Annotated in this window: 99 protein-coding genes, 1 other RNA gene and 4 pseudogenes (1 of these 104 cut by a window edge); 71 read left to right on the top strand and 33 right to left on the bottom strand. The window is 68.0% G+C overall.

Annotated elements, in window-relative coordinates:
* Positions 1-5: 5 nt before the first annotated feature.
* The 6 genes and pseudogenes from E6J58_19590 to E6J58_19565 all read left to right on the top strand — a co-directional run bounded on the left by E6J58_19590 (position 6) and on the right by E6J58_19565 (position 6,827).
* Entirely contained in the window at positions 6-743 is a 738-nt protein-coding gene (locus tag E6J58_19590; GenBank protein TMB34051.1) for a hypothetical protein, read from the top strand.
* A gap of 21 nt (positions 744-764) precedes the next feature.
* The gene (locus tag E6J58_19585) at positions 765-1,538 is read left to right on the top strand and encodes a Stp1/IreP family PP2C-type Ser/Thr phosphatase (GenBank protein TMB34050.1); all 774 of its coding nucleotides are present in this window, start codon (positions 765-767) and stop codon (positions 1,536-1,538) included.
* Positions 1,539-1,771: 233 nt separating this feature from the next.
* Positions 1,772-2,698, top strand: coding sequence for a M23 family metallopeptidase (locus E6J58_19580; protein ID TMB34063.1), 927 nt, complete (start codon positions 1,772-1,774; stop codon positions 2,696-2,698).
* Between the two features lie 51 nt (positions 2,699-2,749).
* Positions 2,750-3,025, top strand: coding sequence for a hypothetical protein (locus E6J58_19575; protein ID TMB34049.1), 276 nt, complete (start codon positions 2,750-2,752; stop codon positions 3,023-3,025).
* Positions 3,026-3,091: 66 nt separating this feature from the next.
* Entirely contained in the window at positions 3,092-6,034 is a 2,943-nt protein-coding gene (gene secA / locus E6J58_19570; protein ID TMB34048.1) for a preprotein translocase subunit SecA, read from the top strand.
* A 3-nt stretch (positions 6,035-6,037) separates the two neighbouring features.
* Positions 6,038-6,827 (top strand): annotated as a pseudogene (locus tag E6J58_19565) (polyphosphate kinase 2 family protein).
* Here E6J58_19565 and E6J58_19560 read toward each other — a convergent pair.
* Positions 6,821-8,758 (bottom strand): DUF2339 domain-containing protein, encoded by a 1,938-nt coding sequence (locus E6J58_19560; protein TMB34047.1) that lies wholly within the window; start codon positions 8,756-8,758, stop codon positions 6,821-6,823. The pseudogene E6J58_19565 and the gene E6J58_19560 overlap by 7 nt on opposite strands.
* Positions 8,759-8,783: 25 nt before the next feature.
* Positions 8,784-9,173: a hypothetical protein gene (locus E6J58_19555; GenBank protein ID TMB34046.1), complete on the bottom strand. Its 390-nt coding sequence runs from the start codon at positions 9,171-9,173 to the stop codon at positions 8,784-8,786.
* A 101-nt stretch (positions 9,174-9,274) separates the two neighbouring features.
* On the opposite strand from E6J58_19555, the pseudogene E6J58_19550 reads away from it, so the two are divergent.
* The 4 genes and pseudogenes from E6J58_19550 (at position 9,275) to hemF (ending at position 12,785) form a co-directional block, all read left to right on the top strand.
* A pseudogene (locus E6J58_19550) lies at positions 9,275-10,108 on the top strand (SDR family oxidoreductase).
* A 232-nt stretch (positions 10,109-10,340) separates the two neighbouring features.
* Positions 10,341-11,239: pseudogene (gene rpsB / locus E6J58_19545) on the top strand (30S ribosomal protein S2).
* A gap of 6 nt (positions 11,240-11,245) precedes the next feature.
* A complete protein-coding gene (gene tsf / locus E6J58_19540) occupies positions 11,246-11,911 on the top strand; it encodes a translation elongation factor Ts (GenBank protein ID TMB34045.1) in 666 nt (221 codons plus the stop codon).
* Positions 11,912-11,951: 40 nt separating this feature from the next.
* Positions 11,952-12,785, top strand: coding sequence for an oxygen-dependent coproporphyrinogen oxidase (hemF, locus tag E6J58_19535; protein ID TMB34044.1), 834 nt, complete (start codon positions 11,952-11,954; stop codon positions 12,783-12,785).
* Here the strand turns inward: hemF and E6J58_19530 are convergent.
* Complete coding sequence (locus E6J58_19530; protein ID TMB34043.1) at positions 12,754-13,779, bottom strand: hypothetical protein; 1,026 nt, start codon at positions 13,777-13,779, stop codon at positions 12,754-12,756. The genes hemF and E6J58_19530 overlap by 32 nt on opposite strands.
* Positions 13,780-13,808: 29 nt before the next feature.
* Between E6J58_19530 and deoC the strand changes: the two genes are divergently transcribed.
* The 3 genes from deoC to E6J58_19515 are packed head-to-tail and all read left to right on the top strand — an operon-like array spanning position 13,809 to position 16,129.
* Entirely contained in the window at positions 13,809-14,483 is a 675-nt protein-coding gene (gene deoC / locus E6J58_19525) for a deoxyribose-phosphate aldolase (GenBank protein TMB34042.1), read from the top strand.
* Complete coding sequence (locus E6J58_19520) at positions 14,484-15,650, top strand: phosphopentomutase (protein ID TMB34041.1); 1,167 nt, start codon at positions 14,484-14,486, stop codon at positions 15,648-15,650.
* Positions 15,647-16,129, top strand: coding sequence for an acyl-CoA thioesterase (locus E6J58_19515; GenBank protein TMB34040.1), 483 nt, complete (start codon positions 15,647-15,649; stop codon positions 16,127-16,129). The genes E6J58_19520 and E6J58_19515 overlap by 4 nt, the downstream gene beginning before the upstream one ends.
* Here the strand turns inward: E6J58_19515 and E6J58_19510 are convergent.
* From E6J58_19510 to E6J58_19475, 8 genes are all read right to left on the bottom strand, one after another.
* Positions 16,120-17,001 (bottom strand): ABC transporter permease, encoded by an 882-nt coding sequence (locus E6J58_19510; GenBank protein TMB34039.1) that lies wholly within the window; start codon positions 16,999-17,001, stop codon positions 16,120-16,122. The two genes, E6J58_19515 and E6J58_19510, sit on opposite strands and share 10 nt — an antisense overlap.
* Complete coding sequence (locus E6J58_19505; protein ID TMB34062.1) at positions 16,998-18,041, bottom strand: ABC transporter permease; 1,044 nt, start codon at positions 18,039-18,041, stop codon at positions 16,998-17,000. The genes E6J58_19510 and E6J58_19505 overlap by 4 nt, the downstream gene beginning before the upstream one ends.
* Before the next feature lie 49 nt (positions 18,042-18,090).
* Entirely contained in the window at positions 18,091-19,542 is a 1,452-nt protein-coding gene (locus E6J58_19500) for an ABC transporter ATP-binding protein (GenBank protein ID TMB34061.1), read from the bottom strand.
* Positions 19,543-19,613: 71 nt separating this feature from the next.
* Positions 19,614-20,726, bottom strand: coding sequence for a BMP family ABC transporter substrate-binding protein (locus E6J58_19495; protein TMB34038.1), 1,113 nt, complete (start codon positions 20,724-20,726; stop codon positions 19,614-19,616).
* A 14-nt stretch (positions 20,727-20,740) separates the two neighbouring features.
* The gene (locus E6J58_19490; protein TMB34037.1) at positions 20,741-23,230 is read right to left on the bottom strand and encodes a hypothetical protein; all 2,490 of its coding nucleotides are present in this window, start codon (positions 23,228-23,230) and stop codon (positions 20,741-20,743) included.
* 61 nt (positions 23,231-23,291) lie between these two features.
* Positions 23,292-23,915: a hypothetical protein gene (locus E6J58_19485; protein TMB34036.1), complete on the bottom strand. Its 624-nt coding sequence runs from the start codon at positions 23,913-23,915 to the stop codon at positions 23,292-23,294.
* 81 nt (positions 23,916-23,996) lie between these two features.
* Positions 23,997-25,061, bottom strand: coding sequence for an NADH:flavin oxidoreductase/NADH oxidase (locus E6J58_19480; protein ID TMB34035.1), 1,065 nt, complete (start codon positions 25,059-25,061; stop codon positions 23,997-23,999).
* A gap of 5 nt (positions 25,062-25,066) precedes the next feature.
* Positions 25,067-27,205 carry a thioredoxin domain-containing protein gene (locus tag E6J58_19475; GenBank protein TMB34060.1) on the bottom strand — a complete coding sequence of 713 codons (2,139 nt, stop codon included), beginning with the start codon at positions 27,203-27,205 and terminating at the stop codon, positions 25,067-25,069.
* A gap of 152 nt (positions 27,206-27,357) precedes the next feature.
* Between E6J58_19475 and E6J58_19470 the strand changes: the two genes are divergently transcribed.
* Together E6J58_19470 and E6J58_19465 are read left to right on the top strand one after the other, a co-directional pair.
* Positions 27,358-28,662 (top strand): thymidine phosphorylase, encoded by a 1,305-nt coding sequence (locus E6J58_19470; protein ID TMB34034.1) that lies wholly within the window; start codon positions 27,358-27,360, stop codon positions 28,660-28,662.
* 3 nt (positions 28,663-28,665) lie between these two features.
* Positions 28,666-29,763 (top strand): teichoic acid biosynthesis protein, encoded by a 1,098-nt coding sequence (locus E6J58_19465; protein TMB34033.1) that lies wholly within the window; start codon positions 28,666-28,668, stop codon positions 29,761-29,763.
* Here E6J58_19465 and E6J58_19460 read toward each other — a convergent pair whose 3' ends face one another.
* Both E6J58_19460 and E6J58_19455 read right to left on the bottom strand, forming a co-directional pair.
* Positions 29,764-30,219, bottom strand: a complete 456-nt coding sequence (locus E6J58_19460; protein TMB34032.1) for a biopolymer transporter ExbD — start codon at positions 30,217-30,219, stop codon at positions 29,764-29,766.
* Positions 30,220-30,930: a MotA/TolQ/ExbB proton channel family protein gene (locus tag E6J58_19455; protein ID TMB34031.1), complete on the bottom strand. Its 711-nt coding sequence runs from the start codon at positions 30,928-30,930 to the stop codon at positions 30,220-30,222.
* 62 nt (positions 30,931-30,992) lie between these two features.
* Here E6J58_19455 and E6J58_19450 point away from each other — a divergent pair, with 62 nt between their 5' ends.
* The 8 genes from E6J58_19450 to E6J58_19415 all read left to right on the top strand — a co-directional run bounded on the left by E6J58_19450 (position 30,993) and on the right by E6J58_19415 (position 40,612).
* The gene (locus E6J58_19450) at positions 30,993-31,856 is read left to right on the top strand and encodes a purine-nucleoside phosphorylase (protein TMB34030.1); all 864 of its coding nucleotides are present in this window, start codon (positions 30,993-30,995) and stop codon (positions 31,854-31,856) included.
* Between the two features lie 26 nt (positions 31,857-31,882).
* A complete protein-coding gene (locus E6J58_19445; protein TMB34029.1) occupies positions 31,883-32,329 on the top strand; it encodes a cytidine deaminase in 447 nt (148 codons plus the stop codon).
* Positions 32,330-32,346: 17 nt separating this feature from the next.
* A complete protein-coding gene (ribF, locus tag E6J58_19440; protein ID TMB34059.1) occupies positions 32,347-33,294 on the top strand; it encodes a riboflavin biosynthesis protein RibF in 948 nt (315 codons plus the stop codon).
* A 111-nt stretch (positions 33,295-33,405) separates the two neighbouring features.
* Positions 33,406-35,115, top strand: coding sequence for a type IV-A pilus assembly ATPase PilB (gene pilB, locus E6J58_19435; protein ID TMB34028.1), 1,710 nt, complete (start codon positions 33,406-33,408; stop codon positions 35,113-35,115).
* Between the two features lie 17 nt (positions 35,116-35,132).
* Entirely contained in the window at positions 35,133-36,233 is a 1,101-nt protein-coding gene (locus tag E6J58_19430; protein TMB34027.1) for a PilT/PilU family type 4a pilus ATPase, read from the top strand.
* A 12-nt stretch (positions 36,234-36,245) separates the two neighbouring features.
* Entirely contained in the window at positions 36,246-37,511 is a 1,266-nt protein-coding gene (locus E6J58_19425; protein TMB34026.1) for a type II secretion system F family protein, read from the top strand.
* 5 nt (positions 37,512-37,516) lie between these two features.
* Positions 37,517-39,190, top strand: coding sequence for a PAS domain S-box protein (locus E6J58_19420; GenBank protein TMB34025.1), 1,674 nt, complete (start codon positions 37,517-37,519; stop codon positions 39,188-39,190).
* Between the two features lie 3 nt (positions 39,191-39,193).
* Positions 39,194-40,612 (top strand): sigma-54-dependent Fis family transcriptional regulator, encoded by a 1,419-nt coding sequence (locus E6J58_19415; GenBank protein TMB34024.1) that lies wholly within the window; start codon positions 39,194-39,196, stop codon positions 40,610-40,612.
* Positions 40,613-40,615: 3 nt separating this feature from the next.
* On the opposite strand, the gene E6J58_19410 is transcribed toward E6J58_19415, so the two are convergent.
* The 4 genes from E6J58_19410 to E6J58_19395 all read right to left on the bottom strand — a co-directional run bounded on the left by E6J58_19410 (position 40,616) and on the right by E6J58_19395 (position 46,257).
* Entirely contained in the window at positions 40,616-41,638 is a 1,023-nt protein-coding gene (locus tag E6J58_19410) for an ABC transporter permease (protein TMB34023.1), read from the bottom strand.
* A gap of 715 nt (positions 41,639-42,353) precedes the next feature.
* Positions 42,354-42,950 (bottom strand): prepilin-type N-terminal cleavage/methylation domain-containing protein, encoded by a 597-nt coding sequence (locus E6J58_19405; GenBank protein ID TMB34022.1) that lies wholly within the window; start codon positions 42,948-42,950, stop codon positions 42,354-42,356.
* Between the two features lie 64 nt (positions 42,951-43,014).
* Entirely contained in the window at positions 43,015-43,725 is a 711-nt protein-coding gene (locus tag E6J58_19400; GenBank protein TMB34021.1) for a hypothetical protein, read from the bottom strand.
* Between the two features lie 141 nt (positions 43,726-43,866).
* The gene (locus E6J58_19395; protein ID TMB34020.1) at positions 43,867-46,257 is read right to left on the bottom strand and encodes a hypothetical protein; all 2,391 of its coding nucleotides are present in this window, start codon (positions 46,255-46,257) and stop codon (positions 43,867-43,869) included.
* 77 nt (positions 46,258-46,334) lie between these two features.
* On the opposite strand from E6J58_19395, the gene E6J58_19390 reads away from it, so the two are divergent.
* Genes E6J58_19390 through E6J58_19380 form a run of 3 tightly spaced genes read left to right on the top strand, consistent with a single transcriptional unit; the run spans position 46,335 to position 49,450 of the window.
* A complete protein-coding gene (locus tag E6J58_19390) occupies positions 46,335-47,276 on the top strand; it encodes an ABC transporter ATP-binding protein (GenBank protein ID TMB34019.1) in 942 nt (313 codons plus the stop codon).
* Positions 47,277-48,134 carry a prepilin peptidase gene (locus tag E6J58_19385; protein TMB34018.1) on the top strand — a complete coding sequence of 286 codons (858 nt, stop codon included), beginning with the start codon at positions 47,277-47,279 and terminating at the stop codon, positions 48,132-48,134.
* On the top strand, positions 48,131-49,450 hold the full coding sequence (locus E6J58_19380) for a two-component sensor histidine kinase (GenBank protein ID TMB34017.1): 1,320 nt from the start codon (positions 48,131-48,133) through the stop codon (positions 49,448-49,450). Before E6J58_19385 ends, E6J58_19380 begins: the two co-directional genes overlap by 4 nt.
* Here E6J58_19380 and E6J58_19375 read toward each other — a convergent pair.
* Positions 49,422-50,969: a hypothetical protein gene (locus E6J58_19375; GenBank protein ID TMB34016.1), complete on the bottom strand. Its 1,548-nt coding sequence runs from the start codon at positions 50,967-50,969 to the stop codon at positions 49,422-49,424. The genes E6J58_19380 and E6J58_19375 overlap by 29 nt on opposite strands.
* A gap of 56 nt (positions 50,970-51,025) precedes the next feature.
* On the opposite strand from E6J58_19375, the gene E6J58_19370 reads away from it, so the two are divergent.
* From E6J58_19370 to E6J58_19360, 3 genes are read left to right on the top strand one after another with little or no spacing between them, the layout of a single operon-like run.
* Positions 51,026-52,207, top strand: a complete 1,182-nt coding sequence (locus E6J58_19370) for a glycosyltransferase family 2 protein (protein ID TMB34015.1) — start codon at positions 51,026-51,028, stop codon at positions 52,205-52,207.
* Positions 52,198-53,865: a hypothetical protein gene (locus tag E6J58_19365; GenBank protein ID TMB34014.1), complete on the top strand. Its 1,668-nt coding sequence runs from the start codon at positions 52,198-52,200 to the stop codon at positions 53,863-53,865. Before E6J58_19370 ends, E6J58_19365 begins: the two co-directional genes overlap by 10 nt.
* 33 nt (positions 53,866-53,898) lie before the next feature.
* Positions 53,899-54,636 (top strand): macrocin O-methyltransferase, encoded by a 738-nt coding sequence (locus E6J58_19360; protein TMB34013.1) that lies wholly within the window; start codon positions 53,899-53,901, stop codon positions 54,634-54,636.
* Here the strand turns inward: E6J58_19360 and E6J58_19355 are convergent.
* Genes E6J58_19355 through E6J58_19345 form a run of 3 tightly spaced genes read right to left on the bottom strand, consistent with a single transcriptional unit; the run spans position 54,626 to position 57,941 of the window.
* Positions 54,626-55,402, bottom strand: a complete 777-nt coding sequence (locus E6J58_19355) for a class I SAM-dependent methyltransferase (GenBank protein TMB34012.1) — start codon at positions 55,400-55,402, stop codon at positions 54,626-54,628. The two genes, E6J58_19360 and E6J58_19355, sit on opposite strands and share 11 nt — an antisense overlap.
* Positions 55,321-56,442, bottom strand: a complete 1,122-nt coding sequence (locus tag E6J58_19350) for a glycosyltransferase family 4 protein (GenBank protein ID TMB34011.1) — start codon at positions 56,440-56,442, stop codon at positions 55,321-55,323. The genes E6J58_19355 and E6J58_19350 overlap by 82 nt, the downstream gene beginning before the upstream one ends.
* A 2-nt stretch (positions 56,443-56,444) precedes the next feature.
* Positions 56,445-57,941 (bottom strand): NAD(P)/FAD-dependent oxidoreductase, encoded by a 1,497-nt coding sequence (locus E6J58_19345; GenBank protein ID TMB34010.1) that lies wholly within the window; start codon positions 57,939-57,941, stop codon positions 56,445-56,447.
* A 94-nt stretch (positions 57,942-58,035) separates the two neighbouring features.
* On the opposite strand from E6J58_19345, the gene E6J58_19340 reads away from it, so the two are divergent.
* The 15 genes from E6J58_19340 (at position 58,036) to E6J58_19270 (ending at position 72,228) form a co-directional block, all read left to right on the top strand.
* Entirely contained in the window at positions 58,036-59,394 is a 1,359-nt protein-coding gene (locus E6J58_19340) for a sigma-54-dependent Fis family transcriptional regulator (GenBank protein TMB34009.1), read from the top strand.
* A gap of 178 nt (positions 59,395-59,572) precedes the next feature.
* Complete coding sequence (locus E6J58_19335; protein TMB34008.1) at positions 59,573-59,851, top strand: helix-turn-helix transcriptional regulator; 279 nt, start codon at positions 59,573-59,575, stop codon at positions 59,849-59,851.
* Positions 59,852-59,928: 77 nt separating this feature from the next.
* Positions 59,929-60,999, top strand: a complete 1,071-nt coding sequence (pilM, locus tag E6J58_19330; GenBank protein ID TMB34007.1) for a type IV pilus assembly protein PilM — start codon at positions 59,929-59,931, stop codon at positions 60,997-60,999.
* A 14-nt stretch (positions 61,000-61,013) separates the two neighbouring features.
* Positions 61,014-61,550: a fimbrial protein gene (locus tag E6J58_19325; protein TMB34006.1), complete on the top strand. Its 537-nt coding sequence runs from the start codon at positions 61,014-61,016 to the stop codon at positions 61,548-61,550.
* Positions 61,551-61,560: 10 nt separating this feature from the next.
* Entirely contained in the window at positions 61,561-62,166 is a 606-nt protein-coding gene (locus E6J58_19320; protein ID TMB34005.1) for a pilus assembly protein PilO, read from the top strand.
* Entirely contained in the window at positions 62,163-62,741 is a 579-nt protein-coding gene (locus tag E6J58_19315; protein TMB34004.1) for a pilus assembly protein PilP, read from the top strand. Before E6J58_19320 ends, E6J58_19315 begins: the two co-directional genes overlap by 4 nt.
* A complete protein-coding gene (gene pilQ / locus E6J58_19310) occupies positions 62,741-65,023 on the top strand; it encodes a type IV pilus secretin PilQ (protein TMB34003.1) in 2,283 nt (760 codons plus the stop codon). The genes E6J58_19315 and pilQ overlap by 1 nt, the downstream gene beginning before the upstream one ends.
* 11 nt (positions 65,024-65,034) lie before the next feature.
* Entirely contained in the window at positions 65,035-65,583 is a 549-nt protein-coding gene (locus E6J58_19305; GenBank protein ID TMB34002.1) for a hypothetical protein, read from the top strand.
* Between the two features lie 38 nt (positions 65,584-65,621).
* Entirely contained in the window at positions 65,622-65,816 is a 195-nt protein-coding gene (locus tag E6J58_19300) for a hypothetical protein (GenBank protein ID TMB34001.1), read from the top strand.
* 3 nt (positions 65,817-65,819) lie between these two features.
* The gene (locus tag E6J58_19295) at positions 65,820-66,182 is read left to right on the top strand and encodes a hypothetical protein (protein TMB34000.1); all 363 of its coding nucleotides are present in this window, start codon (positions 65,820-65,822) and stop codon (positions 66,180-66,182) included.
* A 74-nt stretch (positions 66,183-66,256) separates the two neighbouring features.
* Complete coding sequence (efp, locus tag E6J58_19290) at positions 66,257-66,826, top strand: elongation factor P (protein ID TMB33999.1); 570 nt, start codon at positions 66,257-66,259, stop codon at positions 66,824-66,826.
* Entirely contained in the window at positions 66,805-67,338 is a 534-nt protein-coding gene (gene accB / locus E6J58_19285; GenBank protein TMB34058.1) for an acetyl-CoA carboxylase biotin carboxyl carrier protein, read from the top strand. Before efp ends, accB begins: the two co-directional genes overlap by 22 nt.
* Positions 67,338-68,687 (top strand): acetyl-CoA carboxylase biotin carboxylase subunit, encoded by a 1,350-nt coding sequence (gene accC / locus E6J58_19280; GenBank protein TMB33998.1) that lies wholly within the window; start codon positions 67,338-67,340, stop codon positions 68,685-68,687. The genes accB and accC overlap by 1 nt, the downstream gene beginning before the upstream one ends.
* 140 nt (positions 68,688-68,827) lie before the next feature.
* Positions 68,828-71,287 (top strand): tetratricopeptide repeat protein, encoded by a 2,460-nt coding sequence (locus E6J58_19275; GenBank protein ID TMB33997.1) that lies wholly within the window; start codon positions 68,828-68,830, stop codon positions 71,285-71,287.
* A complete protein-coding gene (locus E6J58_19270) occupies positions 71,284-72,228 on the top strand; it encodes an AAA family ATPase (protein ID TMB33996.1) in 945 nt (314 codons plus the stop codon). The genes E6J58_19275 and E6J58_19270 overlap by 4 nt, the downstream gene beginning before the upstream one ends.
* Before the next feature lie 7 nt (positions 72,229-72,235).
* Here E6J58_19270 and E6J58_19265 read toward each other — a convergent pair whose 3' ends face one another.
* On the bottom strand, positions 72,236-74,029 hold the full coding sequence (locus tag E6J58_19265) for a hypothetical protein (protein TMB33995.1): 1,794 nt from the start codon (positions 74,027-74,029) through the stop codon (positions 72,236-72,238).
* Positions 74,030-74,582: 553 nt separating this feature from the next.
* On the opposite strand from E6J58_19265, the gene E6J58_19260 reads away from it, so the two are divergent.
* Together E6J58_19260 and E6J58_19255 are read left to right on the top strand one after the other, a co-directional pair.
* Positions 74,583-76,106 (top strand): hypothetical protein, encoded by a 1,524-nt coding sequence (locus tag E6J58_19260; GenBank protein ID TMB33994.1) that lies wholly within the window; start codon positions 74,583-74,585, stop codon positions 76,104-76,106.
* Entirely contained in the window at positions 76,107-79,214 is a 3,108-nt protein-coding gene (locus tag E6J58_19255) for a hypothetical protein (GenBank protein TMB33993.1), read from the top strand.
* Here the strand turns inward: E6J58_19255 and E6J58_19250 are convergent.
* Genes E6J58_19250 through tolQ form a run of 5 tightly spaced genes read right to left on the bottom strand, consistent with a single transcriptional unit; the run spans position 79,211 to position 83,562 of the window.
* Complete coding sequence (locus tag E6J58_19250; GenBank protein TMB33992.1) at positions 79,211-80,314, bottom strand: hypothetical protein; 1,104 nt, start codon at positions 80,312-80,314, stop codon at positions 79,211-79,213. The two genes, E6J58_19255 and E6J58_19250, sit on opposite strands and share 4 nt — an antisense overlap.
* Position 80,315: 1 nt before the next feature.
* The gene (gene tolB / locus E6J58_19245; protein ID TMB33991.1) at positions 80,316-81,557 is read right to left on the bottom strand and encodes a Tol-Pal system beta propeller repeat protein TolB; all 1,242 of its coding nucleotides are present in this window, start codon (positions 81,555-81,557) and stop codon (positions 80,316-80,318) included.
* A 33-nt stretch (positions 81,558-81,590) separates the two neighbouring features.
* Positions 81,591-82,310, bottom strand: coding sequence for a TonB C-terminal domain-containing protein (locus E6J58_19240; protein ID TMB33990.1), 720 nt, complete (start codon positions 82,308-82,310; stop codon positions 81,591-81,593).
* On the bottom strand, positions 82,307-82,735 hold the full coding sequence (gene tolR / locus E6J58_19235; GenBank protein TMB33989.1) for a protein TolR: 429 nt from the start codon (positions 82,733-82,735) through the stop codon (positions 82,307-82,309). Before tolR ends, E6J58_19240 begins: the two co-directional genes overlap by 4 nt.
* Entirely contained in the window at positions 82,735-83,562 is an 828-nt protein-coding gene (tolQ, locus tag E6J58_19230; GenBank protein ID TMB33988.1) for a protein TolQ, read from the bottom strand. Before tolQ ends, tolR begins: the two co-directional genes overlap by 1 nt.
* 16 nt (positions 83,563-83,578) lie before the next feature.
* Between tolQ and E6J58_19225 the strand changes: the two genes are divergently transcribed.
* The 10 genes from E6J58_19225 to E6J58_19180 all read left to right on the top strand — a co-directional run bounded on the left by E6J58_19225 (position 83,579) and on the right by E6J58_19180 (position 93,280).
* Positions 83,579-84,247, top strand: coding sequence for a hypothetical protein (locus E6J58_19225; protein TMB33987.1), 669 nt, complete (start codon positions 83,579-83,581; stop codon positions 84,245-84,247).
* Positions 84,248-84,261: 14 nt separating this feature from the next.
* Positions 84,262-85,071: a glutamate racemase gene (locus E6J58_19220; protein TMB33986.1), complete on the top strand. Its 810-nt coding sequence runs from the start codon at positions 84,262-84,264 to the stop codon at positions 85,069-85,071.
* 80 nt (positions 85,072-85,151) lie between these two features.
* A complete protein-coding gene (locus E6J58_19215; GenBank protein TMB33985.1) occupies positions 85,152-85,943 on the top strand; it encodes a hypothetical protein in 792 nt (263 codons plus the stop codon).
* A gap of 5 nt (positions 85,944-85,948) precedes the next feature.
* Positions 85,949-86,422: a hypothetical protein gene (locus tag E6J58_19210; protein ID TMB33984.1), complete on the top strand. Its 474-nt coding sequence runs from the start codon at positions 85,949-85,951 to the stop codon at positions 86,420-86,422.
* Positions 86,419-87,078, top strand: coding sequence for a cell division ATP-binding protein FtsE (ftsE, locus tag E6J58_19205; protein TMB33983.1), 660 nt, complete (start codon positions 86,419-86,421; stop codon positions 87,076-87,078). Before E6J58_19210 ends, ftsE begins: the two co-directional genes overlap by 4 nt.
* Positions 87,075-87,965: an FtsX-like permease family protein gene (locus E6J58_19200; GenBank protein TMB33982.1), complete on the top strand. Its 891-nt coding sequence runs from the start codon at positions 87,075-87,077 to the stop codon at positions 87,963-87,965. The genes ftsE and E6J58_19200 overlap by 4 nt, the downstream gene beginning before the upstream one ends.
* Positions 87,962-89,122 (top strand): hypothetical protein, encoded by a 1,161-nt coding sequence (locus E6J58_19195; protein TMB33981.1) that lies wholly within the window; start codon positions 87,962-87,964, stop codon positions 89,120-89,122. The genes E6J58_19200 and E6J58_19195 overlap by 4 nt, the downstream gene beginning before the upstream one ends.
* On the top strand, positions 89,119-90,429 hold the full coding sequence (locus E6J58_19190) for a S41 family peptidase (protein TMB33980.1): 1,311 nt from the start codon (positions 89,119-89,121) through the stop codon (positions 90,427-90,429). The genes E6J58_19195 and E6J58_19190 overlap by 4 nt, the downstream gene beginning before the upstream one ends.
* A gap of 252 nt (positions 90,430-90,681) precedes the next feature.
* The gene (locus E6J58_19185; GenBank protein ID TMB33979.1) at positions 90,682-92,193 is read left to right on the top strand and encodes a glycosyltransferase; all 1,512 of its coding nucleotides are present in this window, start codon (positions 90,682-90,684) and stop codon (positions 92,191-92,193) included.
* Positions 92,194-92,257: 64 nt separating this feature from the next.
* Positions 92,258-93,280, top strand: coding sequence for an NDP-sugar synthase (locus E6J58_19180; GenBank protein TMB33978.1), 1,023 nt, complete (start codon positions 92,258-92,260; stop codon positions 93,278-93,280).
* 1 nt (position 93,281) lies between these two features.
* Here the strand turns inward: E6J58_19180 and E6J58_19175 are convergent, their stop codons facing one another.
* Complete coding sequence (locus E6J58_19175; GenBank protein ID TMB33977.1) at positions 93,282-93,626, bottom strand: DUF192 domain-containing protein; 345 nt, start codon at positions 93,624-93,626, stop codon at positions 93,282-93,284.
* Positions 93,623-94,546 carry a hypothetical protein gene (locus E6J58_19170; protein TMB33976.1) on the bottom strand — a complete coding sequence of 308 codons (924 nt, stop codon included), beginning with the start codon at positions 94,544-94,546 and terminating at the stop codon, positions 93,623-93,625. The genes E6J58_19175 and E6J58_19170 overlap by 4 nt, the downstream gene beginning before the upstream one ends.
* On the opposite strand from E6J58_19170, the gene E6J58_19165 reads away from it, so the two are divergent.
* The 5 genes from E6J58_19165 to rsmA are packed head-to-tail and all read left to right on the top strand — an operon-like array spanning position 94,545 to position 100,598.
* The gene (locus E6J58_19165) at positions 94,545-95,114 is read left to right on the top strand and encodes a tRNA (cytidine(34)-2'-O)-methyltransferase (protein ID TMB34057.1); all 570 of its coding nucleotides are present in this window, start codon (positions 94,545-94,547) and stop codon (positions 95,112-95,114) included. The genes E6J58_19170 and E6J58_19165 overlap by 2 nt on opposite strands.
* Positions 95,115-95,123: 9 nt before the next feature.
* Positions 95,124-96,953: a DUF4388 domain-containing protein gene (locus E6J58_19160; GenBank protein ID TMB33975.1), complete on the top strand. Its 1,830-nt coding sequence runs from the start codon at positions 95,124-95,126 to the stop codon at positions 96,951-96,953.
* Positions 96,953-98,770: a response regulator gene (locus tag E6J58_19155; GenBank protein TMB33974.1), complete on the top strand. Its 1,818-nt coding sequence runs from the start codon at positions 96,953-96,955 to the stop codon at positions 98,768-98,770. The genes E6J58_19160 and E6J58_19155 overlap by 1 nt, the downstream gene beginning before the upstream one ends.
* A gap of 17 nt (positions 98,771-98,787) precedes the next feature.
* Entirely contained in the window at positions 98,788-99,804 is a 1,017-nt protein-coding gene (gene tsaD / locus E6J58_19150) for a tRNA (adenosine(37)-N6)-threonylcarbamoyltransferase complex transferase subunit TsaD (protein TMB33973.1), read from the top strand.
* Complete coding sequence (gene rsmA / locus E6J58_19145) at positions 99,792-100,598, top strand: ribosomal RNA small subunit methyltransferase A (protein ID TMB33972.1); 807 nt, start codon at positions 99,792-99,794, stop codon at positions 100,596-100,598. The genes tsaD and rsmA overlap by 13 nt, the downstream gene beginning before the upstream one ends.
* Positions 100,599-100,602: 4 nt before the next feature.
* Here rsmA and E6J58_19140 read toward each other — a convergent pair whose 3' ends face one another.
* Positions 100,603-100,986 carry a tautomerase family protein gene (locus tag E6J58_19140; protein ID TMB33971.1) on the bottom strand — a complete coding sequence of 128 codons (384 nt, stop codon included), beginning with the start codon at positions 100,984-100,986 and terminating at the stop codon, positions 100,603-100,605.
* 31 nt (positions 100,987-101,017) lie between these two features.
* Positions 101,018-102,409, bottom strand: coding sequence for an aldehyde dehydrogenase family protein (locus tag E6J58_19135; GenBank protein TMB33970.1), 1,392 nt, complete (start codon positions 102,407-102,409; stop codon positions 101,018-101,020).
* Between the two features lie 109 nt (positions 102,410-102,518).
* Between E6J58_19135 and E6J58_19130 the strand changes: the two genes are divergently transcribed.
* The 5 genes from E6J58_19130 to E6J58_19110 all read left to right on the top strand — a co-directional run bounded on the left by E6J58_19130 (position 102,519) and on the right by E6J58_19110 (position 106,358).
* The gene (locus tag E6J58_19130) at positions 102,519-103,160 is read left to right on the top strand and encodes a deoxynucleoside kinase (GenBank protein TMB34056.1); all 642 of its coding nucleotides are present in this window, start codon (positions 102,519-102,521) and stop codon (positions 103,158-103,160) included.
* 189 nt (positions 103,161-103,349) lie between these two features.
* The gene (panB, locus tag E6J58_19125; protein TMB34055.1) at positions 103,350-104,159 is read left to right on the top strand and encodes a 3-methyl-2-oxobutanoate hydroxymethyltransferase; all 810 of its coding nucleotides are present in this window, start codon (positions 103,350-103,352) and stop codon (positions 104,157-104,159) included.
* Positions 104,156-105,019 (top strand): pantoate--beta-alanine ligase, encoded by an 864-nt coding sequence (locus E6J58_19120; protein ID TMB33969.1) that lies wholly within the window; start codon positions 104,156-104,158, stop codon positions 105,017-105,019. The genes panB and E6J58_19120 overlap by 4 nt, the downstream gene beginning before the upstream one ends.
* A gap of 29 nt (positions 105,020-105,048) precedes the next feature.
* Positions 105,049-105,513 carry an SsrA-binding protein SmpB gene (smpB, locus tag E6J58_19115; GenBank protein TMB33968.1) on the top strand — a complete coding sequence of 155 codons (465 nt, stop codon included), beginning with the start codon at positions 105,049-105,051 and terminating at the stop codon, positions 105,511-105,513.
* Positions 105,510-106,358, top strand: a complete 849-nt coding sequence (locus E6J58_19110) for an SDR family NAD(P)-dependent oxidoreductase (GenBank protein ID TMB33967.1) — start codon at positions 105,510-105,512, stop codon at positions 106,356-106,358. The genes smpB and E6J58_19110 overlap by 4 nt, the downstream gene beginning before the upstream one ends.
* Positions 106,359-106,690: 332 nt before the next feature.
* Here E6J58_19110 and E6J58_19105 read toward each other — a convergent pair whose 3' ends face one another.
* A complete protein-coding gene (locus tag E6J58_19105; GenBank protein TMB33966.1) occupies positions 106,691-107,512 on the bottom strand; it encodes a hypothetical protein in 822 nt (273 codons plus the stop codon).
* A gap of 117 nt (positions 107,513-107,629) precedes the next feature.
* Between E6J58_19105 and ssrA the strand changes: the two genes are divergently transcribed.
* Positions 107,630-107,995: a transfer-messenger RNA gene (ssrA, locus tag E6J58_19100) on the top strand.
* A 223-nt stretch (positions 107,996-108,218) separates the two neighbouring features.
* On the opposite strand, the gene E6J58_19095 is transcribed toward ssrA, so the two are convergent.
* The gene (locus E6J58_19095; GenBank protein ID TMB33965.1) at positions 108,219-108,761 is read right to left on the bottom strand and encodes a hypothetical protein; all 543 of its coding nucleotides are present in this window, start codon (positions 108,759-108,761) and stop codon (positions 108,219-108,221) included.
* Positions 108,762-110,369: 1,608 nt separating this feature from the next.
* Between E6J58_19095 and E6J58_19090 the strand changes: the two genes are divergently transcribed.
* From E6J58_19090 to E6J58_19075, 4 genes and pseudogenes are all read left to right on the top strand, one after another.
* Positions 110,370-110,726, top strand: a complete 357-nt coding sequence (locus tag E6J58_19090; GenBank protein TMB33964.1) for a hypothetical protein — start codon at positions 110,370-110,372, stop codon at positions 110,724-110,726.
* A 65-nt stretch (positions 110,727-110,791) separates the two neighbouring features.
* Positions 110,792-111,076 carry a hypothetical protein gene (locus tag E6J58_19085; GenBank protein ID TMB33963.1) on the top strand — a complete coding sequence of 95 codons (285 nt, stop codon included), beginning with the start codon at positions 110,792-110,794 and terminating at the stop codon, positions 111,074-111,076.
* A 232-nt stretch (positions 111,077-111,308) separates the two neighbouring features.
* On the top strand, positions 111,309-111,839 hold the full coding sequence (locus E6J58_19080; protein ID TMB33962.1) for a hypothetical protein: 531 nt from the start codon (positions 111,309-111,311) through the stop codon (positions 111,837-111,839).
* A gap of 268 nt (positions 111,840-112,107) precedes the next feature.
* Positions 112,108-112,716, top strand: a pseudogene (locus E6J58_19075) (hypothetical protein) (it continues 1,380 nt past the right edge of the window).

Here is a 112,716-nt window from a genome sequence, read left to right as displayed (position 1 = left end):
AGACGATGAACGCCGAGCTGCAATCGCTCGAGCATCACGACGAATCCTTGGCGGCCGCCCAGGAGCGCGTGCGCGACCTCGGGGAGCGCGCCCTGCAGCTCGGCCGCGCATTGTCCGAGAAGCGGCGCGCGGCTGCGGCCGGATTCTCCCGGGCGGTGGCGGCCGAGCTGTCGGCCCTCGGCATGGCGCGCACGGAGATCTCCGTCCGGTTCGGGCCGGCCGGCGAAGGAGGCATTCCGGTGGGCGGGGAAGTCCTCGGACCCCGTGGGCTCGAGTCGGCCGAGCTGCTTCTCTCGCCCAATCCCGGCGAAGAGCTGCGCCCGCTGGCGCGCATCGCCTCGGGAGGCGAGTTGTCGCGCGTGCTCCTGGCCGTGAAGCGCGTGCTCGCCGACGCCGACGATGTGGACACCTATCTGTTCGACGAGGTCGATGCCGGGATCGGCGGCGCGACGGCGGACGCGGTCGGCCGCGCGCTCGCCGCGGTCGCCAAGGGCCGGCAGGTGATCTGCATCACACACCTGCCGCAGATCGCGGTGTTCGCCGAGCGGCACCAGGTCGCCGAAAAGGAAGTGCGCCGGGGCCGCACGCACAGCCGCGTGGCGGCGGTGGAGGGGGAGGCGCGGGTGCAGGAGCTTGCGCGGCTCCTCTCCGGCCAGCCGACGCAGGTCGCCCTGCAACATGCGCGCGAGTTGTTGGAGCGGGCACGGACACGACGCGCGGCGCCCGACCGGAGAGCGGGGTGAGGTGTAGACTCGTCCACTGCAATGGAAGCCCGTGCTGACGCGTTTCGCAGTGCCGCCCGGACCGATACCGGGATGAAGCGCGAGCACAACGAGGACAGCTGGCTGGTCAACGAGGACCTCGGGCTCTACGTCGTCTGCGACGGGATGGGCGGCCACGCGGGCGGCGAAACCGCAAGCCGCCTCGCGGTGCAGACTATCGAGAAGGAGCTGATGTCCGCGAAGCTGCGCGTCGACGATCCGTTCTCCGCGCAGACGGCGCTGCCCGAATCGCCGCTGGCCGGCGCCCTCCGCGAAGCGGTGGAGGGCGCGTGCGCGGCGGTGTTCCGGATCAGCCGCGCCAATCCTGACCTCGCCGGGATGGGCACCACCTGCATCTCACTGCTCGTTCATGGCGATCACGCCATCGTCGGACACGTCGGCGACAGCCGCGCGTACCTGGTCCGCGACGCCCAGGTCTGGCAGCTCTCCGAAGACCACTCGCTCGTCAACGAGCAGGTGCGCGCGGGGCTTTTGACCGAGGAGGAGGCAAAGCACAGCCGCCTCAAGAACATCATCACCCGCTCGGTCGGATTCGAGGAGGACGTGCTCGTGGACGTGGTCGGCGTGGAGACGCGCTCCGGCGACAAATTTCTGCTCTGCTCGGACGGCTTGTCGAACCTGATCGACACCGATGAGATCCGCGACGCGGTGGTTCGCACCGACGTTGCGCAAGTGCCGGACCTCTTGATCCAGCTCGCGAATTCTCGCGGTGGCGACGACAACATCACCGTCGTCGCCGTGCAGCGCATCGAGTAGTACGAGGTGGGTGCGCATTCCTTGACGCACCCGTTAGCCATCCGATACTGAACGACGCTCCCCCGCTAGGCGCGCTGGCCTGCCGTTTGTATTTTGCCGGGGAAGCGACCGCGTGGGCGGTCGGTTGGGAAAATCGGTTCCCGCCGCACGGAGGTTCGTTGGACAAGTCGTACACGATCCTGCTGGTGCCGGATCGCGACGCCAAGGTGAAGAAGATTCGCCTCGAGCACCGCATGCTCGTGCGCGTGGGCCTGGCGTTCGGCGTGGTGGTGCTGGCCCTGATCGGCGCGCTCGCCCACTACTTCCAGGTGGTCGGCAAGGTGGCCGAAAACGAGCTGATCCGCGCCGAGAATCTCGAGTTGCAGAACCGCTGGCGCGAGGCGGAGCAGAAGTTTTCCCACATCAACGACGAGTTGGACCGCGTCAAGCGCCTCAATGCGAACCTCCGCCACATCACTTCGCTCAACGACCCCGACCGCAAGCTGTCCATGGCGCAGCCGGACATGGGGCAGATGGCGCCGGAGTTCGTTGGCGGCGGGATCGCCACGGAGCCTGCACAGGCCGGAATCGGCGCCGTCGGAACCGGCAGGCCGCCTGCGGCTGGCGGCGAGGGCCGGATGATCGCTGACGGCGACGCCAGGCCGGGAACCGGCGACGACTCCGACCTGCTCAAGCAGCTCGACAGCCTGGACAAGAAGGTCAAGGCGCAGGAACAGGAAGCGCGCGCGCTCAAGAGCTATTTCGAGGACCAGCAGGCTTTGCTCGCATCGGCGCCGTCGATCTGGCCCGTCCGCGGCTGGGTGACCTCCGACTTCTCCGTCCGCCTCGACCCGTACACCGGCGAGCGCGTGATGCACGAAGGAATCGACATCGCAACCGGCATGGGGACGCCGGTGCGCGCTCCTGCCGACGGGACCGTGGTCTTCGCCGGCCAGGAAGGCGGCTACGGGCACGTCCTCGTACTCGACCATGGCTATGGGCTGAAGACGCGCTACGGCCACCTCCAGAGCATCAACGTGAAGTTGGGCGAGAAGGTGAAGCGGGGACAGTTCGTGGCGGCGGTCGGGAACACTGGCCGCAGCACCGGGCCGCACGTCCACTACGAGGTCCGGGTGAACGGCGTCGCGGACAACCCGCGCAAGTTCATTCTTGAAGAGTGATCCCCTTCGCTGAAGGTTGACAAGCGCGCGGGGAACCTTAGGCTTCCTCGAATGCGCGGCAGAGTGGCGGCGGCGTGCGCGGCAGTGCTGGTGGGGCTCGCTCCCGCCGGTGCGCTGCCGATCTCGTCCTTCGCGGCCGCCGCGGCGGTCTCCGCCGACTCGGTAGCCCAGCACGTCGAAAGCTATGGCGGCCGCGTGGCGCACAACCCCGCCGCAAAGGGGCTGTGCGTCGAGCGCGGCGTCCAGCGGGCAGATACCGTCCGCGCACCGTCGATCTTCCGCTCGCCCTCCGGCCCCGCGCCCAGCCAGGCCCCGCCCGCCGCCTGAGCCACGCCGCTTCTCCGGGTTCGCTTTGCGCGCTTTGCGCGCACCCCCTTTTCCGCAGGGCAGACCATGTTCAACTACGTTCTTCGCAAGATCGTCGGCACCAAGAACCAGCGCGAGCTGAAGCGCATGCAGCCGCTCGTCGCGCGCATGAACGAGCGCGAGAGCTGGGCGAAGTCGCTTTCGGACGAGCAAATGCGCGAGCAGGTGCGCGCCTGGCGCAAGGAGGTGGCCGACACGCCGGAGTTGCAGAAGTCCGCGGCGCTCGACCGCATCCTTCCCGACTGCTTCACGCTGACCCGCGAGGCCAGCGTGCGGGCGCTGGGGATGCGTCACTTCGACGTGCAGCTCATCGGCGGCGTCGGTCTGCACCGCGGAATGATCGCGGAGATGAAGACCGGTGAGGGCAAGACGCTGGTCGCGACGTTGCCTTGCGTGCTGAACGCCCTCGAAGGCAAGGGCGTGCACGTGGTCACCGTCAACGACTACCTGGCGAAGCGCGACGCCGAGTGGATGGGCCGCCTGTACCGGCACCTGGGCCTGAGCGTGGGGTGCGTGGTGCACGGCCTGACCGACCGGCAGCGGCAGAAGGAGTACGGCGCGGACATCACCTACGGACAGAACAACGAGTTCGGTTTCGACTACCTGCGCGACAACATGAAGTTCCGCCTCGCCGACTACGTCCAGCGCGAGCTGCACTACGCCATCGTCGACGAGGTCGACTCCATCCTCATCGACGAGGCACGCACGCCGCTGATCATCAGCGGGCCCTCCGAGGAATCGACCGACAAGTACTACAAGATCAACAAGGTGATCCCCGGCCTGGTCCGCGATCGCGACTTCACCGTCGACGAGAAAGCGCGCTCGGTGGTGCTCACCGACGAGGGCGTGGAGAAGGTCGAGGGGAAGCTCGGCGTCCCCAATCTCTACGACCCCGAACAGATCGAGACGCTGCACCACGTCGAGCAGGCCCTGCGGGCGCACACGCTGTACCGCAAGGACCACGAGTACGTGGTGAAGGACGGCGAAGTGATCATCGTCGACGACTTCACCGGGCGCCTGATGCCGGGGCGGCGCTGGAGCGACGGCCTGCACCAGGCAGTGGAGGCCAAGGAGAACGTCAAGATCGAGAACGAGAACCAGACGCTCGCCACGGTCTCGTTCCAGAACTACTTCCGCCTCTACACCAAGCTCGCGGGAATGACGGGGACGGCCGATACCGAGGCCTCCGAGTTCGCGCAGATCTACAAGCTGGAAGTGCTGGTCATCCCCACCAACCGCGTCAACATCCGCAAGGATCTTCAGGACACCGTCTACAAGACCGAGCGCGAGAAGTTCAAGGCGGTGTGCGACGACGTCGAGGAGCGCTGGAAGAAGGGGCAGCCAGTGCTGGTCGGCACGGTCAGCATCGCCAAGAGCGAGGTGCTCTCCGGCCTTTTGAAGAAGCGCGGAGTTTCGCACGACGTGCTGAACGCGAAGCAGCACGAGCGGGAAGCGGAGATCGTCGCCCAGGCCGGACGCAAGGGTCGAATCACCATCTCCACCAACATGGCCGGCCGCGGCACCGACATCCTTCTCGGCGGCAACCCGGAGTTTCTCGCCAAGCGCGAGGTCGGCGCGGAGCCGAATCCGCTGGAGATCGAGGGGCGGCTGGTCCAGGCCCGCGTCGAGAAGGCCAAGGCGGAAGGCGACGGGAAATTCGCGCCGGTGACCGCCGCGGAAGTGGAGCAGGTCTACCGCGCCGAGTACGCCGCCTGGAAGGAGCGCCACGACGGCGCCGTCGCCAAGTACAGGGACCAGTGCACGAAGGAGCACGACGAGGTGGTGTCGCTCGGCGGCCTGCACATCCTCGGCACCGAGCGGCACGAATCGCGCCGCATCGACAACCAGCTCCGCGGGCGTTCCGGCCGGCAGGGGGATCCCGGGTCCTCCAAGTTCTATCTCTCGCTGGAAGACGACCTGATGCGCATCTTCGCCAGCGACCGCATCGCCAAGCTGATGGATACGTTCGGGGTCCAGGAGAACGAGCCCATCGAGCACCCCTGGCTGACCAAGGCCATCGAGGGCGCGCAGACGCGCGTCGAGGGGCAGAACTTCGACATCCGCAAGAACCTGCTCGAGTACGACGACGTGATGAACCAGCAGCGCAAGACGATCTACGGCATGCGCAAGGAAGTGCTCGCTGCCGCCGCCGGCGTTCCGCTCGTCTGGTTCACCGAGGACCCGAAGACCAAGAAGAAGACCCGCCACGAGAGGGTGGTGGGCTGGAAGGACCAGGAGGAGCACCTCTACGATCTCCTCGAAGACCTGATCATCGAGATCGTCGACGAGGCGGTCCCGCGCGGAAAGAGCGACGAGTTCGACACCAAGGCCCTCCAGGTCCGCGCGCGCGAGCAGTTCAACGTCGACATGGGGTTCGAGGGCGCCGCTCCTGACAAGGAGAAGCTCCAGCTCGACATCTTCAACGTCGTCGAAAAGAAACTGAAGACGAAGTTCGAGGCGCTCGGCGACGACTTCCGCCTGTACACGCAATGGCTCTACCTGAACACCATCGACCAGCTCTGGAAGGACCACCTGTTGCAGATGGACCATCTGCGCCAGGGCATCCACCTGCGCGGGTACGGACAGAAGGACCCGAAGATCGAATACAAGAAGGAAGGTTTCGAGCTCTTCCAGATCATGAAGGGCCGCATCGCCGCGAGCACCATCGCGATGGTGATGCGCGTCGAGCCGGTGCAGCAGCAAGCGGCCACTCCGCAGCCGGCGCAGGGCCGCACTTCTGCCTCGCTGCCGCCGCTGCCGCAGCGCCGGCAACAGCAAACGATCGAGACCCACGGCGAGTCGCCGACGGCGTCGGGTGGCCAGGGCGGCACGGCGGTGCAGAACCAGACGGCGCCCATCGTTCGCGCCGGGCCGCGCGTCGGCCGCAACGATCCTTGCCCGTGCGGGTCGGGGAAGAAGTACAAGAAGTGCCACCTTCCGCTCGAGGAAGGCGGCGCACCCGCCGAGTAGGCGATGAAGCTCCAGAGGTTCGACGCGCCGGCGAAGCTCAAGCTGGACGACATTCCCACCGATCCTCCCGACTCGATGAAGAAGGGGGAGGCGCGGGATCGGTTCGACAAGCTGAGCAGCGAGCTGTTCGAGCTACAAGACCTGATGTGGGGCTCCCGCACGCATTCGGTCCTGATGGTGCTGCAGGGGCGCGATGCGCGGGATCATGGTGACGAGCTTCGGCGTGCCGACGACCGAGGAGGGGCAGCACGACTTCCTCTGGCGCGTGCACAAGCGCGCACCCCGCGCGGGCGAGGTCGGGATCTTCAACCGCTCGCACTACGAAGACGTGCTGGTCGCGCGAGTGAAGAAGCTCGTCGCGCCGGCAATCTGGAAGGAGCGGTACGACTTGATCAACGGGCTCGAGCGCACTCTCGCGAAGGACGGGTGCATCGTCCTCAAGTTCTTCCTCCACATCACGAAGGAGGAGCAGAGGGAGCGGCTGCTCGAGCGCGAGAAGGACCCGAACGACGCCTGGAAGTTGAGCGTCGAGGACTGGAAGGACCGCGAACGCTGGGACGACTACACCGAGGCTTACGAGGACGCGATCGGTAAATGCGCGTCGAAGGACGCGCCGTGGATCGTCGTCCCGGCGAACGCGAAGTGGTACCGCAATCTGCTCGTCGCCGAAGCAGTCGCCGCAGCGATGCGGCCGCACCGCACGGCGTGGCGACAGGTGCTCGATGAGCAGGGAAAGCTCGTGCGCCGCGACCTGAGGGCGTGGCGCGCCGAACACCCCGAATCGAGTCAGTGAACGGTCTGAGGCATGGCCTCTTCGTCAGGCTGCCGGTACCACCAGGCGATCCCGAGCAGGAAGACGCTGACCAGCAGATACGCCGCGATCCGCGTGCCGGCGGAGGGCAATTGCCACGCGCCCCGCAAAGCGAGGAAGGCGGCGATCAGGCCGAGGCCCAGGCCGATGCGCCGGAGACGCGCCGAATGCCGCGCCCGTCCCCAGCCGACGAACCCGACGCTGGTGACGGCATAGTAGCCGATCAGGAGCAAGGACGACGCGTTCGGCGAGATGGCGTGGACCAGCTCGTGATGGCCCCAGAGGAAGAGAAACGCCCCGAGACCTGCGCGCGCGCTGAATCGCGAAAATTCGTCGTCGTCCTTCCGCGCCGCATGGGCCGCAGCGGCCCAGGCCAGCGCGACCGCGAAGGCGGAGGCCGACTCGACGGACGCCAGCGGAATGAGCTCGTACTGCGGCCGCACCGCGAAGAGCGCCAGCGCCCAGAGGCCGACGGCGGTCAGCGAGAGACGCGAGGTCCACATCCAGGTCGCGCTCGGCACCCAGAGAAGTCCGAGCCAGACGAGGACGATCGACGCCCAGGCCAGCGACGATACGGCGAGCGTCGGGACTGTTCCGGTGGTCAGCCACGTCGCAGTCATCGCCGCGGCCCAGGTGCTCGCCGCGAGCGCATCGCGCACCGCCTCCGACCGCCGCGCGGCGGACGCAAGCAGAACGATTGCCGCGACGCCGAAGGCAGGCGCCGCATCTCGACCGAGAACGATGCCCAGAGCGGCGAGGAACAGTCCCGGAAGGACCGCGCCGTCGATCCACGCTGCCGGGCCTTCCTCGGACTCGCCCAGACCGTCGAGCAGCCTGCCCGCAGGTTCTCCGTCGGAGAGCTCGAGGAGGACAAGCCAGGCGCACCCGGCGATCCCAACGGCAATGGCCGCTCCGGAGGCTCCCATCCATTGCAGCGGTGCAATGGCGAGACGAACCGATGCGACCGCCGCGAGAAGCCCCATGGTCCGCAAGCGCGGACGCAGCACTTCGCCGCGCGCGAATGGGAGAACCGCGAAGCCGGCGACCACCAGAGGCAGCCCGACGGCGAATAGCGGCGCGTTCTGCGCCGCCGGCATTGCGAGAAGCGCGACGACGAACAGCGTCGTTCCAGCGGCGAAGATGCGGCCGGCCACGAACCAGCGCCGCGATGCCAATCCCGACCCGCCGGCCACCAGAACCGCGGTGGCGTACGCCGCGAGCATGGGCGCCGTCCCCTGGCCCGTGCTGGTGACGAACGGCGCGACGCACGCGCCGCCAAACCCGACGCACCAGAGCGGCTCGTCTGCTTCGAGGAGTGCGAATGCGCCGAGCGCGACGGACGACAGAGCGGAGAACGCGAGGGCCAGCGGCGCCGGGACGAGTCCCAGCGACGGCCCCGCCGCCCAGGCGCAGACGTGGACAGCGGCGAGCGCCAGCGCGAGGAGGCTATCGCCGAACGAGCGCGAGCGCGAACGCAGCTTCAGGCCAGCGGCGGCGATCGCTGCGGCAGCGACGAGGCCCACCGCCACGCGCGTCGTCGGCCCGAGCAGCCCGCGGGCGACGGCCCAGCTCACGAACGTCCCGATCGCGGCGAGCGCCAGCAGCGTTGCGAGCCCGAGCATGCCGTAGCGACCGACCAGCGTCTCGAGGTCGAGCGGCGATGCCCGCGATGCAGAACGTGCCTCGACCGCTGGTCGCGACGACGACGCCGTCGAGCGTGCAGGAGCGGACGTATCGAAGCGGGCCTCGACCGCGGCGGCGGCGAGTGGCGGCGGCGCGCCGGACGGACGACTGCCCGCGCCCTGCGTCCGGATCAGCTCGCCCCGGAGCTGCCGGACTTCCCATTCGAGTGCCGCAACGCGACCTTCCAGCGAACGCGGATTCCCGTCTTCGGACATAGATGCCTCCAGCATCCGCGGCTTCCCTCGACGGTCAAGTTCACGGCCCCGCTTTCGCCGGGAATGGTTGGGCGGCGTCCTTCGAAAGCTTCTCGAGCTCGCGTTCGCAGTAGCTCACCGCCCAGAAGCCATAGAGCGAAGAAGCCGCAGCGATCATGGCGGGGATGTACGCGGGGACATTGCTCCCGCATGGCCGGGTGTTCTCGGATGTCTCGCAAAAGGCGTGGCGAACCCCGTTCACCATACCGCCGCCGAGGGCCAGGCCCAGCGTCGCGAACACGTCGAGGTCGGGGGCGACCATCGTGCCACAGACGACCGCGCCCGACCCGGTCGAGACCGTCGGCGTCGGCCTGACGAAGACGAAGGAACAACCCGCCGCCGACATCGCGGCGAGAGCAAGGGCCAGCAGGTGGCTCTGCTTTCGGGCCATTGGAACTCCCCCGAAATCGACGGCCAGCTCTCCGAATCGGCCACGCCGGCCCCGCGCCCGCGAGCGATGCCGCCGTTCACCGTCATGCGCAGCTTCCGCGCATGGCAAACCCCAAGCAGAAGGGACCGACTCCGCCCTTTCCACCCCAGGAGCAACAGCCGCCCGGCAGCGAGCAGGCGATGGAGCCGCGCCCCGATTACGGCGAGAGCTCGTACAAGGGATTCGGCCGCCTGAAGGACAAGGTGGCGCTGATCACCGGCGGCGACAGCGGGATCGGTCGCGCCGTCGCACTCGCGTTCGCGCGCGAAGGGGCGGACATCGTGATCGCGTACTGGAACGAGCACGAGGACGCGCGCGAGACCCAGCGCGTGGTCGAGGCCTCGGGCCGGCGCGTAGTCCTGGTCGCGGGCGACCTCGCCGAAGAGCCGCAGTGCGCCCGCGTGGTCGAGGCCGCCGCCCGCGAATTCGGGCGCATCGACATTCTCGTCAACAACGCCGCGTTCCAGGGCAAGCAGATCGAGAAGTTCGAGGACATCGACGCGGAGCGGATCCGGCGGACTTTCGCGGTGAACATCGAGGCGATGTTCCACCTGGTCCGCCACGCGCTGCGTTGGATGAAGCCGGGCGCGGTCATCATCAACACGGCATCCGTCCAGGCGTACCATCCGAGCCCCGCCATCCTCGACTACGCGGCGACCAAGGGAGCGATCGTCGCCTTCACCAAGGGCCTCGCAAAGGGACTGATCGAGCGCGGAATCCGCGTGAACTGCGTCGCACCCGGGCCGGTGTGGACGCCCCTCGTGGTCTCTTCGTTCAAGAAGGAGAAGAACGAGCAATTCGGCAAGGGATATCCGATGGAGCGGCCGGCGCAGCCCGCGGAGCTGGCACCCTCCTACGTCTTTCTCGCCTCGGAAGAATCGCGCTACGTGGTGGGCCCTGATCCTGTTAGATCGCCGCTCCCTTCCGGGGATCTTTTCGGATGGGTCCAGCTGTTCCGCACCACAAATACGCACACCTCCCGATCAGGGCGGGGTTCCCGCAAGGGCCCGCTTTGGCGCGACGGGGGTGGAGGAAGAAACGATGATGACAGAGACAATAGAGCCGAGCACACCCACACCCACAGCGCCCATTCCGGTCGGCGCCGACGCCACCGGCATGCAGCAGGCGATGCAGCCCGCGCAGGGCATCACCATGCGTCAGCTGCTCGAGGCCGGCGTCCACTTCGGGCACCAGACCAAGCGCTGGAATCCGAAGATGAAGCCGTACATCTTCGGCGCCCGCAACGGTATCTACATCGTCGATCTGCAGAAGACGGTGAAGCTGGCCCGCGAGGCGTTCAAGTTCGTCAGCGACGTCTGCTCCCGCGGCGGCTCCGTCCTCTTCGTCGGCACCAAGAAGCAGGCGCAGGATGCCGTGGTCGAGGAAGCGACGCGGTCCGGCCAGTTCTACGTGGTACCATCAAGAGCGGCATCGACCGGCTCAAGACGCTGGAGAAGATGGCCGCCGACGGCACCTTCGAGAAGCTGCCCAAGAAGGAAGTCGCCTTGCTCCAGAACGAGATGGAGAAGCTGAAGAAGAACCTGGGCGGCATCCAGGAGATGACGCGGCTTCCGGGTTGTCTCTTCGTGATCGACCCGAAGAAGGAGCACATCGCCATCCACGAGGCGACGCGCCTCGGCATTCCCATCGTCGCGTTGGTCGACACGAACTGCGATCCCGAGGGCATCGACTACGTCATCCCCGGCAACGACGACGCCATCCGCTCCATCCGGCTCTTCTGCGCCAAGATCGCGGACGCGGCCATCGAGGGCAAGGCGCGCTACCAGGCGCACCACGCCGGCGAGCCGCAGGCCGAGGCGGAGGAAAGCGAGGACCGCGACAACGCATCCGAGCGCCGCGGACGGCGCGACGGACGTCGCGGCGGTGCGCGCGGAGGGCGCGGAGGCGATCGCCGCCCGATGATGCGCGCCGACACCGAGCCGCCGCCGGGACCGATCGTGGAGCACAAGCCGACCTTGGGCGGCGGCGAGCCGCCGGCGGACGGTGAAGCGAAGACGGAGGAGTAGGTCGCAATGGCAGAAGTGACTTCGGCGATGGTGAAGGACCTGCGCGAGAAGACCGGCGCGGGGATGATGGATTGCAAGAAGGCGCTGGTCGAATCGTCGGGCGACGTCGACAAGGCGATCACCTGGCTGCGCGAGAAGGGCCTCGCCACCGCCGGGAAGAAGGCGGGGCGGAGCGCGACCGAAGGCGCGGTTGGTTCCTACATCCACCTGGGCGGAAAGATCGGCGTGCTCGTCGAGGTGAACTGCGAGACCGACTTCACTGCCCGCAACGAGAAGTTCCAGGCGCTGGTGAAGGACATCGCGATGCAGATCGCCTGGAGCAATCCGAGGTGGCTGCGCCGCGAAGAGGTGCCCGCGGCGGAGCTCGATCAGGAGAAGAGCGTTCACCGCGCGCAGCTTCGCGAGCAGGGCAAGCCGGAGGCGATGCTCGACAAGATCATCCCCGGGAAGATCGAGAAGTTCTACAAGGAGTACTGCCTGCTCGAGCAGGCCTTCTTCCGCGACCCGGAAGGGAAGCGCTCGGTCCAGGACGAGATCAACGCGGCCATCGCCATCATCGGCGAGAACATGCAGGTGCGCCGCTTCACGCGGTACGCCCTGGGCGAGGGCCTGAAGAAGGAACAGAAGGACTTCGCTGCCGAAGTCAGCGCGGCGGTCAGCGGACAGAAGTAGCCGCTCCGAAAAAACCCTGCGCGGATGATAGGAGTGGCGCATGCAGGGCTTCCGCGAGGAGGTTGAGCAGCGGTTCCGCGAGCTGCGGAACCGCATCGTCGCGCGGCTCCAGGAGCTGGAGGGATCGGCGGCGACTTTCCGCCGCACCGCCTGGCAGCGCCCGGGCGGAGGCGGCGGAGAGATGAGCGAGCTCCGCGGCGAGCTGTTCGAGAAAGCCGGCTGCAATTTCTCCGCAGTGCAGGGGCCGAGCTTCCCGGCGGCGCCTCCCGGCGCGGCGCCGCCGGCGCGCGGGGATGACGTTCGTCCCCCGACCCCCGAAGAGATCACCGGCAAGCCCTTCTTTGCCACCGGCGTGTCGCTCGTGCTGCATCCGAAGAATCCGTTCGTGCCCATCGTCCACATGAACGTGCGTTATCTGGAAGCCGGCGATTCGGCGTGGTTTGGCGGCGGCATGGATCTGACGCCGTTCCGGCCCTTCCCGGAGGACACCGCGCACTTCCACGGCGTGCTGCAGCAGACCTGCGGGGCGGAACGGTACGCGCGCTTCTCGCAATGGGCGCGCGAGTACTTCTTCATCGCCCACCGCAACGCCGAGCGCGGGGTAGGAGGCATCTTCTTCGATTATCTGCGCGGGAAGGAGCAACGCGAGCTGGTCGAGCGCGTCGGCGACGCGTTTCTCCCGGCATACGTTCCCATCGTCGAGCGCCGTCGCGGGCTTCCCTGGACCGACGACGATCGCGCCGAGCAGCTCCGCTGGCGCGGACGGTACGTCGAGTTCAACCTCATCTACGATCGCGGTACTCTCTTCGGCCTGAAGAGCGGCGGCAACGTCGACGCCATCTTCATGAGCCTCCCCCCGCTGGTGAGCTGGTAAAGGATCCGCCGTTCTTCAGGATCACGAACCGCGCGCTCCCGGGCTCCCGCAAGGAATGGCGCAGCTTCGCTTCCGCCTCTCCGTCCGCCTCGTCACCCTGCGCGAAGGTGCCGAAGTGGATGGGGATCGACACCTTCGCCTGCAGCGTGCGCGCCGCGATCGCTGCGTCGCGGGCATCCAGGTGCACCGTTCCGAACAGGCGCCGTGGCAAGCCCGGCGAGATGGGAAGCAGCGCAACGCGCGGGCCGCCGAAGCGCTCGGCGATCTCCTGGAAGTGCGGCCCATAACCGGTATCGCCCGCGAAGTACACGTCGCCGGAGCTCGACCGCAGCACGAAGCCAAGCCAGAGGCGCGCGTTCCTGTCGCAGGCGCCGCGGCGGCAGTTGTGGCGCGCCGGGACGCCCCAGATGCGGACTCCGCCGATTCGCGTCCACTGCCACCAATCGAGCTCCGTGACCCTGTGAAGTCCCACGCTGGCCAGCAGCGCCGCCTGGCCGAGGCCGACGACGAACCGCGGCCGGTGCTGCGCCGAGAGACGCTGCAGCGTGGGAATGTCCATGTGGTCGTAGTGATCGTGGCTGATCAGGACGACGTCGATGGGCGGCAGATCCTCGAATCGGATTCCCGGCGGCCTCCTTCGCTTGCGCGAGAGGTAGGGCACCGGTCCGGCGACGTCGCCCCAGATCGGATCGGTGAGGACATTCAGCCCGTCCATCTGCACCAGCACGGTGGCGTGGTTTACGAAGGTGATGCGCAGCTCGCCCTCGCTGACACGGATCGGCGGCGCGGGCGCGGGAGGGGCATCGACGTACTCGGGCCAGGCGCCCGGGAGCCGCTGGCGGCGCCAGCGCGCGATCTCCGCCAGCGACGATTCGCCGGGGATCTGGTTGTGGAACCTCTGGCCGTCGAAATGGTCGCTGACGCGGCCGTGCCAGCGCGGGCCGGAGAATTCGCAGCAGCCCGCGGAGAGCAGGGCGATGAGAAGGGCGCGCACGGGATCCCCATGGTACAACGCGCGCTGCCATGGCCGATCGGCCCGTCATCGGGAGCAACCGGGATCTGGCGACGTACATCGACCATACCCTGCTCAGACCCGACGCCACTCGCGAGGACCTGATCAGGCTCTGTGACGAGGCGCGCAGCTACGGATTCGCCACGGTTTGTGTTACGGCGCGCAAGGTCGCGCTGTGCGCCCGCCTGCTCGAAGGCTGCCGCACCCGGCCCATTGCGGTGGTGGGATTTCCCTCCGGCACGGAGAGCACGCAGGCGAAGGTTGCCGAGGCCCAGGAAGCGATCGGCGCCGGCGCGGCGGAGATCGACATGGTGCTGCACGTCGGCCGGCTGCAGGCGAAGGACTACGCTTACGTGGAAGCCGACATTCGCGCGGTCGTGGCAGTGGCAGGACCGCGTCCGGTCAAGGTGATCCTGGAGACCGGCGCGCTCAACCATTCCGGGAAGGTGATCGGATGCGCGCTTGCGAAAGCGGCCGGCGCGGCGTTCGTCAAGACCAGCACCGGATTCGGCCCGGGCGGAGCCACGGTCGAAGACGTCGCGTTGATGCGACAAGTGGTCGGCGACGACTTCGGCGTCAAGGCGAGTGGCGGCGTGCGGACGGCCGCCGACGCGCGCAGGATGCTGGAAGCAGGCGCGAACCGGCTTGGAACCAGCGCCAGCGTCGCGATCGTCACTGGAGAGTAGATGGGCCGCTTCGTTGCGATCGTGATCGATTCCCTGGGCGCCGGCGAGCTCCCGGACGCTGCAACGTACGGCGACGCCGGCGCGAACACGGTGGGAAACTGCGCCCGGAAGGTCGGCGGACTCCGGATTCCGAATCTGCAGTCATGGGGGCTGGGCAATATTACCGGGATCGCCGGCTGCCCGCGGACCGATTCCCCGCGTGCTGCTTTCGGCCGCATGGCGGAGCAGTCGCAGGGCAAGGACACCACCACCGGGCACTGGGAAATGATGGGGGTGGTGCTGCAGCGCGGATTCACCACGTTCCCGCGCGGATTCCCGAAGGAGCTGATGGACGAATGGCTGCGCCTCTCCGGGGCGCCCGGCTTCCTCGGCAACCGGCCGGCGAGCGGCACCGTCATCCTCGACGAGTTGGGCGAGGAGCACCTCCGCACCGGGATGCCCATCGTCTACACCAGCGCGGACAGCGTCTTCCAGATCGCCGCGCAGGAGCAGAAGGTCCCGCTCCAGACGCTGTACGCCTGGTGCGACGCCGCTCGTTCCGTCGGCAAGCGCTATGGGCTGGCGCGCGTCATCGCGCGGCCGTTCGTCGGCGACGCGAAGGGAAGGTTCAAGCGCACCTACAATCGCCGGGACTTCTCGCAGCCGCCACCGAAGGGAACGGTCCTGGATAGCCTGTCGCAGAAGGGCGTGCGGACCGTGGGGCTGGGCAAGATCCCCGACATCTACGACGGCCAAGGCATCGCCGAGTCGGTGCACACCGAGGGAAATGCGGACGGACTGCGCAGGACCGCGGAAATGCTGAAGTCGATGCTGCCGGGCTTCCTCTTCGTCAACCTGGTCGATACCGACATGCTCTATGGCCATCGGCGGGATCCCGACGGGTACGCTCGTGCGCTGGCGGAGATCGACGCCGCGCTCCCTTCCATCGCCTCGCAGCTGCGCAAAGACGATCTGCTGGTGCTCACCGCGGACCACGGCAATGATCCGACCTTCCCCGGCAGCGACCACACCCGCGAGTACGTTCCCTTGCTCGCATATTCGCCGCGGCGCGCGACCGGCGCGGATCTCGGGACGCGCGACAGCTTCGCCGATCTGGGAGCGACGGTGGCGGAATACTTCGGCCTCACGGCGGCGCGCGGAAGCAGCTTCCTGCAGGCAATCACATGACGGACGAGCCCCGCGAGACGGCGCCCAGGCCGCTGCTCGAGGAGCTGTTCCGCTTCAGCCACGGGCACCGCGTGCGCTACGACGAAGTGGACGCGCAGGGGATCGTCGGCAACGCGAGCTGGCTCAACCTCATTCAGCTCGGGAGGATCGAGTACCTGCGCTACCTCGGCCTGATGCTCGAAGGGGGTTCGCGTTCACCGGTGCAGGCGGTGGTCCGGCGGGGGGTCGTCGACTACCTCGCCCCCGCGCGCTTCGACGACGCTCTCGCGATCCGCGTGCGCACCGCGCATCTGGGAAACCGGAGCGCGCGACTCGAGTACATCGTCGACAACATCGATACCGGCCTGCGGCCGGTGACCGCGGAGACCGTCATCGTCTGCGTCGAGATGGCCACCATGCGGAGCATCGCCTGGCCCGAGTTCTGGCGGCAGCGTGTGATGGAGCTGGAAGGCGAGAACGTGCGCGTCGGTCAGGGCTGAACGGCCTGGTCCTCGGGGTCGTATGGGACGCCGTCGGCGGCAGGAGCACGCGTGCGGCCGACGCGCAAAGCGAGCAGCAGCAGCGTCAGCGCATAAGGCAGGGCAAGGAAGATTCCTTCCAGGCGCAGATCGGCGGCATGCAGCGAGAACGAAAGCTGCCGTTGCAGCGCCTCCGCGGCGGAGAACAGGAATGCCGCGGCCGCCGCTCCGAGCGGAGTCCATCTTCCGAAGACCATTGCCGCCAGGGCCATGAATCCTTGCCCGGCGGGCATGCGCGAATCGAACTGGCCGAGGATCCCGACGGAGAGCGTCGCGCCGCCGATGCCGGCGAGGGCGCCGCTGGAGAGGACACACGCCGCGCGCAGGCGCAGCACGCGAATCCCGAGCGTAGCGGTGGCGATTGGATGCTCGCCGATCGCCCGGACCCGCAGTCCGGCTGGCGTCCGCAAAAGCCAGAGATGGAAGACGAGGGGCGCGATCAATGCCGCGTAGGCAAGCGCCGAATGTCCGAAGCCGTCGCGAGGCAGCGAAGCCGCGTTTGGGCTCACGCCGCTCGATCCGAAGATCGACTGCAAGAGGTAGGTCACGAGCCCCAACGCGACCAGGTTCAGCGCGATTCCGCTGACCACCTGGTCGGCCCGGAAGCGCAACGACAGCAAGGCGTGGACTGCGGCAGCGGCAGCTCCCGCGAGCGCGCCGCAGGCGAGACCGATCCAGGGGGAGCCCGAGACGATCGAGCCTGCCGCTGCCGCGAAGGCACCGAAGCGCATCATCCCTTCCAGCCCGATGTTCACGACTCCTGCGCGCTCGCTGAGCACGCCACCCAAGGCGGCGAACACCAGAGGCGGCGCGAAGTCGAGGATGAGGTTCACGGCTGCACCGTCGGAATCGGAGGATCGCTGGCCGCGGCAGCGGGGCGTCCGCGCAGGCGCGCGAGCAGCGGCAGGAACAGGCGAGGGGCCGCGACCAGGAGCACCGCGAGGCCCTGCGTCAACTCCGCAAACGAAGGATGGATGCCGACGAGCTGCAGGCGGGTGGCTCCGGCGCGAAGCGCGCCGAAGACGATCGCCGCGGCGGTCGTGCCCAGGGCCGTTCCGCCGCCCACCAGCGCGACCGCGATGCCGTCGAAGCCGTAGCCGGTTCGAAAGACACCCGGGTACTTGTGCTCCGTTCCAAGGATGAGCAGGGCGCCGCCGAGGCCAGCCAGGGCCCCGGAGAGAGCCATGCCCTCGCAGATGCGGCGGTCCGCGGGAACCCCGCTGGCGCGAGCCGCATCGCGGCCGGTTCCGACGGCTCGCCACTCGAAGCCACGCCAGGTGCGCGTCAGCAGCCACCAGACGGCGGCAGCGGCGAGCAACGCGAGCGGGAATCCGAGATCGAGCCGACTTCCGAAGAAGAGTCGCGGCAGCCTGGCGGCGGCGACGATCGGCTCCGTCCCGGCGACGCTCACCGTGGCTCCCGATCCGGGAGCGCCGAGGGGCCCCGGAACGAGCCACCCCTGCACGAGATGAATGGCAATCCAGTTGAGCAGGATGGTGCTGATCACCTCGTGAACGCCGCGGCGCACTTTGAGCCAGCCCGGCAGCAGTCCCCACAGGGCGCCGGCGAGGGCCGCGGCCGCGAGGCTCCAGACCATCGCTCCCGGGACGTCGATCTGGCCGACCACCGCGGCGGCAAGCCCGCCCCAGATGAGCTGACCCTCGGCGCCGATGTTGAACAGCCCGACGGTGAAGGCGACCGCCACCGAAAGCCCGGTGAGGATCAGGACGGCGGACTTGATGGCGGTCTCGCCCAGCGGACCAATCCCTCCGAAGGCGCCGGAGACCAGATCGGCGAATCCCGAGACGGCATCCCTTCCGGAAACCGCGATGGCGAGGAAGCTGACCAGAAGCGAGACGAGAAGCGCGGCGATCGCGCCCCAGAGCGGGTCGCGCGCCGGCGCGAAGAGCCGGGTGCGGAGCTCAGGCAACCGCGGGCACCTGGCCCAACATCATCCGGCCCAGCTGCTCGTCGCTGGCATCCGGCGCTGCCTCGCCGGCGATGCGCCCGTCGAAGAGGACGAGGATGCGGTGACACAGCTCGCGGAGCTCGTCGAGGTCGAGGGAGACGACGAGGATCGCCGCCCCGCCTCGCTGTGCCGCGAAGAGCGCCTCATGCACGCGGCGGCTCGCCCGGGGATCCAGGCCGCGCGTCGGGTGGACGGCCACGATCAGGCGCGGCGGGGGACCTCCGGACAGCTCCCGTGCAGCGACGAGCTTCTGCTGGTTGCCGCCGGAGAGATCTGCCGCCCGCGCGGATGGATCCGGCGTGCGGACGTCGAATTCTGCGATCAACCTCTGTGCCATCGCGCGGCGGCCGGGGCGATCGATGAGGAACCCGCGCGCGTATGGAGGCGAAGAGTGGTGCCCGAGGGCAAGGTTCTCCTCGACGCTGAGGGAGCCGCAGAGCGCGAGGCGCCGCCGGTCTTCCGGCAGGTGCGCCATGCCCGCGCGGCGAGCAGCAGCCGGGCTCCGGTGGAAAGACGTGTCGCCGTCCAGGGACAGCAGGCCGCCGGCGGATCGCAGTCCTGCGATCGCTTCCGCAAGCTCGGTCTGGCCATTGCCGTCGACGCCGGCGACGCCGACGACCTCTCCGCTCCGGACGTCGAAGGAGACGCCCCGAAGGGCTGGCAAGCCCCGGTCGGAAGAGCAGGTCAGCTCGCGGGCGCGCAGCACGATCCCGGGTTGCGGGAGCATCCGTGACGGCGACGATCTGGCGACGACGGCGGGCGCACCCCCCATCATCAGGTCGGCCAGAGCGGCAGTGTCCGTCCTCGAGCGCGGCGCCGCTGCCCTGAGAATGTTGCCTCGGCGGATGACGGCGATCCGGTCGGCGACGGCGAGAACCTCGCGCAGCTTGTGCGAGATGAAGAGTACCGCACGCCCCTCGGCCGCGAGCGCGCGGACTGTCCGCATCAATTCGGCCGATTCCTGGGGTGAGAGCAGGGCAGTCGGCTCGTCGAGGATGAGAGCGCGTGCGCCGCGCCAGAGCTGCTTGAGGATCTCGACGCGCTGCTGCGCGGCGACCGATAGCGTCTCGACGCGGGCGTCGACGTCGATGGCGAGCCCGAGCCTGGCCGCAACGTCGGCCGCCTCGCGGCGGGATCGACGCCGGTCGATGAAGCCGAGGCGCCTCGGCTCCCGTCCCAGGACGGCGTTCTCCCAGACCGTGAGCGGTCCGACCAGCATGAAGTGCTGGTAGACGACGCCGATCCCGGCGTCGATCGCCGCCCGCGGGTCGCCCGGCGGCAGCTGCCGTCCGAAAGCGCTCACCGTCCCGGCGTCGGCGCGGTACAGCCCGCAGGCGACGGAAACCAGCGTCGACTTGCCGGCCCCGTTCTCGCCCACGAGCGCCAGGACTTCTCCGGGCGCCATCGCGAGAGAAACGCCGTCCAGCGCGGTCACCGGGCCGAAGCGCTTGACGATGCCGTGGAGCTCGAGCGCGTTCACTGCCTGGCCGCCGCGGATTTCGCCAGATCCTCGAGCGTTGCCGGGACGGCCAACCGGCCGGCGACGATCTGCGCGCGAAGCCGGTCCAGCTCGACCACTGCGGCGGCCCGCTCGGCTCCGCTGATCATCGGTCCGATCGGCGCCAGGCCAACCCCGCCTTCGGCGAGCCCGAGGACCACGTCGCCGCCGGAAAACTTCCCGTCGAGCACGTCTTTCACCGCCAGATAAACGGCCACGTCGACGTGCTTCACCATGCTGGTGAGGACGTTCGCGGGCGCGACGTGCGACTGATCGCTGTCGACGCCGATCACCAGCTTTCCCGCCTGCTGCGCCGCCTTGATCACGCCGAGTCCGTCGAGACCCGCGGCGTGGAACACGATGTCGCAGCCGCGCCGGTAGAGGTCATGCCCCACCTCGATTCCCTTCCGCTCGTCGTCGAACGTGCCCGTATACGCGACGAGGATCTCCACCGCCGGATTCACCTGTCGCACGCCCGCGCGAAACCCGGTCTCGAACTTTCGGATCAGAGGGAGCTGCATTCCGCCGACGAATCCTACCTTCGACCGCGTCAATCGTCCGGCGAGCGCTCCGGCGAGAAACGTGCCTTCATGCTCGCGGAAGACGACTGAGCGCACGTTGGGGGCGGTGGTCGGCTTGCCGGACGCGTCCAGCACGGGGCTGTCGATGAGGAGAAAGCGCGTCTTCGGGTTGCGCGCCGCCACCGACCGCGTTGCGGGCTCCATCATGAACCCGACGGCGATGACCAGCTCCGCGCCTTGATCGACGAGGAGTTGCAGGTTCGGCTCGTAGTCCTCCTGCGCCTTGCCGGAGAGCACCAGCGGCGGCGGGATGGCCAGGTGAGGGTACGGCTGGCCGCGCAGATCCGGCGCCAGCATCGAGCGGTATTCCTCCTCCCCGAGGCGCTCGTATCCGCGCGCCGTGTAGCGGAGGCCGGCAGCCATGACCTCGAGCCCGCGCAAGGCGCCGTCGTTGAAGGACTGATCGCCGCGGCCTCCCACGTCCAGCGCGAGGCCCATCGTGCGCGGGACCTGCTTCTTCCGGCAACCGAGCAACGCGAGGAAGCAGCAGCACAGCGCGAGTCCTTTCATCGACCCGCACTGTATCAGGGCTGCTTCACCACGCGCCCGCCCTTGATCACCAGCGAGACCCGCTCGACGGCCGACGGATTGTCGAGGACGTTCCCCGGAACGGCGATGACGTCTGCCAGGTAACCCGGCGCGAGCTTGCCGATGCGGTCTTCCATCTGCAGCAGCCGCGCGTCCACCACCGTCGCTGCCTGGAGCGCCTGCGCCGGGGCCATCCCGTTCTTCACCATCAGCGTGATCTCGTGCGCGTTGAAGCCATGGTGCGAGACGCCGCTGTCGGTTCCCATTCCAATGGGCACGCCGAGCCGCACCGCCGCCTGGAACGTCTTCGCCAGCGATCCTGCGGCCGCCAGCGCCTTCGCCGCGATGGCAGGGGGCAGCTTGTTCTCCTTTGCGCGCCGCTCGACGTCCTCGACGGCCATCAGCGTCGGGACATAGACGATGCCCCGCCGCTTCATCTCCGCGAGCGTGTCCTCCTTGAGGAACGAACCGTGCTCGATGGAGTCGACGCCCGCGGCGATCGCGACCTTTGCGGCGGCGTCGCCATGGCAATGAGCGGCGGTCTTGCGGTGCCAGGCATGCGCCTCCGAGACGATGGCCGTGGCTTCGTCGGGCGTGAGCTGCGGGACGTCGACGGGATCGGTGAGCGAGAGGACGCCCCCCGAGACCATGAACTTGATCACGTCGGCGCCGTACTTGAGCTGCCAGCGGACCGCGTCGCGGCACTGATCGGCGCCAGCGCAGATACCTTCCGGAACGCCTGGCGGCACCGAATGGCCCGGGGGAGCATGCGATCCATCGGCGTGTCCGCCCCGGCTTCCAATCGGGTGTTCCGCGATCGACAGCCGCGGACCCTCGGCGAACCCGAGATCGATGCCGCGCTTCAGGCCCAGGTCGGTGAGATCGTGCGCGCCGAGCACGCGCGCAGTGGTGATCCCGCCGAGAAGCGTCCGGCTCGCGTAGGCGTGGGCCTTCAGCGTCTGCTCCGTCGGGAACGTCATCAGGTTCTCGACGAAGGCCTTGGCGAAGTCGTCCTGCGATTCGCTGGTGAGATGGACGTGCGCGTCGATCAGGCCGGGAAGCAGGGTCGCGTCGCCGAGATCGATCACCTTCGCGTCCGACGGCACCTGCACGCCGCGTCCGACGGCGACGATCCGGTCGCCTTCGATGACCACGGTGGCGCCCTCGACCAACGCACCAGCCGCGGCGTCGAACAGGCGCGCCGCGCGGAGCGCGAGCCGCGCTGGCGGCGGAGGCGGACGTCCGTTGCGGAAGACCTGGCCCCCCTTCATCACGAAGGTGACGTTCTTCACCGCGGCAATGTCGCGAACGGGGTCTCCCGCGACCGCGATCACGTCGGCGAGCTTGCCGCGCTCCAGAGAGCCGGCCTCGACCCCGAGAAGGTGCGCGGCGCTCACGGTGGCGCTTTGCAGCGCCTGGGCCGGCGTGAAGCCCCAGCGCACCAGCCAGGTGAGCTGCTCGGGATTGGTCTTGCCGTGCAGCTCGACGCCCGCGTCGCTCCCGAAGGCGATGCGGACGCCGACCTTCTGCGCGTTCCGGATCATCTCGGGCCAGGCCTTGCCGGACGCGAGCATCTTCTCGACGATGGCAGGAGGAAATTTCTTCCCGATGTCGGGTGATGGTCCTGCCGGGTCGTGGATCGGACCGGGAACGAGGAAGACGTTCTTCCTCTGCATCAGCGCCAGCGTGTCGGCCTTGAGGAAGGTCCCGTGCTCGATGGAGTCCACCCCGGCCTGGATCGCGCGCTTCGCCGCGGCATCGCCGTGGCAGTGGCCCGCCGCCTTGCGTCCCCAGGCATGGGCTTCCTGGACGATTGCGTCCATCTCCGCCTGCGTGAGCTGCGGGTTGTCGACCGGGTCGCTGAGCGAGAGCACGCCTCCGGAAGGCACGAACTTGATCACGTTGGCGCCGTACTTGATCTGCCAGCGGACCGCCGCCCGGCATTCTTCGGGTCCGTTGCAGATACCCCGCTCGATTCCGAGCGGCGGCACCCGGTGGGGTGGAAACGGGTCGAGGTCTGCATGTCCTCCGCGGGAACCGATTGCGTTCAGCGCGATGATCATCCTCGGCCCGGGAACCGCCCCGCCCTGGATGGCGTTGCGCAAGCCCAGATCGAGGAACTCCCACGCGCCGAGATCGCGCACGGTGGTGAAGCCTGCATCGAGCGTGCGGCGCGCGTACTCAGCGGCATACTGGGCCTGCTCCGTCGGCGAGCGCAGGATCCCTTCCATGGTGTCGCCGTACCAGCTCGGGCCCGCCTCCGCCGTGAGATGCGTGTGCGCGTCGATCAGTCCTGGGAGCAGCGTGGCATCCCCGAGGTCGATCACCTGCGCACCGGGCGGCGCGAGACCGCCGACCTGCGCGATCCGATCTCCATCGACCACGACGAGGCCCGGTTGGACGATCCGGCCCGCAGTCGCGTCGAACAGGCGCGCGGCTTTCACTGCGACGGGGCTGGCGACGAGGAGCGCGACGAGAAGAAACATGAAACCTCCGGGTCCGGCGCTCCTACCACACCGGACCCGGAGGTTCGATCATGTCTTGCCGCTATTTCGGATTCTGCGAATCCGAAGGGTTGTTCGTCGTGTTGGTGCTGGGCGTGCTCGAGGTGTCGAGCCCGGCGTCCATCGATGCGCCCGCGCCCACCGAACCCGACTGCGAGGTGCTCGAGCCGATGCTGCCGCTGCTGCTCGAGCTCGTACCCATCCCGCTGTTCGGCGAGGAGCTCGTGGACGAGCCCGTCGTCGGAGAGGTGCTCGTGGACGAGCCGGTCGTCGGAGAAGTGCTCGTGGACGAGGTGCTGTTCGGAGACGTGCTCGTCGACGAGCCCGTCGTAGCCGAATTGTCCGTCGAGGTCCCTGTCGTGGCCGAGTTGTCCGTGGGCGTCCCCGTCGTCGCGCTTCCACTCGCGCTCACGCCGGTGTTCGGGGTGGTCGTCGCGCCGGAGCGCGTGTCCTCACCCGTGGTGCCGGGCGTGGCCGTGCCGGTTGCGCCTGTCGCGCTGCCCGTGCCCGTGCCCGAACCCGCGGTGCCCGTGGACGTGCCCGCGGTGGTCCCGCCCGTGCCGCCGACGGAACCAGAGCCGGTACCTCCGCCCGTCTGCGCCAGAGCGCCGGCCGCCGCCAGGGCGCCCGCCGCGAGAATCGTTCCTGTCAATTTGCCGATACCCATCAGTTCCTCCTTTCCGGGCAGGGTGGCCACGCCTTCGCCGTCTGGGAACCCGGCGGAAATCCCTCGACACAGACTCGTCGATCAGTCCCGCGCCCGCTCGTACTGCGGCGGCCAGCGCACCGTCGCGCCGAGCTGCCGCGCTGCGGTCAACGGCCAGTACGGATCCCGGAGGAGCTGGCGGGCGAGGACGACGACATCCGCCTGCCCCGTGCGCAGCACGTGCTCCGCCTGTTCCGCGCTGCGGATCATTCCTACCGCGCCCGTCTTGATGCCGACGTCTCGGCGGATGCGCTCGGCGAACGGCGCCTGGTAGCCTGGACCGATCGGGATCTTCGCGCCGGGCACAAGCCCGCCCGAGGAGCAGTCGACCAGGTCGACGTCCAGGAGAGCGAGCCTGTGCGCGAGCTCGACGGATTGCTCGATCTCCCACCCGCCTTCCGCCCAGTCCGTCGCCGAGATGCGGACGAAGAGGGGATATCGCTCGGGCCACCGCGCCCGGATTGACTCGGCCACCTCGAGCACGACGCGGATCCGGTTCTCGAATGACCCGCCGTAAGCATCGGCGCGCCGGTTCGAAAGCGGGGAGAGGAACTCGTGCAGCAGGTATCCATGAGCAGCGTGCAGCTCCAAAGCCCGGAACCCCGCCCGAAACGCGCGCTCCGCGGCGTCGCCGAATGCCCGGACGATCCGGGCAATGCCTCGCGCATCGAGCTCCTCGGGCACGGGGTCCTCGGGGCGAAACGGGATCCGGCTCGGCGCCAGGATCGGACGAAAGCCGCCGTCTTCACCCGGCGCGAGGACGCGGCTCCCTTTCCACGGCTGCTGCGTGGACGCCTTGCGCCCGGAATGCGCAAGCTGCATCCCCGCCGTAGCTCCCTGTGCCTCGATGAAGCGGGCGATCCGCGCCAGCGGTTCGACGTGCTCGTCCTTCCAGATGCCCAGATCCTGCGGAGAGATCCTGCCCTCCGGAGTCACCGCGCTCGCCTCGGTGAACACCAGCCCGGCGCCACCCACCGCCCGGGAGCCCAGGTGAACGAAATGCCAATCGTTCGGAAATCCGTCCTCGCTCGAGTACTGGCACATCGGCGAGACGACGATCCGGTTGCGGAGGATCACGTCGCGGAGCTGCAGGGAGTCGAAGAGCATGCCGCCTAGGATGTAGCTCCGGCCGGCGCGTTGCGGTCGAGCAGCGCGCCGAGCGGCTGCGGCTCGTTCACGGGAAGCTGGCACGCGCCGCGCACGCAGACATAGGCGGTGGCTTTGCCAGCCTGAGCGGGCCGATCCGCTGCGAGCGGCGTCGCCGGCGCGTTCCCCTCTTCGTGGCGAATGAGCACTTGCGAAGGGGAGAACCGCGTCCGCACGACGTCGACCAACTCCCGATCCCCTCTTCCCCGTGGCCGGACGAGCACGACTTCGCACGCCTCCGAGAGGAGAAAGTCCACGGAGAGCAGCATCTCCCCGAGCGCCGCCGGCGCGCCGGCGAGAAGGGCTCCAAACGAGCGCAACAGCTTTTCCGCCTGGGCGCGGAATTGCCCTTCGCCGGTGAGCGCGTCGAGCCGCAGGAGCGTGAGCGCGGCGACCGAATTTCCCGTCGGTTCCGCCCCGTCGTAGGCCGGCTTCTCGCGGGCGAGCAGGGCTTCGTGGTCCGCAGGCGTGCGGAAGAACCCGCCCTCGGGGTGCGCGAACCGCTGCGCGAGCACCTCGTGCAGCTTGCGCGCCGCCGACAGCCACCGGGCTTCACCGGTGGCCTCGAACAGATCGACTTCGGCGGCGGCGAGGAACGCGTAGTCCTCCAGCAAGCCGGCATGCCGTCCAGTGCGCCGCAGACCGTCGGGGCGATCGTGGAGCGCCAGGAGCGCATCCGCCGCCCGCGCAGCGCGGGTGACGTAGTCCTCGCGGGCAAACGCGAGACCGGCTCGCGCGAAGGCGGAGATCATCAATCCGTTCCAGGCAGTGAGGATCTTCGTGTCGGTCAGGGGTGGAGGCCGCCGGGCGCGGGCCGCATACAGCTTCGGCCGGATGCGCTCGAGGAAGGCCAGGTCGTCTGCGTCGGGCACCCGCGCCAGCGCGAGCACGTTCTTTCCCTCGAAGTTCCCTTCGTCGGTGACCTGAAACAGCTGTGCGGCGCGCGCGCCGTCGTCGCTCCCGAGCACTTCCCGAAGCTCCGCCGGCGTCCAGACGAAAAACGTCCCTTCCTCCCCCTCGCTGTCCGCATCGGTCGCCGACCAGAAGGGGCCGGAGCGGTCGCTCATCTCGCGGGCGACGTAGTCGAGGATCTCGCAGGCGATGCGGAGGAAGAGCGGGTCCTGCGTGGCCTGCCACGCCTCCGTGTAGGCGATGGCGAGCAGCGCGTTGTCGTACAACATCTTCTCGAAGTGGGGTACGAGCCAGCGCGCGTCGGTCGAGTACCGGTGGAAGCCCCCGCCGACCTGATCGTAGATCCCGCCGAGCGCCATCTTCTCGAGCGTGAGCCGGGCCATGGTCAGTGCCTGCTCGTCGCCGGTCCGCTTCCAGTAGCGGAGCAGGAAGCGCACGTTCATGCTGGAGGGGAACTTCGGCGCCCGCCGCACGCCGCCTTCGCGAGGATCGAAGACCTGGGCGTAGTAGCTCATCGCGCCATGCAGAACGTGCACTTCCGGGAGCCCGGTCGATGCATCCGCCGCCAGGCTCTGCTGGACGGCCTCGGCGATCTGCTCCGCCGAGCGTGTGGCGCGGGCGCGCTCCTCATGCCAGACCCGATCGAGCTCCTGGAGGATGGTCGCGAAGCCAAAGCGCGCTCCACGCTCTCCGTCGCGCGCGGGAAAGTAGGTCCCTGCGAAGAACGGCTTCCGGTCGGGAGTGAGGAAGACGCTCATCGGCCAGCCGCCGTGCTGCGTCAGCATCTGCACGGCCTGCATGTAGATGGCGTCGACGTCGGGCCGCTCCTCCCGGTCGACCTTCACCGGGACGAAACGCTCGTTGAGGATCCGGGCGACGTCGGGCGACTCGAACGATTCCTCCTCCATCACGTGGCACCAGTGACAGGTGGCGTAACCGATGCTGAGGAACACTGGCCGATCGAGGCCGCGCGCTTCGGCGAACGCCTCGTCGCCCCATGGGCGCCAGTCGACGGGATTGTGCGCGTGCTGCAAGAGGTAGGGCGAGGTTTCCAGCGCGAGGCGGTTCGTCCATTGCGGCGTGCCATCCGCCCGAAGATGGCGGGTTCGGAACTGGCTGCGCTTCGCGACGGCGCCCGAAAGACGCGCGCGAAGCTCGTCGGAATACGCCTGCGCCCCCGGTCCCGGCTCGATGGTCACGAACGCGTTCTATCCCTCGCGGACGAAGGTGGAAACCCGTCCAGGGGAGGAGACGTACAGAAGGCGTCCGCACCGGCACTGCAGATCCGTGGTCATGGCTTCCAAGATTGACGCTTCGCCGACGTTCGGCCACCCTGCCGGCCGGGATGCGCGCCTACGACCTGATCCGGAAGAAGCGCGATGGCGGCACCCTCGATCCCGAAGAGCTGCGTTTCATCGTCCGTGGCGCGACCACCGGCGAGATCGCAGACGAGCAGCTGTCGGCTTTCCTCATGGCGGTCTTCTTCCGGGGCCTCGACCCGCGCGCCGAGCTGCCGCATTGGCTGCAGGCGATGCTGCATTCGGGCCAGGTGGTCGACCTCTCGGGTATCCCCGGGCGCAAGGTGGACAAGCACTCCACCGGCGGGGTCGGCGACAAGATCTCCCTCCCGCTGGCTCCGCTGGCGGCGGTCTGCGGCGTGCGCGTGCCGATGGTCTCCGGACGCGGCCTCGGGCACACCGGCGGCACCCTCGACAAGCTGGAGAGCATTCCCGGCTTCCGCGTCGATCTTCCGCTCGCGCGTTTCGTCGAGCTGGTCGATCGCCTGGGGGTCTGCCTGATCGGACAGACGGCGCAGATCGCGCCGGCCGATCGCAAGCTGTATGCGCTGCGCGATGCCACTGCCACGGTGGAGTCGGTGCCGCTCATCGCCTCGAGCATCCTGAGCAAGAAGCTGGCGGAAGGCATCGATGGGCTGGTGCTGGACGTCAAGGTCGGCCAAGGCGCGTTCATGAAGACACTGCCCGATGCGCGGGAGCTCGCGCAGACGATGGTCGACCTCTGCCGCGCTGTCGGCCGCGATTGCGTGGCGCTGCTCACGCGCATGGACTTCCCGCTCGGCAACGCCGTCGGCAACGCGGTCGAGGTCCGCGAATCGATCGAGATCCTGCGCGGGGCAGGACCCGCGGACGTCCGCGAGCTCACTTTGTTGCTCGGAGTCGAGATGCTCGAGCTGGCGGGAGCCAGCGGGGGCCGGGCGCGGCTGGAACGCGCGCTCGCGGACGGGAGCGCGCTGCGCAGATTCGCGGAGCTCGTCGATGCCCAGGGCGGGGACCCCAGGGTGGTGGACGAACCCGCGCGATTGCCACAACCGCGCTACCGGCGCGACGTGCGCGCGGAGCGATCCGGAATGCTCTCGGCCCTGGACGCCGGCCTCGTCGGCCTCGCCGCGGTGGAGCTCGGCGCAGGCCGCGCGCGTAAGGAGGATGCCGTCGATCCCGCCGCCGGTCTCCTTCTGCGGAAACGGCCGGGCGACACGGTTCGGGCCGGAGAGACGCTCGCCGAGCTGCACGCGGCGAGCGAGGAGCTGCTCGACGCTGGCGCGGCGCGGTTCCGGCAAGCCGTGGCCATCGCCGACGCCGCGCCGCCGGATCGCCCGCTGCTGCTCGAGCGGATCGCCGAGGAGAGCTGACCGATGCGAATCCTCTACGGCGTCGTCGGCGAGGGGATGGGGCACGCGATCCGGTCGCGGGTGGTGCTCGACGAGCTGGTGCAGCGCCACGACGTGCAGGTGGTGGTCTCCGGCCGCGCCCACGACTATCTGGCGAAGCGCGCCAGCGATCATCTCCAGGTGAAGAAGATTTGGGGCTTCACCATCGTCACCGAGGACAACGAGGTGCGGAACTTCCGCACGCTGTTGGAGAACGTGAAGGGCGCCCTGACCGGCGGATGGCCGCGGAACATCAAGACGTACTTCGAGATTGCCGACGGCTTCCGACCGGACGCGGTGATCAGCGACTTCGAGAGCTGGAGCTACCTGTACGGCGTCAACCACGGCATCCCCGTGATCTCCGTCGACAACATGCAGATCGTGAATCGCTGCCGGCACGAAAGGGATGTGATCGCTGGGCACGAGGCCTCGTTCCAGATCGCCAAGGGGATCATCAAGGCGAAGGTGCCCGGCGCGTACCACTACCTGATCACGACGTTCTTCCGGCCGCCGATCCGGAAGAAGCGCACCTCGCTGCACCCGCCGGTCCTCCGGCCCGAGATCCTCGCCGCGCGAAGCGAGCGCGGATCGCACCTGCTCGTCTACCAGACGTACACCACGCATCAGGAGCTGCCCGAGCTGCTCAAGCGCACCGGCATCGAGTGCCGCGTCTACGGGATCCGCCGCGATCTGCGCGAGGACGAGCGCGACGGCAACCTGCTCTACCGCCCGTTCAGCGAGTCGGCCTTCATCGAGGATCTGCGCACGGCGCGCGCCGTCGTGGCCAGCGCCGGCTTCACGCTGATGGGAGAAGCCGTCTACCTGCACAAACCCATGCTCGCCGAACCGGTGGCGAAGCAATTCGAGCAGATCCTCAACGCGCGCTACCTGGAGAAGGAAGGCTACGGACTCTACGCCGAGGACATCACCGACGCGAAGCTCTCGGAATTTCTCGACCGGCTCCCCGAATTCGAGCGCAACCTGTCCCTGTACTCGCAGGACGGAAACGAAGATCTCCTGGTCAAGCTGGAAGCGGTGCTCGAGTCCGCCGCCCGGGGAATTCCACCCGAAGCGGAAGCCTAGCTACTGCGCTTCGGTGGCGATGGCGAGACGCTGCACGCCGACGATCTTCGCCACTTCCATCACTTCCACGACGCGCCCATGCGAGACGCCGGCGTCCGCCTGGATGATGACCTGCGCCTCGGGCGCATCGCGCACGAGCTTCTGGAACCGCTCCTTGAGCGCGCCGAGGTCGATGGCCTTCCCTTCGGTGACCACCGTCCCGTCCTTCAGCACCGCGACGGGGAAGTCTCGCGCCTGCGCTTGCAGCTCCTTCGCCGCGCCCTTCGGGAGATCGACGCGGACGCCGGTTCCGCCGCCTTGCGCCTGCTCGACCACGATGCTGCTGCCGACCATGAAGATGATGAGGAGCACGAGGAAGATGTCGGTCAGCGGCGTGATGTTGATCTCGCTGAAGACCGAGGGACCGAACTCCTCCTCGTCCTGGTGGTGCGAGCGCCTAGGTCCGGCGAAGGCCATTCAGGCGTGACTCTGGGCGATGGCCGCGCGCGTCTCCGGCTGGGGCGCGTGGGCCGGGCGAGGAGCTTGCATCGCGGCCGAGATGTCCGCGGCGTGGTCGATCACCACTTCCGTCAGCTCATCGGCGCGCAGGGTGAGGTCGAACGCCTCCTTCGAGATGCGGGCCTGGAAGACGTTGAAGAGGATCACTGCCTCGACCGCCACCGCGATGCCGCCGGCGGTGGTGATCAGCGCCTCCGAGATGGCCGGCGCCACCACGGCGAAGCCGCTCTGTCCCGTCATCCCGATCTGCCGGAACGACCCCAGGATGCCGACGACCGTGCCGAACAGACCGACGAAGGGCATCGTCGCCCCGAGCGTCCCGAGGACCCACAAGGGAGCGCGGAGCGCCTGAATCACCTCGCGGCGGGCCCGGTCGACGGCGTCCGCGATCCGATCCTGCCGGTTCGCGCGGTCGAAGGCGGCCCGGTAGAGCGCCACGGTGGCGATGTGCGATCGATCGGTCTCATGGAGCGCGATGGAGGCTTCCCCGCGGAGCAGGGCCCGCACGATCTGCTCGTGCAGCTCGCGCGCCTTCGCCGAGAACCCGCGCAGGAAGAGGGCGCGTTCGATGCCGATGATCACCGCCGCTATCGACCCGGCCAGGATGATCAGCTTGGTGACGACCATCACCGCGCCGCCGGTCTTCAGCATCTCGAGCAATGCTTGCATGGGTCCTGTTTAACACGTGGAATGTCGGACGCCTTCCGGTGGGCGTGGTAGAGCAGCGCCCGATGCCCTCGTGGACCGAGCTGGCCCTCGACTGCGCCCGCGTCGCGCGGAAGGGGCTCCGCCTGCCCGAAACAGAGTCGCCGGTCGCTGTCGTGCTCGGATCGGGACTTGGGGCATTCGCCGACGCTCTCACGGACGCCCGGGCGCTGCCGTTCGCCGAACTCCCTGGATTTCCGCCGGCGACCGTCCCCGGCCACAAGGGCCGGATGGTGTATGGAAAGCTCGCACCGACTTCGATCCTCGTCCTCCAAGGGCGCATCCACGGGTACGAAGGGCATGACGCCGCAACGGTCGCGCTCCCGGCGCGGGTGCTCGGCGCACTCGGGGTGCGCGCGCTGATCGTCACCAACGCGGCGGGCAGCTGCAATCCGTCGTTCGCCCCGGGTGATCTGATGCGCATCACCGATCACATCAACTTCACCGGCCGCAACCCGCTCACCGGCGCAAACGAAGAGCGGCTCGGTCCCCGATTTCCCGACCTCACCCATGCCTACGATGCGCGGCTGGCGACCGCGCTGGAGGAGGCCGCCCGCAGCGTCGGGCAGACCCTGCGCGCCGGCGTCTATCTCCAGATGAACGGCCCAAGCTACGAGACGGCTGCCGAGGTGCGCATGGCCCGGACGCTCGGCGCGGACGCAGTCGGTATGAGCACCGTTCCGGAGGTGATCGCGGCCGCCCACATGGGTGTTCCAGTGGCTGGCATCTCCTGCATCACCAATCTCGCCGCGGGCATCTCGCAGCACCCATTGACGCACCAGGAAGTGGTGGAGGTGGCGCGCGCGGCGGAGGGCAAGTTCATCGATCTTCTCTGCGCCTTCGTTCCCCGCGCTTTCGCGGCCGTCCCCGCGCGCGGCGCGCTGCGATGAAACTGTCCGCCGCAGGGCGCTCCGCTATGCTTCGCTCCGTGAAAGGAGCGCATTCCCGGCTGCCGGCGCTGCTGCGGGCCGCAACACGCGCGCGACTGCGGGCCTACGCGCCGTATTCCGGGTTCCAGGTCGGCGCCGCCGTCCTGGCGGGTGGCCGGATCTTCGCCGCCGGCAACCTGGAGAACAGCTCGTATCCACTTTCCGTCTGCGCCGAGCGCAACGCGGTGGCCATGGCGGTGGCCGGGGGGTTCGGCAGCATCGACGCGGTTGCGGTCGTCGCCGGCCAAGGACGGCCCGCGCCGCCCTGCGGCGGCTGCCGCCAGGTGCTCGCCGAGTTCTGCGCCCCTGGAACACCGGTGATTTACGCCGCAAGTGGCGGCCGCAGCGTCACCACAACCCTCGCCGGCCTCCTCCCCGACGCGTTCGGACCCGCGGACCTCGTTCCCCCACGTGCAAGGCGTCGCTCGCCTTGACCGCGCAAGCCACCTCGATGCGCATCCACCCCGGGCTGGCGGCGGCGACCGGCGCGCTCAAAGGCAGCGCGGTGGCGATCGGCAACTTCGACGGCGTCCATCTCGGGCACCAGGCGCTGTTTGCGGTAGCGCGGCGCGACGCGCGGGGTCCGGCCTGCGCGCTGACGTTCGAGCCGCACCCGGCGCGGCTGCTTGCGCCCGCCTACGCGCCGCCACTCATCTGCGAGAGGCCGCGCAAGCGAGAGCTGATCGCAGCCTGCGGCATCACCGATCTCGTCGAGCAGCCGTTCGACGCGGATTTCGCGGCCACGCCGCCGCTTCGGTTCGTGGAGATGGTCGTCGCCACCGGCGTCGCCGAAGTCGTCGTCGGCCACGACTTCACCTATGGGAAGGCGCGCGCCGGAACGGCCGACACGCTGCGCGATTCCCTCGCCGGGCGCGGCGTCCGCCTCCACGTGGTGCCGCCGGTGGCGGTCAACGGCCTCGTCTGCTCGAGCACCAAGGTGCGCGAGTTCGTGCTCGAAGGACGCGTCGAGGCTGCAAACATGCTGCTCGGACGCCCCTTCGATCTGGACGGCGACGTGGTTCGCGGCGTTGGCCGCGGCCGGAAGCTGGGCTGGCCCACCGCGAACATCCGCACGACCAACGAGCTTCTTCCGGCAGTGGGCGTGTACGCGGTGCGCGCGCGGCTGCTCGATCAGCAGGGTACCGCCATCCCCGGGGCGGCGAACCTCGGACTCAATCCCACGTTTCGTCCCGATGTCGCACTGGCCGGCGCCGCGGGGCAGCCGCCGCTGTCGCTGGAAGTCCACCTGCTCGACTTCGCGCACGACATCTATGGACGGCGGTTGCGCGTGGAGTTCGTGCACCGGCTCCGCGAGGAGCGGCGGTTCCCGGGAATCGAGGCGTTGAAGGCGCAGATAACGCAGGACGTCATGCAGGCTCGGAGACTGCTCGGCGTGTAGCACCGCGGAGCACTTCCGACCCAAAAAACCCCCAAAGGAATCGCCTGCTTTCTCGCTTTGCCTGCGAGTCTCGCCTAGACTCGAAACCCTCAACGGCGAGGGGTGCAAGGCATGGCTGGACGTCTCGGCGAGCTTCTGGTCCGCGAAAACCTCATCTCTCTCCAGCAGCTGCAAAAGGCGCAGGACGAGCAGAAGAAGGCGGGCGGCCGGATCGGCTACCACCTCACCAAGCTTGGATTCATCGAGGAATCCGAGCTCACCAAGTTCCTGTCGAAGCAGTATGGCGTTCCGTCAATCAACCTGAAGGAATTCGACATCGACGGCGAGGTGGTGAAGCTCGTCCCCAAGGAAGTCGCCGAGAAGCACCAGTGCATCCCGGTGAATCGCGCCGGCGCCTCGCTGATACTGGCGATGAGCGACCCCTCGAACATCTACGCCATCGACGACATCAAGTTCCTCACCGGCTACAACATCGAGGTCGTCGTCGCCAGCGAGCAGGCGATCAAGGAGGCGCTGGAAAAGTACTACGCGGAGAAGGGTCCCTCGTACGACGAGGTGATGGAGGGGTTCGACGAGAACGAGATCGCCGTCGACCACGACGAGGGTGGAATCACCGACATCAGCGACCTGGAGAAGAGCGCCGCCGACGCGCCGGTGGTGAAGCTGGTGAACCTGATCCTGCTCGACGCGATCAAGAAGGGCGCCTCCGACATCCACGTCGAGCCGTACGAGAAGGACTTTCGCGTCCGCTACCGCGTGGACGGCGTGCTCTACGAGGTGATGAAGCCGCCGATGAAGCTGAAGATGGCGATCATCTCCCGCCTCAAGATCATGGCGGAGCTGGACATCGCCGAGCGCCGCCTGCCGCAGGATGGAAGAATCAAGCTGAAGCTGGGCAAGGGGCGCGAGATGGACTTCCGCGTTTCCGTCTGCCCGACGCTGTTCGGCGAGAAGGTGGTGCTCCGCCTCCTCGACAAGTCCAGTCTCCAGCTGGACATGACCAAGCTCGGCTTCGATCCCGAGCCCCTCAAGGCCTTCAAGGAGAACATCGACAGGCCCTACGGGATGGTGCTGGTGACCGGGCCCACCGGATCCGGCAAGACCACCACGCTCTACTCGGCGCTCTCCGAATTGAACAAGACCACCGACAACATCAGCACCGCGGAAGACCCGGTGGAATTCAACTTCTCCGGCATCAACCAGGTGCAGATGCACGAGGACATCGGCCTGAACTTCGCGGCCGCCCTCCGCAGCTTCCTCCGCCAGGACCCCGACATCATCATGGTGGGCGAGATCCGCGACTTCGAGACGGCGGAAATCGGCATCAAGGCCGCTCTCACCGGCCACCTGGTGCTTTCCACGCTCCATACCAACGACGCGCCGGGCACGGTTTCGCGTCTGCTCAACATGGGCATCGAGCCGTTCCTGGTGACGAGCGCGGTGAACCTGATCCTCGCCCAGCGTCTCGCCCGCAAGCTCTGCCAGGAATGCAAGAAGCCCGTGGACGTCGCGCAGCAGGCGCTGCTCGACATCGGCGTGCAGCCCGACGAAGCCGGCACCTTCCAGGTCTTCGAGCCGGGCGGCTGCCGCGCCTGCAACGATCGCGGCTACAGGGGCCGCGTCGCTCTCTACGAAGTGATGCCGATGTGGGACAGCGTGAAGGAGCTGGTGATCAATGGCGCCTCGACCGCCGAGCTGAAGGCGGAAGCGATCCGCCTCGGCATGCAGACGCTGCGCATGGCGGGAATCGCCAAGCTGAAGATCGGGATGACCAGCATCGAAGAAGTGGTGGGCAACACTGCGCCGGACACGATGCGGTAACCGAGGGGAAACGACACTTGCCCAATCTGCATCAGCTGCTCAAGGCGATGGTGGAGAAAGGAGCATCCGATCTCCACATCACCACCGGCTCGCCTCCGCAGCTCCGCATCGACGGCAACCTGGTACCGCTCAAGACTCCGCCGCTCACGCCGGTGGAGACGAAGCAGCTCTGCTACTCCATCCTCGCCGACGCGCAGAAGCACAAGTTCGAGGAGGAGAACGAGCTCGACCTCTCGTTCGGCGTGAAAGGCCTCTCGCGGTTTCGCGCCAACATCTTCATGCAGCGCGGCGCGGTAGCGGCCGCCTTCCGCACCATTCTCTTCAAGATCCTGACCTTCCAGGAGCTGGGCCTTCCGCCGATCGTCTCCGAGCTGGCGAAGAAGCCGCGCGGGCTGGTGCTGGTGACCGGGCCGACCGGCTCCGGCAAGAGCACCACGCTGGCGTCGATCATCGACAAGATCAACACCGAGCGGCACGAGCACATCGTCACCGTCGAGGACCCGATCGAGTATCTCCACCCGCACAAGAACTGCGTGGTGAACCAGCGCGAGGTCGGGGCGGACACGCACAGCTTCAAGAAGGCGCTCAAGTACATCCTCCGCCAGGACCCCGACGTGGTGCTGGTGGGCGAGATGCGCGATCTGGAGACCATCGAGGCCGCGCTGGTGATCTCGGAGACCGGCCACCTCGCCTTCGGGACCCTGCACACCAACTCCTGCGTGCAGACCATCAACCGCATCCTCGACGTGTTCCCGCCCTACCAGCAGCCGCAGATCCGCGCGCAGCTCTCCTTCGTGCTCGAGGGTGTGGTGACCCAGAACCTGATTTCCAAGGCAAGCGGGCCCGGACGCGTGCTGGCCATCGAGGTGATGGTCCCGAACGCAGCCATCCGGAACCTGATCCGTGAGGACAAGGTCCACCAGATCTACTCCCAGATGCAGGTCGGCCAGTCGAAGTTCGGAATGCAGACTTTCAACCAGTCGCTGGCATCGCTGATCCAGCGCGGCCTCATCACGCTCGAGGAAGGGCTCGGGCGCAGCTCTGATCCCGAGGAGTTGCGGAACATCCTCGCCTCAGGCGTCAAACCGGGCGTGAACCGCCCGGTCCAGGCCCGGTAACAGGAGACTGCAATGGCCACGGCACCTGCCGCAGCAGCGAAATCGGCCCCCAAGGCCACCGCCGCGCCCAAGTTGCCGATCTGGGTCTGGGAGGGAAAGACCAAGACCGGCGAGGTGAAGAAGGGCGAGGTCGAGGCCGCCGACGAGGCGTCCGTCCAGCAGCGCCTGCGGGCGATGGCGCTGACCAACGTCAAGATCAAGAAGAAGCCCATCCGGATCTCGCTCAAGCTCCCTGGGCTGGGCGGCATCTCCCAGAAAGACCTGGTCATCTTCACCCGGCAGTTCGCCACCATGATCGACGCCGGTCTGCCGCTGGTGCAGTGCCTGGACATCCTCTCCAGCCAGCTCGACAACATGGCTTTCCGCGACGTGCTGGTGAAGGTGAAGGTCAAGGTGGAGTCGGGCTCGACGCTCGCCGACGCCCTGGGCGATCACCCGAAGGTCTTCGATACGCTCTATGTCCAGCTCGTCGCCGCCGGCGAAATCGGCGGTATCCTCGACACCATCCTCAACCGGCTCGCGCAGTACATCGAGAAGAACGAGAAGCTGAAGAACAAGGTGAAGAGCGCGATGGTGTACCCGAGCGTGGTGCTCGTGGTCGCCGTGGGCGTCACGGTGGTGCTGCTGCTCTTCGTCACCCCGACCTTCGAGAAGATGTTCAAGGACTTCGGCGGCGCGATGCCGGCGCCCACCCAGATCGTCATCGACCTTTCGAAGTGGCTGCAGCACTACATCGGCTATCTCGTCGCCTTCATCATCGCCGCGGTGATCGGGTTCCGCGCCTGGGTCACGTGGCCGAAGGGGCGCGTGCAGTGGGACTCGTTCGTGATCCGGACGCCGATCTTCGGGCCGCTGGTGCGCAAGGTGGCGGTGGCCCGCTTCACCCGAACGCTCGGCACCATGATCAGCTCCGGCGTGCCCATCCTCGACGCGCTGGAGGTGGTGGCGAAGACCGCCGGCAACGCGGTGGTGGAGAAGGCGATCCGCTACACCAGGGAGAAGATCGCCGAGGGCAAGACCATCGTGCAGCCGCTCGCGGAGACGAACGTGTTCCCGCCCATGGTGGTGCAGATGATCGGCGTGGGTGAGGCCACCGGCGCCATGGACCAGATGCTCACCAAGATTGCCGACTTCTACGACGACGAGGTGGACGCCGCGGTGGCGGCCCTCACCAGCCTGATCGAGCCGGTAATGATGGTGTTCCTCGGCGGCGTGGTAGGCGGCTTCCTCGTCGCCATGTACCTGCCGATCTTCTCCATCGCCGGCGCGGTCAAGTAGGGACGATGGCAGAGGCGGGCGTCTATTCGCCACTCGGCGAACGCTCCAAAGGCGGTCTTTACGGCAAGCTGGTCCTGCTCACCGGCGTTCGCCTGGCAGTGGGCACGGCGCTCCTCGCCGCTACCGCATGGCCGACGCTCGGGCACGAGCCCTTTCCGCGCACCGTCGAGGCGCTTCTCTTCGCCATCGTCGCGCTGATCTACTTCGCCTCGCTGATCGGCACCTTCCTGCTGCGCACCCGGCGACACCTGGGCTGGGTCGCGCACGGCCAGCTCGCCGCCGACGTGATCGCGGCGACGGGCCTCGTCTACCTGACCGGAGGCGCGGACAGCATCTTCACGATCTTGTACCCGTTGGCGATCGTCAGCGGCGCCATCGGCCTCGGCCGGCGCGGCGCGGCGCTGGGTGCAGCCACCTCCTGCATCGCCTTCTGCGTGCTCGCCTGGAGCATGCAGATCGGCATCGTTCCCCCGGCAGCCGCCGAGCTGGATCGCGTCCCGCTCGCGCCGGGAAAGCTCGCGGTGGTGATGGCCGCGAACCTCTCCGCCTTCATGCTGGTCGGCGGGCTCTCCTCGCTCCTCGCCGAGCAGCTCCAGGGCGCCCGCAGCCAGCTACTGCGGAGCGAAACGCGGCTGGAAGCGCTGGAAGCCATCTATTCCGCCGTGGTGCGCTCCATCGCCAGCGGGATCCTCACGCTCGGAGAGGACGGCCGCATCACCTACTTGAATCCGGCCGCCGAGCACCTCACCGGCGTGTCCGACCGCGCCGCCCGCGGCCAGCCGCTGAAAACCCTCCTGCCCGAGCTCGCGGGGTCGATCGCAAGGCCCCGCGAGCGCGGCCGCCCCGAAGTGCGCCTGCGCGCGCACGACGGCCGCGATCGGATCCTGGGATACGCGATGGCGCCGCTCGCCGGCGGGGCCTCCGGACAGGTCATCCTCTTCCAGGATCTCACCGAGCTGCGCCAGATGGAGGAAGCGGTCCGCCGCACCGACCGCCTCGCCGTGGTCGGCGGCCTGGCAGCGGGCCTCGCGCACGAGATCCGCAATCCGCTCGCTTCGATGTGCGGCTCGATCGAGATTCTCGGCGCCTCTCCCGGCCTGGACGAGCAGGAGCGCCGCCTGATGAGCGTCGTGCGCAGCGAGGCGGAGCGGCTGGAAGCCCTGGTGCGCGAGTTCCTCTCCTTCGCGCGGCCGATTTCTCCCGCGTTCGAGCCTCTCGACGCTGCCCGCGCCGTGGTGGAGACGATGGAGCTGTTCCGGCAGCAGCTCGCCGAGCGCGGCATCGAGCTCGTGGCGCAGGCCGATGCGCCCGTCTGGGTGCGGGCCGATCCGGGTCAGCTCCGGCAGGTGCTCTGGAACCTGCTCGGGAACGCTGCCGACGCCACTTCGCGCGGGGGGCGCGTCGAGGTCCGCATCCTGCGACAGGCAGGGGAAGGCGTTCTCGAGGTCTCCGACACCGGACACGGAATTGCCGACGAGGATCTGCAGCGCATCTTCGATCCCTTCTTCACCACCAAGGAGCGCGGCACGGGGCTCGGGCTTGCCATCGTGCACCGCATCGTCGAGGCGCACAGCGGGCACCTGTCGGTGCACAGCGAAGTCGGCCGCGGCACCACCTTCAGGGTGGCGCTGCCGGTGGCTCCGGCCCAGGACCAGCACGCTCCGGCGGCGGTGGGCTGACCGATGGCGCGCCTGCTGGTGGTCGACGACGAGCAATCGATGCGGGTGATGCTCGAGGCGCGGCTGACCAAGGCAGGCCATGCCGTGGAGGTCGCTGCCGACGTTCCCGGCGTCGAGCGCGCCCTCGCTGCCTCCGAGTTCGACGTGGTGATCACCGATCTGCGCATGCGCACCGGCGACGACGGCTTGCGGGTGCTGCGCAAGGTGAAGGACGCCGAGGCCGAGGTGGAAGTGATTCTCATGACCGCCTTTGGCAGCGACGACGTCCGGCAGAAGGCGCTCGAGCTCGGCGCGTACGGTTACGTCGAGAAGTCGCCCACGCTCGCCGCCGAGCTGATCGCGCTCGTCAAGGCCGCACTGCAGAAGCGCGAGCTGGCCCGCCAAGGCCGCATCCTCGCCCAGGACAACGAGCTGTTGCGGGAGCAGCTCTCTGCCCGCGGCCGCTTCGAGTCGATGGTCGCGCGCAGCGGCGCGATGCACGAAGTGTTCGAGGTGGTGGAAAAAGTGGCGGTGGCGCGGACCACGGTGCTGATCACCGGCGAGAGCGGCGTCGGCAAGGAGCTGGTCGCGCGCGCCCTCCACGCGCGCAGCCCGCGCTCCTCGGCGCCGTTCGTGCCCGTGAACTGCGGGGCCATCCCCGAAGGGCTCATCGAGTCGGAGCTGTTCGGCCACGCCAAGGGGGCGTTCACAGGCGCCCAAGGCGCCACGGAAGGGCTCTTCCGGGCCGCGCAGGACGGGACGCTCTTCCTCGACGAAATCGGTGAGCTGCCGCTCAACGTCCAGGTGAAGCTCCTGCGCGCCATCCAGGAGCGCCGCATCCGGCCGGTGGGCGACAACAACGACGTCGACGTCGACGTGCGCCTGGTCGCGGCGACGAACCGGAATCTCGCCGCAGAGGTACGCGCCGGACGCTTCCGGGAGGATCTCTACTACCGCCTGAACGTCGTCGAGATCCGCGTTCCGGCCTTGCGCGAGCGCCGCGAGGACGTGTTGCCGCTCGCGGATCATTTCCTGCGCCGCTTTGCCGCCGAGCACCGGCGGCCGCTCCAGCGCCTTTCCGACGATGCAAAGCGCCGCCTGTCAGAATACTGGTTTCCGGGAAACGTCCGCGAGTTGGAGAACCTGATCGAGCGCGCCGTGGCGCTCTCCTCGGGCGACGAGGTCACCGTCGACGCCCTGCCCGCCGTGCTTCGCGGGGTGGGCGCGCACGCGCTGTCGCCGGGAGGCCCGTTGCCGGACGGTTTCTTGCTCGAGGACTACCTCGCCCAGATCGAGCGGGAGCTGATCGATCGAGCGCTCACCGAGGCCGGCGGCGTGAAGACGTACGCCGCAGCACGGCTGGGTCTCACGTTCCGGCAGTTCCGCCACCGGGTGAAGAAGCTGGCCGGGCAGCCCGAGGACGAGGCCGACGACTCGGATTGACGGTCAGTTCAAGTCGCGGCGCGAGAGAACGAGTACTGCCAGGGCGAGGACGGCGGCGGCATACGCGATGCCGTAGCCCGCGGCGCTCCAGACGTAAGAGCCGGCGACCGCGAGCTCGTTCGAAGCGTGCGACTTGAGATTGAGCAGCTCCAGGTCCGGGAGCAGGAGGTAGAAGCCCTTGGCGAGGTTCCGCGCCGTCGCGCTCTGCGCTTTGTCCGCGAACGCCCGCAGGTCGGGCAGCAGATGCCCGATGAAGAAGACCGCGAACGCATACGATCCGGCGAGAATCGGCGTCGAGAAGCTCGCGAACAGGACCGCGACCGCGGCAAGGAGCGCGAACTCCACGCACAGGAGCGCCGCCGCCTGGGCGGTCGTGATCGCGAGCGGATATCCGGCCAGCCAGAGGACCGCGCGGAGCACGGCGACGATGGCGAGCGCGTTCACGGCGAGAAGCAGGACGAGACCCGCGTAGCGGCCGACGCAGAAGGTCCATCGCGGCAGCGGCTTCGCCAGCGTAGGCAGGATCGTCTTGCGCTGGATCTCGCCCGCCACGATGCCGACGCCGATGACGATCGCCATCAGCGCACCCGCCACTTCCATCGCGCCCAGTCCCATGTCGAGGATGATCCGCACCCAGTTCCCGACAGTCAGCTGCGCGACGAGCAGCGATCCCGCGACGAACAGGGCGGTGAAGAGCAACAGGTTGTAGAGGAGCTTGCCCCGGACCAGCTCGCGGACCGTGTTGCCTGCGATTGCCAGGAACGCCGTCATCAATGGACCTCGAACTGGTTGGTCAACCCGTACGCGCGCAGTCGCTCCGTGGACGTGGAGCGGGCCGTGCCATCCCCTTCCAGGACGTAGCGGCCGCCGTGCGGTTCCCTCGGGAAGACGGGCAGGAACCCCGCAGAGACGAGCGCCTGGACGGAACGGGCGGGAAACCCGTGCACCTCGCGATAGCGCTGCGCCGCGTCCTCGATCGCGCGCAGGTCGCGCTCGACGTGCAGCGCGTCGACGCGGTCCTGCCATTCCTTGCGCGTGCTCTCCTCGTTCGCCTGCGCCAGCATCGCTTCGGCGAGCGAGGTCGCGAGCTGCAGCTCTCCGCCCTGCGCCGCCAGGCGCGTCGCGAGAAGGCCGACAAAGGGGGGCGCGCCTGGCTGCTTCGCCGAGAGCGCGAGGTTGCGCGCCGCCGCGGGAAAATCTCGCAGGTAATACGACTGCAGGAACCCGAGCAAGAATCCCATGCGCCAGTCGTCGGGCCGCTCCCGCACGCCCTTTTCCAGGATCTGCATGGCATTCACCACGCCGAACACCTTCCCGTCCATCGTCTCGTGCGGGAGCGCAGCGGCGGCGAACCGGTACGCACCGCCGAACTTCCGATCGACCTCGACGGAGTAGTCGAGCAGGCGGAACATGCGGCGGTCAATCGGCGCGGCAGCCTCCGGAGCCATGTCGCCGTGCCGCACCGGCAGGAGCTGGATGGCCTGGAGCAGGGTGAAGTCGGCGAGGAGCGAACGGAAGCCGAAGGTGAGCGCGCGCGCCACGTCCCCGGGGATCGGAGGAATGTCCAGCTCGCTCTCGACCGGGCGCGGGGCGCGCCGCTGCGCGGAGGCCCGCAGCGCAGCCGCCGTGCAGATTGCGATGGCGATGGAAAGAGCTGCGGCGGTGCCGCGGACCGCGTCGCGCACGGAACGCATCCTAGCAAGGACCGACGGCGTGACCACAAAACGGAACGGGGGACGTCTTAGAGGTTGACGTCGTTCTGGTCGTTCGTCGGCTCGCCGGACGGATTGTTTGCGTCCGCGGTGCAGGTGCCCGCCGGGTTCATCACGCGCGAGAAGCTGGCAACCGACCAGTAGTCGGTCGTCGAGTCGGCGTCGATGTTGCCCATCGCCGCCGCCGTGAATGTCGGCGCCGGAGGAGCAGCTACGCCCACCGCCGTCACGCTGCACGGGTCGCCGCCGAACGTCGCTGGCATGTCCGCCGCCGTGGTGTACTTGAACACGTCGACCGCGATACCGCTGAACGTGGTGGCCTGCGGAATCGTCACGCCGGTGCGATCCTCGAGCGTCGCCGAGCCCGTGAGGTAGTAGGCGTAGCGGTTGTTGCGCTCAGGGGAGAATCCGACCTCGCCGGTCAGCGAGGAGAACTTGTCCTTCTCCTGGAAGAACGCCTTCTCCGCTGTGAAGACCGCCTTCAGGTTCGCCTTCGCCTCGCTCTGCTTCGACCGCGCCTGGAACTTGATGAAGTTCGGGATCGCGATCGCCGCAAGGATGCCGATGATCGCAACGACGATCATCAGCTCGATGAGCGTGAAGCCTTTCTGGACAAGCTTCTTCATTGGGAATCTCCGTTTGGTAATTTGGTAAAAGGACGGAGTCAACGTAGAGCAACCTGCGGGCCAATCAACAAAACGACTTGGATTCGCGCATTTGCGAATTGGCGCAGCGGGGGACCTGCCGCGAACCGTCGACATGGGTGACAATTCGCGGCACGTGCGATGGGGTGCGAGAAAGGGCGCGGCGCCACCGGGATCCAGAAAACGGAACGGGGGCGGCCCCCCTGGCCACCCCCGCCCCGTTCTGCCTACAGCTTCGACGTCTTAGAGGTTGACGTCGTTCTGGTCGTTCGTCGGCTCGCCGGACGGATTGTTTGCGTCCGCGGTGCAGGTGCCCGCCGGGTTCATCACGCGCGAGAAGCTGGCAACCGACCAGTAGTCGGTCGTCGAGTCGGCGTCGATGTTGCCCATCGCCGCCGCCGTGAATGTCGGCGCCGGAGGAGCAGCTACGCCCACCNNNCGCCGCCGAGGTGTACTTGAACACGTCGACCGCGATACCGCTGAACGTGGTGGCCTGCGGAATCGTCACGCCGGTGCGATCCTCGAGCGTCGCCGAGCCCGTGAGGTAGTAGGCATAGCGGTTGTTGCGCTCAGGGGAGAATCCGACCTCGCCGGTCAGCGAGGAGAATTTGTCCTTCTCCTGGAAGAACGCCTTCTCCGCCGTGAACACCGCCTTCAGGTTCGCCTTCGCCTCGCTCTGCTTCGACCGCGCCTGGAACTTGATGAAGTTCGGGATCGCGATCGCCGCAAGGATGCCGATGATCGCAACGACGATCATCTCCCTTGGGATTGAAGCGTTGAGCCTCAGCCACTGGAGAGCAACGTCCGGGCCAATTTCACGAAATGAATTGTTTCACAGATTTGCGAATCTGCATCAGACAAAACCGCCGTAAATTGTCGGTGTTTATGACAAAAACCGTCACGTGCGACGGGGACGAAAGTCGGAGGCGCAAAGACATGCCAAGGTAGGTACCGCGACGCTCATGGCCCGCCGTCGGCGCTGGATCAGGGTGATGGCAGCGAGGGCCAACACGGCGCCGGCAGCGACGGCGATTCCGCCGCGAAGGCCCACGGGGACGAAACGCAGCTCGACCGTTGACTCCCCGGGGGGCAGGACGATGCCGAGCGCGGCAAGGTCCGCCTTGAAGACCGGCGCTGGCGTTCCCGAGATCGTCGTCCGCCAGCCCGCGTCGTAGTGCTCGCCGATGACCAGCAGTCCCGGGCCATTCGCCTGGACGCGCAGCGAGTCGGAGTCCACCCGCTCGAGCAGCGCCGCGGAAGGCACGCCAAGGACTTCGGCGGGCGCCCCGTCGCCGATCAGGACGGCGCTCCGGCGCACGGAGAACCCCGGGCGAGTCAACGCGTCAAGCGCGGCGTCCCTGTCCCTCACGCGGTGCGCGCTCCCGACGACGAACGCGCGCGACGCCACCGGGAACTCACGAACCCAGTAGCCGAATCCCATCCGCTTGAACCCGTGCGTCACCGCGAAGCGGCTGCTGATCGAATGCGGCATCTCCACCGCGAACCGCACCCCGAAGAGATCGAAGAAGACGTCGGGCACGTTGACGATCGCGCTCAGGTAGTCGAGATCGGAGGCGGAGAAGTACTTCGCCATGCCCTCGATGTTCGCGATCGAGTTGAACTGCGGGAACAGCGCCTGCGCCATGCTCGCGGTGACGGCGACACGTGGCGGGACACCGGAGAGTCTCATCGGATCCTGGAAATTGACGAACATCCGCCAGCGCCCCGGACTCGGACCGGCGATCTCCTCCAGCCGGCGGGCGAGATCGTACGGGCCCTGCAACAGCTCGAGCGGGGCTGTGTAGAGGAGGCCGCCGGAAGAGGCGAACACCGAAGCCGCGCAGCACAGCGGTGCGAGCGCGACGGCAGGACGGTTGCGGACGCTACGGAACAGCGCCGCCGCGCCAAGGGCAGCCGAGAGCAATGCGATGTCCTGCAGGCCGAGGCGCAGATCGTGGAGCAAGGCTTCCGCGAACAGAGGTCGGTGCGTCTTGCCGAGGGCCGCGACAGAGCCGACGAGTTGCGGAGCGCGCATCGCCATGACGGCGGCGATCGAGCCGGAGACGACGGCCAGCAGGATCGCCGCCACTCCGGTACGGAAGGCTGCGCGCCCGGTGCCGGCGAATGCGATCTCGGCCCCGAGCGAAGCGGCGAGCGCGAGCAGCAGGCAGGCGGGACCGGTGAGCTTCTCGGCGAAACGGAATGCGTTTGCGGCGGGCAGCGCCCCGAAGAGGAGGCGATCGATGCCGAGGGCCACTCCCGTCGAGGCGAGCGCGAAGAGGATCGCGCCCGCGACCAGCACTCTGCCTCGCCGCATGCCGCAGGCGACGGCAGCGAGGAGGAGACCGGGGGCGCCAAACACGATGGAATCCGCGAACGCCGAGTTGTTCGTCGTGAAGAACTCGCTGTACGTGGACGAAACGCCGGTGTTGTGCTCCAGCGCTTCGGGAGCGTCGTCGAATGCGCGCGGGATGAGGAGACCGAGAAGACGCGCGGGGTGGTTCAGGAACGCGGCGCGCAGCTTCTCGTCCGGCGCCTGGAGCCGGTCGCTTCGCCGCAGCTCCACCACGGCCGGCGCGACCGCTGGAGCGGAGAACGCCAGCGCCAGCGCGCCGCAGCAAGCCGCCAGTCCGATGTTTCGCGCAGCTCCGCGAACGCTCTTCGCGATCGCGAGTACCCACGCGGGGGAGAGGAGGCCCGCGATCAAGACCGACTGTGGTTCCCCGGCGTACGCGATCAGCGCGACTGCGGCTCCCGCCCAGGCGTAGCGTCCGACCGAAGGCGCCTCGACGAATCCGAGGACGGCATCCACGGCGATGGGAACGCTGCCCACGCCGATGGCGTACGGCAGATTCGAACCGGTGACGCTGATGACGTACCCGCAACCCGCGTACGCGATGGCGCCAGCCATGGACGCCCACGTGCTGGCGCCGATGCGGCGTGACAGCCGGTACGCGCCGATCCCCCCGAGCAGCGGTCCGAGCATGTGGTTCAGCTTGAATGCGAGATCGAATGGAAACGCGAGATATAGAAGGGTGGCCGGATGGAGCAGCGCCGGCGTGACCTGCCCCAGGAGGGACACGCCGCACTCGGTCAGCGGGTCCCAGAGCGGAAGATGCCCCGCCCGAAGCTGCTGCGCGATGAAGAGCTTCACCGGGTAATACAGACGGCCGGTATCGCGGTAATAGAGCTGCACCGCCGGGTCGAGCGTCGCGGCGAAAAAGAGGCACAGCAGGGCGAGGCCGAGGAGCGCGGGAGCTGCCCGGCGGAGTCGGTCGCGCGGCGTCACGTCGGGCCAACTTAACCGCACTCCGCAAACCGCGCGAGAAGTTGCCCGGCGGGTCTCCCCCGGCTAAAGCCAATGCCATGCAGGCGCGCGTGCGCGCGGAAGCGCTCAGCAAGATCTACCGGGTCGGGTTCTGGGCGCGGAAAGTCCGCGCCGTGGAAGACCTTTCCTTCGAAGTGCGCGGAGGCGAGATCTTCGGACTTCTCGGACCGAACGGCGCGGGCAAGACGACGGCGCTGAAGATGCTGCTCGGATTCGTGAAACCCACCTCGGGACAGGCGTTCATTTCGGGTGAGCGCGTCGGCACCGTCGCCTCGCGCCGCGATCTGGGATACCTGCCCGAGAACCCCGCTCTCTACGAATTCCTCCGCGGCGACGAGTACCTCATCTTCGCCGGACGGCTTTGCGGGCTTTCCCGCGCGGACGCCCGCCGCCGCGCATACGAGCTGCTCGAGGGCGTCGGCCTCGCCGGCCGCGGCGCCGACCGGCCCATCCGTAAGTTCTCGAAGGGCATGGTGCAGCGGCTGGCGCTCGCGCAGGCGCTGGTCGCGGATCCCGGCATCGTCATCCTGGACGAGCCGATGAGCGGCCTCGATCCCATCGGCCGCAAGGAGATCCGCGATCTCATCCTCCAGCTCCGCGAGGAGGGGCGGACGGTCCTGTTCTCCACGCATATCCTCTCCGACGTGGAGGCGATCTGCGATCGGGTCGGGATCCTCGTCGATGGCCGCTTGACGGACTGCGGCGCGCTCGCCGATCTGGTCGCGCCGGACGTCCGCGCGGTGGAGCTGGTCGTGGAGAACGCCGCGCCGGACCTGCTGGGCCGCCTGCAGCGGGAGGGAACGCGCATGCTGCAGCGCGATCGGACGACCGTGCTCACCTTCCCGAACGAAGCGCATGCGCGCGAGGCGCTCGCAGCCGCCGTGTCCGTCGGCGCGACCGTGGTGTCGCTGACTCCCCATCGGCGCTCCCTCGAGGAGCTGTTCGTGTCGCGCGCCCGCGGCAAGGCAGCTGCGTCCTAGATGCAGCGCGTGGCGAGCGCCATGCCGGTCGCGTTCATGCTGTGGGTGTTCGCCTTCGGAGCGATCGTCGGAAGCTTCCTGAACGTCGTCATCGCGCGCGTTCCCGCGGGGCAGAGCATCGTATCGCCGCGAAGCCGCTGCATCGCCTGCGGCAAGGCGATCGCCTGGTACGACAACATTCCGGTCGTCTCCTGGCTGCTCCTGCGGGCGCGTTGCCGAAACTGCGGCGTCCGCATCAGCCCGCGCTACGTCCTGGTCGAAGTCGCGACCGGGATCCTCGCCGTGGCGCTCGTGCAGCATGCGGGTCTCACCTGGGGCACCGTCGGATACTTCGCGTTCACCGCGACCCTCGTCGCGCTCGCCTACATCGACCTCGAGACCTGGCTGCTCCCGCACCAGATCACCTGGCCGCTGCTGGCGGTGGGGCTGGTCTCGCCGCTCTGGAACCGGGATGTGCGCTGGATCGATTCGGCGATCGGGGCGGCCGCTGGTTTCGCGGCCTTCGCCGCGATCGCCTTGTTCGGCGAGAAGATCCTCAAGCGCGAAACCATGGGCTGGGGGGACGTCTGGCTGATCGCGGCGATCGGCGCGTGGCTCGGCTGGCCCGCGCTGCTGCCGGTGACGCTGCTGTCCGCGGTGCAGGGCGCGATCGCCGGCACCATCGTTCTTGCATCCCGCGGGAAGGACCGCGCCTCCCCACCCGAGGCTGCAGCTCCGCCGGCCGATGGGGAATGGGTTCCGCCGAAGCACGCGGTTCCCTACGGGCCGTTCCTGTCGCTCTCAGCGCTCGAATTCCTCTTCTTCGGCGATCGGCTGGTCACCAGCTGGAACCATCTGATGTTCCGGCTGGTATCGTGACCGGCGACCGCGCCAGCTTGCGACTGCGGCTGTTCGCGATGATCCTCGCCGCGGCGCTGGTTCCACTGGCTCCGCTGTGCATCGTCGTGATCCTGCAGGTCCGCGACGCGATGTACGCGCGGTCCGTCGCGGACGCCCGCGAGAGGCTGGCGCAGATTCGCTCGGCATGCGTCGCGACCGGGTGCGCGGAGGTGGCGGCGGCCGGTTTCAAATCAGCACCCTGCCCTGCGCGCGTGCAGCGCGACGGTGAAGCGATCGTGCTCTGCGAGAACGTCGCGGGTGGCAGCATCGAGCTGCGCCACGATCTGCGTCCCGTCCGCCAGCAGCTCTCGTCGCTCTCGCTGCGGATCCTGGCGACCCTTGCGCTGTTCGTCGCCATGCTCGTGGTGCTGGCGAGCTGGATGCTCGAGCGGGGAATCGCGCGCCGGGTCGACACGATCGACGCCGCGCTGGCAGCGGTGGGCGCCGAGAATGGAGGAGCGACGCTGCTCCCCGAGGGTGGCGACGCCGTCGGCCGCGTGGGCGGGGCGGTCAATCGTCTTGCCCAGAGACTGCGTGAGGAGCGCGCGCGGACGCGGGCGCAGATCGAGGAGCTGGAGACGACCAACCGCGAGCTGCGCGAGGCGCGCGCGGATCTGGCGCGGAGCGAGAAGCTCGCCACCGTCGGTCGGCTCGCTGCGGGCGTCGCGCACGAGGTCGGAAACCCCGTCTCGGCGCTGGTCGGATACGCGTCGCTGATTCGCGAGCGGCTCGCGCAGGGCAGGGACGTCTCCGAGTACGCCGGGCGGATCGAGCGGGAGACGAGGCGCATCGATCGCATCCTCCGCGATCTCCTCGATCTGGCGAGGCCGCCGGCGCAGCTGCAGGCGATCGATCTCCGACGGGCCGTCGAGCTGGCGCGGGCGTCGGTGGCGCCGCAGCAGGCGAACGTCGCCTTCGAGCTGGAGCTGGCGCGCGATCTGCCGCAGGTCCGGGGCGACGAGCACTACGTCTCGCAGATCTTCGTCAATCTGCTCTCGAACGCGGCACACGCCGGAGCTTCCCGCGTCCGCGTGTCGGCGCGCGCGGAACCGGGAACCGTCATCGTCGAGGTGGAGGACGACGGCGCGGGAATTCCGCCGCATGCGTTGCCGCGCCTGTTCGAGCCCTTCTTCACCACCGGCGAGCCGGGACAGGGCACCGGCCTCGGGCTCGCGCTCTGTCACGCGAGCATGGAGCGGTTCGGCGGGAGCATCTCCGGAGCCAACCGCCGCAGCGGCCGGGGCGCCGTCTTCGAGGTGCGCTTCCTCAGCGAAGCGGCTCGACGCGCCGGCTGATCGGATCGAAGACGAAGGCGGGGCGGTCCGGAAAGTACCGCATGAGCTCGACGTTGCGCGCTCCGTGATCGATCGCGCGCACCACGTCCGCGCGGGCCAGGTCCGGCTCGTTGTACGTGAGATCGAGGTTGCAGTCCCAGTTCGCAGGGTAACGGACGAACACGAGAGCGCGCCGTTCCCGGAACCACTCGAAGGCTGGTTCCCAGCGCGCGTAGACCCACGCGCGCTCGGAAGCGCGGCGCCAGACGACCTCGACCGCGCTCCCGACCTGCACGGCGATGAAGAGCGCCGCCCCGACGAGACCCGCGAGCGCGACCTGCGACAACGGCCGGCGCAGCCGCAGCGCAGCGGAGGTCAGAAGCTCCGCCCCCGCAGCCGCGGCGAGCGCGAGGGAAGGGAAGATCTCGAGATGATAGATGGCGCCGCCGACATGGAACGTCAGCTGCAGCAGGAAGAAGGCGGTCGCGAAAAGCCATGCGCTCCAGAGCGGCGTCCAGAGAAGCCCGGCGATCGCGAACGGGATCAGTCCCCAACTCGGCGCCAGCTGCGCGACAATCTTCAGTCGCCGGAGAACGACCTGCGGAAAGCGGGCCCAGGTGTGTCTCTCGCGCGATTCGAGGAACCGATCGTGCAGACCACGCAAGTGCGGGGGGAAGCCGCGCTCGACGGCCGGCTCGTGGAAGCCGCCGATTCCGGGGCCGTCGTAGGGCATGTACTGGCGCGCATAGAGCGACCACGGCGCGGTGGTCCAGGAGCCGGTCGCAGCCTTGCTGTAGAAGCCAGCGATCAGCGCGGATGCGATCAGGGGCGGCGCGGCCCATGCCAGCGTGCGCAGCGGCACCGTCCGCTTGAGGCGAACGAGCATGGCCCCGCAGACGAGCAGCGCCGCGATGCCCGTGAACGGACGCACCAGCACCGCAAAGCCGCTGCAGGCGGCGAGGGCTGCAATCCGGCCCGCGGACGGCCTCCGCTCCACGGCGAGGGCGGCGACGATGAGCGCGCAGACCGTCGCCAGCGACGTACTCTGCGAGAGATAGCTGGCGAAGAACGGGAAGACGTCGGCAGCGCCGAGCAGGATCAGCGCGGCGCCGACGCCCGCAGCGCGGGAAAGTCCCGCCAGCCGGGCCGCGACGAACAGGAGCGCGGCGGTCGCGCCGAGCAACAGGCAGGGGCCAAGCCACGCAACGCCCGCGGCGAGGAAGGGCAGGAGCACCAGCGCGTGGCCGGGCAGGTACTTCGCGGCGAATCGCGGAACCACCAGGAGGTGCGCCGCCTCGAAGAATTCGGGCAGCGGCGGGGAGGGATACGTGAGATGGCCGTTCGCGAGCGTCTTCGCCTGGAACAGGTAGACGAACTCGTCCTCGATCTGCGGGCGCGCGCCGAGCCGGTTGCTGGAGAAGACCTGCATGCAGAGGGTCACTCCCGCCACGAACACGAGCCCGATGCACAGCGCGTCGAGGTGCGAACGTGTCCCTCCGCGCGTCGCCGCGGTCGCCTGCGCCCCTACAACGACGTCCATCCGGACACCTCACGCTTTCTTGCCCGCCTTTGCGAGCCGACCCTAGAGTCGAGTCGATGCAAGTTGCCGCGCAACTGCAGCCCGCGGACATCGAGCTCACCGTGTTGATGCCCTGCCTCGACGAGGCGAACACGGTGGGGACCTGCGTGCGCAAGGCGATCGAAGCCTGCCGCTCCGCCGGAATCGAAGCCGAAGTGCTGATCGCCGACAATGGCTCCCGCGACGGCTCGCCGGAGCTGGCCCGCGCCGCGGGTGCGCGCGTGCTGCACGTGGAAGAGAAGGGATACGGCGCCGCGCTCCGCGCCGGAATCCTCGCTGCCCGCGGGCGATACGTGGTGATGGGCGACGCCGACGACAGCTACGAGTTCCAGGACGTTCCGCGTTTCCTCGAACGCCTGCGCGCCGGCGACGAGCTGGTGATGGGCTCGCGGTTTCGCGGCGTCATCCATCCAGGGGCGATGCCGTTCCTGCATCGCTTCCTCGGCAATCCCGTCCTGACCTGGATCCTGAATCTTTTCTTCGGCGCCGGGATCACCGACGCGCACTGCGGAATGCGCGGGTTCTCCCGCGACGCCATCCTCGGCCTCTCGCTGCGGAGTCCGGGCATGGAGTTCGCGAGCGAGATGGTGATTCGCGCGGCGCAGGAGAAGCTGCGCATCGGCGAGGTCCCGACCAGCCTGAGACCGGACGGACGCGGCCGGCGCCCGCACCTGCGCACCTGGCGCGACGGGTGGCGGCATCTCCGCTTCATGCTGCTGTTCAGCCCGTTCTGGCTGTTCGCCGTGCCCGGGCTCGCCGCGACCGTGCTTGGCGTGGCCCTCACTCTCGCCGTCGCGTCCACCCGGGTCGAGATCTTCGGCCATACCCTGCAGACGCACTTCGCGCTGCTCGGAAGCGCGCTCGGAATCCTCGGCGTGCAAGTCGTGCTGCTCGGCGTGTTCGCGAAGACGATCTATGTGCTGGACGGGATCGGGCAGGAGCGCTTCGCGGAAGGGATGATCGCGGCCTTCCGCCTGGAGTGGGCGCTCCTTGCCGGCCTCCTCGCGGTGTGCGGAGGCCTCGCGGTCGACGCGCACATCGTGTATGTGTGGCTGAGGACGCATGGTGGAAGCCTCGACGAGTCCGTGACCCATCTCGCGATCGTCGCTGGAACGCTGCTCGCAATCGGCGTCGAGATCATCTTTTCGGCCTTCTTCCTCAGCATCCTGCGCGCGTCGAGGTCCCGTCGGTGGACGTAGCGGCATCGCGAGCGCCGGCCAGCGAGCGATCGGCGGCGGCTGCACCGCAACCGGTGCTCGTCGTCCTTCTCGTCACCAGCGCACTCTGTTCGCTCGCCCTCCTGCTCGCGCGCGCGTTCACCTGGCCTGCGCAGGGCCGGCCGCGTGCGTTCGAGTACCTGTTCCTCCGCAACGAACCCACCGCCGCGTGGCTCTCGTGCGCAATCATCCTGGGCGCGGCGCTCGCCGCAACGGGCGTGCGGTCCCTGCCGGATCGAATGTTCGTCGCGCGCCTCGCAAGGGATCCGCGGGCCTTCATCGCCTGCATCACCGCCGCCCTGATCGCGTGCGCGCTGCTCGTCTATCGCGGCCACCCGCTCTCCATGGATGAGTACGCGCCCGTGTTCCAGGCGCGGATCTTCGCTCGTGGCACACTTGTCGCACACGTTCCACCGGAGCTGGTGCAACGCCTGATCCCTCCGATCCGCTGGTTCATCGAGGCGTCCCCGGACGGCCGCCTCATCTCGTCGTACTGGCCCGGCTTCGCGCTCCTGCTCACGCCGTTCGCCTGGTTGAGGGCGCCGTGGTTGCTCAATCCCTTGATCGGCGGAGCGACCCTCCTCGTCATCTGGCGCATCGCCAGGGGGCTGTGGCCCGACACCGCGGCGGCAGGCTGGGCGGTGTTGCTCACCGCCGCGTCGCCGGCGTTCGTGGTGAACGCGATCTCGCTGTACTCGATGCCGGCGCACCTGCTCGCATCGCTCTGTTTCGCCGCGCTTCTGCTCGACCCGACGCCGCGGCGGTTGTTTCTCGCCGGCGCCGTGGGTTCGCTCGCGCTCACGCTGCACAACCCGGTTCCGCACACCCTGTTCGCGCTGCCCTTCATCGTTGCGCTCGCCGTCCGCCCGGGGCGAGTCGGAAAGCTCGGCGCGCTCGCCGCCGGGTATCTCCCGGGAATCGCTCTGCTCGGCGCTGGCTGGTTCTGGGTGCGCGCGCAGATCGGCGGAAACCCAGAGACGGTCGCGGGAGGTGCGGGCGCACTGTCCGTGCTCACCCGGCTCGCGTTCGCGCTGCCATCGGCGTCTTCATTCTGGAGCCGGGGCGTGAACCTGGCCGAGCTCGCGCTCTGGGCTGTTCCCGGGCTGCTCGCGCTGGCATGCATCGGGGCGGTCTGGCGCCGCAGTGAGCCGGCGGTCCGCCTGCTCACCGCGTCCGCATTGCTGACCGCCGTGGCGTATGTCTTCGTGCCGTACGACCAGGGCCACGGCTGGGGATATCGGTACTTCCACGCCGCCTGGGGAGTGCTGCCGCTGCTGGCGGCGGGAGCGCTGGAACATCCGCGGGCGGTCGCCCCGCTGCGCAAGACGGCGCTGATCGGCGCCCTCGCCAGCCTCCTGCTCGCAAACGGGCTCCGCCTCGGGCAGGTGCGCTCGTTCATCGACTCGCAGCTCCGCCAGATCCCCTCCGCGCCGGCGCCCGCCCGCCTCGAAGTCGTGTTCCTACGCCCGGACCGCGGGTACTACACGGTCGACCTGGTACAGAACGATCCGTTTCTCGACGGCTCTCGATGGATCCTGCTGAGCCGCGGACCCGACGAGGACGCGCGGCTGATGGCGCGCTTTCCGGGGGCCCGTCGGGTTGTCCGGACGACGGTCGGCGAGCTCTGGCAGGCGGATTAGGCGACAGTCGGGTCTTTCCTGGAGGGAGCGGGGATGGGAATTCGCGATCTGACGCAACGGCTGCTTCCCAAGCGCGCCGCCGATCTGCTGTGGCACGGCGTACAACGGCTGGCGTACGCGCCGGATTTGTCGCCCGCCGAGATCTCCGTCTGGCGCGCCGTAAAGCGCTACACGATGACGACACCCGAGCGCGTCGCTGCGCTCATGGACGCGGTCAGGTACATCTGCGCGAACGCGATTCCGGGCGCCCTGGTCGAGTGCGGTGTCTGGCGCGGCGGAAGCATGATGGCGGTCGCGCTGTCGCTCAAGCAGCTGGGCAAGATGGATCGCGATCTCGTGTTGTTCGACACCTTCGCCGGGATGACCACGGCGGACGCCAGGGACGTCGACATGAGCGGACAGGCCGGAGCGGGGGTCGCTCCAGCCGGATCGCTCGCGTCTTCTGAGGCGGAGGTCGCCGAGAACCTGCGATCGACCGGCTACCCGATGCATCGTGTGCATCTGGTGAAGGGCAGGGTCGAGGAAACCCTTCCGGCGCACGCGCCCGAAAAGATCGGCCTGTTGCGACTGGACACGGACTGGTACGAGTCCACGCGTCACGAGCTGCAGCACCTCTACCCGCGGCTGTCGAGGGGAGGGATCCTCTTCCTGGACGACTACGGTTACTGGCGGGGCACCCGACAGGCGACGGACGAATATCTCGCTGCGCTTTCCCCGCGTCCTCTTCTGATGCGCCTCGAGTGTCCGGCGCGGTGCGGCGTCAAGCCGTAGCGTCGAAGTCGAGCGCAAATACGACTTCGAGGTCGTTCGCGAACACCCACTCCAGCGGGCCGCGCCGGAACGGGAGCCCGTGGAAGGCATGGACGCGCGTTCGCGGCAGCGAGCCGAACATGCTCTCCCAGCGAGGCATGGAGAGATATGAAGCCTCGATCTGCGCGCCGAATCGCAGGTTGCCCATCACGTCGAGCGCCGCGAGCTTCAAGTGGTCGAGGGGGCCGCGGGCGACGTGGTCCTTGACGATCGCGCGCCTTCGCGTCACCCGGCAGACTTCCCGCATCAGCCCGTCCGGGTCCTTGGCGTGGTGAAGCACGTTCGAGACCAGCGCGACGTCGAAGGAGCGGTCGGCGAAGGGCAGGGCGCGTCCGTCGAATCGGACGAGGCGAAAACCGGGTCGCGTCTTCGCGCGCAGTGCCACTTCCACGCCGATCACGCTCGTCCGCGGCCGGAATCGCTCGAACAGCGTGCCGAGCGATCCGTCTCCAGCGCCCACGTCGAGTACGTGGCATGGCCCGCGGAACGGCAACAGCCGGGCGATGTATTCGACGAGCCTCAGCCGATAGAAGGGGTAAAGGGCGCTATCCCCGAGGAAGGCGCGCAGCTCGCGGTCGGCCGGGAGCCACGAAGGCCGGACCGGCAGAGCTTCTCCCTCCCCTGGCGTTCCGGCGTGCGGGCTGGTCATGCGATGGCTCCGTCGGGCTGCACGACGGCGCTCTGGTACACGCGCAGGTACTCGGCCGCTGTCGCGGTCCAGCTCCATCTTCGTTCCGCGTAGTCGCGCGACATGCGCCTGAGCTTCTCCCGGGCGCCGTGGTCGACCGCGAGCGAAAGCACCTCGGCCCTGAACTGCTCGAGCGTGTCGCAGGCGCGGATGGCATCGCGGTCGATGACCGGCGCATAGCCCGGATCCCAGAGAAGCACGACGGGGACACCGCAGGCGAGGCTCTCCTGGACGACGAGCGGAAATCCCTCACCGACGCCGGCGTGGACGAGGAAATCCACGCAGCCGAGAAGGTCCGCCATGCGTTCGTAAGGAAGGGTCCCGACGTCCAACACGCCGTCCGCCTGCACCCTGCGCTCCGAGCCGCACACCACCAGATCGAAGTGGTCCCGGGGGATCTCGAGAACTGCTTTCGCGTTCTTCTTCTCGCTTTGCCGCCCTACGAACAGCGCGAGCGTCCTGTTCCTGGGAAGGCCAAACGTGTCGCGCACGCGCAAGCGTCGCGTGTCGTCGAGCGGGCAGAAACGCTTGCAATCCACCCCGTTGGGGACGAGATGGACCGGGGTCCGCGGATAACGGTCGCGCATCCAGCGCGCGACCCTGTCGCCGCAGGCGACCAGCGCGGATGCGGCGCCGGCGACGAAGTCGCCCACCGATCGCCAAGCGAACCGCTGCAGCGCGTTCAGCGCGGACCTCCGATATGGCACGAGTCCCACGTGCTCGGTGACGATCAGCGGGATCTCTCTGCGCCGTGCGATCGCCGCGGCCACCGCGCTTGTCAGGTATAGCGATCCGTGCACGTGGATTACATCTGCGTTCCGTACCGCATCGAGAGCGCCCTTCATGCCGGGGCCGAGGGGCAGAGGATAGGGGATTCCGAACCGATCGCTCAGGTCGAGAGCGGCCAGTCGGTGCACCTTGACGGAGTCCTCGTGCGAGACGCGTTGCTCCCTCGGCAGCGCCCCCGCGATCACCGAAACCTCGTGTTGCCGCGCCAGCTCGCTGGCGAGATGTTTGACGACGATCTCGACGCCGCCGATGTGCGGAAGATAGCGGTGGCAGAGCATCGCGATCCGCATGCTCAAGCGCTCAGCCGCCGGGGCACGCTCCGTATCCCGCTGGCGCCGGACTGCTGGGCGCGGTCGCCCGCCTCGTGATACTCGGCGTCCTCGTTGACGCGCCACAGATCGTAGATCCGCTCACTGGCGAGAATATTCTTCACGCACAGCATGGCGGTCATCATCGCGTGGTCCTGGTTGTTGTACTTGTGCATTCCGTTGCGCCCGACCAGGTGCAGGGTAGGAAAGCGCTCCTCGAGCGCCCGCCGGATCCGCTCGACGTTCTGCGCATACCCGTCGTCGTAGACCGGGTATGCCTTCGGCTGCCGGACGACGCAGCCGTCCACCACGTCCTGCGCCGCAGCGAGGCCGATCTGCTGCAGCTCGCGCTTTCCCAGCTCCACGAGGTCCCCATCGCTCATCGACCAGAGGCCGTCGCCCTCGAAGCAGAAGTACTCGAGCCCGTAGCACGCCATCGACGGATCGGGCACCATCTCCGGCGACCAGGACTTGAAGTTCTGGATGCGTCCGACCCGCACCGAAGGGTCGTGGATGTAGATCCAGTTGTCTCCGAACACCTGCCGGTCCTTCAGGATCAACACCACGGTGAGGAAGTCCCGGTACCGCAGCCGATTCGCGGCGGCGCGGGTCTCTTCGTCGAGCGCCGGCGTGATCCCGAGCGCGAGCTCGCGCAACGGCGCCGACGAGATCACGTCCGCCGCGCGCGTCTCGTGCGTGGTGCCTGCGCCGTCCACGTGCCGTAGCGTCCATTCGCGGCGGTCGCCGTCGTAGGTACAGGCGACCACCTTTTCCCCCATGCGAACGGTCCCGCCCATCTCGCGCACGCGCCGCGCGCAGGCTTCCCAGAGCATGCCCGGTCCCTTCCTCGGGTACCGGAACGATTCGATCAGGGTCTTGATCATCGCCGACTTGTCCTTGAGGACGCGTCTCGGCCAGATGGCGTTGCGGATTGCCTCGCGCAGGGAAAGCCCCTTGATCCGCTGGGCCGCCCAGTCGGCGGAGATCTCCTTGCAGCTCATTCCCCACACCTTTTCGGTGTAGGTGCGGAAGAAGATTCCGTACAGCCTGCGGCCGAACTGATTGGTCACCCAGTCCTCGACGCTCTTCGCCGGGCGGATGGGAAACAGCCGCGCCTTTGCATAGGACAACACGCAGAGGATCGACTCGATCACGCCGAGCTTGATGAGCGCCTCGGTGGCGCGCAGCGGATAGGAGAAGAACTTGCCGCGGTAGAAGATCCGGGAGGACCGCGGGCGCTCGAGCAGATCTTGCGGGAGCAGCTCCGTCCAGAGCTCCTCCACCTCCTTCGATTTGGAGAAGAAGCGGTGTCCGCCGATGTCGAAATGGTAGCCCTTGTACTTCGCCGTCCGCGCGATGCCGCCCACCAGCTCGGGATGGGCTTCGATGACGGTGACGGGCACTCCCTCCTTGCGCAGGAGGTACGCGGCGGTGAGTCCAGCGGGACCCGCGCCGATGATGGCCACCGCCGGTTTGTTCATGCGCCACGCATTCTCGCCCGGCGCCGTGGAGCCTCCAAGGAAACGGCGGCGGACAGAAGCGTGCGTCCTTGCCGGATGCGCATACACTGTCTCCATGCGGCGGGTGCTGATCGCGGACGACGAGGAGTCGATCCGCCACGTCCTCACCGAACTCCTGAGCGAGCGCGGCTACGAGGTGCGTGCGGTCGCAGATGGAGACGAGGCCGCTCGGGAGCTGGCGGCGCGCGACTACGACGCCCTGGTCACCGACGTGCGGATGCCCAGGCTGAACGGTTTGGACCTGATCCGCGCCGCGCAGTCGACCTCGCCAGAGACGACGATCATCGTGATGAGCGCGTACGGCTCACACGATCTCGCCATCGAGGCACTCAAGGCAGGCGCGTACGACTACCTGGGCAAGCCTTTCCGCCCGGACGAGGTGCTTCTCGTCCTCCGCAAGGCCGAAGAGCGTGAGCGCCTCCGGCGCGAAAACCTCATCTTGCGGCGCGAGATGTCGCGCCGCGCCCCGCAGCTCGTCGCCGAGGGGCCGGCGATGAAAGAGGTGCTGCGCGTCGTCCACAAAGTCGCGCCGGCGCCGACCACGGTGCTGATCGAGGGCGAGAGCGGGACGGGCAAGGAGCTCATCGCGCGTGCGCTGCACGATCTTTCACCCCGCGCCGAGCGCCCGTTCGTGGCGGTCAACTGCGGTGCCATTCCCGCGCCGCTGATCGAGAGCGAGCTCTTCGGCCACACCAAGGGAGCGTTCACCGACGCGCGCACGGCGAAGCGCGGTCTCTTCGAGGAGGCGGACGGCGGGACGCTGCTGCTCGACGAGATCGGCGAGCTTCCGCCTCCCGTCCAGCCCGCGCTGCTCCGCGTGTTGCAGCAGGGCGAGGTCCGGCGCGTCGGCGATGCGCGCTCCACGCGCGTCGACGTCCGCGTGCTCGCGTCGACCAACCGGGATCTCGCCTCGCAGGTGCAGGCAGGCCGCTTCCGCGAGGATCTCTACTATCGGCTCAACGTCGTCCAGGTGCGGCTGCCTCCGCTGCGCGAGCGGCAGGAGGAGATCGGGCAGCTCGCCGAACGTCTCATCGCGCGGCATGCGGAGCGGATCGGCGTGGCGTCGCGCCGGCTCTCGCCGCGCGCGCTCGAGCTCTTGCAGCGGTATCGCTGGCCGGGGAACGTCCGTGAGCTGGAGAACGCGCTGGAGCGCGCGCTGGTGCTCTCCGAGGACGACGAGATCGGACCCGACGCGCTGCCGGACGCCGTCCAGCGCACGCTCGTGCCGGAGCCGGTGCCTGGCAGCCTCGATCCCGACGATCTCTCGGTGAAGCGCGCGCAGCGCGTCCTCGAGGCGGACCTCATCCGGCGCGCGCTCGAGCGCACGCAGGGAAACCGCACCAGGGCGGCCGAGCTGCTGGAGCTTTCACCCCGCGCGTTGCTCTACAAGATCCGCGAGTACGGCCTCGAATGATGTAGCCAGGCCGGCACTCCGGTGTGCGCGCCGCGCTGACGCACCGGCGACCCTGCGCCACCCATGCACACAGCGCCCGACTAAGGCAATGTGCGTGACGTGACTGCAATGCAGGTGAAATGACCCGTCAATGAAGGGTTAATGACGGTTCAATGCGGCTGGTTCCTTGACTGCCTACATGGAAAACAAGCAAGGATCCGGTCACTGCTCGCGGAGGGGCCGCGTGAATCGAGTGCAGAAGTTCCGGGAGGCCGCACTGATGGCGAAGGCGGAGCTGGCGCGCAAGGCCGGCGTCTCCGAGTCGACCGTCGACCGGATCGAAGCCGGCCACGAGTGCCGCATGGAGACCAAGAGGAAGATCCTCCTGGCCCTCGGCCTCACCATCCAGGAGAGCGGAAAACTGTTCCCGCGACACAACGGGGCGCCCCGGCAACGGGCGGGGGACAGTAATGGCTGATTTTTTCGCTCACGCGATTGCGAATGATAGCGTCGGCGCAACGCCGCTGACGTCCGGCGAGGGGGGCTGATCAGGCCATGGCGAAGAGCAAGCTTGCCCTCGGGCTCGACATCGGCTCGTCCTCCGTCAAGCTGGTCCAGCTGAAGGAAGCGAAGCGCGGCTACATCCTCGAGGCCTTCGGCGTCGCGGCGCTGCCGCCCGAGGCCATCGTCGACGGCGCGCTGATGAACTCCACCGCCATCGTCGAGGCCATCCGCGGGCTGGTGGCGCAATACAAGCTGAAGAACCGCGAAGCCGCCATCGGCGTCTCCGGCCACTCGGTCATCATCAAGAAGATCAGCATGCCGAAGATGACCCAGGAGGAGCTGGAGGAGAGCATCCAGTGGGAGGCGGAGCAGTACATCCCCTTCGACGTCAAGGACGTGAACATCGACGTCCAGATCCTCACGCCGGCTGAGGTGGACACCGGCACCGGCCAGATGGACGTGCTGCTCGTCGCGGCGAAGAAGGACATGATCAACGACTACACCTCGGTGGTCTCCGAGGCGGGCCTGACCCCGGTGGTGGTCGACGTCGACGCCTTCGCGGTGCAGAACTCGTTCGAGGTCAACTACGAGCTGCCCAAGAACGAGACCATCGTGCTGGTCAACGCTGGCGCCAGCGTCTGCAATATCAACGTGCTGGCCAACGGGCTGACCACGTTCACGCGCGACGTGACGATGGGCGGCAACCAGTTCACCGAGGAGATCCAGAAGCAGCTCAACGTCAGCTACGACGAGGCGGAGAAGCTCAAGGTGGGCGGCGACGCGGCCCAGGATTCGGACTCCGTCGTCCCGCAGGAGGTGGAGCGCGTCATCCAGGGAGTGGCCGACCAGATGGCCGGCGAGATCCAGCGCTCGCTGGACTTCTACACGGCCACCGCAGCCGACTCCCACATCTCCCGTCTCTATCTCTCCGGCGGGACAGCGAAGATCCCGGCGCTGTTCAAGGTGATCGAGCAGCGGGTCGGCGTCCCCGTCGAGATCCTCAACCCGTTCAAGGGCATGGAGATCGACAACCGCCGGTTCGACCCCAACTACGTGATGGACGTCGCACCGTCGGCGGCCGTCGCCATCGGGCTTGCGCTGCGCAAGTCCAACGAGCGGTAGGAGGCGCGCGCGCGATGATCTACGTCAACCTCCTCCCGGTCCGCGCAGCCAAGAAGCGCGAGTTTGGCCGGCAACAGCTGGTGCTGTTCGTGCTGCTCCTCGTGCTGGCCGGGATCGGAAACTTCTTCGTCTTCAACCGCTTCGAGTCGGAGTTGAGGTCGCTCGACCATCAGATCGCCACGACCAAGGTCGAGATCGCGCAGCTGGAGAAGACCATCGGCGAGGTGAAGTCGATCAAGGAAGACAAGAAGGCGCTCGAGGACAAGCTGAAGATCCTCGACACGCTGAAGAGGGGCCGCACCGGACCGGTGAAGGTGCTCGACGAGCTGGCCACCATCATTCCGCAGAAGGTCTGGATCCTCGAGTTCAACGAGCAGAACGGCAACGTGGGAATGAACGGCCAGGCCTCGAGCTACGAGGACCTCTCCACCTTCTCCAAGAAGCTGAAGGCCTCCACGCACTTCACCAACGTCACCATCAAGACGGCGCGGCAGCGGGCGGACGGCGTGGTGGACTGGACCATCACCTGCAACGCGAACTACTCGGCCTGAGGCGAACGAGATGGCGCTCAGCGGACAGGACGTCCTCAACGCGGTCAACAAGATGCCCCTCGGCCACAAGGTCGGGGTGGTGGCCGGGTTCGTCATCCTGCTCTCGAGCCTCAACTGGTACTTCTTCATCGACCCGATGCAGACCCAGATCACGCAGCGGCAGGGCGAGCTGCGCGCCCTGGAGGACGAGCTGATCCAGAAGCAGTCCATCGCCAACAACCTGGCGCAGTTCAAGCACGAGAAGGAGATCCTCGAGCGGCGCCTGGCGCAGGCGCTCACCGAGCTGCCCAACGAGGCGAACATCGACGAGTTGATCCGCTCGCTCTCCGAGATCGGCACCAAGAGCGGGTTGACCATCAACAGCATCGACCCGCAGGCGGAGCAGCGGCAGAGCTTCTACGCCTCCATTCCCATCGTGATGGCGGTGACCGGCAACTACCACGAGATCGGCGTCTTCCTCGACTCGCTCTCGAAGCTCGCCCGCATCGTCAACGTCACCAACATCAAGATGGCCGGGGCGCGCTTCACCAACGAGAAGCTGGTGGTCAGCTCCACCTACGTCGCGACGACCTTCCGCTTCGTCCCGGAGGCGACCGCGCCGAGGGCAGCGAAATGAACCGGACCGCCTCCATCGCTGCTTGCGCGGCGCTGTTGGCCGCCGCCTGCGGGAGCCCTCCGCCGCCACCGCCCCGCCGGACCGCCCCAGCCGCGGCCACTGCTCCCAAGCCGGTCACCGACGACGACATCAAGCCGGTGATGCCGACCAACATCTACGTCTATTCGCCGATCGGGAAGCGCGATCCCTTCCAGAACCAGTCCGTGCCGCAGGGATTCGGCCGGGCCCGCGAGACCCCGGGCAGGGCGAAGACGCCGCTGGAGAAGTGGGGACTGGACCAGTTGCGGCTGTCGATGACGGTGACCGGGACCGCCACGCCCATGGCGATGGTGGAAGACCCCGATCACCGCGGTTGGCCGGTGCGGCTCGGCGACTTCATCGGACAGAACGGCGGCAAGGTCACCGGGATCCACCGCGACGAAGTGGTGATTACCGAGACCATCACCGATCACTCGACCGGCCGGGTGTACCCGCAGAACGTCAAGCTGACGGTGCCCGTCACCCGCGACGAAGAGAGAGACATGAAAGCGCTCCAGGATGGCGAGCACATCGGCGTCGCCAAGGGGGACCACTGATGCGCGCCGCGGTTCGGAGGGACAAACGGATGGCCACCGCAATGCTGATCGCCGCGGTGCTGCTCGCGGCTGCTCCGGCGGCGCGCGCAGACGCGCCGGCGGATCCGAACGTGGTGCTCTCGCGCGAGGACGTGGCGGAGGTGAAACACGCTGCGCGGCATCTCGGCCGGGTCACCGTCTCAGGCAAGGACGGGATGGTCGTCGTCCACGTGGGGGCGGACGGGAAGATCGGCAGAATCGGGATCCTCGAGCTGAGGAACCCGGCCCGCCTGGCTCTCGACCTGCAGGGCGTGACCGGCAGATTCGGCAACGCTGCCGGCGCGCTGCTGGTCAAGGGCGTGCGCATCGGCAAGACCGACAGCGGTTCCCGGGTCGTCATCGACGCCCAGGGCGAGACGATGCCCAGGTACCAGATCGTCCGCGTCGGATCCGGCGTCGACGTGCTCGTCGGCGAGCGATCGATCGCGCAGAAGGCTGGTCCGACGCCCGCCCGCGCCGAGGCGACGGCTCCGGAGACCCCGCGCATCGCCGCGGCACCAAGGGCAGTCCAGGTCCGCGCCGTCGATCTGCGCACCATCGAAAACCGCACCGAGGTCCTGGTCGCTCTCGACGAGGCGGTGCGATTCGAGATCTCGCGGCCCGATGCCACCACTTCGGTGCTGACGCTCCACGCCGCGGCGCTCCCGGATCGGCTCGAACGCAACCTCGACTCGAGCTCGCTGGGTGGACCGGTGAGCATGCTCTCCACGTACCGCGTTCCCGGCGGGTTCGACGTGAAGGTGGTCGCGACCGTCGCCAAGGGCACGCTGGACGAAATGACGGCGCAGAAGGGTACGCTGGTGTGGAAGTTCGGCGGGCCCGGGCCCGTGGCTCAGGCCACCGTGCCGGCGCCGCGAGCCGCCGCCATGGCGTCGGACGCGCGCGTCGCCACCCAGTCCAACGTGTACGACACGGCGAACTACAACGGCCGGAAGGTCGACTTCAACGTCAAGGACATCGACATCAAGAACCTGCTCGGCGCCATCGCCGAGATCAGCAAGAAGAACATCATCGTCGCCGATGATGTGAAGGGCTCCGTCACCATCAAGCTGCGCAACGTGCCCTGGGACCAGGCGCTGGACATCATCCTCAAGTCCAAGGGGCTTGGCCGGGAGGACGTCGGCAACATCATCCGCGTCGCTCCCATCGAGACGCTGCGTGCGGAGCAGAAGTCGGCAGCCGAAGCGTTCAGGAACCGGCAGGCGGCCGAGCCGCTCAAGGTCCGTCTGATCCCGGTCAACTACGCCAGGGCCGAGCAACTGACGACGCAGCTCAAGGACACCCTCAGCGAGCGCGGAACCGTCTCCGTCGACACCCGGACCAACACGCTGATCGTCAAGGACGTGCAGGACGCGCTGCTGCGCGCCGAAGGCGTCGTCCGCAACCTCGACACGCAGACGCCCGAGGTGCTGATCGAGGCGCGCATCGTCGAGGCGGCGACCAGCTTCGCCCGCCAGGCGGGCATCCAGTGGGGCGGCAACATCAGCATGGCGCCGACGTTCGGCAATCCCACCGGTCTGATCTTTCCCAACATCCTGGCGGTGGCCGGAGCCGCAGACGATCCCTCCGCGCCCACCGCAGGTCTGCAGGGCATCGGCCCGCCGAACTTCGCCGTCAACATGCCCGCACCCATCGGCATCAACAACGGTGGCGGTCTCGGATTCGTCTTCGGCAGCGCGGGCGGCGCCGCGAACCTGAACCTGCGCCTCTCGGCGGCGGAGAACAGCGGCACCATCAAGACCATCAGCTCGCCGCGCGTGGTCACCGTCGACAACGTCGACGCCAGCATCAGCCAGGGCGTGAGCATTCCCTTCTCGCAGACCAGCGCCGCGGGCGTCGCCACCAGCTTCATCGAGGCGCGTCTCGAGCTCCGCGTGACCCCGCACGTGACGCAGGAGGGGTCGATCCAGATGAAGATCAGCGCGACCAACAACCAGCCGAACCCGCAGCTCACCGGCTCCAACGGACAGCCCTCGATCAGCCGCCGGGAAGCGAAGACGGAGGTGCTGGTGCGCGACGGCGAGACCACGGTCATCGGCGGCATCTACACCCGCCGCAACTCCGAGGCCTGGAACGAGGTCCCGGTGCTCTCGAAGATCCCGGTGCTCGGCTGGCTCTTCAAGAAGAAGGCCATCACCGACGACCGCACCGAGTTGCTGGTGTTCATCACCCCGCGCATCGTCAACCGCTCGCAGTCCGTCGTCGCCGCCGCTCCGTCGGCCGCCGACGAGGGAAAGCAGTAGGAGGGACGGACATGAAGATCCGCTGGCTCATCGCACTGGCCGCGCTGCTCGGCGCCTCCTGCAGGACCAAGCAGAACTCCGCGCTGGTCGTCACCAAGGTGGTGCTCGGCGAAATTTCCGGCACCAGCTGCAAGTACGATCCGGGAGCCGACGAGTTCGACTTCGCGAACATCGATCCCGCCGCCAACTCCGGCGGCACCATGGGTGTCGTGCTGCAGAACAACCTCTCGGATCCCACGGCTCTCAATTCGCTCTACCGCACCAACTCGGCGACCTTCCACCCCCACCAGGTGGTGGCCGACTACGAGGTCATCGGCGGCACGACGCTGACCAACCAGATCATCCCGGTCAGCGGCACGCAGATCACCTCTGGCGGCGGCACAGGCCCGGTGCTGGTTCCCTTCTTCTCTCCGGCTGCGACCGCCACGCTGACCGGCACGATCCGGGTGACGTTCCAGGTGGAGGGCAAGCTGGACGACGGCTCGGTGATGAAGAGCAGCCAGCATGAATACATCTTCGTGACCTGCTCCACGGCGGGCTGCAACAGCACCTGCCTGTAGCTTGACGGTGTCGCGCGCGCCGTGACAGATCGGCTGGGGTGACTCTCACGCTCGCCGAGCTGTACGTGCGCCAGGGATTGATCGGGCGGGCCCGTGAGATCTACCGCCGGCTCGCGGATGCCGGCGACGAGACGGCGCGGCAGCGGCTCTCGGAGCTGCCCTCCGCCGAAGGATCGATCGCGGTGCTGCGGGACTTGTTGATCCGGGTGCAGGAGCGCCGGCGAGGGAACTGAAGAATGGGCTTCAAGGAAGACCTCGAGCAGATCTGCGGCAAGGTGGACGGCTCGTTCGCCGCGAGCGTGATGGGATTCGACGGCATTCCCATCGAGACGCACGAGGCCCGCGCGCCATCCGGCATCGAGCTGCAGACGCTCCTGGTCGAGTACTCCGGAATCGTCTCGCAGGTGCGGCAGGCGGCGGAAGCATTGCAGATGGGCAAAGCCAGCGAGGTTTCCATCCGGACGGAAAAGCTGGTCGCGGTGGCCCGGCCGCTGACGCCGGATTACTTCGTGGTGCTCGCACTGGCGCCGGAGGGGAATATCGGGCGGGCCCGGTACGAATTGCGGGTAGCCACTCCCAAGCTCGTCGCCCAGCTGTAGCGCTGCGATCACCTTTACGATTCCGCTGGTTTGCGATACACCCGCGCGCCCTCAGGCTAGGGGAGCGTGCATCGATGGCCGACGTGATCGACACCAGCGAGTTCCGCAACGGGCTCAAGATCCTGATCGACAACGAGCCTTACGTGATCGTCGAGTTCCAGCACGTGAAGCCCGGCAAGGGCTCGGCGTTCGTGCGCACCCGCTACAAGAGCCTGATCACCGGCCGCGTCCTGGAGAAGAACTTCAAGTCCGGCGAGAAGGTCGGCCGTCCCGACATCGAGGACAAGAAGATGCAGTATCTCTACAAGGAGGGCGACCACTACGTCTTCATGGATTCCAAGACGTTCGACCAGAGCCACATCGACGCGAAGGGCCTGGGTGAGTCGCGCAACTTCCTCAAGGAGAACATGGACGCCTCGATCCTGTTCTGGAACGGGCGCGCCATCTCCGTCGACCTGCCCAACGCGGTCGAGCTCAAGGTCGTCAAATGCGATCCCGGCGTGCGCGGCGATACCGTCTCGGGCGCGATGAAGCCGGCCACGCTGGAAACCGGATACACGCTCAACGTGCCGCTCTTCATCAACGAGGGCGACACCTTGAAGATCGATACCCGCACGGGGGAATATCTGACCCGCGTAGGCTGAGGGAAAGGGCGCGAGTGGACGTCGACAAGCTGAAAGCCATCCTGGCGGCGCTGGAGGGCACCGACGTCACCCGACTGACCTGGGTCTCCGGCCAGGAAACGCTCGATCTCCGCCTCGGACATCCACCCCCGACCACGGCCGTGCATGCCGTTCCGATGGGAGCCCCCGTCGCTGCCGCCGTCCATGCGCCGGCTCCGGCGAATCCACATCCGGCACCTGCGACCGGAGCCGCGGCGCCGGCGCCGGCGGCGAAACCCGCGGACGAGAAGAAGACGTTCACGGTAAACTCGCCGTTCGTCGGCACCTTCTACCGATCGGCCTCGCCGGACAGCCCGGCCTTCGTGGACGCGGGCCAGGTGGTGAAGAAGGGTCAGGTGCTCTGCATCGTCGAGGCGATGAAGCTGATGAACGAGATCGAGGCGGAGCAGCCGGGACGCCTGCTCGAAGTGCTGGTCCAGAACGGAAGCCCCGTGGAGTATGGCGAGTCGCTCTTCCGTTTCGAGCCCGTGTAGTGTTTCACCGCATCCTCATCGCGAACCGTGGTGAAATCGCCCTGCGGGTGATTCGCGCGTCGCGCGAGCTGGGCGTGGAAACCGTCGCCGTCCATTCCACCGCCGACTCGAACTCCTTGCATGTCCGCTTCGCGGACCAGTCACTTTGCATCGGCCCGCCGCCGTCCAGGGAGAGCTATCTCAACATCCCCGCCATTCTCTCGGCGGCGGAGGTGAGCGGGGCGGACGCCATCCATCCCGGGTACGGATTTCTCAGTGAAAACGCCGAGTTCGCCGAGATGGTCCAGCACTCGGGCCTGGGGTGGATCGGCCCGCGCCCGGAGATGATCCGGATGATGGGCAACAAGATCCGCGCCAAGGAGGCAATGAAGGAGGCCGGCCTTCCGCAGCTGCCAGGCAGCGAGGGCGTGGTCCAGGACGAGCGCGATCTGGCGAGGCTGGCGGAGAGGATCGGCTTTCCCGTCATCCTCAAGGCGGCGGCAGGCGGCGGCGGCCGGGGGATGAAGATCGTCCGCGAGAAGGAGCAGCTCTCGCAGATGTATCGGACGGCATCGGCGGAGTCGCTGGCGGCGTTCGGCAACGGCGACATGTACGTCGAGCGCTACGTGGAGCGGCCCCGGCACATCGAGATCCAGATCGTCGCCGACGAGCACGGAAACGTGATCCACCTGGGAGAGCGCGAGTGCTCGGTCCAGCGCCGGCACCAGAAGATGCTGGAGGAAAGCCCTTCGCCGGCGCTCAACGACAGGCTGCGGGAGCGGATGGGAAGGGTCGCCGTCGAGGCGATGAGAAAGATCCGCTACAACAACGTCGGCACCATCGAGTTCCTCCTCGACGAGCGCGGCGATTTCTACTTCATGGAGATGAACACCCGCATCCAGGTGGAGCACCCGGTCACGGAGAGCGTCACCGGGCTCGACCTGATCAAGGAGCAGATCCGCCTTGCCGCCAAAGAGGAACTGGGGCGCACGCAAAAGAGCATCACGCTCAAGGGCCACGCGATCGAGTGCCGGGTGAACGCCGAGGATCCGATCTCGTTCGCGCCGTCACCGGGCCTGATCACCGCCTACCACGCGCCGGGCGGGCTCGGAGTGCGCATCGACTCCGGGGCATACGAGCAATACCGGGTGCTGCCGTTCTACGATTCAATGGTCGCCAAGCTGATCGTGTACGCCGACAGCCGGCCCGCGGCGATCATGCGGATGCGCCGCGCCCTCGAGGAATACATCGTGGAAGGCATCAAAACGAACATCCCCTTCCACAAGAAGCTCCTGGTGTACGAGCCTTTCGTACAGGGTAGGTACGACACGCGCCTGGTGGAAAAGCTGCTGGCGGACAACCCGAACTGACGCGGTGCCGCAGGGTAGGAATCTGCTGCCGGGATCGAGCGTCTACCTCGGTCTACATCCTTGACCGGAAAGCAGATTCACCGTTACGTTCATTCGACGGACGTTACGTCCCCTCCCCCCGCCCCGCGAGCCTCCGGCCGATGGACAAAAACAAGGTCATCGAGTCGGCCGCGAAGCTGATCGCGAAGGGCGCGTTCGACAAGGCGGTCAAGGAATACCAGCGCGTCCTGGAGATCGATCCGGACGACGTCCGGGTGCTGCAGAAGCTTGCCGAGCTCTACCAGAAGATGAACCGCAAGGCCGAGGCGGCCGACTGCTTCGAGAAGGTCGCGCGTACATACTCGCAGCAGGGCTTCTATTTGAAGGCGGTCGCGCTCTACAAACAGGTGCTCAAGGTCATCGAGCGGGTGGAGGTGAACATCCGCCTCGCCGAGCTGTACCAGCAGCTCGGACTGGTCGGGGATGCGACCAAGGAATGGCAGGCGGTCGCGGCGCATCACGAGAAATCCGGCGATACCAAGGCGAGCCTCGATACCCTGAAGAAGCTGGTCGACCTGGACCCCGACAATGTGGCCGCGCGGATCCGGCTCGGCGAGCAGTACGCGCGCCAGGACGACCTGATCGAGGCCGTCGCGGAGCTTCGCCGCGCCGCGCAATATCTGCAGCGCAACGGCCGTCACGACGATTACCTGCGCGTCGCCGAGCGGATCAGCCACCTCGACCAGAACGACGTGGGCCTGGCGAAGGAGCTCGCCGAGCAGTACCTCAGCCGCGGCGACTCCAAGCGCGCGCTGGCGAAGCTGCACATCTGCTTCAAGGCGAACCCCCGGGAGCTGAGCACGCTGCAGATGCTCGCGCGGGCCTTCCAGGACCTCGGGCAGGTCACCAAGACGGTCTCGGTGCTCAAGGAGCTGGCGCGCGTCCACGTCGACGGCGGGCGGCCGGACGATGCGCGGAAGGTCTGGAAGCAGGCGCTGGAGCTCGCGCCGGACGATCAGGAAGTGAAGGCGGCGCTGAAGAGCGCGCAGAGCAGCGAGTCGGCGCGGCCGAGAGCGGAGCCTCCGAGGCCCGCCCCGCCCAAGCCCGCGCCGAAACCCGCTGCCGCTCCTCCGCCTCCAGTGGCGAAGCCGATCAGCAAGCCGATCAGCGCGCCCATCCGGGTCCCGCCGCAGCGGACGCCCAGCGCTCCGATCCACGGAGCGCGCCCACCGTCCGCGCCCGTCGCGGCTGCCGGCGCCGTCTCCGCGCCGATGACGATCGCGCAAGTGCCGAAGCTGCTCAAGGAGACCGAGGTCTACGTCAAGTACGGACTGAACGACAAAGCTCTCGAGCATCTGCGGCGCGTCTTCTCGGTCGATCGCGACAACATCGACGCGCACGAGAAGGCGAAGATCGTCGCGTTGGCGATGGGGCGGAAGGACGAGGCGCTGGCGTCGCTCACCACCATGCTGCGCCTCTGTACGCAGAAGCGGGATCCCAGGACGGCCGCCGTCCGGGCTGAGCTCAAGGAGCTTGGCACGGCGGGCGCGGGTTTCTCTACGGGCCGTGCCGGCGACGAGCTGATCCTGGAGGAAGCGCCGCTCGAGGTCGAGGCGCTGGCGACGGCCGACGAGCGGGCGGTCCTCGACGACGACGACGTGCTCGAGGTGGAGCCGGAGGCCGTCATCGAGCCCGAGCCGCTGCAGGCGGTCGACGACGACGAGTTCGCCGGCGACCTCGCCGAAGCGGACTTCTACATCCAGGCGGGGCTCCCCGACGACGCCCGCGCGATCCTCGAGGGCATCATCCTGTCCTCGCCGAACCATACCGGCGCCTCGCAGCGGTTGCGCAAGCTGGGAAAGGCCACGCAGCAGCAAGCTCCCGCCGCCGACAAGGAGTACGACGACATGGCCGCGGAGCTCGCGGCGGAGTTGGCCGCCGAAGTCGGGACCTCCGCCGACGAGGAGGACCAGCCGCTCGACGGCGACGTGCTGGAGTCGTTCCAGGTTCCCGCGTCCGAGGTGCTCGGCGAGTTCCGCGCCAAGATCCAGGAGATCGTTCGTCCCGAGGACGTGCAGACGCATTACGATCTCGGCATCGCCTACAAGGAGATGGGGCTCCTGGAGGAGGCGATCGCGGAGTTCGACGTCGCCCTGCGCTACGGCGGCGGCACGCGCGCCGCCGACTGCCTGACGATGCTGGGCGTCTGCGAGTCCGAGCGCGGCAACTCAGAGGCGGCTGTGCGACACTTCCAGAAAGGGCTCGACCTGCTCGATCTGACCTCGGTGGCGCGCCATGCGTTGCAGTTCGAGCTGGGCGCCGTCCAGGAGACGCAGGGAAACAACGCAGAGGCGCTCGAGCAGTACGAGTCGATTCACGCCGAGGACAACGCTTTCCGCGACGTCAGAGCCCGCATCGAGCGGCTGGGAGGGAACCTCGCGGCCTCGGTGCGGCCGCTGGTGAAGAAGAGGCCTCAAGCGACGCCCGCCGGCCTTCGCAAGGCAGCGGCGCTCGGTACTTCCGGCGCTACAGCCGGGTCACGTCCTGGCGGACCGGGCTCGCGGGAGCCCGAGCCGCCTCCTGAACCGGGGCGCAAGAACCGGAAGATCGGCTTCGTCTGATGAATTATCTCGACTACTACGAGCTGGCCCAGGAGCCCTTCTCGAACGCGCCGGTCTCGCGCTTCTACTTCAACTCGCCCCAGCACTCGCAGGCGCTGGTCCGGCTGACGCACCTCTGCTCGCAGATGAAGGGGCTCGGCATCCTGGTGGGCGACATCGGCGCGGGAAAGACGACGCTCGCGCGCCGGCTGCTCGATTCGCTTCCGGAGAACGAATACGACGCGGCGCTGCTGGTCATCATCCACAGCGGCGTCACCGCCCAATGGTTGCTCAAGCGGATCGCGCTACAGCTCGGCGTCGATGCGCCCAGCGAGGACAAGCTGACGCTGCTCGGTCAGCTCTACCAGCGGCTGGTGCGCATCTACGAGGCGGGGAAAAAAGCGGTGGTGCTGATCGACGAGGCGCAGATGCTCGCCACGCGGGAGCTCATGGAGGAGTTCCGCGGGCTGCTCAACCTCGAGGTGCCGGAGCGCAAGCTCCTCAACCTGATCTTCTTCGGGCTTCCCGAGATCGAGCAGAACCTGAAGCTCGATCCGCCGCTGGCGCAGCGCGTGGCTTTGAAATATCGGCTCGACCATCTGAACGCCGACAGCACCGAGGCATACATCAAGCACCGGCTCCGCCTGGCAGGCGCGGCGCGGATGCCGTTCACCCCGGGTGCCGTCCAGTCGGTGCACCGTTTTTCCAGTGGAACTCCTCGCGTGGTCAACACCTTGTGCGACAATGCGCTCTTCGAGGGATACGTGGCCCGGGTTCCGATGATCGACGAGCAGATGATCGAGAGGGTGGCGCGCGAGCTGGCCCTGGACGGCAATCCGCCGGCGGCGAATGCCGCCCCACCGCGCAGGGGAGTGTCGGGGGCGCCTGCCGCGGAGAAGGGCAAGCCGGTGGATCTGGGGGAGATCGACCGGTACCTGGCGGGGCTCGCGAAGCCGAGCTGACCCAGTGCTAAGCCGCATCCTCGTCGCACTCGGACTCGCCGCCGCCGTCGTGTCCGGCACCGCAGTGGCTTTCCTGCGCACCGACTTCGTCGCCAACAATCTCTGCGCTTACGCCGTGGCGACCATCGAGGAGGCGACGGCCGCCAGGGTCGACGTCTCGCGCTGCTCGGTGGAGCCGGAGCAGGGAAAGCTGACCATCGAAGGGCTTCGGGTAGGAGATCCCGGCGGGCGGATCGAGCTCGACGTGGCCCGCGTCTTCGCACAGGTCAAGGTGCGGCCGCTCTTGCAGAAGGTCCGGTTGGAGAGGCTGGAAGTCGATTACCCCCGGCTGAAGCTCGCGCTCGATCAGGCCGGACCTTCGCCACCCTCGGGCGGCCAGTGCCTGCCCGACCTCCTCGACCGGTTCGAATTTGGCCGGGTCAAGATACGCAAGGCCAGCGTGGAAGTGCGCGCCGGCGGGACGCACCTCGCCATTCCCAAGGCGGCACTCGCCGTCAGAGGGCAGGGGACGCAGCTCGCGGTCAGCGTCTCCACCCGCGGCGGATCCCTCGAGCTGCCGGGGCGCACGGTGGGGCTCATCTCCTCGCGGACGGCGGGGGTGGTCGATCTGCGCGGCACGGGCACGGTCGAGCTGCGGCGCGCCGACGTGATCGGCACCGAAGCCTCGGCCTTCGTCAAGGGAAAGCTCCAGAACCTTTGCGAGCCGCAGATCGAGGCAGCGGCGAACGTGCGCGTCGACGATCTCAAGGGCGCCGCCGCGCGGCTCCTGCCTGGTTCGGCCCTCGCCATCCAGGGGGGCATCTCCGCCGACGCCACGGTTTCCTTCGGCCGCGGCCCCCCTCACTTGAGAGGCGACCTGCGGCTCAAGGCGGTGGCCCTGGACCAATTCTTTCCCGGCGACGGCCATCTCCGATTCGATCTCACTCCGTCCCGGGTGCGACTCGACCGGCTCGAGGTGCCCGTCGGGCGCGGTCAGGTGAACGGGTCGGTCGAGGTGTCGCTCGCAGATACGACGCTGCCGCTCGCCGCCGATCTTCAGCTTCGCGACATGGAGCTCCCGGAGTTGCTGCGCAAGCTCGGTTTGCAGCACGCCTGGATCCTGCTGCGCACCACCGGACGCGTGCAGGCGAAAGGAACGTTGTCGCCGTTCCGCCTCGCGGGCGAGACCAGCCTCGAGCTCGCCGACTTCGCGGTGCTCGACCGGACGTACGAGAAGCGCCCGCAGGCGCGAAAGATGCTCGAGTTCGCCCGAGGCAAGCTCACCGGAACGGTGCTGGCGGATCCGGAGAAGATTGTCGCCCAGGGCGTGGCCATCGAGGTAGGCGCCGGCTCCCACGTGCAGGTGGAGAGCACCTTCTTCACCGACCTCCGCAAAGGGATGCAACTCGCGGCGCATTCCGAGGACCTCTCGCTCGACGATCTCCGCGGGCATTTCGGACCGCTGCCCGCCGGCGGCGTCCTGAAGCTCGCCGCCACGGCGAGCGGGCCATACAAGGCGCTCGCCATCGAAGGAAGGACGGCGGCGCAAGGCGCCCGCTTCATGGATCTCTCGCTCGGCGACCTGACGACGAAGGTCGCCTTCGACACCGCCTCGATGAGGCTCGCCTTCACCGACGTCCACGCGCACAAGGATCGCAGCTCGTACCGGGGCCGCATCGCCGTCGACTTCAGCAGCTCGGCGATGCCTGTCGACGCGCATGTCGAGCTTTCCGACGCGTACGTCAACGACCTCGTCGACCTGGCGGTGGGGCTCGTGCCTGAGCTCTCCACCGTGGAGGATCCCGACCTCGTCGACGGACACGTCGAGGGTGTGATCGACGTGAAGGGGCCGGTGGCCGCGCCGTCGGGAACCGCTTCGCTGGAGCTCGACGATCTGATCCTCTGGGGAGAATCGTTCAATTCCGGAATGGCGCGGCTCTCGCTCCACGGCGGCGATCCGCGCTTGCAGATCGACGAGCTCGTGCTGCTCCACGGGGAGGCGGCTTTGCGGGTGGCGGGGCGCTTCGGTCCGCGCTGGCAGCTCGACATCGACGGGCGAACCGAGAACTTCACGCTCGCCGACCTGGACTTCGCGCAGCGAGCACGGCTCTCCGGGGCCATGAGGATGACGGCGCATGCAGGCGGTGTCAGCTCGCACCCGACGGTGAACGTCTCGCTGCGCTTCAGCGAGGGCATGGCCGACGAGGCGGACCTCGGGGACGGCGACCTGTCGTTGACGCTGGACGGGAAGGCGCTGAGCTGGAAGGCGACGGTGGGCACGCACGGGGTGACCGGGCAGGCCCGGCTGGAAGGCGATATCCCCTACAGTTGCGGACGTCGACATCGAGAGCGGCTCCCTGGCCGCGGCGTTCGACGTGCACGGGTCGCTCTTGCGCTGGCGGGAGAGCGCGGGAACGATGACGCTTTCGCAGCTCCGGATCGTCCGCAGCGATCTGGCCTTCGAGAACGACGGGCCGGCCCAGGTGACGTTCGGCCCGGAAGGGATCCGGACGGAACGGCTCGCGTTGCGGGCGCCGTTCACGACTGCGCAGCTCTCGGGCGGGCGCGGACGCGACGGCAGGCTCGACCTTCGGCTCGGGGCCAGCATCGACGGCCGCGTGCTTCCCGGGTTGATGCCCGACGTCGAGCACGCCTCCGGCACGTACCTGGTGCAGGCGGTGGTCGGCGGTTCCGCGAAGAACCCCACGGTACTCGGCAACATCCGCATCGAGGACGGCGCCGCCACTCTCCGCGGTCTGCCCGTCGCCGCCCGCGCGTTGAACGGCAGCATCTCCTTCTCGCAGGACGCCCTGGTCATCGACTCGCTCTCCGGGAAGCTGAACAACGGCGAAGCGCGCGTCTCGGGCGGGATCGAGATGGAGCGTCTGGTTCCGAAGAAGATCGACATGTCCGCGCACGTCAGCGACGTGAACGTCCGGCTGCAGGAAAGCGCAGGGGCAATCATCGACGGGGACCTGACGCTCTTCGGGCCGCCGCTGGAGCCGGTGCTGGGCGGCAACCTCGTCCTCGCGCAGATGAAGTACACGGAGGACGTCGAGATCGAGAAGTCGCTGCTCGACTTCTCGCGCCGGCCGCCGACCCCGAAGGTCCTCACCAAGAGTCCCATCGTCGTGCGCTTCGACCTCGACGTGCACCTTGGGCGCGGGGTCCGCGTAGAGAACAACCTGGCGCGGACGGATCTCAAGGGCGACCTGAAGATCACCGGGACGTCGCGCGCCATCGGGTTGCTCGGCAGCGTCAACACCGTCCACGGCACCGCGGCCTTCCGCGGCAATGACTTCCAGATCGAGCAGGGCGTCCTCACCTTCACCGACCGCCAGCGGATCCGTCCGAGCTTCGATTTCCAGCTGAGCTCACAGGTGAAGGAGTACAAGGTCCGCCTCCACGCCTTCGGGACGCCCGGCGAACCGCACGCGTCGCTCAGCTCCGAGCCGGCGCTGGCGGAGGCGGACCTCGGTTTCCTCCTCACCTTCGGCTTCGTCTCGCAGAACCTGCAGCAGAGCACGTTCTCGGCGGCGGACTCCGGCCTCGCCATCGGCATCGAGGCGTTGAACAAGGCCACCGGCTTCTCCGAGGAAGTGCGCCGCTTCATCCCCAAGAACGCGATCCTGCGCAACCCGAACATCGATTTCGCCAGCGACTTCTCCGTGGCGACGAACCGCCTGGAACCGATGGCGCGCTTCCAATCGCACCTGATCAGCGAGCGCCTCGATCTCCGGGTGCTGGAAGGACTGACCACGCGGAGGTACCGCGGTGTAATCAGCTACCAGCTGTCGGACGCCCTCTCCACCCGCTTGCAGCTCGACAACGAGCACATCACCAGCGGCGTCGGCACCGACTTCGGCATCGACCTGCATCTGAAGTGGGAGGGGGAGTAGGTGATCGCAGCCCTCCTCGCGCTGCTCCTCGCACAGGCCGCCTTGTCGGAACCGCCGCGCGTCGGCGAGATTGCCTACGAGGGCGCCGACGCGGAATCGGTGCGCGCGTTGGTGGAGGTGCAGCCCGGGCAAGTCCTCGACGCGCGTGACGTGCGCGATGCGGTGCGCGCCCTGCATGCGAGCGCGCGGTTCTCCCGCGTCGCTGCGTACGCAGAACCGATGGGGGACGGCCGCATCCGGCTCGTGTTCGTGCTTGCGCCCGTCGAGAAGCTCATCGCGGTGACGTTCCCTGGCCACAGCGCGCTCGCCGAGAGCGTCCTCATCCAGAACGCGAACCTTCAAGTCAACGCCGAGTTCCAGCCGGAACAGGTGGGGACGGCGGTGGAGGCGATCCAGGCTGCGTACTTCCGCATCGGGTACCGGCACGCGAGCGTGACACCGGTGCGCAAACCGGCTCCCGGCGGCGTCGCGCTCGAGCTGCGCATCGAGGAAGGATCGGCGACGCGCATCTCCGAAGTGCGGTTCGACGGCGATCCCGGCCTCGACCGCGACCAGCTGCTGGCGGCGCTCCGCCTCGATCGCGGCGACGTACTGAACCTCGGGTTCCTGGACGAAGCGATCCGACGGGTCCGCGACCGGTATCGCAGGGCGGGACGGCTTCGAGCGCGCGTCGACCCGGCGCGGGTCGAAGAGATGGGCGATCGCTCCGCGCGCCTCGTGATTCCGGTTGCGGCTGGGCCGCTGGTCCGCTTTCACCTGCGGGGAAACCGCGCCTTTCCGGACGACGTTCTCGCCGCGCACCTCGCCCTCGATTCCGAGGACCCGCTCGATGCCCAGTCGGCGCAGGAGATGGCGGGGCGCCTGCGCCGCTTCTACGTCAGCGCGGGCTTCCTGCGCGCCAAGATCGCCGAGCGCGGCATGGTGGCGCGCGACGGCACCGAAGAGGTGGTTTTCGCCATCGACGAAGGGCCGCAGGTGCGCGTCGAGCGCCTGGCCTTCACAGGGAACCGGGCGATTCCCACCGCCCAGCTTCGCGAGCGAATCCTGCTGCTGCTGCGAGACAATCTCGTCCGCGATCCGGTGGCGGGAGCCGATCCCGCGCTGGTCGAAAGCATGGGCGTGATGGGCACCGTCCGCGGGCCGCACGCGCCGCGTACGACCGTCGATCCGGAAGCGGTGTTCGATCCGATTGTCTACGCCCGCGCCATCAAGCAGATCGAGGACCTCTACAAGTCGCAGGGATACCTCTCCGTCCGCGCCGGGCCCCCGAAGCTCGATCCCATCGCCGGCAATCCAGCCCGGATCGATGTCACGATTCCGATCAAGGAGGGGGAGCAAACCCGGGTCGGCCGCATCCTCGTCGAGGGCGGCGGAGACGTCTCCGCCGCGGAGCTCGATGCCGCCATCGTCCTGCGCAAGGACCGGCCCTTCAGCTATCTGCAAGCCGAGGAGGGGCGCGCCGCGCTGACCCAGATCTTCACCCGGCGCGGCCATCTGTACGCCCGCGTCGAGGACGAGGAGGACTTTGAGGATACGCCGGACGGCGCCTCACGCGTCGACGTCCGCTACCGCATCCAGCCCGGGCCCGTCGTTCGCGTCGGGTACGTCGAGGTGATCGGTCATCGCCGGACGGTGGAAGGACTGGTGCTCGACCTGGTCGGCCTCAAGCAGGGAGACGTCCTCACTCCGGAGGCGATCGATCGGGGGCAGCAGGCGCTGCTGCGTACAGGCCTCTTCTTCTCCGCGACGCTGACGCCGCGAAATCCAGAGGTGGCGGAGGGCGAGAAGACGCTGCAGGTCCAGCTCCGCGAGCGGCCGACTCGCGACTTCCAGGCGAGCATCGGATTCTCGCTCGCCGACGGCCCGCGCGCCAGCGCGCAGTGGACGCAGGGCAACATCCTGGGGCGAAACCTCACCTTCACGGCCGTGGTGAAGGCGGACTTTCCTTTCACGCGCTTTCCCACCGAGCGCGTCTGTCCGCTCGACGACCCCGATAACCCGCCCAAAGTGTCCGCGTGTACTGACGTGTCCCAGTACGAGACGCGAATCAAGTATCCCGCAGGAATCCCGATCGAACGCGTGATCGACGTCGGCATCTCGGCTCCCCGGCTCTACCCGCTGACGAATGAGCTCCGCGCGGGCCTCGATCTGATCCACGAGCGCGCCCTGCGCACTTCGTACGATCTGACGAAGTTCTCCGCGCAGGCGAGCGTCGACCTGACGCGGCGCCGGCCGGTGACCGCCGGAATTGTCTACGAGGTCGGATACCAGGAGCTGACCGTCGGAGCGCGATCGATCGAAGACGTGCTGGCCGGAATCGACCAACGGATCTTCCGCCTTCCGCCGGGCACGATGCTCTTCGGGTCGCTGCGTCCCATGGCGCTGCTCGACCTGCGTGATGATCCCGCCCGGCCCCGATCTGGAATCCTGCTTCAGCTCGGCGGCGACTACCAACGATCCTTCACCGGCATCGAGACGGCGAATGACACGGACGAGGGCCGCCACATCGTCCACGTCAACCTCTTCAAGGTGCAGGGATTGCTCGCCGCGTACGTGCCGCTGCCCTCGTTGGCGAGCATCGTCCTCTCCGCGCGCGGTGGACGCGTGTTCCAGCTCGACGACCAGTCGCGCACGCCCGGAGACCGCCGCTTCTATCTCGGCGGCGCGACTTCGTTGCGCGGGTTTCACGAGGACGGTCTGCAGCCACAGGACCTGATCGACCAGCTCCACGCGCAGGTGCGTGCCTGTGAAGCGACGCTCACCGACCTCGCCTGCACTCCGAAGGCACAGCTGCTCGCCGCGGGCGGCACGAGCGATGGCGGGGACCAGTTCGTCGCCTTCAGCGCCGAGCTGAGGCTCCCGTTCACGCAATCATTCGAGCTCGCGATGTTCTGGGACGCAGGAAACCTCTGGCGCACCCCGGTCAACCTCTTCGGCCGCGACGAAACCGGCCGCCGTTACTTCGTGCTGCGCCACGCCGTGGGAACCGGCCTGCGCTGGCTGACGCCCATCGGACGCATGGCAATCGACATCGGCTTCAATCTCTCGCCGGACGCCGTCCTGGGCGAGCCCGCCTGGGGGCCCTACTTCTCGATTGAACCGATTTAGTAATGCGCGTGGCCTTGTCCGTACAGCAGCGCCTCGACGCACATCAGCGCCAATGAGACGGCTGTCGCGCGCCAGAACCAGCGCCCGCGCAGCACCGCAGGCACTCCGCAGATCAGTGGCAGATTGGTCGACTCGTAGCGGACCATCGCCTGCAGCGTTCCGGTGGCCATCGGGAGGAGCAGGAGGAACCATGCGGTGAGCCACGCCCACGCCGGCGTCCGCCGCACCATCAGGACGGCGACTGTGATTCCCGCGATGGTCACCAGGTAGTAATCGGGATCCACATTGAACGCGAACAGCGCGCGCACCGGTCCGAAGAGCGAGAGCACGCGCTTGTGCGAGGCCTGGATGTGCAGGAACGCGAGGGCATCTCCGTATTCCCGCGCGCACCAGAGCGCGTACGCCACCAGTCCTCCCGTGGCCAGCGCCGCGGCGACGAGCTGCCGCGGGCGGGGGACGGACGCCAGCGCCACCGCGACGGCAAGGCCGGTCGGGCGCGTTGCCGAGGCGGCGGCGCCGGCGGCGGCGGCGGTTGCGAGTGCTCCGCTGCGCGCCGCGAGCATTCCCGCGGCGAGCGCGAAGGCGAACAGCGGCTCCGAATACGGGTAGGAAAGAAAGTTCGCCCCTGGCGCGGCGAGAAAGAGCACCGCCGCGCGGATGCCGTCCGCCCGCCGGCGCATCGCGCCCAGCTCGACGAGCAGCATCGCGGCGAGCAGCGCGCACAGGTTCGAGACGGCGAACGCCGCCCAGTATACGTTGCCCGTCACCTGCATTCCCGCGCGGACGATGAGCGGATAGAGCGGCAAGAAGCCCAGCCCATAGAGCGGCCGTGGACGATCGGGAGGCGGATACCCGCGCAGCGCGAGGTGGGCATAGAAGTCCGCGTCCCAGCGCTGCAGCGGCTCGAGGAATCGCGGAGGCGCCTCCGGCCGGAGACTTCCCGGCGCGTACTTCCAGACCAGGCGCTTCTCGGGAGACATGGTCGCGGCGCCCGCGTGGGTGAAGCCGATGGCCAACGCCCGCGTGATCAAGAATGCGGCACCGACCAGGAGCGCCGCCGCGCCGCGCACTCCGAAACGGCGTCTGAGCGCCAGCAACATCCTATTTCGCCGGGAGCGGTCCCCAGGCGGGATCGGAGGCGCCGGTCTTCTCCGAGGTGACCTGTCGCTGGTTGGATCCGTCCGGCTGGGACATCCAGATCTGCCGCTTTCCGCTGCGCGTCGAGGAGAAGAGGAGATAGCGCCCGTTGGGCGCCCAGGCCGGCTTCTCGTTCGTACCCTGGTTCTGCGTCAGCCGCGTCACCTTCCCGCCGTCGACGGCCACCGTGTAGAGATCGAACACGCGGTGCTCGTCGCGGCCGGAGAAGGCGATCAGATCGCCCTTCGGGCTCCAGGCCGGCTCCTGGTTGTAGTTGCCCTGGAAGGTGAGCCGGCGCACGTCGGAACCTTCCACGGTCATCGAGTAGATCTGCGGCGTTCCCGCCCGCTCCGAGACGAAGGCGATGCGCTTGCCGTCCGGACTCCAGGAGGCGGAGATGTCGATGCCGCGGGCATCCGTCACGCGGCGCACCCCGCTTCCGTCGAACTGCGCGACGTACACGTCGGTGTTGTCGTTCTGGGACGAGGAGAAGAGCAGGCGCGCTCCGTCGGGCGAGTACGAGGCGCCGGTGGCGAAGTCGCCGAGCAGGATCAGCGGACGAAGCTGGCGCGAGGCGACCTCCACGGCATAGAGGTGCGCCCCATCGCCGTTGCGGAAGCTGGTGAAGGCGACGATCTTGCCGTCGGGGCTCCAGGAAGGGAGCAGGTTGATCGACGCTCCCGTCAGTGCCTGCGGTCCGAAGCCGTCCCAGTCCGAGACCATCACCTGCTTTCCCGTCTCCGACTCGCGCACCCAGGCGATGCGCGTCTGGAACACGCCGGGCTCGCGGGTGAAGAAGCGCACCACGTCGTCGCCGAATCGGTGCGCCGCGAGCCGTAGCGCCTGGCGCGGCGCCGTGTACGTGCCGTGCAGCAGCTCTTGGCCGCGCGCGACGTCGTACAGGCGCATGTCGCATTTGACCTCGGTTGCGGGCGGCTCGCAGCTCATCTTCACCAGCGCCTGCGCGCCCACCGTCTGCCACTCGCGGTAGTTGACGTTCGTCAGGCTCTCGCCGGTGTCGCCGAGGAAGGACTGCGGATCGAGGAGACGAAAGAGGCCGCTGCGCTCGAAGTCCTGCGCCAGCGCCGCCTGGACGGCGGCGCCGGCCTCGCGCGAGCCGAGCGGCGCGGGGATCGCGAGCGGAAGCGGCTGGATCCGCCCGCCCGAGAGATCGATCACCGGCCGGTCCACGGCCGCCAGCATCATTGCGAGCACCAACGGGAAGGTCAGGGGATCACCTCAAGGCCTGAAGTTCAGGACGACGCCGTTGTCACGGAGGGCGCGCGCCATCTCCGGAGGAGGCGCCGGCAGCTTCGTCTGCTGGATGGCGCGCTCCAGCGCCTGGTCGAAGAACGCGTTGCCGGACTTCTTCTGAAGCTCGTACCGCAGGATGCGGCCATCGGAGCCGATCCAGGCGACGATCGAGGCGGCGAGGTACAGCCGCTCGCGCTCCGAGATCACCGACGGCACGACGTAGTGCTCGAGGATGGCGTCATGCACCGCGGTGAAATAGGCGTCGCCTTCCTCCGGCGTGGCAGCCGTTCCAGCCGCGGAGCCGGTGGCCGACCCGGCGCGCTCCGGATCCGGCGGCTCGCGCGATTCCGCGTCCGATTTTCCCGCCGCGCGGGCCAGGGCGCGCTCCATCAGCTCCGAGCGAGTAGGTTCCGGCTTGCGCGGCGCGGCAGGAGCGGCCGTGGACGGAATGGGAACGGCGGCCTTGGAGGCCGCGGCGGGCGGAGGCGATTCCTTGCGCGGCAGGAGCCGCGGATCGCGCGGGCGCCCGAGCGCGACCAGGTGGGCGATGATGGGCTTGCGCGGCGGAGCCCGCCGATCGAACAGCCGCGGCAGCAGCGTGGCCGCCAGGAGAATCCCGAAGTGGAGGACGATGGCGAGCGCGACGGCGGGGAGGACGGGCATCTGCCCGTGCGCGGCAAGAGCGCTCCGGGGAACGTCGGTCAAGGCCGTCTCAGCTCCCGATCGGGCTCGGTGATCATCCCGAGAGACTCGACGCCGGCCCGCCGGGCCACCGCCATGATCTCGACGACCTGCCCATACGGCAGCGACCGGTCCGCGTGCAGATACAGCTCCTTCTCCTTCTGGATTCGCACGTTGGTCGAGAGCTTGCGCTCCAGATCGGCCCCGGGGATCTCCGTGTTGCCGAGGAACACGCGGCGGTCGCGGGTGATGGTGAGCACCAGCTTCTCCTCCTGGTGCTCCATCTGCTGCGCCGAAGCGCGCGGCAGGTCCACTTTCACGCCGCTCTGGATGAGGGGCGCCGTGACCATGAAGATGATCAGCAGCACCAGCATCACGTCGACGAGCGGAGTGACGTTGATGTCCGTCATCGCGCGGCGGGGGCCGCCCTCTGTGGAACCGAACGCCATCAGGCCGCCTTCTTGAAGATGTGGCGCTTGATGATGTTGAGGAAATCGGCGCTGAAGTTGCGCATCTCGTTGTCCAGCACGCGGATACGCGAGCTGAACGAGTTGTACGCGACCAGCGCGGGGATCGCGGCGAAGAGGCCCACGGCGGTGGCGATCAGGGCCTCGCTGATGGGCCGCGCCACCGTGGCGAGGTTGGCGTTGCCCGCGGCGTAGATGTCGCGGAAGGCGCCCATGATCCCCCAGACGGTCCCGAAGAGCCCGACGAAGGGGGCCGCCGCCGCCGTCGTTCCCAGGAAGGGGGTGCTCTGCTCCAACGTGGTCAGCTCGGCATTCGCGGCCCGCGCGAGCGCGCGTTCCACGTTCTCGAATCCGCCGAGCTGATCGTGCAGGGACCCTTCTTCGGTCGAAGGCTGCGACTGCGTCACCTTCGACAGCTCCACGTACCCGGCGCGAAAGACCTGGGCCACCGGGCTCACTGGCATCTGCTCGCTTGCGGTGTAGATCGAGTCGAGGCGCTTGCTGCGCCAGAACGTCTCCAGGAACTGGAGGCTCTCCGCCTGCGCCCGGCGGAGATGGAGCAGCTTGCGGAAGATGATGGTCCAGCTCACGAGCGAGGAGATCACGAGGATGATCAGCACGCCGCTGACGATGGGGCCGCCGTGCGTGACCATCTCCACGTAGTTCAGGCTGCCGTTCATGGCGGGCGCGTTTCTCCCTCGCACGGTCGGTACTGTCAACGCAGGAAGAAGCCGAACCGATCCCTTGTTGGGGTGTGACCTCGGCGCACCTCTGGAAGTCTGAATGCCGGGGCAGGGAAGACGTCTCATCGGCAAGGAGGCCTGCATGCGCCGCATCCTGTTGCTCTCGTTGATCGCAGCCGCCGCCTGCGGGTCTTCGAGCGGGGAGCTGGAGGTGGACTGGACGTTCGACGGCGTTTCCTGCGCCGACGCCCAGGTGGCGTTCATCCAGATCGACATCGCGAATGAAGTGCTGTCGCCGAATCAGTTCACCTGCCAGGAGGCCAGCCTCGGCGCGAACCTCGGCGTCTACTACGCGGGGGACTATCACCTCACCGTCACCGGATTGGACGCGAACGGGTCAGTCACCCATCAGGTCACGCAGACGTTGCGCGTCGTCGGCGGAAAGAAGAACTCGTTCGCGGTCGACGTGCCCCGGGTGGCGGAGACGACCGGGAGCGCGAGCATGACCTGGACATTCGACGGCAAGACCTGCGCGGCTGCTAACGTGAACAACGTCACGATCTTGGTCGACCCGGACGCGAACGGGAGCGGCGGGGTGAATGCAGGGACGGTACCGTGCAATGCGTTCGGCACGGACGGGGCATCCGTCGAGAACCTCACGCCGGGAAACCATACGTTCGCCATCCTTGGCCTCCGCACCCTCAGCGACGGCGATCATCTCGTCTATCGCACACACCACCCGGCAGCGCCGTCGCTGATTGTCATCGGCGCGATCACCGACGTCTTCGTGAGCGCCGAATCGCCTCCGTGATACAGAACGGGTGAGTGAACGCCGACGCGCCCATCGGGGTGTTCGACAGCGGGGTGGGCGGGCTGACGGTGCTCAGGGCGCTGACGGCGCAGCTCCCTCACGAAGACACCGTCTATCTGGGAGACACCGCTCGCCTTCCGTACGGCACGCGATCTGGCGAGGTGGTCACCCGATATGCGCTGATGTCGGCAAAGCATCTCGCGCGGCACGGGATCAAGCTGCTGGTCGTCGCCTGCAACACCGTATCCGCGCACAGCCTGCCGGCGCTGGCCTCGGCGCTGCCGATTCCGGTGCTCGGCGTGATCGAGCCGGGCGCGCAGGTGGCATCTGCTCGCACCCGCGGAGGCGCCATCGCCGTGTTGGGAACGCCCGCGACCGTCGCGTCGGGCGCGTATCAGACGACGCTCCGGCGTCTCGCGCCGCTCGCGCCGGTGATCGCGCGCGCCTGCCCGCTGTTCGTACCGTTGGCGGAAGAGGGGTGGATCGACGGTGAGGTGCCACGGCTGATCGCCGAACGGTACCTTTCCGACTTGCGTCGCGCGCGCGTGGATACCGCCGTCCTCGGCTGCACGCACTATCCGCTTCTCAAGGCGACCATCAGCGAGGTGCTGGGGCCGGAGGTCGCAATCGTGGACAGCGCAGAGGCCATAACGCAAAGCGTCACAACGCTGCTCCATGTCCGGGGCCTGCTGCGTCCGGACCGGCGCGACGCATCGCGTCATCGCACCCTCTGCACCGACCTCCCGGACCGGTTCCGGGTGGTGGCGGAGCGGTTCCTGGGGCGCCGCGTCGGAGATGTGGAACTCATTGATCTCGCGCGGTGATTCAGGGACGGGCAGCGCTCGTCCGGGGGTTCTCCAAGCTGGCGGAGCCTCGGGTGTTCTGCTAACTGAATTAGGAGCAAATGCCGACGCCGAAGGCCGGGACCCCCGTTGGGGGGTTCAACCACAGCGTGAAGTACGGGCCTCGCGTCTACCACGTGCAGACCGAGGATTCCGGCCTCCCGCACGCCCACTACATCACGCACCTGTTCGTCGGCGGAAACATCGTCGCCAGCATGAAATCGAGCTACGTGGAGAAGGCGGCGGAGCCCGATCTGCCGAAGGTGGTCCGCGGGCTGATGGAGCAGCAGCACAAGACGATGCTGAAGCGGCTGGTGACGGGAGAGTTCGACGAGCTCGCCGAGCGCCTCTCGGCGCCGCATTACGATCCCGGCGTCCTCGCCGACGGCACCAATACCGCGTCCTACGTCAACACGCAGGCTTCGACGCCTGCGCGCGCCGCGCCGGCGAGGAAACCGCCCGCCAAACCCGCTCCGGCCCGGGCCGCACCCGCTGCGAAACCCGCCGCTGCGCCGCCCAAGCCCGCCGCGCCGCCGGTCTGGCAGGCAGCGCCGCCGTCGGCGTCGCCTCCGCGCACGCCGGGCGGGCCGCTGCCGCACGTCACGCGCCAGCCCGGACAGCCGACCCGGCCGACGACGCCTCCGCGCCTTGCGCCTGTGCTGCCGGCTCCAGCGAGTCCCGCCGCTCCGGCGGCGGCGAAGGCGGCGCAGGCGCCCAGCTTCTTCAGCGACAGTCCCGTGGAGACGCCCACCGACGATCTCCCGACGCTCTTCGCGGAAGAGCTGATCAGCGAGAAGAGCCTCGACGAGGTGATCCTCGCTTTCCTCTCGGCTGACCTCGAGCCGCCCAAATAGCCACGATGAGAAACCTCGTTGCCGCCATCGCGCTTGCCACGCTCGCCGCTTGCGCCGGCGTTTATACGGACGGATCGACGCCCATCAACGGGCCGGACGGCGGCGGCACGGGGACGCCAGGCAACCCCGACGGTGGCGATGGGGGTTCGGACGCAGGAGTGGACGCGGGGCCCGATGCCGGATGCGTCGCTTTGTCCCTTGACAGCGTCGGCGTCGTCGACTCGTGCGTGAGCAGTGTGCCGCAAAATGGCACGGCAACCGGCTTCGTCGAGGACGCGGGGCATGGTTGCGCGGTCAGCATCACGCTGACGACGTCGCCCAATCCTTGCAGCGGCCTCGCCAGCGGCGGCGCCGCGAACGCGTTCAGCGGTTATTGCGGCAGCATGCCGTGCACGTCGTCCTCATTGCCAGGGACGCTGACCTGCAACAGCGGCGCACCTTGCACGATCAAGATCTGCGACGCGGGAACGTGCCCGTGATCCAGCTCTTTCACGTCAAGAAGATCTACCCCGGCGATCCGCCCGTTCTCGACGACATCACCCTGCGCGTCCACAAGGGCGAGTTCATCTGGCTGACCGGCCCCTCGGGCGCCGGGAAGAGCACCCTGCTGCGCCTGCTCTTCTGCGCGGAGCAGCCCACCAGCGGGCAGATCCTGATCGGCGGAAAGAACCTCGGCCGTCTCAGCCAGGCGGGAGTGCCCTATCTCCGGCGCAACATCGGCGTAGTCTTCCAGGACTTCAAGCTGCTCGACAACCGCACCGTGGTCGAGAACGTGGGATACGCGCTCGAGGTGCTGGGCGCTTCCGATGCGGACATCCGCGAGCGCGCCCGCAAGCGCCTCGATCAGGTCGGCCTCTCGCACAAGGCCATGAGCCTTCCCCGGCGGCTCTCCGGCGGAGAGCAGCAGCGGGTCGCCATCGCCCGCGCGCTGGTGAACGAGCCGACCATCCTGCTCGCCGACGAGCCCACCGGAAATCTCGATCCCTCGCTCACCGACAGCATTCTCCAGCTGCTCTTCGACGCGAACGCACGCGGAACGACGGTGGTGGTCGCGACGCACGACCGCGGGCTGCTCCAGCGGTGGCATCGGCGTACGGTCGGTCTCGAGCGCGGGAAGCTGGTGTTCGACGCATGATCGCGCACGTCGCCTGGCGGCTCTCCCGGCGCGCCGCCGTCAACCTCTGGCGCGCGCCCGTGCTGTCCCTGGTGTCGGTTCTCACCATCGGGCTCTCGCTCTTCATCGGTGCCGCGTTCGTGCTCGGGCTCTTCACCGCGCGCACGTTGCTGACTTCCTGGGGCGCGGAGCCGAACATGACGCTGTATCTGGACCCGGCGACGAGCGACGCCGATGCGCGTGCGCTTTCGCAGCAGATTCGCGGCAGGGGGGACCTGGAGGTCCAATACGTCGATGGAAAAGCGGCGCTGAACCGGCTTCGCTCCGATCTCGGGGAGCTGGGCGGCGCACTGGACGGGCTGACGCAGAACCCGTTGCCGCCCTCGCTGGAGATCCGGCCGCGCGCCGCGCTTCCCGGATCCTCCCTGCGGCTGCTCGCAGCCGAGCTGGGCCAGATGCGGGGCGTGCATGACGTCGAGTACGGGCGAGAGTGGCTGGACAAGCTGGAGGCCCTGGGTTCCGGCCTGCGCGCCTTCGGCGCGGGAGCGTTGCTGGCCGTGATCGGCGCGGCGTTGATGGTTGTCGCCAACACCATCCGCCTCGCGGTCTACGCGCGGCGCGACGAGATCGAGATCATGAAGCTGGTGGGCGCGACCGACGCATACGTTCGGGCGCCCTTTCTCATGGAGGGCGCGCTGCAGGGGCTGCTCGGCGCGGCTATCGCCGTCGGGGCCGTGCTCAGCGCCCAACATTGGCTGCTGCCGCACGCGTCGCAGGCATTCTCGTTCGCGGCGGGGGCCTCTGCGCCGCATCTGCTCCCCGCTTACGCCGGCGGGCTGCTGGCGGCGGGCGCGCTGGTGGGCTTCGTCGGAAGCTGGATCGCGGTTGCGCGGTTCCTGAAGACATGACCCCGCTGCTGCTCGCCGTCGCGCTCGCGACCTCGCTGCCGGAGCTGCGCGAGCGCCTGGCGGACGAGCGCGCGGCGGCGCAGAAGCTGGCCGGACGGGAAGCGACGGTGCTGGGCCGCCTCGCGGAGCTGGAGCGGCAGATCGAGGTGGAGTCGCGCGCGCTGCGGGCCGCGCAGGCGCGGCTGCGCGCCGCGGCGCAGCGGCTCTCGATCGCAGAGGATCGCTCGCAGAAGACCCAGGCGACGCTTGCGACCGCGAGCGACGCCGTCGCACCGCGGGTTGTGGCGCGCTATCGGCTCGGGCGCGAGGGATACGTGCGGTTCCTGCTGGGGTCGACGGGAATCGCGGATCTGTTCCGCCGGCGCCGGCTGTTCAACCTCTTGCTCGAGTCCGACCTGCAGGCGATCACGCTCCTGCGGACGCAGGCTGACGCCAGCAAGGCGGCGCGCGACGAGCTCCTCGCCGCGCACACGGAACAGGATCAGAGCGTGAACCAGGAGGCGGAGCGCCGCGCCTCGCTGCAGGAAAAGCTCGATCAGCAGCGGACGCTGCTTACTTCCGTCCAGCGGGAGCGGGCCGTGCACGAGGAGACGGTGCGAGAGCTCGAGGAGGCGGAAAAGCAGCTCTCGCGCAAGCTGGCGGAGATCCGCAGATCGCATCCCGCGCTGAGCTCGCCCGAGATCCTGCTCAAGGCATCCATCCGCAGGGCCCGCGGCAAGCTGCCGTTTCCGGTGGACGGCGGCGGGCGGATCGAGGCGCACTTCGGACGCGCCGTCGACCCCCGCTTCGGCACCGTGACGCTGCAGACCGGCATCGACGTGCGCGCCCCCACCGGCACACCCGTTCGCGCCGTCTGGGACGGCAAGATCGCGCACGCCGGCTGGTTCAGGGGATTCGGCAATCTGCTGATCGTCGATCACGGCGGAGGCGTGTTCTCGCTGATGGCGCACCTCGACCAGCTGCAGAAGGCGTTGGGAGACGCCGTCCGGGCGGGAGAACAGGTCGGTACCGTGGGCGAGACGGGGTCGCTGAAGGGTCCTTATCTGTATTTCGAGCTCCGCGACGGACAGAAGCCGCTCGACCCGGAGCTCTGGCTTTCCCGCAAGCGCAGACCGGCTGCCTTGCTTGCGGGAACCAGAGGAGGCGCCGCCAAATGAAGAAGCTTCTCGTGCTCTGCGCCTGCGCCACGCTCGGTGGCTTTCTCGCGGTGCGGGTTGCCCAGGCGGCGCGGGATCCCGCTGGCCCGTACCGCAAGCTCGACGTCTTCAGCCACGTGCTCTCGCTGATCGAGAACAACTACGTGGAACCGGTGGACGAAGCCAAGCTCGTCTACGGCGCCATCGACGGCATGATCCACACGCTCGACCCGCATTCGAGCTTCATGGACCCTCGTTCCTACGCCGCGCTCAAGGAGGAGACGGAGGGCGAATACGGCGGCGTCGGGCTCGAGCTCGCCACGCGCGGTGAAGACGTGGTGGTGGTCGCGCCCATCGACGACACGCCGGCGTCGCGCGCAGGGTTCCAGCCCGGGGACAGGCTGATCGAGATCGACGGCCGCGCCATGCATGGCTGGCGGGAGACGGAGGCGGTGCGGGCGCTGATGGGTCCTCCGGGCACCGAGGTGACCGTGAAAGCCCAGCGGACCGGGTGGGCCGAGCCGCGGAGCTTCACGCTCGTGCGCGATGTCGTCCGGCTCGTCTCCGTGGAAGGCAAGCTGTTCGATCGCAAGCTTGCGTACGTAAAGATCAAGACGTTCCAGGACCGGACCGACGCGTACCTGCGCAAGACGATCGAGTCGCTGCGCGCGGAGGCGGGCGGCCACCTCGGAGGGGTGATCCTCGATTTGCGGCACAACCCTGGCGGCCTTCTCGACCAGGCGGTGAAGGTCGCCGACCGCTTCATGGACGGAGGCGTGATCGTCACCACCAAAGGGCGCGGCGGGAAGCACGTCGAGGTGGAAAAGGCCCGGCCAAAGAACAACGAACCCCGGTTTCCCATGACGGTGCTGGTGGACGGCGGCACCGCCAGCGCCAGCGAGATCGTCGCCGGCGCGCTCCAGGATTCGGGACGCGCAGTGGTCATTGGGACGCGTACGTTCGGGAAGGGATCCGTGCAGACGGTGATCGAGCTCGAAGACGGCTCGGGCCTCAAGCTCACCATCGCGCGGTACTACACGCCGTCCGGGCGCAGCATCCAGGAACGCGGCATCACGCCCGACCTGTGGGTGAAGGCCAGCGCGGCCGACGACGACGCGCCGCGCGAACAGAACCTCCCCGGACATTTCAAGGGCGAAGACGGCGGGCTCGTTGCGGCGGCATCGCTGCAGCCCCCCGCGCCGCAGCCGCTCGTGCCCGACGACCCGCAGGACGATCCCCAGCTCAAGGTGGCGCTCGATGCGCTCCGCACCTGGACGGTCTTCAAGCGGACGTTGCCGCAGGCGCCCGTGCGCACGGCACAGCCCTGAGCGCTGTTCACCGGGGCAGTTGAGTTGAATCGCTGGAGTTTGCGGCGACGTGAGATTCCAACGGACCGATCCAGTGCACACATCGTGCGCAGCGGTAGGAGCGCGCGCTGCGGCGGCCGGCGCGTTTCTCCGGGTGGCCGCGGTGCATCGCAGTCTGGTCGGCCGTTTGACAAGCGAGCGGGCGTCACGTACAGTCCGCGCCACTCCGGGCCAGACCCCGGAAATTGTTGGAGTTTTTGCGGTGGAGAGTCGATGACCCGGGTGGAGTTGCTGTTCCTCGCGACCTATTTCCTGGTCCTGATCATCCTCTCGGTCTACGGCTCGCACCGCTACGTGATGGCGTACCTGTACTACAAGTACAAGGGCAACCTTCCGGCGCCGAAGAGGAAATTCGAGATCCTGCCGCGGGTGACCATCCAGCTGCCCGTCTACAACGAGATGTACGTCGTCGAACGCCTGATCGACGCGGTGGCGAGCATCCGGTACCCGCGCGAGCGGCTCGAAATCCAGGTCCTCGATGATTCGACTGACGAAACGCAGGGCATCGCCCGGGCAAGGGTCGAGCGGCTGCGCCATGCCGGCGTCGACATCCAGTACATCCACCGGGACAACCGAAGCGGGTACAAGGCCGGTGCTCTTCAGGAGGGGCTGAGGGTCGCGAGCGGCGAGCTGATCGCCGTCTTCGACGCGGACTTCGTCCCTTCGCAAGATTTTCTGCTCCGCTCGGTCCACTTCTTCAGCGACGACCGGGTCGGAATGGTCCAGGTGCGCTGGGAGCACCTGAACCGCGACTACTCGCACCTCACCCAGGCGCAGGCCATCTTCCTCGACGGCCACTTCGTCATCGAGCACACCGCGCGCAACCGCAGCGGCCGGTTCTTCAATTTCAACGGCACCGCCGGCGTCTGGCGGCGTGCCACCATCGAGGACGCCGGCGGGTGGCAGCACGACACGCTGACCGAGGACCTGGATCTGAGCTACCGGGCCCAGCTCGCCGGCTGGCGGTTCGTCTACCTGCCCGAGGTGGTCTCACCCGCCGAGGTGCCGGTGGAGATGAACGCCTTCAAGTCGCAGCAGCACCGCTGGGCGAAAGGCAGCATCCAGACCGCGCGCAAGCTTTTGCCGCGCATCCTCCGCAGCGACCTCTCGCGGGAGGTGAAGGTGGAGGCGTTCTTCCATCTCACCGCCAACTTCACCTATCCGCTGATGATCCTGCTCACCGTGCTGATGCCGGTCAGCATGGTGATCCGCTTCAAGCACGGCTGGTACGAGGTGCTCATGCTCGACCTGCCGTTCTTCTGGACGGCGACCATGAGCGTGGTGATGTTCTACATCGCGAGCCAGCGCGAGATCGGCATGCAGTGGTGGAAGCGGATCAAGTATCTGCCGTTCATCATGGCGCTCGGCATCGGCATGTGCGTCAACCAGAGCAAGGCCGTGATCGAGGCGATGGTGGGCTACGAGACGGGCTTCACGCGCACGCCGAAGACCGGAATGCAGGGAAGGGACCGCAGCTGGCTGAAGAACAAGTATCGGACGCTCCTCACCGCCCAGCCGCTGCTCGAGCTCGCCCTCGGCGCATATCTCACGAGCGCCATCTGGTTCGCGCTGGACAAGGGGGTCTATTTCTCCCTCCCATTCCTGCTCCTGTTCCAGTGGGGGTTCTTCTACGTGGGTCTCGTCTCGCTCCTGCAGGGACGCATCGGCCAACTGCTGCGCTGGGTGCGCCGTCCCGCCGACGACGTCGCTGCGGCGCTGGAGTAACCCACCCGCTGCCGCACGAAGGTGCGGCTTTGCGGCTGTGGCTCGACGCTGTACAGGTTAGAGAATGAACGCGATGGTGCTCTGCGCCGGGTTCGGCACGCGCCTGCGCCCGCTCACCGACAAGGTCCCGAAGCCACTGGTGCCGCTGTGCGGGCTGCCGCTGCTCCGATACAACTTCGCGCTCCTCAAGAACGCCGGTGTGACGACGATCGTGATCAACACGCATCATCTCGCCCCGGCGATGGAGAAGGGCGCGGTCGAGCTCGCGCGGGAGCTCAGCATCGATCTCTCCGTCTCGCGGGAGCTCAAGCACATCCTCGGCACCGGAGGCGGCGTCCGGCGCGCGCAGGCGATGCTGGGCAGCGGAACGTTCTTCCTCCTCAACGGCGACATGATGTTCGACGTCGATCTCCCGGCCGCCCTCGCGGCTCACCGCAAGGCGGGCGCCGTCGCCACCATGGTGCTCGCTCCTTATCCTCCCGGAGCGACTTATGGCGCCGTCGAGGTGGACGGCGACATGAACGTCCGCCGCATCGCGGGGCGCGGTGCCTCCGCCGACCCCGCTCTCATCCGCATGCATTTCACCGGCGTGCACGTGCTCGAGCCGGCGCTGATCGCCCGTCTGCCTCCCGAGGGCGAGAGCGACATCAACCGGATGGCCTACGTGCGGGCCATCCACGACGGCGCCCGTGTCAGCGGCTTCCTCCAGAACGGCTACTGGGGCGATCTCGGGGCGCCGCGCTCGCTGCTGCGCGCGCATCTCGACGTTCTCGAGGGTCGCGTGCCGCTCGCGCGGTTCAGGCCCGGCGCGGATCCCTTCGCTCATTGCGAGGAGCGGGTGCCCGGCGCGTACGTGCATCCGACGGCGCACGTCGACGCGCCGCTCCGCGCGCCAGCGCTGATCCACGCCGGTGCGAAGATCGAAGCCGGAGCGACGCTCGGAGCCGGCGTGGTGATTGGCGCCGGATCGCGGGTGGACGCAGGCGCATACGTGGAGCGCGCCGTGCTCTGGCCGAGCACGCACGTGGCCGCCGGGGAGCGCGTCGTCGATCAGATCGCCGCGCCGGGCGTGCGGCTCGATTGTTGACTCACGATTCCAGCTCGAGCGCATCCCCTTCGCGCGTGCCCGTCCGCGCGAGCGTGCCGCGCGGCAGCTCGAGCGCCATGGCCGCTCCTCGGTGGAGGCGCGTGGCGCGCCACGGCCCGAGGTCCGGAATGGCGCGCAGCACCCGCAGCTCCCGGGAAAGAAACGCGGCGTCGATGGCGAAGCGCATGAAGAACGTGTGGATCGAAGCGCAAGGCTCGATCAGCAACGCTTCGCCTTCCGGCAGCGCGCGGCGCCCGAGCAGGCCGCGCAGCCGCGCCAGCATCGTCGACGCGCGCTCGACGCGCTCCGCGAGCACGGCGCCGGTCCTGGAATTGCGCACGATCATGCGCGCACGAGGGAGACCCGGGGTCCCAGACCGACCGCGAGCTTGCCGCTCTTGCTGCTGTAGATTTCGCCGTCCAGCAGCCACGAGAGGGGGGCCCTTCCCGTCAGCTCCAGCTTCTCGCCCACTCCCTCGAGCAGCCGATCGCGACGTGCCGGCAGTCCGACGAGGAGCCGCGGCAGCTCGAGGGCGAACTTGCGCGGACCGGCGGTGAGGCCCAGCGCCTGGAACGCGCCGGGCTGCTCCGTCGCGCGCCGGAACGGGCGCAAGCCGAGGCCTGCCTCCGCCACCGAAGAGCAGACCAGGCCGTAGATCTCGATCCGGGGCCACTCCTCGCCATCGAGCCGCACGCGCAGATCCATCGGCGCGTACAGCCGGCGCGCGAACGGACCGGCCGTCAGCGATGACCAGAACGCGCGGGCGAGCAGCCGCGTGCTGGTGAACGACCCGGCGCGGCCGGTGGCGTAGATCGCCTCGATGAACCTCACCGGCAGCCCTACGCCGAAGCGGAAACCGCAGCGGCCCTCGACGCGCAGGGTATCGCGCTGCTCGACGTGCAGCTCGGTGCCGGAAGCGAGCGCTTCGGAGAGACGGCGCAGGCGATCTTCCGCGTCTCCCTTCCCTCCGAGGGGAGCCAGGGAGTCGTACGCGCCACCGCCGAGCAGCGCGAGCGGCGGCAGGTCGTCGCCGAGCGCGCCGGCGAGCGCCGTGACCGTGTGCGTGACGGTTCCGTCGCCGCCGGCGATGGCCACGACCCGCGGCCGTTCCGCCTTCACCGCCTTCGCCACTCCCGCCAGCTCCTCGGGACCGCGCGTCTCCAGGATGGCCGCGCCCGGGGCTGCCTTGCGGAGCTGCTGCGCGGCGAGCGGCCACTCGCGGTTGCGGCGCGCGTTCGGATTGGCGATGATCGCAATTCCCGCCATGGCGGCACCGAATACCGGGCAGAAGCCTGCGGCACAAGGCCTGTTCCTCACGCCCGCGTCGGCGCGGCTGAACGTCGTGCTGGTCGAACCGAAGATTCCGCCGAACACCGGCAACGTCGCGCGACTTTGCGCGGTGACCGGATCGCGGCTGCACCTGGTGGCCCCGCTCGGGTTCCGAATCGACGACAAGGATCTGCGGCGCGCCGGCCTGGACTATTGGGACAAGGTCCATGCGGCGACGTGGAGCTCGTTCGACGAGCTGCTGCAAAGCGAAGGAATTGTTGCGGCTCGCCTGCATCTCTTCACCGGGCGGGGAGGCACTGGCCTGTGGGAAGCGCGGTTTTCATCGGGCGACTACCTCGTGCTTGGCGACGAGGTAGGCGGTCTCCCACAACCGCTCCTCGACCGCTTTGTGGCCCGGCAGGTGCGCGTTCCGATGATCGCCGAGCCCAGCGCCCGGAGCCTCAACCTCTCCACTTGCGCGGGGATCGCGGTGTACGAGGCGCTCCGACAAATACATACCGCGCAACCCCGCGGAACTTCTGGAGAGGACGGGACTTCGCGGTAGCATGAAGACGTGGACACGATCGAGCTCCTGCCCTCGCTCGCCCAGGGGGATCTGTCCGAGACGAGCGCGCCGGAGCTGGTGGCCGCGGTGTTCCGCTCGCGCGCCAGCGGAACGCTGTGGCTGGAGACGTCCCAGGCGGCCGAGATCCGCATTTTTTTTCGCGCCGGCGACATGTGCGGCACGGCCGCCTTTCCCGGCGCGCGGAACCTCGCGCACGTGCTGCTCGCGAACGACTGGGTCGCCGCGCTCGACATCGAGTCGAGCCGCGATGAGGCGATGAAAGCGGGCAAGCGGCACGGCGAAGTGCTCGTCGCCCGCAAGCTGTTGACGCGCGATCAACTGCGCGCCGCGCTCGCGGCGCAGCACACCACCAATCTCTTGACGTTGATGGCGCTGACGGAGGGCAAGTACGACTGGCGCGGATGGGAGCCGCCTCCCGCCTGGGCGCGCGAGGTGGTCGTCGATCCGGTGGGGTGCCTCGTCGATGCACTCGAGCGGGAGCAGCACGCGCCGCGGCGCGAGAAGATGATCGCCTGGCTCGGCAACCACCCGGTCCGCCTTTCCGGAGACTGGGCGGATCTGGAACCACGCATCACGCTCGCGCCGACGGATCGCCGGGCAACGGCGCTGCTGGCGCTGCCGCGACGGGTACCGGAGTTCGTCCGCGCCTCACAGCTCGAGCCGACGCGCGCGGAAGCCGTGCTGGCTGCGTTGCTGCTGTCGGGCGCCGCGGAGCCGCAACCCGATGCTCGGCCCGCGACGGACGACGCGGATGTTGCGCCGGCGCCTCCCGAGCGGCAGAAGCCGCTCGACGAGCAGGAGGCGCTCGCCCGACTCGACGCGCTCTCGCTGGACGACGTGGAGGAGGTCTCCCCGCCTCCGGCTGAGGAGGAAGAACCGCTCGAGCTCGACCTGCCGCCGAACGGCGCGGGGCCTGGCCAGGCCTCTGACTCGTCGGGTATGGACGAGGGGCGTGCGCGGGAGATGCGCAAGCGCATGCTGGCGCGCGGTATCCGCAATCTCGGCGGGATGCCGGCGCGCGGCGAGATCGAGGGCGCCGTGGAGATCACGCCGAAGTTTCCACAAGCCTCTCACGGCGGTGGCGAGCTCTCGGCGGACGAGCAGCGTTTCGCGGACGACGTGCGCTCGCGCGTCCGCCTGGCCTCGAGGCAGAACGCGTATGCGCGCCTGGGCGTGGAGGCGAAGGCCAGCAGCGAAGCCATCCGCAACGCGTATCTGGATGCCGCGAAGAAGTTCCATCCGGACCGCGCCTCCGGGGCCCTCTCCTCGCTGCAGGCAGAGCTGCAAACGCTCTTCGGCCTGCTCAAGGAGGCCTACGAACACATCGCGACGCCCGCCGCGCGCACCAAGTACGATGGCTCGCTGACCTCCTCGTCCGCGGGTGCGCGCAAGGAGGAGGGGGCCATTGCCTTGAAGATGGGGGAGGTCCTGCTGAAGAAGCGCGATTTTCCCGAGGCGCTGAACAAGCTGCGACGGGCGGTGGACCTCGACGCCACCGGCGATGCGCTGGCGGCACTCGCCTGGTGTCTGGTGAGCGACCCGAAGTCCTCGGCGGCGGCAAAGGAGGAAGCGGCTACGCTGATCAACCGCGCCCTGCGCGCCCACGGCGCCACCGCGCGTACGTACTACGTGGCGGGAGTCCTCTGGCGGACGAAGGATCCTGAGTCCTCCGTGGACGCGTTCCGCAAGGCGCTGGAGATCGATCCTCGCCATCCCGACGCCGCGCTCGAGCTCCGCCTGATCGAGCAGCGGCGCAAGCAATCCCCAAAGGGCGGCGGCGTCCTCTCCGGCCTCCTCTTCGGAAAGCGGAAGAGCTGATGGCGAAGGAGACGGTGCTGGTCGCGGACGGCGACCCGCGCAACCTGCGTCTGGTGGAGTTGGCGCTGCGCCGGGCCGGGTTCGTCGTCATCGCTTGCGCCACCGGCGAAGACGGGTTGCACCGTCTGAACGATGGGGGCGTACAGGCGCTGATCTGCGATCTTGCGCTCCCGGCGCCCGACGGTCTCGCGCTTTGCCGCGCCGCACGCGCAAAGCAAGGGGTTCCCGTCCTGCTGATGGGGGCCGACGCGTCGGCCGCCGCCAAGGCGCGGGCTATCGAGGCGGGCGCCGACGAGTACCTGGTCAAGCCGGTCCTGCTCAAGGAGCTGGTGCAGCGCGTTCAGCATCTGCTCGACCGTCGCCGGCTCTCCGATCCTGGCGCGCCCGCCGGGTTGACGGGATCGGTCCGCGACTTCGGTCTGCTCGACGTCTTTCACTCCATCGAATCGTGGAAGAAGAGCGCCGTCGTCCGCTGCGAGAACGGCGGGCAGCTCGCCCGCGTCTGGGTCCGCGAGGGCCAGGTCATCGACGCAGAACTGGGGCCGCTCGGGGGCGATGCGGCGTTCTGGCGCCTGATGACCTGGGACAGGGGGCAATTCCGCGTGGACTTCACCTCGTCGCCGCGGGAAGCGCGGATCGAGGGCGGGACGCGGGCCGCGCTGATGGAGGCGATGAGGCGCGTCGACGAAGTGGGTCGCCTGGCCCAGGAGCTTCCGCTGGAGACGCAGCTCGCCGTCGACGTGGCTCGCCTCGAAGCGGTCCTCGGCGACATCCCCGACGAGCTGAATGGAGTGCTGCGCCACTTCGACGGTGTGCGGACGCTTCGCGCCGCGATCGATCTCTCGCCGGTTGACGACGTCGCGACGATGGAGGCCGTCCAACGCCTGGTGCGCGACGGCATCCTCCGACCGGCCTCCCGCTCGTCGTCGTCGCTGGAGGCATGGGTCTCCGAACCGCCTCCGGCCGCCGTTGCCACCGCGCCGACGATGCCGCGCATCGTGAACTTTCCGGCGATCCGCGGCTTGCGGCGCGAGCGCCTGCGCCGCGAGGCGCAGGAGGCGCGGATGAAGATCGCCTCGGGTGAGCCCGTGCGGCTCCACCACGTCGTGGAGCTTCCTCCCCGCGCGGAGTCCGAAGCGCTGGGAGAGCTCCGCCGGATCTCTCCCGCCGCCGGCAACGCGGCGAAGACGTTCGCCGCCGATGCTCGACTCGCGCGGCTGGCAGGCGTGAACGGAGAGTTGCCGCCCATTGCCCCCGTGGTGGCGACCACGCCGCCGCCGCCCGAGGCCGCTCGAATTGCCATTCGCTTTGCCCGCCAGCGCTGGGGCTGGCTCGCGGGCGTGGCCGCGGCGCTGACGATCGGATGGGTACTTCGCCCACAGCCCCACACCGACAGGAAGGATTCCCCGTGGCTGGAGGGGACGAGAGAGGGCGCAGCGTCCGGGGCGACGGCCCCGGGGGCATATGCCGAGGCGGTCGCACGCGGGAACGATTCTTTCCGCCAAGGGAAGTTCGGCGCCGCCGCCGACCAATACAAGAAGGCGGTGGGGCTTCGCCCGCAGGCGGTCCCCGTCCTCGTCGCGCTGGGCGACGCATACCTCGAGTCGGATCGGCCGCGGAACGCAGTCGAGCCGCTCGAGGCCGCCGCACGGCTCGATCCGACGAGCGCGCGCGCCCATCTCCTGCTCGGCACGGCGTACCAGTCGCTCGGTCGCACCGCGGACGCGACGCGCGCGTATCGCCGGTTCCTCGAGCTGGAACCCGCGAGCGAGTTCGCGAAGGACGTCAAGGTGATCCTCGCGAACCTCGAGGGATAGCGTTACACCTGCGCGCGATGCGCGTCCTCGGGTTGGAGACGAGCTGCGACGAGACCGCCGCCGCGGTGGTGGAGCTCGGCGAGAGCCTGCGCGGGACCGTGCTCGCGGACGTGGTCCACACCCAGAAGGACGTGCACGAGAAGTGGGGCGGGGTGGTGCCCGAGCTGGCTTCGCGCGACCACTTGCAGCGCGTGCTTCCGGTGCTCGACGAAGCACTGGGAAAGGCGGGGTGCCGGATGGATCAGCTCGAGGGCATCTCGGTCACCCGCGGTCCGGGCCTGGTGGGCGCGCTCCTCGTCGGCGTCCAGGTGGGAAAGTCGCTGTCCGCGGCGACGGGTCTTCCCCTCGTCGGCGTCAACCACATCGAGGGGCACCTGCTGGCCGTGCTGCTCGCGAAGGAGGCTCCCGTGCCCCCCTGGCTGGCGCTGGTAGTCTCCGGCGGCCACACTTCGCTCTACGAGGTGCGCGCCGTCGGCCAATACCGCGCGCTTGGACACACCTTGGACGACGCCGCTGGAGAGGCGTTCGACAAGGTCGCGAAGCTCCTGGGGCTGCCCTATCCAGGCGGCGCGCACGTCGACCGCCTGGCGCGCGCGGGAAATCCCCAGGCCGTCGACTTTCCGCGCGGGCTTTCGCGGCGCTCGCGCGCGGCGTTCGACTTCTCCTTTAGCGGGCTGAAGACCGCGGTGCTGACCCACGTGCGGGAGCACGGAGCGCCCTCCGGCCAGGCGCTCGCGGATCTCTGCGCCTCGTTCCAGGAGGCCGTCTGCGACGCGGTCACTCAACGGGCAGTCAGAGCGGCGAGACATGCCGGGCTGTCTTCGCTGGTGATCTGTGGCGGGGTGGCGGCGAACTCGCGCCTCCGTAAGCTCGCCGCCGAGCGCTGCGACGCAGAGGGGATCTCGCTCTTCCTGCCCGAGGCGCGCCTGTGCACCGACAACGCGGCGATGATCGCCATCGCCGGCGCTCACCGGCTGCGCCGCGGCGAGCGCGCCGATCCGGAGATGTCCGCAGACCCGGGATGGCGGCTGTGAAACCGGCCGAGCTCCTCCGACGCCACGGGCTGCGGCCGAAGAAGGACTGGGGCCAGAACTTCCTCGGGGACGAGGAGCTGCTCTCGTCGCTTGCCGCGCTGGCGAGGCTGAAAGCTGGTGACACCGTCGTCGAGCTGGGCGCCGGGCTCGGCCATTTCACCCGCGCGCTGGCATCCACCGGCGCGCACGTCGTCGCGGTGGAGCGCGACCGGGAGCTGGTTCCCATCCTGCGCGCCGAGCTTCCAGGCGTGGAAGTGGCGGAAGCCGACGCAAAGAGCTTCGATCTGCGGCAGGTCGCGATGCGCGCGGACCAGCGGGTCGTCGTCTGCGGGAACCTGCCTTACCATCTGAGCTCGCCGATCCTCTTTCATCTGCTCGACCAGCGCGCAGCGGTCCGCCGCGCGGTGCTCTTGCTGCAGCGCGAGGTCGCCGAGCGGATCGCGGCGCAACCGGGAGGACGCGACTATGGGCTGCTCTCGGTGCTGATCCAGCACGTCGCCGACGTGCAGCTGGCGATCTCGGTGCCCCGGCACGCGTTCACGCCGCCGCCGGAAGTCGAGAGCGCGGCGCTCGTGCTGGAGTTCCTGGAGAAGCCGCGGGCGGCGGTCCAGGACGAGCGGCGTTTCCGGGTCCTGGTGAAGGCGGCGTTCTCGCAGCGGCGCAAGACGCTCTGGAACGCGGTTCGTGCCGTGCCCGGCGCGCGCGAAGCCATGGCACGCGCCGGGATCGACCCGCAGCGGAGAGGGGAGACCTTGAGCGTCGAGGAGTTCGCGTCGATCGAGCGCGCGCTGTAGCCGCTCAGGTTGCGTACTGCGCGACTCCGTTCCCGAACGACCAGTTCTCTTTCGCGACCTCGACGAGGCTCACGAAGACGTCCTCCGGGCGAACACCAGGGGATTCCCGCAGGAGCTGCACGATGCGCGCGAACAGAGCCTTCCGGACGTCCACGGTCCGGCCCGCGCTGAGCGTGATCTGGACGAGAATGACCCCGTCGCTGCGGGAGATCCCCAGGTAGGACGGGTCGTAGACGAGACTGGCATCGTCGTGTTCGGTGACGATCTGGAACCGGTCCTGCTCGGGAATCTTGATCGTTTCGACCATCGCGCGGTGGATCGATTCGGAAATCGCGCGGCGGTACTCGGGGCTCTTGCCCTTGCGCAGGGCGATGCGGACCAGCGGCATGTCGATGCGATGCCGGTGCTTCGCGCGCGGTTCAGGTCTGCGTGCGCAGGTGGAAGGACTTGCGGCGGGTGAGCGGCAGAAACCCGTACTTCGAGAGCGACATCCCTTTGCCGGTATCCTTCACGCCGGTCCACGGCAACATCGGATCGAGATAGTCGCAGCGGTTCATGAAGAACGTGCCGGTCTCGATCTGTGCCCCGATACGGAAGGCGCGCTCCTGATCGCGCGTCCAGATCGCCGCCGTCAGCCCATACGGGCTGTCGTTCATCAAGCGCACCGCCTCGTCGTCGTCGCTCACCTTCTGCACGCCGACGATGGGGCCGAAGCTCTCCTCGACCATCAGCCCGTGCATCGAGTGGTTCGCGTCGGCCACCAGGCAGGGATCGAAGAAGCGTCCCCGCCCTGCCGCGTCGTGGATCGGCTTTCCGCCGCAGAGAACGCGGCCGCCTTTGCTGCGCGCTTCCTCGACTTGCGCATCCAGCTTGCGCGGGGCCTCGGCCTGCGCCATCGGGCCCATCGTGGTGGCGCTGTCCAGCGGATCGCCGAGGCGGTACTTCCGCACCTCCGCCAGCGCACCCTCGACGAAGCGCTCGTAGAGAGAGGCGTGCACGTAGATGCGCTCGATCCCGCAGCAGCTCTGCCCGGCGTTGTAGTAGGCGCCGTCGACGAGATTGGCGATGGCGTGGTCGAGGTCGGCGTCGGCGGCGACGTAGGCCGGATCCTTGCCGCCCAGCTCGAGCCCGACGTCGATGAAGCGCCTGGCGCCCTCGCGATAAACCTCATGTCCGCCGCGCACGGAGCCGGTGAAGCTGACGTATCCGATCTCCGGCCGGGCGATGATCTGCGCGCAGGTCTCGTGGCTGGCGTCGATGGCGGTGACGAGGTTCTCGGGCGCCCCGGCCCGCTCGAACGCGCGGGCGAAGGCCTCGCCGCAGAGGGCGGTTCGATTGGCGTGCTTGAGGACGACGGCATTGCCCGCGAGCACCGCCGGGACCACCACGTTGACGGTGATCAGCAACGGATAGTTCCAGGCGCTGACGTCCAGCACCACGCCCACCGGCTCGTGCCGGACGAAGCGGGTGAATCCCGGGACCGCCGGCAGCGGATCGTCGCGCAGCGACTCCGGGGCGAGCGACATCATGACGCGCGCCCGGTGCACCGTCGTCTTCAACTCGCCGCGCGCCTGGGCCAGCGGCTTGCCCATCTGCAGGGTGACTTCGCGCGCGATGCGCTCGCCGTCCTTCTCGAACTCCGCGCAGAAGCGCTCGCAGAGCGCAACGCGGTCCGCCAGCGGCGTCTTCGCCCATGCCTTGTGCGCGCGAAAAGCGCGGGTGACGACTCCTTCGACACCAGTCGCATCGAGCAGGCGTCGCTCCGCGACCGTCTCGCCGGTGTACGGATTGTCGATCCGGTGCGTGTCCATGCAGTCCACAGGATGCGGTGTCAGCGCCGGCGGCGCAAACCCGATCCGCGAAAAAATGTCAATGCTGTAACCGGGTGTGGTTCTGTGGTGATCTGCGCCCCCCGTGGAGCTGAGGCAGCGCTACATCGTGGTGGAAGGTCCCATCGGCGTGGGGAAGACGGCGCTGACCCGCGCGCTGGCAAAACGGTTCAGCGCGAGAAGCGTCTTCGAGCTCGTCGAAGAGAACCCTTTCCTCGCCAGCTTCTACCAGGACCGCAACAAGTACGCCTTCCAGACGCAGCTCTTCTTCCTGCTCAGCCGCTTCAAGCAACAGCAGGAGCTGTTCCAGCAGGAGCTGTTCTCGCAGGTAACGGTCAGCGACTACCTGTTCGCGAAGGACCGGATCTTCGCCTCGATCACGCTGGACCCCAACGAGCTGGCCCTCTACGAGCGCGTCTATGAGCACCTGGGCCCGCGCGTGATGAAGCCCGATCTCGTCATCTACCTGCAGGCGCGGCTCGACGTGCTGCTGGCGCGGATCCGCAAGCGCGGGCGCGAATTCGAGCGGAAGTTCGACCCGGAATACCTCGCCGAGCTGTCCCGCACTTACAACGACTTCTTCCATCGCTACGACGAGACGCCGCTTCTGGTGATCAACACCAGCGACATCGACTTCGTCGAAACCGAGAAGGATTTCGAGGAGCTGGTTCGCGCCATCGGCTCGATCAAGGCGGGGACGCACTACTACCAGCCGCTCGGCACCCGGGTCTGACGCCGTCGGGATGGCGCCGGGCGCCGGCGATGATATCCTTGGGTCGCAGTACAAGTCTGTCCCGTGGCGGGCTGTCCGGAGCTCAACCTTTCGCGAGGTGGGCTACCGGGAGGCGGCGAACCGGACGGGGCAACCACGGTGAAACGGAGGTGAACCTTGAAGAAGGTCACCATCAATACGCTCCGCAAGATGAAGCAGGCCGTCGAGCGCATTACCATGCTCACCGCCTACGACGCCAGCTTCGCCCGCCTGCTCGATCGCGCCGGCACCGACGTGCTGCTGGTCGGCGATTCGGTGGGCATGGTCGTCCAGGGCCACGACACGACGCTGCCGGTCACCATGGACCAGATGGTCTACCACTGCGCGGCCGTGAAGCGCGGCGTGGAGCGGGCGCACCTCGTCGGCGATCTGCCCTTCGGCAGCTACCAGGGCAGCGCGGACGAGGCGGTGAAGAATGCCGTCCGCCTGGCGGCTGAAGGAGGCGTCGAGGCCGTGAAGCTCGAGGGCGGCGCCGAGTATGCCGAGGTCGTCCAGCGCATCGTCCGCGCCGGGGTCCCGGTGATGGGGCACATCGGGCTCACTCCCCAGTCGGTACACAAGCTTGGCGGGTACGTCGTCCAGGGACGCACGGAGGAGAAGGCGCAACGCCTGCTTGCCGATGCGAAGGCGCTCGAGGGGGCCGGATGCTACTCGCTGATCCTCGAGATGATGCCCGGCGAGCTGTCGGCGGAGATCTCGCGCGCGCTGACCATTCCGGTGATCGGGATCGGCGCCGGGTCAGGCTGCGACGGCCAGGTGTTGGTCATCTACGACCTGCTCGGGATGAATCCGGAATTCTCGCCGAAGTTCGTCAAGCGGTACCTGGATCTCGGAGTGCTGATCCGCGATGCCGTGGCCCGCTACAACGACGACGTGAAGCACGGCGTGTTCCCCGGACCCGAGCACAGCTTCTCCGCCGAGAAGCCGCCGGTGCTGCAGCTCTATTCGAGCGTGAAATGAGCGTCGGGGTGATCGCCACCGCGCGCGACTTCCGGCGGGCCTGCCAGGAAGCGCGCCGCGACGGCGAGCTCGCGCTGGTGCCCACCATGGGCTACCTGCATGCGGGCCACCAGTCGCTGATCCAGGCGGCCGCGCAGCGGGCGCCGGCGGTGGCGGTCACCATCTTCGTCAATCCGACGCAGTTCGGGACTGGCGACGACCTTTCGCGTTATCCGCGCGACATCGACGGCGACCTGCGCAAATGCGAGCAGGCGGGCGCGACCTTCGCATTCGTGCCGCGCGGTCCGGAGGAGCTGTACCCGGCGGAGTTCCAGACCTACGTCGAGCCAGGACCGCTCGCGGCTCCGCTCTGCGGAGAGAAGCGGCCGGGCCACTTTCGCGGCGTCTGCACCGTGGTGGCGAAACTCTTCGCGTTGAGCCGCGCCGATTACGCGTTCTTCGGCGAGAAGGATTACCAGCAGCTCGTGGTCATCCGCCGGATGAACGCCGACCTGAACCTCGGGGTCGAGGTCATTGGCCGCCCCATCGTCAGGGAGAGCGACGGCCTCGCGCTCTCCTCGCGGAACGCGTATCTCTCCCGCGAGGAGCGGGCGCGCGCCACCGCGCTTTGGAAGTCGCTGAAGGCGGCGCGCGACGCGTTCAAGGCCGGCGAGCTACGGCCGGCGCAGCTCGAGGAGCTGGCCCGGGAGAGGTTGCTGGCGGACGGGCTGCGAATCGATTACGTGGAGATCCGCGATCCGGTCCATCTGCAGCGGCCGCCGCAGGCCGATGCGACTTCCCGATTGTTCCTCGCCGCATTCCTCGGTAAGACGCGGCTCATCGACAACGGAGCGCTGGGCACCGCAGGCGAAGGCGGCTGAGCGCCTGGGCTGTCGGGCTGCGAGGCGGCATGAGCGCGGAGCACGTCAAGATCATCACCACCAACCGCCGCGCCCGCTTTGAGTATCACGTCGAGGACAAGGTGGAATGCGGCATCGCCCTCACCGGCACCGAGGTGAAGAGCTTGCGCGAGGGCAGCGCACAGCTCTCCGATGCCTATGCGATTCCCAAGGGCCATGAGCTGTGGCTGCTCAACGCGCAGATTCCGCCCTACAAGCCGGCAGGACCACTGCAGAACCACGATCCGAAGCGGACCCGCAAGCTGCTCCTGCACCGGCGGGAGATCGACAAGCTGCAGGAACGGCAGCAGAAGGCGGGGTACGCCCTGATCCCGCTCAGCCTCTACTTCAAGGACGGCAGGGTGAAAGTCGAGCTCGGCGTGTGCAAGGGAAAGACCGGCGTGGACAAGCGGGAGGACATCGCGGAGCGCGAGGCGAAGCGCGAGATGGATCGCGCGCGGCGGAGCCGGGGATGAACGGGAAGATCGTCTTGATCACGGGCGGGACGTCGGGCATCGGCCGCGTTACGGTGCGCGAGCTCGCGCGGCTGGGCGCGAAAGTGGTGGTCGTCGGGCGCGATCCGGCGAAGCTCGACGCCATCAAGCGGGAGACCGGCGCCGACGCCATCCGGGCGGATCTGCAGCTGGTCGGCGAAGCGCGGCGAGTCGCGGCGGAGTTCCGGGACAAGTACGCGCGGCTGGACGTGCTGGTGAACAACGCGGGAGCCGTGTTCAGCGCGCGCCAGGTCACGGCCGAAGGCCTCGAGCGCACATTCGCGCTCAACCACATGGCGTATTTCACGCTTACGGCCGCGCTGCTCGACTTGCTGCGCGCCAGCGCGCCCGCGCGGGTGATCAGCGTCGCCTCGGAAGCCTCGCGCGGCGGGCGGATCGATTTCGGCGATCTCCAGATGGAGCGCCGCTACCTGGGAGTCCGGCAGTACTGCAACACGAAGCTGATGAATCTTCTCTTCGCGTTCGAGCTGTCGCGGCGGTTGCAGGGTTCGGGGGTGACGTCGAACGCGGTGCACCCCGGAACGGTCGCCAGCGGCTTCGCGATGCAGGGCGCCGGTTTGTTCGGCATCCTCGCGCGGATCGCGCGGCCGTTCCTGATCGGCGAGGAGAAGGGCGCCCGAACGCAGATCTGGGCCGCATCGGAACCAACGCTCGCCGCCGTGACGGGGAAGTACTTCGTGCGGCGGCGCGAGAAGTCCCCGGTGCACGCCGCCCTCGACCCGGCCGCGGCGCGACGGCTCTGGGAGGAGAGCGAGAAGCTGGTGACGATTTCGTCTGCCCGCCAGGCGATTCCGACGGGTTCGTAGGCCGCGCGCCCGCGCTGATGCAGCGCCCTTCCTGCGGTGTCTTCGCTTCCGTAAGAGGCGTCCCGACAATTTTGGCGTTTCAGCGAGACATCTCGACGGGATTGTCGTGAGCGAGAAGGGCTTGAAGCCGGCGCCTTCAGAGGCAAAACGCGTTGATCTCGTCGGTCGTCGGCTGGAACCGACCTTGCAGAACCAGCCGTTGCGCCTGAGGCGCCAGAAAGGAGGGCTGGACGGAGTTGGGGCGGCCCGCATCGAGGGCGTCGAAGAGCGCATTGCAGTCGCAGCTGACGCGATAGCCGCAGAAGGTCGATGCGCTTCGATGCGGGCCGGCTTTAGCCGGATCGGACGAGGACGGGCTGCGAGCTGACCTGCTTCGCCGATTCGAGATAGCGCGCCCATACGGACATGAGCGCCTGCACCAGGCCGGCTTCTTCCGTGTAGAAGGCGTATTCAGTCATGTGATCGCCGAAGCTGGGGATGGCGAAGACGGCCTTCTCGCTGTCGATGATCCAGAGGTACATCGGCATCAGGCCCGGATACTCCCAGCGATCGGCGAGGCGCATGTCGGATTCCAGCGCGCGCTGCTGCCGCTCGAGCATCTGCTGCAGGTACTGCGGGCGGGCTTCGGAGACCTGACAATTCTCCAGCTCCTCGTACAGCCGGCGGCTGCGCTGGAACCCGCCCTTCTTCACATATTCCTTCCAGCGCGCTTCCGGGTAGCGATCCTCGAGGGCGCGCTCGCGCCCGTTGCTGTCGAGGCAGAGCACCTGGACGCTGAGTGGGTGGCCGCGGCGGACGCGATCGGCTTTCCGGTTCTCGATAGCCTTCACATACGCGCCGTAGCGGCCGCGATCGCGCCACGCTCCATGGCCTGGGAAATCCGTCGCGATGAAGACGGACTCGCGCGCGTCGGAAATGATCCGGTCCACCTCGGTCATGTAGGCCGGAAAGGCGCCGATCTCCTTGGTGGTCAGGTGGTCGAAGACCGAACGCAGGTCCTTGGTGAGCTTGCGGCCGTCGCGGATCGAGAAGACGGCGAAGAGCGTACCGAGCACCGCGAGGAACAGGCCGAGCATCTCGAACGGCGTGCGGTTCTTCAGGTACCAATCGTAGGCTTGGATGAGGGTCTGCAGCCACCAGGCTTTCGGCGCCATGCGGCCATGCTAGCAGCGGGGGCAAGAAAGCCCGATGTGGGAGCAGCCGAGCGCATGTGGGCCGGGCTGCCTTGACGCGACGCCCGGCCCGGTTATGTTGTGGCTTCGGTCCGTCATGGGGGCGAACCGGTTTCGACGAGGGCAACGAACCTTTCGGCGCATGCAGGGGATGCTCGGACCTCTATAAAAAACGGGCAACGCAACAAACGCCAACGACAACGTTGAGCACGCGCTGGCCGCCTAAAACGGCTTAAGCACGCGGGACCCCGGAGCCCAGCCGATGGCGCCGGCAAGTCCCGTCAGAAAAGTCGGCTGGTCTTCCGTGGCGCTCCGACGGCGGAAGACGAGATTCATTCGGAGATGGTCCGGCGGGCAGAGGGCCCGTGCTCGATCCGCCGGATGACGACAAATCGCGGGACAAGCATGTAGAGCCAAAAAGGGGAGTGCTTTCGGACGCGGGTTCGATTCCCGCCGCCTCCACCATGCACCGCGCCGCTCGCGGCGCGGAATCGTCAGGTAAGCACTAGGGTTCGGGACCGCGCACCCGCGTCCGAATCACGCAGAGCCGGTGTTGCCGTCGGGTTCCGCGGCACGTGTCCGACGAGGATCCGGGATCCGTGGTCAGCATACGTGACCCCGCATGCCAGGACGTCCTTAGAAGACTGGCATGGGGAGTTGCGTATAGTGTCCCCGAATCCCCCGAATCCTACTCAGCACCACCGTCGGGATTTTTCGGTTCTTCAACCTTGGGCGATGGCTTGGATGGGGGAGCGGATGCAACTCGCGACTCGACGTCTCGCACGTAGGTCGCCGCTCGACGACCCTTCATCGATGTGGTCATTGACAGGTACCTGGAGACTCGAAGTTGGTTTCCATCTCGCTTCAGAAAGAGCAGGTAGGTCAAACCTGGTTCGAGGTTGAGCGGGCAAATGGCATGGGCTTCTTCGCCCTTGGTCGTTTCAATCGTGACGACGTCGCCTGGCGACGTTTGACCTTTCAGCGATCGTTCGATCCTGATGCGGGCTTTGAACGGTCTCGGTCTACCCAACATCTCCTCAACCTGATTGCCGCGGCCGTTCGGCTCGATCTCCTCCACCGCGGCGACCACGATGTCCGAATGGGCATCGACATCCCAGGTTGAAAGATGGTCCGGAGGCCGGCGTTCTTCGCAGGCCAGCGCTGCAGTGGAGTGGCCAACGGCCAATGTGACGACAACAGCGGGCAAGGTTCTTGTCAGTGTGGAGTGCATGGACTTCGTCCCTGCCCTTGCGCAGGCCCGAACAACTCGCGGTGGCGCAGCCCGCGCGACGGCCGCCGTTACAGTCGTTACAGTATCTGCCTGAACTCGCCCGCGCGGCACTGGATCGTGCATGGTCGCCCGGGCGCGGTTCTGAGTGGTTGCGGCCTCTGATCCGGACGAGAGGCCGCACGGAAGCGACATAGCCACGCGTTCGATTCCCGCCGCCTCCACCAAATTTCCTCAGCATCGGCGAGTGCTTGCGGCGACGTGTCCGACGCCTCGTGGATGCACCCGCGTCCGAATCAGGCGAAGCCGCGCAGGACGCTGATACTGTCACCGGATGGGACTGGCACGTCGGGGTCATCGCATGAAGCCGGTCACCCCAAAAATGAGCACCCATCTCCCCGCGGGCTCCCGAGGTGCAGCTTGCCGCCAGGCGAGTCCAGGATGCCGCCGAGCTGCACCGAACCAAGGCACCTCGATTGGACGCTCGGGACGTGCGCAGGACAGGTTAGGACAGGTGCCAGTCCCATCGCGACCGCGGCCAGGGAGGCTCGTGTCGCGGATGGAGAACGCCCTCAAGCACGACCAACCGTAAGTCGTCACAGACGTTCAGCCACCGCGCCGCCGTGCCTGGTGGACCAAGCTCAATACTTGCCACACACCGCGGTCACGCCAGGATCGCGAGCTCATCCGCCCAAGGAGGAAAAGAATGAAATTCGCCCTGATCGCCGCGGTCGCCCTCGTAGCGTCGCCAGCATTCGCAAAGGCCAAGCGCCACTGCGTCAGCGCCGACGGATCGGAGATCTCCGACGCCGGCACGAAGAAGCAGTGCAACAAGGCCCACGGCAAGTGGAGGAAGATGAAGCCCTCCGACGCGCGCAAGTAACCGTGGAGCCGGGCGAACCCGCCAGGTAAGGGTCCGGCGTCGCCACGACGCCCCCTCGGGCCGCGGCACGCGTGCGCGTACAGAGACCTGACGAACTGCCGCCGGAACCTTCGGGTGGCGTACTCTCCGCATCGGACGCTGACCGCTCCGATTTCGATGCGAGGAATGTGAAGGTTGACGGGTGGGGGCGACTGCGAGGTGATCTTGCGCAGTCCGGCCCGTCTGCACGCGCGTCACATCGGCCACTTGCACTCGCTCTCCTTGAAGCCGCAGCCGGTTTCGGTGCAGAAGACCAGCTCGCCTCTCAGGTGCCGCTACGCCGTTCATCGGCGGCTCCGACGTCGCGCAGCGGACGCAAGGGCAGTGCTTCGACTCGACCGCTAGTTCCGACCCCCGAGCGGCGGAGCTGTGTCAGTCTGCGCCCTTCGGCCGCTCGCCAATCGGCAATCCGCTTGTGTCCCGAGAGCAGGACATCGGGGACCGAGAGCCCGCGGTCGACATCCGTTCGCGTTCGTGGTTCTGTGACGCCCGTTCGACCAAATGGGGGTAACACCATGAAACGTATGGCGCTTTTCGCTTTCGTCTTGATCGGGCTCGCGGCCTGTGACACGCCGATCTCAGCGCCCACGCCGCAAGCATCTCGCCTCGCCGGGCCGTCACTTTCCGCCGCGCAACACGAAGAGCAAGAGTCCGGGACGACCGTGAGTGAAAGGCACCCGATTACAGGCATGCAATTCAACCCCTGCCCGCCAGTGCCGGAGTTTGTCGCCTTCGAAGGAAGCGTCCACACGGTCACCACCGGCGAGGTATCGCCGACTTCAGTCGACGCGACGACCCACTTGAACGGGCAGGGACTCCAGGGTGTCGGTCTCGTTACCGGCGCCCGGTACGAGGTGCCCGCCAACGAGAGGATAGACCTTGAGTTGTCCCTCTCGCCGCCGACTGTCGATGAGACGTTCGCCATCAAGTCCCGGCTGATTCGGCAGGGCAGCCTTGATAATCTTTGGTTGCGGACCACGTTTAGACTCACCTTCCCGCCGTTCCACATCGAGATCATCAGCGTTGACGTTGAGTGCCGCGGGTGACACTCGGTGCGCCGAAGCCCTGCGCGGCGTAATTGCAGACCCGGCCGCGGTTGGCAGGGTTGGACGTGCGACCGGTCAGCCAGATCGACCTGTTCGGCTGGGACGCCGACAGCAAGTGCTACACCTACGACTCGTTCAAGAGCCTCGGGCAGCGCGCCAGTTTCACCGGCTCCGTTGCTGGAGACACGTGGACCTGGGTGACGGAGAAGACGGCGGGCGGCACGCGGCTGCGCATTCGCATGGTGCAGCACTTCACCGATGGAACGATGACGTGGAAGATCGAGACGTCGACGGACGGCAGGCAGTGGGCGACCGCGGTGACGGGCCAGGCGAAGCGTATCGGCCCCTAACGTGACCGGAGAGCGTTTGTCGGGCCCCTTTGCGCCCTTTCTCCGTCCGACGGTTCTTCGATGACCCAAGTGCGCGGTATCTCCCCGTCGGATGCTATGCCGCCTTCAGACGTAACAGAAACCAGCATTAATCAGCATTAATGCCTAGTGGCCACGCCCGGTGTAGCGCAAGCTCCCGCGAACCTCCTCTTCGCCCGACGCCAGCGGACCCCGGGCTTCAAGGAGGTCCGTCGTGGCCCAACGTCGTTTACCGGTCCGTCCCAACCTCGAACAGCTCAGGCACCAGGCAAAGGAGCTCCTGCGGGAGATCCGCCGCGGCGATCCCGTGGCGGTCGCGCTCCTGAGCATGCCTCCGCACGATCCAGCGGACGTGAAGCTGGCGCAGGCGCAAATGCGCTGGCTCGCAGCTACGGCCTCACCAGGTGGCTGCGGCTGGTGCTCGCGGTCGCCTCACCGACGCGATCTGGCGCGACGACGTCGAAGCAGTGCGCGCGCTCTTGCTAGAGCATCCGCAGCTCCTGCACGAGTCCGCGAAGGGGGTGCGCCGACAGCAACTGGGAGCCGTACCGACGCCTGTGCGCGGTGTGCAACTGCATATCAGCGGGTCCCGCTGTTACGCGAGCACCTCGCGGAACGTACAGCGATGCTGGAATTCGGAGCAGCGAACAGCTGTTTTCACGGGAACGCGCGACGGAGCGCAGTCGTCGCCGAGGGCAGCTCGTGCAGCAGAAGCTCACAGGCGTCGTCGCGAGCTATCGACTGAAGGCGGCCGACCGGGGCCGGATTGACCGAGCCGTCCGAAGGCATAGAGTCCTCCGCGAGCGGTGACGCTCGAAAGAGGGGGCCTTATGAACAGCCTGCTCGTCAGGATTGCCTCGATTGTCGCGGCGGTGTCTTGTCGAGGAACGGCGAGCCCTTCAGAGGCGCGGTCGACGGCGCAGACGGCCTCGGCGGCGCACGTCGAGGTGTTGCCCGTGTCGAAGCCGATTCCCCGGGGCGCTGGACCAATTGCGCGCCGAGGCTCGCCGGCGGTGACGCAGCCGTACGGCAACCTGCCGCTCACGTTCGAACAGAATCTGGGGCAGACGGCGGCGGTCGTCCAGTTTCTGTCGCATGGGAGTGGCTACTCGTTCTTCTTCACGCCGACGGAGCTCGTGATCGAGCTGCGGCGGACGACAGGCGGAACACGCACGAAGCAGGTCGAGACGGTCGACTCATTGGTCGTCAAGACGCGATTCCTTGGAGCGAATCCCCATGCCGCGATACGCGGTCACCACAGGCTCCCGGGAGTCTCCAATTATCTGATCGGCAATGACGCGAAGAGCTGGCGTACTGGCATTGCGAATTACGCGCAGGTCGAATACGACTCCATCTATCCAGGGATTGATCTCGTCTACTACGGCAACCAGCGGCAGCTCGAATACGACTTCACCGTCGCGCCGCGCTCGGATCCGCGGGCGATCCGGTTTGCGATGTCCGGTGCCGACGCAATTACGATTGACGCGAGCGGCAATCTGATCATGAAGGCCGCGGGCAGCGAGCTCACCCATCACGCACCGATCGCCTATCAGACCATCGGCGGGACCAAACGAAGCGTCGCAGCCCGCTATCGGCTCGGCACGGGCAATCAGATCGGCTTT

This window comes from Deltaproteobacteria bacterium, from assembly GCA_005879535.1.
Lineage (GTDB): Bacteria > Myxococcota > Myxococcia > Myxococcales > 40CM-4-68-19 > 40CM-4-68-19.
This window is presented reverse-complemented; position numbering and strand designations above follow the sequence as displayed.

Bases quoted from the DNA above. Each gene is read 5' to 3' on its own strand.
- E6J58_19590 (TMB34051.1), top strand. From the start codon at position 6: ATGAACGCCGAGCTGCAATCGCTCGAGCATCACGACGAATCCTTGGCG.
- E6J58_19585 (TMB34050.1), top strand. From the start codon at position 765: ATGGAAGCCCGTGCTGACGCGTTTCGCAGTGCCGCCCGGACCGATACC.
- E6J58_19580 (TMB34063.1), top strand. From the start codon at position 1,772: ATGCTCGTGCGCGTGGGCCTGGCGTTCGGCGTGGTGGTGCTGGCCCTG.
- E6J58_19575 (TMB34049.1), top strand. From the start codon at position 2,750: ATGCGCGGCAGAGTGGCGGCGGCGTGCGCGGCAGTGCTGGTGGGGCTC.
- secA (TMB34048.1), top strand. From the start codon at position 3,092: ATGTTCAACTACGTTCTTCGCAAGATCGTCGGCACCAAGAACCAGCGC.
- E6J58_19560 (TMB34047.1), bottom strand. From the start codon at position 8,758: ATGCTGGAGGCATCTATGTCCGAAGACGGGAATCCGCGTTCGCTGGAA.
- E6J58_19555 (TMB34046.1), bottom strand. From the start codon at position 9,173: ATGGCCCGAAAGCAGAGCCACCTGCTGGCCCTTGCTCTCGCCGCGATG.
- tsf (TMB34045.1), top strand. From the start codon at position 11,246: ATGGCAGAAGTGACTTCGGCGATGGTGAAGGACCTGCGCGAGAAGACC.
- hemF (TMB34044.1), top strand. From the start codon at position 11,952: ATGCAGGGCTTCCGCGAGGAGGTTGAGCAGCGGTTCCGCGAGCTGCGG.
- deoC (TMB34042.1), top strand. From the start codon at position 13,809: ATGGCCGATCGGCCCGTCATCGGGAGCAACCGGGATCTGGCGACGTAC.
- E6J58_19520 (TMB34041.1), top strand. From the start codon at position 14,484: ATGGGCCGCTTCGTTGCGATCGTGATCGATTCCCTGGGCGCCGGCGAG.
- E6J58_19515 (TMB34040.1), top strand. From the start codon at position 15,647: ATGACGGACGAGCCCCGCGAGACGGCGCCCAGGCCGCTGCTCGAGGAG.
- E6J58_19500 (TMB34061.1), bottom strand. From the start codon at position 19,542: ATGGCGCCCGGAGAAGTCCTGGCGCTCGTGGGCGAGAACGGGGCCGGC.
- E6J58_19495 (TMB34038.1), bottom strand. From the start codon at position 20,726: ATGAAAGGACTCGCGCTGTGCTGCTGCTTCCTCGCGTTGCTCGGTTGC.
- E6J58_19490 (TMB34037.1), bottom strand. From the start codon at position 23,230: ATGTTTCTTCTCGTCGCGCTCCTCGTCGCCAGCCCCGTCGCAGTGAAA.
- E6J58_19485 (TMB34036.1), bottom strand. From the start codon at position 23,915: ATGGGTATCGGCAAATTGACAGGAACGATTCTCGCGGCGGGCGCCCTG.
- E6J58_19480 (TMB34035.1), bottom strand. From the start codon at position 25,061: ATGCTCTTCGACTCCCTGCAGCTCCGCGACGTGATCCTCCGCAACCGG.
- E6J58_19470 (TMB34034.1), top strand. From the start codon at position 27,358: ATGCGCGCCTACGACCTGATCCGGAAGAAGCGCGATGGCGGCACCCTC.
- E6J58_19465 (TMB34033.1), top strand. From the start codon at position 28,666: ATGCGAATCCTCTACGGCGTCGTCGGCGAGGGGATGGGGCACGCGATC.
- E6J58_19460 (TMB34032.1), bottom strand. From the start codon at position 30,219: ATGGCCTTCGCCGGACCTAGGCGCTCGCACCACCAGGACGAGGAGGAG.
- E6J58_19455 (TMB34031.1), bottom strand. From the start codon at position 30,930: ATGCAAGCATTGCTCGAGATGCTGAAGACCGGCGGCGCGGTGATGGTC.
- E6J58_19450 (TMB34030.1), top strand. From the start codon at position 30,993: ATGCCCTCGTGGACCGAGCTGGCCCTCGACTGCGCCCGCGTCGCGCGG.
- E6J58_19445 (TMB34029.1), top strand. From the start codon at position 31,883: ATGCTTCGCTCCGTGAAAGGAGCGCATTCCCGGCTGCCGGCGCTGCTG.
- ribF (TMB34059.1), top strand. From the start codon at position 32,347: ATGCGCATCCACCCCGGGCTGGCGGCGGCGACCGGCGCGCTCAAAGGC.
- pilB (TMB34028.1), top strand. From the start codon at position 33,406: ATGGCTGGACGTCTCGGCGAGCTTCTGGTCCGCGAAAACCTCATCTCT.
- E6J58_19425 (TMB34026.1), top strand. From the start codon at position 36,246: ATGGCCACGGCACCTGCCGCAGCAGCGAAATCGGCCCCCAAGGCCACC.
- E6J58_19420 (TMB34025.1), top strand. From the start codon at position 37,517: ATGGCAGAGGCGGGCGTCTATTCGCCACTCGGCGAACGCTCCAAAGGC.
- E6J58_19415 (TMB34024.1), top strand. From the start codon at position 39,194: ATGGCGCGCCTGCTGGTGGTCGACGACGAGCAATCGATGCGGGTGATG.
- E6J58_19410 (TMB34023.1), bottom strand. From the start codon at position 41,638: ATGGCAGGACCGCGTCGACGCGCTGCACGTCGAGCGCGACCTGCGCGC.
- E6J58_19405 (TMB34022.1), bottom strand. From the start codon at position 42,950: ATGAAGAAGCTTGTCCAGAAAGGCTTCACGCTCATCGAGCTGATGATC.
- E6J58_19390 (TMB34019.1), top strand. From the start codon at position 46,335: ATGCAGGCGCGCGTGCGCGCGGAAGCGCTCAGCAAGATCTACCGGGTC.
- E6J58_19385 (TMB34018.1), top strand. From the start codon at position 47,277: ATGCAGCGCGTGGCGAGCGCCATGCCGGTCGCGTTCATGCTGTGGGTG.
- E6J58_19375 (TMB34016.1), bottom strand. From the start codon at position 50,969: ATGGACGTCGTTGTAGGGGCGCAGGCGACCGCGGCGACGCGCGGAGGG.
- E6J58_19370 (TMB34015.1), top strand. From the start codon at position 51,026: ATGCAAGTTGCCGCGCAACTGCAGCCCGCGGACATCGAGCTCACCGTG.
- E6J58_19360 (TMB34013.1), top strand. From the start codon at position 53,899: ATGGGAATTCGCGATCTGACGCAACGGCTGCTTCCCAAGCGCGCCGCC.
- E6J58_19355 (TMB34012.1), bottom strand. From the start codon at position 55,402: ATGGAGCTGGACCGCGACAGCGGCCGAGTACCTGCGCGTGTACCAGAG.
- E6J58_19350 (TMB34011.1), bottom strand. From the start codon at position 56,442: ATGCGGATCGCGATGCTCTGCCACCGCTATCTTCCGCACATCGGCGGC.
- E6J58_19345 (TMB34010.1), bottom strand. From the start codon at position 57,941: ATGAACAAACCGGCGGTGGCCATCATCGGCGCGGGTCCCGCTGGACTC.
- E6J58_19340 (TMB34009.1), top strand. From the start codon at position 58,036: ATGCGGCGGGTGCTGATCGCGGACGACGAGGAGTCGATCCGCCACGTC.
- E6J58_19335 (TMB34008.1), top strand. From the start codon at position 59,573: ATGGAAAACAAGCAAGGATCCGGTCACTGCTCGCGGAGGGGCCGCGTG.
- pilM (TMB34007.1), top strand. From the start codon at position 59,929: ATGGCGAAGAGCAAGCTTGCCCTCGGGCTCGACATCGGCTCGTCCTCC.
- E6J58_19325 (TMB34006.1), top strand. From the start codon at position 61,014: ATGATCTACGTCAACCTCCTCCCGGTCCGCGCAGCCAAGAAGCGCGAG.
- E6J58_19320 (TMB34005.1), top strand. From the start codon at position 61,561: ATGGCGCTCAGCGGACAGGACGTCCTCAACGCGGTCAACAAGATGCCC.
- E6J58_19315 (TMB34004.1), top strand. From the start codon at position 62,163: ATGAACCGGACCGCCTCCATCGCTGCTTGCGCGGCGCTGTTGGCCGCC.
- pilQ (TMB34003.1), top strand. From the start codon at position 62,741: ATGCGCGCCGCGGTTCGGAGGGACAAACGGATGGCCACCGCAATGCTG.
- E6J58_19305 (TMB34002.1), top strand. From the start codon at position 65,035: ATGAAGATCCGCTGGCTCATCGCACTGGCCGCGCTGCTCGGCGCCTCC.
- E6J58_19295 (TMB34000.1), top strand. From the start codon at position 65,820: ATGGGCTTCAAGGAAGACCTCGAGCAGATCTGCGGCAAGGTGGACGGC.
- efp (TMB33999.1), top strand. From the start codon at position 66,257: ATGGCCGACGTGATCGACACCAGCGAGTTCCGCAACGGGCTCAAGATC.
- E6J58_19275 (TMB33997.1), top strand. From the start codon at position 68,828: ATGGACAAAAACAAGGTCATCGAGTCGGCCGCGAAGCTGATCGCGAAG.
- E6J58_19250 (TMB33992.1), bottom strand. From the start codon at position 80,314: ATGTTGCTGGCGCTCAGACGCCGTTTCGGAGTGCGCGGCGCGGCGGCG.
- tolB (TMB33991.1), bottom strand. From the start codon at position 81,557: ATGATGCTGGCGGCCGTGGACCGGCCGGTGATCGATCTCTCGGGCGGG.
- tolR (TMB33989.1), bottom strand. From the start codon at position 82,735: ATGGCGTTCGGTTCCACAGAGGGCGGCCCCCGCCGCGCGATGACGGAC.
- tolQ (TMB33988.1), bottom strand. From the start codon at position 83,562: ATGAGACGTCTTCCCTGCCCCGGCATTCAGACTTCCAGAGGTGCGCCG.
- E6J58_19225 (TMB33987.1), top strand. From the start codon at position 83,579: ATGCGCCGCATCCTGTTGCTCTCGTTGATCGCAGCCGCCGCCTGCGGG.
- E6J58_19215 (TMB33985.1), top strand. From the start codon at position 85,152: ATGCCGACGCCGAAGGCCGGGACCCCCGTTGGGGGGTTCAACCACAGC.
- E6J58_19210 (TMB33984.1), top strand. From the start codon at position 85,949: ATGAGAAACCTCGTTGCCGCCATCGCGCTTGCCACGCTCGCCGCTTGC.
- E6J58_19200 (TMB33982.1), top strand. From the start codon at position 87,075: ATGATCGCGCACGTCGCCTGGCGGCTCTCCCGGCGCGCCGCCGTCAAC.
- E6J58_19195 (TMB33981.1), top strand. From the start codon at position 87,962: ATGACCCCGCTGCTGCTCGCCGTCGCGCTCGCGACCTCGCTGCCGGAG.
- E6J58_19190 (TMB33980.1), top strand. From the start codon at position 89,119: ATGAAGAAGCTTCTCGTGCTCTGCGCCTGCGCCACGCTCGGTGGCTTT.
- E6J58_19185 (TMB33979.1), top strand. From the start codon at position 90,682: ATGACCCGGGTGGAGTTGCTGTTCCTCGCGACCTATTTCCTGGTCCTG.
- E6J58_19180 (TMB33978.1), top strand. From the start codon at position 92,258: ATGAACGCGATGGTGCTCTGCGCCGGGTTCGGCACGCGCCTGCGCCCG.
- E6J58_19175 (TMB33977.1), bottom strand. From the start codon at position 93,626: ATGATCGTGCGCAATTCCAGGACCGGCGCCGTGCTCGCGGAGCGCGTC.
- E6J58_19165 (TMB34057.1), top strand. From the start codon at position 94,545: ATGGCGGCACCGAATACCGGGCAGAAGCCTGCGGCACAAGGCCTGTTC.
- E6J58_19170 (TMB33976.1), bottom strand. From the start codon at position 94,546: ATGGCGGGAATTGCGATCATCGCCAATCCGAACGCGCGCCGCAACCGC.
- E6J58_19155 (TMB33974.1), top strand. From the start codon at position 96,953: ATGGCGAAGGAGACGGTGCTGGTCGCGGACGGCGACCCGCGCAACCTG.
- tsaD (TMB33973.1), top strand. From the start codon at position 98,788: ATGCGCGTCCTCGGGTTGGAGACGAGCTGCGACGAGACCGCCGCCGCG.
- rsmA (TMB33972.1), top strand. From the start codon at position 99,792: ATGGCGGCTGTGAAACCGGCCGAGCTCCTCCGACGCCACGGGCTGCGG.
- E6J58_19140 (TMB33971.1), bottom strand. From the start codon at position 100,986: ATGCCGCTGGTCCGCATCGCCCTGCGCAAGGGCAAGAGCCCCGAGTAC.
- E6J58_19135 (TMB33970.1), bottom strand. From the start codon at position 102,409: ATGGACACGCACCGGATCGACAATCCGTACACCGGCGAGACGGTCGCG.
- panB (TMB34055.1), top strand. From the start codon at position 103,350: ATGAAGCAGGCCGTCGAGCGCATTACCATGCTCACCGCCTACGACGCC.
- E6J58_19120 (TMB33969.1), top strand. From the start codon at position 104,156: ATGAGCGTCGGGGTGATCGCCACCGCGCGCGACTTCCGGCGGGCCTGC.
- smpB (TMB33968.1), top strand. From the start codon at position 105,049: ATGAGCGCGGAGCACGTCAAGATCATCACCACCAACCGCCGCGCCCGC.
- E6J58_19110 (TMB33967.1), top strand. From the start codon at position 105,510: ATGAACGGGAAGATCGTCTTGATCACGGGCGGGACGTCGGGCATCGGC.
- E6J58_19105 (TMB33966.1), bottom strand. From the start codon at position 107,512: ATGGCGCCGAAAGCCTGGTGGCTGCAGACCCTCATCCAAGCCTACGAT.
- E6J58_19095 (TMB33965.1), bottom strand. From the start codon at position 108,761: ATGCACTCCACACTGACAAGAACCTTGCCCGCTGTTGTCGTCACATTG.
- E6J58_19090 (TMB33964.1), top strand. From the start codon at position 110,370: ATGCAATTCAACCCCTGCCCGCCAGTGCCGGAGTTTGTCGCCTTCGAA.